The sequence below is a fragment of the Enterobacter sp. V89_11 genome (assembly GCF_029967775.1).
In the GTDB taxonomy this organism is placed as follows: Bacteria; Pseudomonadota; Gammaproteobacteria; order Enterobacterales; family Enterobacteriaceae; genus Enterobacter; species Enterobacter ludwigii.
In genome coordinates, this window is record NZ_JASCAN010000014.1 from 1 (window position 1) to 115,343 (window position 115,343).

At 53.5% G+C, this 115,343-nt stretch carries 111 protein-coding genes, 1 tRNA gene and 1 other RNA gene (1 of these 113 running past the window's edge); 71 read left to right on the top strand and 42 right to left on the bottom strand.

Features of this window, described 5'->3' with window-relative positions; translation table 11 throughout:
* Positions 1-145 precede the first annotated feature (145 nt).
* A complete protein-coding gene (locus QLG09_RS11970) occupies positions 146-859 on the bottom strand; it encodes a DUF554 domain-containing protein (RefSeq protein WP_025203244.1) in 714 nt (237 codons plus the stop codon).
* A gap of 255 nt (positions 860-1,114) precedes the next feature.
* Here QLG09_RS11970 and QLG09_RS11975 point away from each other — a divergent pair, with 255 nt between their 5' ends.
* Positions 1,115-3,250, top strand: coding sequence for an ornithine decarboxylase (locus tag QLG09_RS11975; RefSeq protein WP_282488922.1), 2,136 nt, complete (start codon positions 1,115-1,117; stop codon positions 3,248-3,250).
* Between the two features lie 49 nt (positions 3,251-3,299).
* On the opposite strand, the gene QLG09_RS11980 is transcribed toward QLG09_RS11975, so the two are convergent.
* Both QLG09_RS11980 and QLG09_RS11985 read right to left on the bottom strand, forming a co-directional pair.
* Complete coding sequence (locus tag QLG09_RS11980) at positions 3,300-3,992, bottom strand: response regulator (RefSeq protein ID WP_014171591.1); 693 nt, start codon at positions 3,990-3,992, stop codon at positions 3,300-3,302.
* The gene (locus QLG09_RS11985) at positions 3,982-5,607 is read right to left on the bottom strand and encodes a sensor histidine kinase (protein ID WP_025203246.1); all 1,626 of its coding nucleotides are present in this window, start codon (positions 5,605-5,607) and stop codon (positions 3,982-3,984) included. Before QLG09_RS11985 ends, QLG09_RS11980 begins: the two co-directional genes overlap by 11 nt.
* A gap of 345 nt (positions 5,608-5,952) precedes the next feature.
* Between QLG09_RS11985 and QLG09_RS11990 the strand changes: the two genes are divergently transcribed.
* The 8 genes from QLG09_RS11990 to citG are packed head-to-tail and all read left to right on the top strand — an operon-like array spanning position 5,953 to position 13,270.
* Positions 5,953-7,314, top strand: coding sequence for a 2-hydroxycarboxylate transporter family protein (locus QLG09_RS11990; RefSeq protein WP_014171589.1), 1,362 nt, complete (start codon positions 5,953-5,955; stop codon positions 7,312-7,314).
* A 17-nt stretch (positions 7,315-7,331) separates the two neighbouring features.
* Positions 7,332-8,195, top strand: a complete 864-nt coding sequence (locus tag QLG09_RS11995; protein ID WP_014171588.1) for a fumarylacetoacetate hydrolase family protein — start codon at positions 7,332-7,334, stop codon at positions 8,193-8,195.
* Between the two features lie 10 nt (positions 8,196-8,205).
* Positions 8,206-9,231 carry a [citrate (pro-3S)-lyase] ligase gene (gene citC, locus QLG09_RS12000; protein ID WP_282488923.1) on the top strand — a complete coding sequence of 342 codons (1,026 nt, stop codon included), beginning with the start codon at positions 8,206-8,208 and terminating at the stop codon, positions 9,229-9,231.
* Positions 9,232-9,247: 16 nt separating this feature from the next.
* The gene (gene citD / locus QLG09_RS12005) at positions 9,248-9,541 is read left to right on the top strand and encodes a citrate lyase acyl carrier protein (RefSeq protein WP_282488924.1); all 294 of its coding nucleotides are present in this window, start codon (positions 9,248-9,250) and stop codon (positions 9,539-9,541) included.
* Positions 9,538-10,413, top strand: a complete 876-nt coding sequence (gene citE, locus QLG09_RS12010; RefSeq protein ID WP_014171585.1) for a citrate (pro-3S)-lyase subunit beta — start codon at positions 9,538-9,540, stop codon at positions 10,411-10,413. Before citD ends, citE begins: the two co-directional genes overlap by 4 nt.
* A 10-nt stretch (positions 10,414-10,423) precedes the next feature.
* Positions 10,424-11,941: a citrate lyase subunit alpha gene (citF, locus tag QLG09_RS12015; RefSeq protein WP_282488926.1), complete on the top strand. Its 1,518-nt coding sequence runs from the start codon at positions 10,424-10,426 to the stop codon at positions 11,939-11,941.
* 2 nt (positions 11,942-11,943) lie between these two features.
* Positions 11,944-12,483 (top strand): citrate lyase holo-[acyl-carrier protein] synthase, encoded by a 540-nt coding sequence (gene citX / locus QLG09_RS12020; protein WP_282488954.1) that lies wholly within the window; start codon positions 11,944-11,946, stop codon positions 12,481-12,483.
* Positions 12,461-13,270 carry a triphosphoribosyl-dephospho-CoA synthase CitG gene (gene citG / locus QLG09_RS12025; RefSeq protein WP_079231686.1) on the top strand — a complete coding sequence of 270 codons (810 nt, stop codon included), beginning with the start codon at positions 12,461-12,463 and terminating at the stop codon, positions 13,268-13,270. Before citX ends, citG begins: the two co-directional genes overlap by 23 nt.
* 18 nt (positions 13,271-13,288) lie before the next feature.
* Here citG and QLG09_RS12030 read toward each other — a convergent pair whose 3' ends face one another.
* From QLG09_RS12030 to mutY, 4 genes are all read right to left on the bottom strand, one after another.
* Positions 13,289-14,545, bottom strand: coding sequence for a nucleoside permease (locus QLG09_RS12030; RefSeq protein ID WP_020883685.1), 1,257 nt, complete (start codon positions 14,543-14,545; stop codon positions 13,289-13,291).
* A 244-nt stretch (positions 14,546-14,789) separates the two neighbouring features.
* Positions 14,790-15,866 (bottom strand): membrane-bound lytic murein transglycosylase MltC, encoded by a 1,077-nt coding sequence (gene mltC, locus QLG09_RS12035; protein WP_025203253.1) that lies wholly within the window; start codon positions 15,864-15,866, stop codon positions 14,790-14,792.
* A 56-nt stretch (positions 15,867-15,922) separates the two neighbouring features.
* A complete protein-coding gene (locus tag QLG09_RS12040; RefSeq protein WP_219372413.1) occupies positions 15,923-16,195 on the bottom strand; it encodes an oxidative damage protection protein in 273 nt (90 codons plus the stop codon).
* 26 nt (positions 16,196-16,221) lie between these two features.
* On the bottom strand, positions 16,222-17,274 hold the full coding sequence (gene mutY, locus QLG09_RS12045) for an A/G-specific adenine glycosylase (RefSeq protein WP_169809773.1): 1,053 nt from the start codon (positions 17,272-17,274) through the stop codon (positions 16,222-16,224).
* Positions 17,275-17,418: 144 nt separating this feature from the next.
* Between mutY and trmB the strand changes: the two genes are divergently transcribed.
* From trmB to QLG09_RS12060, 3 genes are read left to right on the top strand one after another with little or no spacing between them, the layout of a single operon-like run.
* Positions 17,419-18,138 carry a tRNA (guanosine(46)-N7)-methyltransferase TrmB gene (gene trmB, locus QLG09_RS12050; protein WP_020883687.1) on the top strand — a complete coding sequence of 240 codons (720 nt, stop codon included), beginning with the start codon at positions 17,419-17,421 and terminating at the stop codon, positions 18,136-18,138.
* The gene (locus QLG09_RS12055; RefSeq protein ID WP_020883688.1) at positions 18,138-18,464 is read left to right on the top strand and encodes a YggL family protein; all 327 of its coding nucleotides are present in this window, start codon (positions 18,138-18,140) and stop codon (positions 18,462-18,464) included. The genes trmB and QLG09_RS12055 overlap by 1 nt, the downstream gene beginning before the upstream one ends.
* 56 nt (positions 18,465-18,520) lie before the next feature.
* Positions 18,521-19,237, top strand: coding sequence for a DUF2884 domain-containing protein (locus QLG09_RS12060; RefSeq protein ID WP_282488927.1), 717 nt, complete (start codon positions 18,521-18,523; stop codon positions 19,235-19,237).
* Between the two features lie 61 nt (positions 19,238-19,298).
* Here the strand turns inward: QLG09_RS12060 and QLG09_RS12065 are convergent, their stop codons facing one another.
* The 6 genes from QLG09_RS12065 to QLG09_RS12090 form a co-directional block, all read right to left on the bottom strand.
* On the bottom strand, positions 19,299-19,661 hold the full coding sequence (locus tag QLG09_RS12065; protein WP_282488928.1) for an endonuclease domain-containing protein: 363 nt from the start codon (positions 19,659-19,661) through the stop codon (positions 19,299-19,301).
* Positions 19,662-19,724: 63 nt separating this feature from the next.
* On the bottom strand, positions 19,725-20,867 hold the full coding sequence (hemW, locus tag QLG09_RS12070) for a radical SAM family heme chaperone HemW (RefSeq protein WP_282488929.1): 1,143 nt from the start codon (positions 20,865-20,867) through the stop codon (positions 19,725-19,727).
* Positions 20,860-21,453, bottom strand: coding sequence for an XTP/dITP diphosphatase (locus QLG09_RS12075; protein ID WP_282488930.1), 594 nt, complete (start codon positions 21,451-21,453; stop codon positions 20,860-20,862). The genes hemW and QLG09_RS12075 overlap by 8 nt, the downstream gene beginning before the upstream one ends.
* 3 nt (positions 21,454-21,456) lie before the next feature.
* Complete coding sequence (yggU, locus tag QLG09_RS12080) at positions 21,457-21,753, bottom strand: DUF167 family protein YggU (protein ID WP_014885193.1); 297 nt, start codon at positions 21,751-21,753, stop codon at positions 21,457-21,459.
* Positions 21,750-22,316 carry a YggT family protein gene (locus QLG09_RS12085; protein WP_014171570.1) on the bottom strand — a complete coding sequence of 189 codons (567 nt, stop codon included), beginning with the start codon at positions 22,314-22,316 and terminating at the stop codon, positions 21,750-21,752. The genes yggU and QLG09_RS12085 overlap by 4 nt, the downstream gene beginning before the upstream one ends.
* Before the next feature lie 21 nt (positions 22,317-22,337).
* Positions 22,338-23,039: a YggS family pyridoxal phosphate-dependent enzyme gene (locus QLG09_RS12090; RefSeq protein WP_014171569.1), complete on the bottom strand. Its 702-nt coding sequence runs from the start codon at positions 23,037-23,039 to the stop codon at positions 22,338-22,340.
* Positions 23,040-23,144: 105 nt separating this feature from the next.
* Between QLG09_RS12090 and QLG09_RS12095 the strand changes: the two genes are divergently transcribed.
* From QLG09_RS12095 to QLG09_RS12110, 4 genes are all read left to right on the top strand, one after another.
* Entirely contained in the window at positions 23,145-24,944 is a 1,800-nt protein-coding gene (locus tag QLG09_RS12095; protein ID WP_282488931.1) for a recombinase family protein, read from the top strand.
* 100 nt (positions 24,945-25,044) lie between these two features.
* A complete protein-coding gene (locus tag QLG09_RS12100) occupies positions 25,045-26,484 on the top strand; it encodes a DEAD/DEAH box helicase family protein (protein ID WP_221709567.1) in 1,440 nt (479 codons plus the stop codon).
* Between the two features lie 794 nt (positions 26,485-27,278).
* Positions 27,279-28,109 (top strand): hypothetical protein, encoded by an 831-nt coding sequence (locus tag QLG09_RS12105; RefSeq protein ID WP_214576645.1) that lies wholly within the window; start codon positions 27,279-27,281, stop codon positions 28,107-28,109.
* Between the two features lie 11 nt (positions 28,110-28,120).
* Positions 28,121-28,474 (top strand): hypothetical protein, encoded by a 354-nt coding sequence (locus QLG09_RS12110; protein WP_214576647.1) that lies wholly within the window; start codon positions 28,121-28,123, stop codon positions 28,472-28,474.
* A gap of 66 nt (positions 28,475-28,540) precedes the next feature.
* Here the strand turns inward: QLG09_RS12110 and QLG09_RS12115 are convergent, their stop codons facing one another.
* The gene (locus QLG09_RS12115; RefSeq protein ID WP_282488933.1) at positions 28,541-31,585 is read right to left on the bottom strand and encodes a metallophosphoesterase; all 3,045 of its coding nucleotides are present in this window, start codon (positions 31,583-31,585) and stop codon (positions 28,541-28,543) included.
* A gap of 615 nt (positions 31,586-32,200) precedes the next feature.
* Here QLG09_RS12115 and QLG09_RS12120 point away from each other — a divergent pair.
* Together QLG09_RS12120 and QLG09_RS12125 are read left to right on the top strand one after the other, a co-directional pair.
* Positions 32,201-32,776: a recombinase family protein gene (locus tag QLG09_RS12120; protein ID WP_214576652.1), complete on the top strand. Its 576-nt coding sequence runs from the start codon at positions 32,201-32,203 to the stop codon at positions 32,774-32,776.
* A gap of 71 nt (positions 32,777-32,847) precedes the next feature.
* Positions 32,848-33,879, top strand: coding sequence for a type IV pilus twitching motility protein PilT (locus QLG09_RS12125; protein WP_282488955.1), 1,032 nt, complete (start codon positions 32,848-32,850; stop codon positions 33,877-33,879).
* On the opposite strand, the gene ruvX is transcribed toward QLG09_RS12125, so the two are convergent.
* The 9 genes from ruvX to QLG09_RS12170 form a co-directional block, all read right to left on the bottom strand.
* Complete coding sequence (ruvX, locus tag QLG09_RS12130) at positions 33,845-34,261, bottom strand: Holliday junction resolvase RuvX (RefSeq protein WP_014171567.1); 417 nt, start codon at positions 34,259-34,261, stop codon at positions 33,845-33,847. The two genes, QLG09_RS12125 and ruvX, sit on opposite strands and share 35 nt — an antisense overlap.
* On the bottom strand, positions 34,261-34,821 hold the full coding sequence (locus QLG09_RS12135; RefSeq protein ID WP_020883695.1) for a YqgE/AlgH family protein: 561 nt from the start codon (positions 34,819-34,821) through the stop codon (positions 34,261-34,263). The genes ruvX and QLG09_RS12135 overlap by 1 nt, the downstream gene beginning before the upstream one ends.
* An 86-nt stretch (positions 34,822-34,907) precedes the next feature.
* A complete protein-coding gene (gene gshB / locus QLG09_RS12140) occupies positions 34,908-35,855 on the bottom strand; it encodes a glutathione synthase (RefSeq protein ID WP_020883696.1) in 948 nt (315 codons plus the stop codon).
* A gap of 39 nt (positions 35,856-35,894) precedes the next feature.
* Complete coding sequence (gene rsmE, locus QLG09_RS12145; protein ID WP_020883697.1) at positions 35,895-36,626, bottom strand: 16S rRNA (uracil(1498)-N(3))-methyltransferase; 732 nt, start codon at positions 36,624-36,626, stop codon at positions 35,895-35,897.
* Positions 36,627-36,678: 52 nt separating this feature from the next.
* Positions 36,679-37,386, bottom strand: coding sequence for a deoxyribonuclease I (gene endA / locus QLG09_RS12150; RefSeq protein WP_020883698.1), 708 nt, complete (start codon positions 37,384-37,386; stop codon positions 36,679-36,681).
* A gap of 94 nt (positions 37,387-37,480) precedes the next feature.
* A complete protein-coding gene (locus QLG09_RS12155; protein WP_032670169.1) occupies positions 37,481-37,978 on the bottom strand; it encodes a SprT family zinc-dependent metalloprotease in 498 nt (165 codons plus the stop codon).
* A gap of 58 nt (positions 37,979-38,036) precedes the next feature.
* Positions 38,037-39,434 carry a galactose/proton symporter gene (galP, locus tag QLG09_RS12160; protein WP_014171560.1) on the bottom strand — a complete coding sequence of 466 codons (1,398 nt, stop codon included), beginning with the start codon at positions 39,432-39,434 and terminating at the stop codon, positions 38,037-38,039.
* A gap of 367 nt (positions 39,435-39,801) precedes the next feature.
* A complete protein-coding gene (gene metK / locus QLG09_RS12165) occupies positions 39,802-40,956 on the bottom strand; it encodes a methionine adenosyltransferase (RefSeq protein WP_014171559.1) in 1,155 nt (384 codons plus the stop codon).
* Positions 40,957-41,103: 147 nt separating this feature from the next.
* Positions 41,104-41,286 carry a hypothetical protein gene (locus QLG09_RS12170; protein WP_025203262.1) on the bottom strand — a complete coding sequence of 61 codons (183 nt, stop codon included), beginning with the start codon at positions 41,284-41,286 and terminating at the stop codon, positions 41,104-41,106.
* 332 nt (positions 41,287-41,618) lie between these two features.
* On the opposite strand from QLG09_RS12170, the gene yqgB reads away from it, so the two are divergent.
* The 3 genes from yqgB to speB all read left to right on the top strand — a co-directional run bounded on the left by yqgB (position 41,619) and on the right by speB (position 44,865).
* Entirely contained in the window at positions 41,619-41,750 is a 132-nt protein-coding gene (gene yqgB, locus QLG09_RS12175; RefSeq protein WP_071605459.1) for an acid stress response protein YqgB, read from the top strand.
* A gap of 8 nt (positions 41,751-41,758) precedes the next feature.
* The gene (gene speA, locus QLG09_RS12180; protein ID WP_020883700.1) at positions 41,759-43,735 is read left to right on the top strand and encodes a biosynthetic arginine decarboxylase; all 1,977 of its coding nucleotides are present in this window, start codon (positions 41,759-41,761) and stop codon (positions 43,733-43,735) included.
* Positions 43,736-43,944: 209 nt separating this feature from the next.
* Entirely contained in the window at positions 43,945-44,865 is a 921-nt protein-coding gene (speB, locus tag QLG09_RS12185; protein WP_282488938.1) for an agmatinase, read from the top strand.
* A gap of 3 nt (positions 44,866-44,868) precedes the next feature.
* Here speB and QLG09_RS12190 read toward each other — a convergent pair whose 3' ends face one another.
* A complete protein-coding gene (locus QLG09_RS12190) occupies positions 44,869-46,080 on the bottom strand; it encodes an MFS transporter (RefSeq protein WP_025203263.1) in 1,212 nt (403 codons plus the stop codon).
* A 417-nt stretch (positions 46,081-46,497) separates the two neighbouring features.
* On the opposite strand from QLG09_RS12190, the gene QLG09_RS12195 reads away from it, so the two are divergent.
* The 14 genes from QLG09_RS12195 to QLG09_RS12260 all read left to right on the top strand — a co-directional run bounded on the left by QLG09_RS12195 (position 46,498) and on the right by QLG09_RS12260 (position 59,192).
* Positions 46,498-46,821, top strand: a complete 324-nt coding sequence (locus tag QLG09_RS12195) for a non-heme iron oxygenase ferredoxin subunit (RefSeq protein ID WP_013098654.1) — start codon at positions 46,498-46,500, stop codon at positions 46,819-46,821.
* Positions 46,818-47,126, top strand: a complete 309-nt coding sequence (locus QLG09_RS12200; RefSeq protein WP_014171555.1) for a recombinase-like helix-turn-helix domain-containing protein — start codon at positions 46,818-46,820, stop codon at positions 47,124-47,126. The genes QLG09_RS12195 and QLG09_RS12200 overlap by 4 nt, the downstream gene beginning before the upstream one ends.
* 10 nt (positions 47,127-47,136) lie before the next feature.
* Positions 47,137-48,159: an aromatic ring-hydroxylating dioxygenase subunit alpha gene (locus QLG09_RS12205; RefSeq protein WP_020883703.1), complete on the top strand. Its 1,023-nt coding sequence runs from the start codon at positions 47,137-47,139 to the stop codon at positions 48,157-48,159.
* Positions 48,159-48,908 (top strand): SDR family oxidoreductase, encoded by a 750-nt coding sequence (locus QLG09_RS12210; RefSeq protein ID WP_020883704.1) that lies wholly within the window; start codon positions 48,159-48,161, stop codon positions 48,906-48,908. Before QLG09_RS12205 ends, QLG09_RS12210 begins: the two co-directional genes overlap by 1 nt.
* A gap of 12 nt (positions 48,909-48,920) precedes the next feature.
* Entirely contained in the window at positions 48,921-49,709 is a 789-nt protein-coding gene (locus QLG09_RS12215; protein ID WP_020883705.1) for an IclR family transcriptional regulator, read from the top strand.
* A 78-nt stretch (positions 49,710-49,787) separates the two neighbouring features.
* On the top strand, positions 49,788-50,714 hold the full coding sequence (locus QLG09_RS12220; RefSeq protein ID WP_025203264.1) for a VOC family protein: 927 nt from the start codon (positions 49,788-49,790) through the stop codon (positions 50,712-50,714).
* Entirely contained in the window at positions 50,711-51,898 is a 1,188-nt protein-coding gene (locus QLG09_RS12225; RefSeq protein WP_014171549.1) for an FAD-dependent oxidoreductase, read from the top strand. The genes QLG09_RS12220 and QLG09_RS12225 overlap by 4 nt, the downstream gene beginning before the upstream one ends.
* Before the next feature lie 25 nt (positions 51,899-51,923).
* A complete protein-coding gene (locus tag QLG09_RS12230; protein WP_025203265.1) occupies positions 51,924-53,180 on the top strand; it encodes an MFS transporter in 1,257 nt (418 codons plus the stop codon).
* A gap of 10 nt (positions 53,181-53,190) precedes the next feature.
* A complete protein-coding gene (locus QLG09_RS12235; protein WP_020883709.1) occupies positions 53,191-53,721 on the top strand; it encodes a cupin domain-containing protein in 531 nt (176 codons plus the stop codon).
* Positions 53,722-53,730: 9 nt separating this feature from the next.
* Positions 53,731-54,501, top strand: coding sequence for an alpha/beta hydrolase (locus QLG09_RS12240; protein ID WP_025203266.1), 771 nt, complete (start codon positions 53,731-53,733; stop codon positions 54,499-54,501).
* Positions 54,485-55,279, top strand: a complete 795-nt coding sequence (locus QLG09_RS12245; RefSeq protein ID WP_025203267.1) for an SDR family oxidoreductase — start codon at positions 54,485-54,487, stop codon at positions 55,277-55,279. The genes QLG09_RS12240 and QLG09_RS12245 overlap by 17 nt, the downstream gene beginning before the upstream one ends.
* Before the next feature lie 9 nt (positions 55,280-55,288).
* Entirely contained in the window at positions 55,289-56,059 is a 771-nt protein-coding gene (locus QLG09_RS12250) for an aspartate dehydrogenase (RefSeq protein WP_020883712.1), read from the top strand.
* 9 nt (positions 56,060-56,068) lie between these two features.
* On the top strand, positions 56,069-57,538 hold the full coding sequence (locus QLG09_RS12255; RefSeq protein ID WP_025203268.1) for an aldehyde dehydrogenase: 1,470 nt from the start codon (positions 56,069-56,071) through the stop codon (positions 57,536-57,538).
* A 13-nt stretch (positions 57,539-57,551) separates the two neighbouring features.
* Positions 57,552-59,192, top strand: a complete 1,641-nt coding sequence (locus QLG09_RS12260; protein ID WP_025203269.1) for a thiamine pyrophosphate-binding protein — start codon at positions 57,552-57,554, stop codon at positions 59,190-59,192.
* 59 nt (positions 59,193-59,251) lie between these two features.
* Here the strand turns inward: QLG09_RS12260 and QLG09_RS12265 are convergent, their stop codons facing one another.
* Positions 59,252-60,520, bottom strand: coding sequence for an OprD family outer membrane porin (locus QLG09_RS12265; RefSeq protein ID WP_025203270.1), 1,269 nt, complete (start codon positions 60,518-60,520; stop codon positions 59,252-59,254).
* Positions 60,521-60,740: 220 nt separating this feature from the next.
* Positions 60,741-61,499, bottom strand: coding sequence for a M48 family metallopeptidase (locus QLG09_RS12270; protein WP_020883714.1), 759 nt, complete (start codon positions 61,497-61,499; stop codon positions 60,741-60,743).
* Positions 61,500-61,771: 272 nt separating this feature from the next.
* On the opposite strand from QLG09_RS12270, the gene tkt reads away from it, so the two are divergent.
* From tkt to QLG09_RS12305, 7 genes are all read left to right on the top strand, one after another.
* Entirely contained in the window at positions 61,772-63,763 is a 1,992-nt protein-coding gene (tkt, locus tag QLG09_RS12275; protein WP_282488940.1) for a transketolase, read from the top strand.
* A gap of 381 nt (positions 63,764-64,144) precedes the next feature.
* The gene (gene epd, locus QLG09_RS12280) at positions 64,145-65,164 is read left to right on the top strand and encodes an erythrose-4-phosphate dehydrogenase (RefSeq protein ID WP_014171537.1); all 1,020 of its coding nucleotides are present in this window, start codon (positions 64,145-64,147) and stop codon (positions 65,162-65,164) included.
* Positions 65,165-65,213: 49 nt separating this feature from the next.
* Positions 65,214-66,377, top strand: coding sequence for a phosphoglycerate kinase (gene pgk / locus QLG09_RS12285; protein ID WP_020883716.1), 1,164 nt, complete (start codon positions 65,214-65,216; stop codon positions 66,375-66,377).
* 91 nt (positions 66,378-66,468) lie between these two features.
* On the top strand, positions 66,469-67,548 hold the full coding sequence (gene fbaA / locus QLG09_RS12290) for a class II fructose-bisphosphate aldolase (protein WP_014171535.1): 1,080 nt from the start codon (positions 66,469-66,471) through the stop codon (positions 67,546-67,548).
* A gap of 186 nt (positions 67,549-67,734) precedes the next feature.
* The gene (gene mscS / locus QLG09_RS12295) at positions 67,735-68,589 is read left to right on the top strand and encodes a small-conductance mechanosensitive channel MscS (protein WP_014171534.1); all 855 of its coding nucleotides are present in this window, start codon (positions 67,735-67,737) and stop codon (positions 68,587-68,589) included.
* A gap of 146 nt (positions 68,590-68,735) precedes the next feature.
* Positions 68,736-69,371, top strand: a complete 636-nt coding sequence (gene argO / locus QLG09_RS12300; protein ID WP_014171533.1) for an arginine exporter ArgO — start codon at positions 68,736-68,738, stop codon at positions 69,369-69,371.
* A 91-nt stretch (positions 69,372-69,462) separates the two neighbouring features.
* Positions 69,463-70,203 carry an oxidative stress defense protein gene (locus QLG09_RS12305; protein WP_025203272.1) on the top strand — a complete coding sequence of 247 codons (741 nt, stop codon included), beginning with the start codon at positions 69,463-69,465 and terminating at the stop codon, positions 70,201-70,203.
* A 47-nt stretch (positions 70,204-70,250) separates the two neighbouring features.
* Here QLG09_RS12305 and argP read toward each other — a convergent pair whose 3' ends face one another.
* Positions 70,251-71,144: a DNA-binding transcriptional regulator ArgP gene (gene argP, locus QLG09_RS12310; protein WP_008499727.1), complete on the bottom strand. Its 894-nt coding sequence runs from the start codon at positions 71,142-71,144 to the stop codon at positions 70,251-70,253.
* Between the two features lie 127 nt (positions 71,145-71,271).
* Here argP and rpiA point away from each other — a divergent pair, with 127 nt between their 5' ends.
* Entirely contained in the window at positions 71,272-71,931 is a 660-nt protein-coding gene (rpiA, locus tag QLG09_RS12315; protein ID WP_014171530.1) for a ribose-5-phosphate isomerase RpiA, read from the top strand.
* 272 nt (positions 71,932-72,203) lie between these two features.
* Positions 72,204-73,436, top strand: a complete 1,233-nt coding sequence (gene serA / locus QLG09_RS12320; protein WP_014171529.1) for a phosphoglycerate dehydrogenase — start codon at positions 72,204-72,206, stop codon at positions 73,434-73,436.
* Positions 73,437-73,481: 45 nt separating this feature from the next.
* Here the strand turns inward: serA and QLG09_RS12325 are convergent, their stop codons facing one another.
* The 3 genes from QLG09_RS12325 to zapA all read right to left on the bottom strand — a co-directional run bounded on the left by QLG09_RS12325 (position 73,482) and on the right by zapA (position 74,658).
* Positions 73,482-74,078: a 5-formyltetrahydrofolate cyclo-ligase gene (locus tag QLG09_RS12325; protein ID WP_153852836.1), complete on the bottom strand. Its 597-nt coding sequence runs from the start codon at positions 74,076-74,078 to the stop codon at positions 73,482-73,484.
* A 25-nt stretch (positions 74,079-74,103) separates the two neighbouring features.
* Positions 74,104-74,287: non-coding RNA, 6S RNA (gene ssrS / locus QLG09_RS12330), on the bottom strand.
* A gap of 41 nt (positions 74,288-74,328) precedes the next feature.
* Positions 74,329-74,658, bottom strand: a complete 330-nt coding sequence (gene zapA / locus QLG09_RS12335) for a cell division protein ZapA (protein WP_006811891.1) — start codon at positions 74,656-74,658, stop codon at positions 74,329-74,331.
* Positions 74,659-74,826: 168 nt separating this feature from the next.
* Here zapA and QLG09_RS12340 point away from each other — a divergent pair, with 168 nt between their 5' ends.
* From QLG09_RS12340 to QLG09_RS12375, 8 genes are all read left to right on the top strand, one after another.
* Positions 74,827-75,405 (top strand): YecA family protein, encoded by a 579-nt coding sequence (locus QLG09_RS12340; RefSeq protein WP_025203274.1) that lies wholly within the window; start codon positions 74,827-74,829, stop codon positions 75,403-75,405.
* A 31-nt stretch (positions 75,406-75,436) separates the two neighbouring features.
* On the top strand, positions 75,437-76,750 hold the full coding sequence (gene pepP / locus QLG09_RS12345; RefSeq protein WP_025203275.1) for a Xaa-Pro aminopeptidase: 1,314 nt from the start codon (positions 75,437-75,439) through the stop codon (positions 76,748-76,750).
* Positions 76,747-77,925 carry a 2-octaprenyl-6-methoxyphenyl hydroxylase gene (gene ubiH / locus QLG09_RS12350; RefSeq protein ID WP_282488943.1) on the top strand — a complete coding sequence of 393 codons (1,179 nt, stop codon included), beginning with the start codon at positions 76,747-76,749 and terminating at the stop codon, positions 77,923-77,925. The genes pepP and ubiH overlap by 4 nt, the downstream gene beginning before the upstream one ends.
* Before the next feature lie 12 nt (positions 77,926-77,937).
* Positions 77,938-79,140 (top strand): FAD-dependent 2-octaprenylphenol hydroxylase, encoded by a 1,203-nt coding sequence (ubiI, locus tag QLG09_RS12355; protein ID WP_282488945.1) that lies wholly within the window; start codon positions 77,938-77,940, stop codon positions 79,138-79,140.
* Between the two features lie 430 nt (positions 79,141-79,570).
* On the top strand, positions 79,571-80,665 hold the full coding sequence (gene gcvT / locus QLG09_RS12360; protein ID WP_020883724.1) for a glycine cleavage system aminomethyltransferase GcvT: 1,095 nt from the start codon (positions 79,571-79,573) through the stop codon (positions 80,663-80,665).
* Between the two features lie 23 nt (positions 80,666-80,688).
* A complete protein-coding gene (gene gcvH, locus QLG09_RS12365; RefSeq protein ID WP_134179559.1) occupies positions 80,689-81,078 on the top strand; it encodes a glycine cleavage system protein GcvH in 390 nt (129 codons plus the stop codon).
* A 125-nt stretch (positions 81,079-81,203) separates the two neighbouring features.
* The gene (gcvP, locus tag QLG09_RS12370) at positions 81,204-84,077 is read left to right on the top strand and encodes an aminomethyl-transferring glycine dehydrogenase (protein WP_282488946.1); all 2,874 of its coding nucleotides are present in this window, start codon (positions 81,204-81,206) and stop codon (positions 84,075-84,077) included.
* 75 nt (positions 84,078-84,152) lie between these two features.
* Positions 84,153-84,896, top strand: coding sequence for an SDR family oxidoreductase (locus tag QLG09_RS12375; RefSeq protein WP_025203278.1), 744 nt, complete (start codon positions 84,153-84,155; stop codon positions 84,894-84,896).
* Positions 84,897-84,932: 36 nt separating this feature from the next.
* Here QLG09_RS12375 and bglA read toward each other — a convergent pair whose 3' ends face one another.
* Entirely contained in the window at positions 84,933-86,366 is a 1,434-nt protein-coding gene (gene bglA, locus QLG09_RS12380) for a 6-phospho-beta-glucosidase BglA (protein ID WP_020883728.1), read from the bottom strand.
* A gap of 116 nt (positions 86,367-86,482) precedes the next feature.
* Positions 86,483-87,214: a MurR/RpiR family transcriptional regulator gene (locus QLG09_RS12385; RefSeq protein ID WP_020883729.1), complete on the bottom strand. Its 732-nt coding sequence runs from the start codon at positions 87,212-87,214 to the stop codon at positions 86,483-86,485.
* A 266-nt stretch (positions 87,215-87,480) separates the two neighbouring features.
* Here QLG09_RS12385 and QLG09_RS12390 point away from each other — a divergent pair, with 266 nt between their 5' ends.
* Positions 87,481-88,140, top strand: coding sequence for a hemolysin III family protein (locus QLG09_RS12390; protein ID WP_282488947.1), 660 nt, complete (start codon positions 87,481-87,483; stop codon positions 88,138-88,140).
* Positions 88,141-88,250: 110 nt separating this feature from the next.
* Here QLG09_RS12390 and ygfZ read toward each other — a convergent pair whose 3' ends face one another.
* Positions 88,251-89,231 carry a tRNA-modifying protein YgfZ gene (gene ygfZ, locus QLG09_RS12395; RefSeq protein ID WP_079231695.1) on the bottom strand — a complete coding sequence of 327 codons (981 nt, stop codon included), beginning with the start codon at positions 89,229-89,231 and terminating at the stop codon, positions 88,251-88,253.
* Between the two features lie 294 nt (positions 89,232-89,525).
* On the opposite strand from ygfZ, the gene sdhE reads away from it, so the two are divergent.
* Together sdhE and QLG09_RS12405 are read left to right on the top strand one after the other, a co-directional pair.
* On the top strand, positions 89,526-89,792 hold the full coding sequence (sdhE, locus tag QLG09_RS12400) for an FAD assembly factor SdhE (protein WP_003863437.1): 267 nt from the start codon (positions 89,526-89,528) through the stop codon (positions 89,790-89,792).
* A complete protein-coding gene (locus tag QLG09_RS12405) occupies positions 89,773-90,183 on the top strand; it encodes a protein YgfX (RefSeq protein WP_014171514.1) in 411 nt (136 codons plus the stop codon). The genes sdhE and QLG09_RS12405 overlap by 20 nt, the downstream gene beginning before the upstream one ends.
* A 6-nt stretch (positions 90,184-90,189) precedes the next feature.
* Here QLG09_RS12405 and fldB read toward each other — a convergent pair whose 3' ends face one another.
* A complete protein-coding gene (fldB, locus tag QLG09_RS12410; RefSeq protein ID WP_014171513.1) occupies positions 90,190-90,711 on the bottom strand; it encodes a flavodoxin FldB in 522 nt (173 codons plus the stop codon).
* A 101-nt stretch (positions 90,712-90,812) separates the two neighbouring features.
* On the opposite strand from fldB, the gene xerD reads away from it, so the two are divergent.
* The 5 genes from xerD to lysS all read left to right on the top strand — a co-directional run bounded on the left by xerD (position 90,813) and on the right by lysS (position 96,901).
* Positions 90,813-91,709: a site-specific tyrosine recombinase XerD gene (xerD, locus tag QLG09_RS12415; protein WP_014171511.1), complete on the top strand. Its 897-nt coding sequence runs from the start codon at positions 90,813-90,815 to the stop codon at positions 91,707-91,709.
* Between the two features lie 23 nt (positions 91,710-91,732).
* Positions 91,733-92,446 (top strand): bifunctional protein-disulfide isomerase/oxidoreductase DsbC, encoded by a 714-nt coding sequence (gene dsbC / locus QLG09_RS12420; RefSeq protein WP_020883731.1) that lies wholly within the window; start codon positions 91,733-91,735, stop codon positions 92,444-92,446.
* A 5-nt stretch (positions 92,447-92,451) separates the two neighbouring features.
* Entirely contained in the window at positions 92,452-94,185 is a 1,734-nt protein-coding gene (gene recJ, locus QLG09_RS12425) for a single-stranded-DNA-specific exonuclease RecJ (RefSeq protein WP_044866092.1), read from the top strand.
* Between the two features lie 90 nt (positions 94,186-94,275).
* A protein-coding gene (gene prfB / locus QLG09_RS12430; protein WP_104440355.1) for a peptide chain release factor 2 occupies positions 94,276-95,374 on the top strand; the annotation gives its coding sequence in 2 pieces (ribosomal slippage) (positions 94,276-94,350 and positions 94,352-95,374; 1,098 coding nt in all).
* Positions 95,375-95,383: 9 nt separating this feature from the next.
* Positions 95,384-96,901 carry a lysine--tRNA ligase gene (gene lysS, locus QLG09_RS12435; RefSeq protein WP_044866096.1) on the top strand — a complete coding sequence of 506 codons (1,518 nt, stop codon included), beginning with the start codon at positions 95,384-95,386 and terminating at the stop codon, positions 96,899-96,901.
* 39 nt (positions 96,902-96,940) lie between these two features.
* On the opposite strand, the gene idi is transcribed toward lysS, so the two are convergent.
* A complete protein-coding gene (idi, locus tag QLG09_RS12440) occupies positions 96,941-97,483 on the bottom strand; it encodes an isopentenyl-diphosphate Delta-isomerase (RefSeq protein ID WP_014171506.1) in 543 nt (180 codons plus the stop codon).
* A gap of 25 nt (positions 97,484-97,508) precedes the next feature.
* Here idi and QLG09_RS12445 point away from each other — a divergent pair, with 25 nt between their 5' ends.
* The 6 genes from QLG09_RS12445 to QLG09_RS12470 all read left to right on the top strand — a co-directional run bounded on the left by QLG09_RS12445 (position 97,509) and on the right by QLG09_RS12470 (position 101,648).
* Positions 97,509-97,664, top strand: a complete 156-nt coding sequence (locus QLG09_RS12445) for a hypothetical protein (protein ID WP_153852832.1) — start codon at positions 97,509-97,511, stop codon at positions 97,662-97,664.
* Positions 97,646-98,386 (top strand): amidase activator ActS, encoded by a 741-nt coding sequence (gene actS / locus QLG09_RS12450; protein WP_049023373.1) that lies wholly within the window; start codon positions 97,646-97,648, stop codon positions 98,384-98,386. The genes QLG09_RS12445 and actS overlap by 19 nt, the downstream gene beginning before the upstream one ends.
* Positions 98,387-98,466: 80 nt before the next feature.
* Positions 98,467-98,540, top strand: a tRNA-Gly gene (locus QLG09_RS12455).
* A 375-nt stretch (positions 98,541-98,915) separates the two neighbouring features.
* Positions 98,916-99,149 carry a hypothetical protein gene (locus QLG09_RS12460; protein ID WP_079231696.1) on the top strand — a complete coding sequence of 78 codons (234 nt, stop codon included), beginning with the start codon at positions 98,916-98,918 and terminating at the stop codon, positions 99,147-99,149.
* Positions 99,150-100,622: 1,473 nt separating this feature from the next.
* Positions 100,623-101,051 carry a hypothetical protein gene (locus tag QLG09_RS12465; protein ID WP_108647840.1) on the top strand — a complete coding sequence of 143 codons (429 nt, stop codon included), beginning with the start codon at positions 100,623-100,625 and terminating at the stop codon, positions 101,049-101,051.
* A 33-nt stretch (positions 101,052-101,084) separates the two neighbouring features.
* On the top strand, positions 101,085-101,648 hold the full coding sequence (locus QLG09_RS12470; RefSeq protein WP_049023247.1) for a hypothetical protein: 564 nt from the start codon (positions 101,085-101,087) through the stop codon (positions 101,646-101,648).
* Between the two features lie 536 nt (positions 101,649-102,184).
* On the opposite strand, the gene QLG09_RS12475 is transcribed toward QLG09_RS12470, so the two are convergent.
* From QLG09_RS12475 to QLG09_RS12500, 6 genes are all read right to left on the bottom strand, one after another.
* Positions 102,185-102,397: a hypothetical protein gene (locus QLG09_RS12475; RefSeq protein WP_014171502.1), complete on the bottom strand. Its 213-nt coding sequence runs from the start codon at positions 102,395-102,397 to the stop codon at positions 102,185-102,187.
* A 69-nt stretch (positions 102,398-102,466) separates the two neighbouring features.
* Positions 102,467-103,426 (bottom strand): LacI family DNA-binding transcriptional regulator, encoded by a 960-nt coding sequence (locus QLG09_RS12480; RefSeq protein WP_025203317.1) that lies wholly within the window; start codon positions 103,424-103,426, stop codon positions 102,467-102,469.
* A 77-nt stretch (positions 103,427-103,503) separates the two neighbouring features.
* Positions 103,504-104,409, bottom strand: a complete 906-nt coding sequence (locus tag QLG09_RS12485) for an ROK family protein (RefSeq protein ID WP_049023248.1) — start codon at positions 104,407-104,409, stop codon at positions 103,504-103,506.
* 41 nt (positions 104,410-104,450) lie between these two features.
* Positions 104,451-104,780: a PTS lactose/cellobiose transporter subunit IIA gene (locus QLG09_RS12490; protein ID WP_014171499.1), complete on the bottom strand. Its 330-nt coding sequence runs from the start codon at positions 104,778-104,780 to the stop codon at positions 104,451-104,453.
* A 2-nt stretch (positions 104,781-104,782) separates the two neighbouring features.
* A complete protein-coding gene (locus tag QLG09_RS12495) occupies positions 104,783-106,105 on the bottom strand; it encodes a PTS sugar transporter subunit IIC (protein WP_032680341.1) in 1,323 nt (440 codons plus the stop codon).
* Positions 106,106-106,119: 14 nt separating this feature from the next.
* Entirely contained in the window at positions 106,120-106,431 is a 312-nt protein-coding gene (locus tag QLG09_RS12500; protein ID WP_014171497.1) for a PTS sugar transporter subunit IIB, read from the bottom strand.
* 169 nt (positions 106,432-106,600) lie between these two features.
* Here QLG09_RS12500 and QLG09_RS12505 point away from each other — a divergent pair, with 169 nt between their 5' ends.
* The 5 genes from QLG09_RS12505 to manA all read left to right on the top strand — a co-directional run bounded on the left by QLG09_RS12505 (position 106,601) and on the right by manA (position 114,258).
* A complete protein-coding gene (locus tag QLG09_RS12505; RefSeq protein WP_020883745.1) occupies positions 106,601-107,872 on the top strand; it encodes a PTS transporter subunit EIIC in 1,272 nt (423 codons plus the stop codon).
* 208 nt (positions 107,873-108,080) lie between these two features.
* Entirely contained in the window at positions 108,081-109,418 is a 1,338-nt protein-coding gene (locus QLG09_RS12510; protein ID WP_025203318.1) for a carbohydrate porin, read from the top strand.
* Positions 109,419-109,429: 11 nt separating this feature from the next.
* Positions 109,430-111,625, top strand: a complete 2,196-nt coding sequence (locus QLG09_RS12515) for a CBM35 domain-containing protein (RefSeq protein ID WP_049023249.1) — start codon at positions 109,430-109,432, stop codon at positions 111,623-111,625.
* A gap of 51 nt (positions 111,626-111,676) precedes the next feature.
* Positions 111,677-113,095 carry a glycoside hydrolase family 1 protein gene (locus tag QLG09_RS12520; protein WP_032678911.1) on the top strand — a complete coding sequence of 473 codons (1,419 nt, stop codon included), beginning with the start codon at positions 111,677-111,679 and terminating at the stop codon, positions 113,093-113,095.
* The gene (manA, locus tag QLG09_RS12525; protein ID WP_049023250.1) at positions 113,092-114,258 is read left to right on the top strand and encodes a mannose-6-phosphate isomerase, class I; all 1,167 of its coding nucleotides are present in this window, start codon (positions 113,092-113,094) and stop codon (positions 114,256-114,258) included. Before QLG09_RS12520 ends, manA begins: the two co-directional genes overlap by 4 nt.
* Positions 114,259-114,335: 77 nt before the next feature.
* Here the strand turns inward: manA and QLG09_RS12530 are convergent, their stop codons facing one another.
* Positions 114,336-115,343, bottom strand: the 3' portion of a protein-coding gene (locus QLG09_RS12530) for an ABC transporter ATP-binding protein (RefSeq protein ID WP_049023251.1). It continues 63 nt past the right edge of the window; the window shows 1,008 of its 1,071 coding nt (coding positions 64-1,071); the start codon falls outside the window, past its right edge — the gene reads right to left on this strand; it ends in the stop codon at positions 114,336-114,338.

The window sequence follows — 115,343 nt, forward strand, 5'->3', positions numbered from 1 at the left end:
AGGACACGGGGATTTTCAATCCCCTGCTCTACCGACTGAGCTATCCGGGCAACGGGGCGCATTAAACCTGATATGCCCTCTGCCGTCAACGAAATTTGTTGTTTTCGTAACGGACTGCACACTCTCTCACCAGTTCGCCGTAAACTTAAGCAAAAAAGTGCGTCCAGAGCGCAGATAGCGGCATTGCAATCAACAGCGCGGGCAGCATATTCACCACCGCAAACATCTTAATTCCGCATATCCGCAGCCCTGTCGCCAGCAGCAGCAGGCCACCGACGGCGGTGAAGTCGGCCATCATCGCCGGCGTGGTGAGAGGAAGGATCAGTGTGGCGCAGGTAGCGAGGGCCAGCTGGATAAGCAGCATGGGCACGCAAATCGCGGCGACGGCGATGCCAAGGGTCGTGGCGAAAATGGTGGCCGTGAAGAAATCAAGAAACGCCTTCGCAATCAATATGCTGGGGTCGCCAGTCATGCCTTCCTGCATTGAACCGAAAATGCCTGTGCCGCTGGCGCAAAAAAGAATAATTATCGCGACGTAGTTCTGAATAAACGACTCGTGAGTGCCGTTTTTCGCCTTGCCCGGGTGGGCAATCAGGTTTTTGGCTTTGCTGACCGCATTGTTAATACCCTTTTCCAGATAGCAGAACTCGCCAATGAGCGCGCCGAGCAGGGTAGCAAGCACCATCACCGGCAGGTTGGCGCACTTAATCACCAGCAAAATGCCGATACCTAACGAGGCCAGGCCGAATATTGAGGGCATGGAAGAGCGAATACGCTCCGGCAACCGCTGACTTAATACGGCGCCAAGTACGCCGCCCAGCAATACGGCACCGGCATTTATAAAGGGTCCGATAACCACCGTGAACTCCTGTTAGTTAATCATGGGTATTGCAGGATTATGACACGCCAGGGGCCTGTTAAGCTTAGGTTTAGGCGGGTTAACGCATACTGATTGCTTCTTGCACCTCAAAATAAAAGGTGACATGATTGCGCGAAATTTCTCCTTCCTGTGTACGGAGCCGCCAATGATGATGTTGTCTGTCGCTGCGCGAACGCTCACCCATATCGATATTATCTACTCCTGTCTCACCGTTCGGTGAGGGTAACTGCACTTATGAAAACCATGAAAATCGCCGTCAGCCGCGAGCTGGTCTCTACTGTGTCTACGCACCGCGAAAAGGTGACGCTGGATAACACTGATTTTACGGATGTGGCGGCAGTCGTCATTACCCCCGTGGAAAGTTGCAGCGGCATTCTGGCATTGCTTAAACGCACGGGCTTCCAGCTTCCGGTGTTTATTTACTCGCAAGAGCCGTCTGACGTTCCTGATGGCGCAACGGCAGTGATATCAGGTAAAGCTCAGGAGTTTCTGGAACTGGAGACGGCGGCCAGCCGGTATGAAGAGAATCTGTTGCCGCCATTTTTTGACACCCTGAGCCAGTACGTGGCGATGGGCAACAGTACATTTGCCTGTCCGGGACACCAGCACGGTGCATTTTTTAAAAAACACCCTGCGGGACGGCAGTTCTATGAATTCTTCGGTGAGAACGTATTTCGCGCCGATATGTGCAATGCCGATGTGAAACTGGGCGATCTGCTGATCCACGAAGGCTCCGCCAAGCATGCCCAGAAGTTCGCAGCAAAAGTCTTTAATGCTGATAAAACCTACTTCGTACTGAACGGCACCTCCGCTGCAAATAAGGTGGTCACCAATGCGCTGCTGACCCGCGGCGACCTGGTGCTGTTCGATCGTAACAACCATAAGTCCAACCACCACGGTGCGCTGATCCAGGCGGGAGCCACGCCGGTTTATCTCGAAGCGGCGCGTAACCCGTTTGGTTTTATTGGCGGGATTGACGCGCAGTGCTTTGACGACGCGTACCTGCGAAATCAGATCCGTGAAGTTGCGCCGGAAAAGGCCATGGAGAAACGCCCGTTTCGTCTGGCGATCATTCAGCTTGGTACCTACGATGGCACGATCTACAACGCCCGTCAGGTGATCGACAAGATCGGCCATCTTTGTGACTACATCCTGTTTGATTCGGCCTGGGTGGGCTACGAGCAGTTTATTCCGATGATGGCGGAAACCTCTCCGCTGTTACTGGATCTGAACGAGAACGATCCGGGCATTTTCGTGACGCAGTCGGTGCATAAACAGCAGGCCGGGTTCTCGCAGACTTCGCAGATCCATAAAAAGGATAATCACATTCGCGGCCAGGCGCGTTTCTGTCCGCACAAGCGCCTCAACAATGCGTTCATGCTCCATGCCTCGACCAGTCCGTTCTATCCGCTGTTCGCGGCTCTTGATGTGAACGCGAAAATCCATGAAGGGGAGAGCGGGCGCCGGCTTTGGGCGGAGTGTGTTGAGCTGGGCATTGAGGCCCGCAAGGCGATCATTGCCAACTGCCATATGATCAAACCGTTTATTCCGCCGATGGTGGCCGGGCGTCCGTGGCAGGATCATCCCACTCACGCCATCGCCAGCGAGCGCCGCTTCTTCAGCTTTGAGCCAGGGGCTAAATGGCACGGGTTTGAAGGCTATGCCAGCGAGCAGTATTTCGTCGATCCGTGCAAGCTGCTGCTGACCACGCCGGGTATTGATGCGGAAACCGGGGAATATACCGAGTTCGGCATTCCGGCGACCATTCTTGCGCACTACCTGCGTGAAAACGGCATTGTGCCGGAGAAGTGCGATCTCAACTCGATCCTCTTCCTGCTGACGCCTGCCGAAAGCAGTGAGAAGCTGGGGCAGCTGGTGGCGATGCTGGGTCAGTTTGAACAGCATATTGAAGACGATACGCCGCTTGCTGACGTCCTGCCGACCATCTACCAGAAATACCCGGTACGTTATCGCGATTACACCCTTCGCCAGCTCTGCCAGGAGATGCACGATCTCTACGTGAGCTTTGACGTGAAAGATTTGCAGAAGGCAATGTTCCGTAAAGAGAGTCTGCCAGAACGGGCGATGAATCCCCAGGATGCGAATCAGGCGTATATTCGCGGGAAGGTGGAGTTGGTGCGCATCCGTGATGCCGGCGGACGCATTGCCGCCGAGGGCGCGCTGCCGTATCCCCCTGGCGTACTGTGCGTGGTGCCGGGTGAAATCTGGGGTGGGGCGGTACAGCGTTACTTCCTGGCGCTGGAGGAGGGCATCAACCTGCTGCCAGGCTTCTCGCCGGAACTGCAGGGCGTTTACAGCGAAAAGGATCCCGACGGGATTAAGCGACTGTACGGGTATGTTTTGTCATAGCCGCCGTCATCCGTAATCCCGGCCCTCTCCCCAAAGAGAGGGTCAGGGCTCACACCGCACTTCTCTTATACATCCTCCGCGGATGCCCAATCTTTCCGTACAACATCTCTACGCTCAGAAACCCCGCCTCCACGCAGTGCTCCAGATAGCGTCGGGTGGTGGTTTTACTTAATCCTGTCTCCTGCACGACTTCGTCGACGGAAAAACAGTGTGTCGCCTTGTCGTTAAACAACGCCTGTACCCGTGCCAGCGTATTCTCCTCAATGCCTTTGCTGCCGTTATCCAGACGGTAGTTTTTCGCCTGCAGCTGGTAGAGCGAGTCGACGTTCTGCTGGTCGACAATCTTCCAGACCCGCTGTTGTTCGGCAAACTGCACAAAGCGTTCAAGCGACTGGCTGAGGCGTTTCCAGGAGACCGGCTTCAGGATGTAATCAAAGGCGCCATTCCGGATGGCCTGGCTGCAGGTGTCCATGTCGCTGGCAGCAGTAATGAAAATCACCGAACAGTTGGCGCGGGTGAGCATGGGGTCATTGATCAGTGTGATCCCTTTACCGTCCGGCAAATAGTTATCCAGCAGCATAAGCTGCGGCTGCTTGCTTTCAAGCTGGACCTGGGCGGCAGCGAGAGACGAGGCGATCCCTACCAGCCTCAGGCGCGGATGTTTACCGATAAGTTCCGCGTGCAGTTGCGCCAGTTCGTTCTCGTCTTCAACAATCAATACGTCGATAAGTTCATGTTGCATAGTCGGTATCTTCCAGTTGCTGGGCGGGACGCCGGGCGGGAATAAACAGTGAGAAAATGGCGCCGCGCGGGGTGTTATCGGCAATTTCTATCGCGCCGCCAGCCTGCGTAACATAGCTTTCGATCAGATACAGGCCAATCCCGTGATCGCCGCGTGTTTTGGTGGTGATGCCGCGTTCAAATATCCTGTCACGGATCTCCGGTTTGATGCCAACGCCCTGGTCGGCCACTTCGATAATCAGCTCCTGCTCGCTCAGTTTGATCAGCACTTCGACCGGTGCATGGGGAAGCGGTGAGCGCTGCGTCGCTTCGATGGCGTTATCCAGCAGGTTGCCGATGATTGAGATCAGCTCTTCTTCAGCCAGCGACGGGAACGGCCTGTCCAGCCGGCAGGCCGGGTCAAAACTGAGCTCGACCCCTTTCTCCCGCGCGCGGGCGGCTTTACCCAGCAGCAGGCCACACAGGGTCGGGGAGCTGAAGCGGGAAGAGATAAAGTCCAGCAGCTCCTGAGCGTGTTCCGACTGCGCCTGAATATAGCCAATCGCCTCTTCATAGCGGCCCATGTGCAGCAGGCCGGATAGAGTGGTCATGCGGTTCAACTGCTCATGACGCATGATGCGCAGGTTATCGACATAGCGTTTAACCTGGCTGAGCTGGGCGCTAAGCGAGTCAATTTCATTCCGATCGCGGAAGGTGATCACCCAGCCCTGCAGCGAATCCTCAAGCATGATGCGCACCCGGCTGGCAATCACCGTGAGGGTGTTAAAACGGCAAATTTCATCATGGGTATCTTTCGCCAGCATCGTCTGCGTCGAGAAGAACGGGACAGGGTCGATAACCTGGCTAATCAGCTGCCCGCGCAGTTCACGGGCTGGCTGGCTCAGGCCAAGCAGCTTGCGCGCCGCCTGGTTGATCACCTCAATGCGCAGCTCATCATCAATGGCGATCACCCCTTCATAGATAGACTCCATCATCGCCTTTTGCTGGCGCACCAGCAGGCCGATTTCCCGTGGCTCCAGGGAGAAGATCTGCTTCTTGATACTGCGGGTAAAGAACCAGGAGAAGATAAAGAGCGCAATCAACAGCAGCACGGCGGCCAGCAGGATATTGACCACTTTGCTGACGGTAATGGTATCAAGGTAGCTGGTGAGATAACCCACCGAGACAATCCCCACCACTTGCCCCGCATCGTTGAAGATGGGCGCTTTGCTGCGCAGCGAAATACCCAACCCCCCTTTGCGGATGGTGGTGGTGCTTTTTCCCTGCAGGACCTCCTCATTGTCTCCACCGATAAGCGTCTTGCCCACTCTGTCGGCAAAGACCGAATGAAAAAGATGCAGACCTTTATTATCTCCAATCACAATAAAGCTGGCATCACTGTGAGCGGCAATTTTCTGCATAAAATCATGGATGGCTTTGATATCTTTTTGTTCAACCTCATCACGTAATGAGGGAATAAGTGCGATCTCTTCCGCCTGTATTTTGGCACGTGCACTCATTTCCTGATAAAGCTGCTTGCCGACATCGACGTAATAATATCCGCCCAGTAACGCAAAAAGTACTGAGAAAAAGGCGACCAGCGAAATAAACAGCTTAATCTGAAACGATACTTTCATAACTATCACGCGAGGTAGCAGCAAAGATTGCCAATATATCATCTTTTTTCGCGCGGATACCCGGTTTGCCGAAAACTTGTGATCCCTTGCACAGCAGGCCCTGTAAAAGAATTTTCCGAATAGTCTATGCGGCTGAAGCCGTCTGGAGAAATGTTATTTGATTGTTCATTTTAGAAAAGAAACCATAAAAACCACGGCAATAAATAAGGCGTAAATCACATTAAATAAAAGAAACCATTAAAACCATAGCTGCCATAAAAACTTCGCTTTTAATATGCCATTCCTCACATAAAGTAAGCCTTTGTGACTCTAAGCTGAACGCACAAAATAACTAAGGGGCTTATTATGAGCACAACTGACGATTCTTTCTCTGTTACCCACGACCCGATTGATATTCAGCGACCATCACTCAAAGAGCGCTGGTGGCATATTATGGATACGTGGAAAATCGGAATTATCCCTCTGCCACTGTTTGTCCTGGCTGGCGCGCTGATTGCCATTGATTGCCTCGGCGGCAAACTGCCCAGCGATATCGTGGTGATGGTCGCCACGCTCGCGTTCTTCGGTTTTGCCTGCGGTGAGTTTGGCAAGCGCCTGCCGATTGTCGGTAAACTCGGTGCGGCGGCGATTTGCGCCACCTTTATTCCTTCGGCACTGGTCTATTACGGTCTGCTGCCGGATGTGGTGGTGGAGTCCACCACGAAGTTCTACAAATCCACCAACATTCTGTATCTCTACATCTGCTGCATCATTGTCGGCAGCATCATGAGCATGAACCGCACCGTGCTGATTCAGGGCTTCCTGCGCATCTTCTTCCCGATGCTGTGCGGCGAAATTGTCGGCATGATTGTTGGCATGGGCGTAGGGATAGCGCTGGGCCTTGAGCCATTCCAGATCTTCTTCTTTATCATTCTGCCGATCATGGCGGGCGGTGTTGGGGAAGGGGCGATCCCACTCTCCATCGGCTATGCCACCCTGCTGCATATGGACCAGGGCGTGGCGCTCGGTCGCGTTCTGCCTATGGTTATGCTCGGCGGCCTGACGGCAATCATCATCTCCGGTTGCCTCAATCAGCTCGGTAAACGTTACCCGCACCTGACCGGCGAAGGCCAGCTGATGCCTAACCGTGCGAATACCGATGAAACCACCGCACAGCCTGCGTTCTCCGGTAAAGCAGACGTCACCACGATCGCTTCTGGCGCACTGCTGGCCGTTCTGCTCTACATGCTGGGGATGCTCGGTCACAAGCTGATTGGCCTGCCCGCACCGGTTGGCATGCTGTTTATGGCGGTGCTGGTCAAGCTCTGCAATGGCGCCTCTCCGCGTCTGCTGGAAGGCTCTCAGGTGGTGTACAAATTCTTCCAGACGTCAGTAACTTACCCCATTCTCTTCGCCGTGGGCGTGGCCATTACCCCCTGGCATGAGCTGGTCGCCGCATTCACGCTGACCAACCTGCTGGTGATTGTCAGCACCGTCTCCGCGCTGGTGGCGACCGGTTTCTTCGTGGGCAAAAAGATTGGCATGCACCCGATTGATGTCGCCATCGTCTCCTGCTGCCAGAGCGGCCAGGGCGGTACCGGTGACGTGGCGATTCTGACTGCAGGCAACCGTATGAGCCTGATGCCCTTCGCCCAGATTGCAACCCGTATTGGCGGCGCGATTAACGTCTCCATCTCTCTGCTGATACTGGGCAACTTCCTCGTTTAAGTTTTCAGGAAAGAACAATGAAACTCGCAAGCTTTTTATACCAGGGAACACGCAGCTACGGCATCGTTCAGGCCGAAGGTGTGATTGATTTAGGTCGCCGTCTCGGCGACCGCTACAGCGACCTCAAAGCGCTGCTGCAGGGCAACGGGCTGGCCGAGGCCACCCGTTATCTCAACGACGCCGTGGATGTCCCTCTGAATGCCATCACCTTCTTACCGGTGATTGAGCAGCCGGAAAAAATCCTCTGCGTGGGCATGAACTACGCCGACAAACGCAAAGAGTTTGACCAGCACAACCCGGCGCCGACGCTGTTTGTCCGCTTCCCGGATTCGCAGACCGGCCATAACGAACCGGTGCTGAAGCCGCGTCACTCCAGTGAATTCGACTACGAAGGAGAGCTGGCGGTCATTATCGGCAAAGCCGGAGAGAACATCAGCCGTGATGAGGCGCTGCGCCATGTGGCAGGTTACAGCTGCTATATGGACGGCTCCGCCCGCGACTGGCAGCACACCTGGTTTACGGCAGGCAAGAACTGGCGTCAGACCGGAGCGTTTGGCCCGTGGATGGCGACGGCTGATGAGATCCCGGACCCGCACCAGCTGGCGATCCGCACCTGGCTTAACGGCCGTATGGTGCAGGAAGACAACACCAGCAGCATGATCCACAAGGTCGCGGAGCTTATCGAATACATCAGCACCTTTACCCGCCTCAGCCCGGGCGATGTGATCATCACCGGCTCCCCTGGCGGCGTGGGCAAAAAGCGCAACCCGCCGCTGTTCATGAAAGAGGGCGATCGCATTGAGGTGGAGATCGAGCATATCGGTCATCTGAGCAATGTGATCATGGAAGCGCCCGCCACCGGGCTTGCGGCAGCACACTGAGTAAAACGGCATGAACAGTCAACCCACTATCGATTTTCGCCACACCCTTGTGGCGAAACACCCGGAACGCTTAAGCCAGATCCGTTACCTGCTGGCAGACAGCGGCCTTGGCCTGGACAACGACATCACGCTGTTTGTCGAAGCCTGGTCCGGCACGCAGCTGGTGGGTTGTGCCGGGCTTGCCGCTAACGTCATCAAGTGCGTGGCGGTAAACGAGCAGCTTCGTGGGGAGAACCTCAGCGCACGGTTGCTGGCAGAGGTGGAAAATGCGGCGCTGGAGCGCGGCCATTTTCACCTCTTCCTCTGCACCCGTCCGTGCAACAAGGAGCGCTTTGGCCGCAGCGGCTTCTGGCCGATTGCCCAGAGCGGGAACAACGCGGTGCTGATGGAGAACACCCCGCAGGGGATCCAGCGTTACTGCCGCGCGCTCAAGTGCCAGCGCAAGGCCGGGAAGAAGATTGGCGCGATCGTGATGAATGCGAATCCGTTTACCCTCGGCCACCGGCATCTGGTCGAGCAGGCCGCGGGGCAGTGCGATGCGCTGCATCTGTTTGTGGTGCGCGAGGATGCCTCGTTCTTCCCGTTCAGCGCCCGGCTAGAGATGGTACGGGCGGGCGTGGCGCATCTGCCGAACGTGATTGTGCATGAAGGATCGCAGTACATCATCTCCCGCGCCACGTTCCCGGCCTACTTCCTGAAAGAGACCGGCAAAGTGCAGCAGGCGTGGAGCGAAATTGATGTGCTGATCTTTCGGGACTTTATCGCCCCGGCGCTGGGTATTACGCATCGCTTTATCGGCTCGGAGCCGTTTTGCGATATCACCCGTCAGTACAACCAGACCCTGCACGACCTGTTGGACTCACAGATTGACGTGGTGGAAATGCCGCGCATCAAGGTCACCGGCAACGCTATTTCCGCATCGGAAGTCCGCCGCTTGCTTAAGACACAGCAGTTTTCCCGGATCCGGGAGATTGTCCCGGACTCCACCTTCGCGCACCTCGAAACGCATTACCGTGCGAGTGCGGAAGTCGCATAACTATCAGGAATTTATCATGAAAATTGTAAGGGAGTCGCTGGCCGGTACGCAGGAGTCCAGCGACCTGATGGTAAAAATTGCCCCCGCTCAGGGTGAGCTGGAAATTATCATCCACAGTGAAGTGATTAAGCAGTTTGGCGAACATATTCGCCAGGTCGTTAACGACACATTGCGCGCCATGAACGTGCACCAGGGATTAATTATTGTTGAAGATAAAGGGGCGCTGGACTGTGTGATCCGCGCCCGCCTGCAAAGCGCGCTCCTGCGCGCAGCCGATGAGCCGACACCCAACTGGGGGGCGCTGAAATGAGCAAACTCCGCCGCAGTATGCTGTTCCTGCCGGGCGCAAACGCCGCCATGCTCTCTACGGCATTTATCTACCGCCCGGACTCCATCATGTTTGACCTTGAAGACGCCGTCGCCCTGCGCGAGAAGGATACCGCGCGCATGCTGGTGTTTCATGCCCTGCAGCACCCGATGTATCAGGATATCGAAACCGTGGTGCGCATTAACCCGCTGAGCACGCCGTTTGGCTTGCTGGATCTGGAAGCCGCCGTGCGGGCAGGGGTGGACGTGATTCGATTGCCGAAAACCGACACCCCAGAGGATATCGATGAGCTGGAAGGGCATCTGGCGCGTATTGAGCGTGAATGCGGGCGCGAGCCGGGCTCGACCCGCGTCATGGCGGCTATTGAATCGGCGATTGGGGTGATTAACGCCGTGGCCATTGCCCGCAGTTCTCCGCGCTTAATCGGGATCGCGCTGGCCGCCTTTGATTATGTGATGGACATGCAGACGGAACGCGGGGATGGCACTGAGCTGTTTTATGCCCGCTGTGCCGTGCTGCACGCCGCCCGCGCCGCGGGTATCGACGCTTTCGACGTGGTGTGGTCGGACGTTAACGATGAAGCCGGCTTCCTGCGCGAGGTCGATTTGATCCGCAAGATGGGCTTTAACGGTAAATCGCTGATTAACCCACGTCAGATTGACCTGTTACATAACGCCTATGCCCCAACCCAGCAGGAAGTGGATCACGCGAAACGGGTGATTGAAGCGGCAGAAGAGGGGGAGCGTAACGGCCTGGGCGTCGTGTCGCTCAACGGCAAAATGGTCGATGCCCCTATTATTAACCACGCGCAGATGGTGCTGGAACGCGCGGCGGCCTCCGGCGTGCGTCGTTAAGGATTACACAATGAATCAGACAGAACTTCTCCATGTGAATTTCCCCCGTCTGCGGGACTTAAAACCGTTTGATGCCGCCCACAGCGCAACGCCATGGCTGAACAGCCCTGACGAAAAACACACCCGTAAGCTCTGTGCTTCGGTCGAAGAGGCGGTGTTACGCAGCGGGTTACAGGACGGGATGACCGTCTCCTTCCACCACGCGTTTCGCGAAGGCGACCGGGTGATCAATACCGTCGTGGCGCTGCTTGCGCGTATGGGCTTTAAAAACCTGACGCTGGCTTCCAGCTCGCTGATGACCTGTAACGACGCGCTGATCGAACACATCGAAAGCGGCGTTATCACCCGGATTTATACCTCCGGTATGCGGGGCAAGCTGGCGGACGCTATCTCACACGGGTTGATGGCCGAGCCGGTACAAATTCACTCCCACGGCGGGCGCGTGAAGCTGTTGCAGGACGGTGAGCTGAATATCGACGTGGCGTTTCTTGGCGTGCCGTGCAGCGATGAATTTGGCAACGCCAACGGCACGCACGGGAAATCGTGCTGCGGCTCGCTTGGCTATGCAATGGTGGATGCGCATTTCGCCCGTAAGGTGGTGCTGCTGACCGAAGCGCTGGTGCCGTTCCCGAATATGCCCGCCAGCCTGGTGCAGGATCAGGTGGATTACATTGTGCAGGTGGAGAGCGTGGGTGACCCGGCGAAAATCAGCGTCGGTGCGGCTCGCGTGACCAGTAATCCGCGTGAGCTGATGATTGCCCGCTACGCGGCGGATGTGATTGAACATTCAGGCTATTTCAAACCCGGTTTTTCCATGCAGACCGGCTCCGGTGCGGCGGCTACCGCCTGTACCCGCTTTATGGAGGAGAAAATGGAGCGCAGCGGCGTGAAGGCGCGCTTCGCGCTCGGGGGCATTACCGGCAGCCTGGTGGATCTGCACGAGAAAGGCCTGATCGAAAAGCTGCTCGATACCCAGTGTTTCGACGGCCAGGCTGCGGCCTCGCTGGTACGAAATCCGAATCATGTGGAGATCTCCACCAACGTTTATGCCAACCCCGGCAGCAAGGCAGCAAGCTGCGACCAGCTTGATGTGGTGATCCTCAGCGCCCTGGAAATTGACGTCGATTTTAACGTCAATGTTATTACCGGCTCTGACGGCGTAATGCGTGGGGCATCCGGCGGACATTGTGATGTGGCCGCGGCGGCGAACCTGACCATCGTGGTCGCCCCCCTGCTGCGTAGCCGTATTCCAACCGTCGTGAAGCGGGTGACCACCCGGCTGACGCCCGGGGAGAGCATCGACGTGCTGGTTACCGATCACGGCATCGCGGTTAACCCGGCACGCCCGGAAATCCGCGAACGACTGCTTGCCGCAGGTCTCAACGTTGTCGATATCAACGCGCTTTTCGAGCGGGCGATATCACTGACCGGCGTACCAAAACCCATTGAGTTTACCGACAAAATCGTCGGTGTGATCCGCTACCGCGACGGCAGCGTCATCGACACCGTTCGACAGGTGAAGGAGTAATGATGACTGTAGCGACACCCGTGCGGGCGGGTGTCAGCCTGGAGGAGCTGCTGGCGGCGAAAGAGCGCCGTGCAGCACGCCAGACTGACTGGCTCACGCACTATCAACAACCGGTGATTTCTCTCACGCTCGTTACCCCCGGGGAGATCAAAGACAGCCTGCGCTATCGCAATACGATGGGCGTGGCATTGCAGATGTGCGACCAGCTGCTGTGGGAAAACCGCTGGCAGGTGCTGGACCGCCAGGTGCTGTGGCTGCCCACCGGGCCAGAAGCAATCTGGTGCGTGGCGCATCCGGCGGCGGAAATCAAAGCGCACTGTACGGATCTGGAGCAGACTCACCCGCTCGGCAGGCTGTGGGATTTGGATGTGATCTGCCCGGTACAGGGGCATGTGGGGCGCCAGTCTTTAGGGGCACACCTCCGGCGCTGTCTGGTATGTGATGAGCCTGCCCACGCCTGTTCCCGTTCGCGTAAGCATCCTGTAGAGCAGGTGGTGGCTCGCGTGGAGAAGAGGATCGATGACTGGTTTGCTCGCGACTAACCCGCAGCCATGCGATGTGCCAGGGCTCGCCGAAGAGGCGTTATGGCAGGAGCTGACGTTGACGCCCAAGCCGGGTCTGGTCGATAAGCTCAACAACGGTGCACACCGCGATATGGACCATGCGCTGTTTGCCCGCAGTATTGCGGCCATCACCCCGTGGTTTGCGCGCTTTGCAGAACTGGGTCATACCCATGCGGATAAACCCGCGGCGGAACAATTACGGATCATTCGCCCGATGGGCATTGCCTGTGAACAGGCAATGTACGCTGCAACGTGCGGGGTGAACACGCATAAAGGCGGCATTTTTGCCCTCGGTTTGCTGTGCTTTGCCGCCGGACGTGTGAAACACGCCACGGCTGAGAGCCTCTGTAGTGAGGTGAGTCACCTCTGTCGCGGGCTGGTGGCGCGTGAGCTGGCAGCGCGCAGTGGACAGGCGACGGCAGGGGAGCGGCAGTTTCAGCGGTATGGGTTAACCGGCGCGCGGGGCGAAGCGGAAAGCGGTTTTGCTACGGTGCGTGCAGCGCTGGCGCAATGGAACGGGCACGCGCTGCATGACCTGCTGCTGCGCCTGATGGCGATGAATCAGGACAGTAACCTGGTGTCGCGCGGTGGTATGGAAGGGCTGCGTTATGTGCAGGGGTATGCGCGGGCATTACTGACGCGTGGCTGGGATCGTGATGCATTAATACAGATGGACAATGCGCTCATTGAACGGAATTTAAGCCCGGGGGGCAGTGCGGATTTATTGTCGGTAGGATGGGTGCTGGCGAAATTACCCCTCTCCTGAAAGGAGAGGGGATCATCATTAATGCGCGATAGGCTGCGCAGCGTGCGGTTCGCGTACGTGCTTGTACTTGAACAGTGCGATAAACGCGAAGAACAGTACCAACGAGTACGCGGCGAAGATAAGCCACACGGGCTGCCAGTTGGTGATGCCGTTAGTGGTGTACATCTCAACCACTTTACCGCTCACCACACCGCCCAGAATACAGCCGAAGCCGTTGGTCATCATCAGGAACATACCCTGAGCACTGGCGCGGATTTCAGGTTTCACCTCTTTTTCCACAAACACCGAACCAGAGATGTTGAAGAAGTCGAAGGCGCAGCCGTAAACAATCATCGACAGAACCAGCAGCACGGTACCGAACGGGCTTGGGTCGCCGTAGGCAAACAGACCGAAGCGCAACATCCATGCAGCGATACTGATCAGCATGACGTTCTTGATGCCGTAGCGGCTCAGGAAGAACGGGATGGTCAGGATGAACAGCGTCTCAGAGATCTGAGAGATGGACATCATCACTGACGCATGTTCAACGATAAAGCTGCCAGAGAACAGCGGGTTATTGTCGAAGCTGTGCAGGAAGGTGTTGCCGAACATGTTGGTGATCTGCAGTTCCGCACCCAGCAGCATGGAGAAGATAAAGAAGATCGCCATGCGTTTGTTTTTAAACAGCGCAAAGGCGTCCAGACCGAGCATGGTGCTCCAGCTCTGGTTTTTCTGCTGGTTAGACACCGGAATATGCGGCAGGGTCAGGGTGAACAGCGCCAGCACCACGGAGAGTGCCGCCCCGATGTAGAGCTGCATATGGCTCAGTTCGAAGCCTGCGAAGCTCACGCCCCACATTGCCATGATAAAGCCGATGGTGCCCCAGATACGGATTGGCGGGAAATCGGTGACGATTTCCATACCGGCAGATTTCAGGCGGTAGTAGGAGATGGTGTTGATCAGGCCAAGCGTTGGCATGTAGGCCAGCGAGTTAAACAGGATCACCATGAACATCGCCCCCGGCGTGGTGACCTGGGCTGCCATAAACAGCGTCCCCGCACCCACCAGATGGCAAAGCATGTACAGCCATTTCGCACTTAACCATTTATCCGCCACGATCCCCAGCAGCGTTGGCATAAAGACAGCCGCAATGCCGAGCGAGCTGTAGACGGCACCGATAGACGCACCATCGAACTTGAGCGTCACAAACATATAGGAGCCGAGTGTAGTCAGCCAGCTACCCCACAGGCAGAACTGCAGAAACGACAATATTTTAAGCTGCAGCTTAAGGTTCATGTTACTTTCCTCACAAGTGAGCGGGAGATATGTTGTTATAGGAACATTCAGGGTTGTTATTTGATGCAATTCTATCAGCAGGAGAGGTTATGTTTTGTTACCTCCCGCAAAAAAATGCAATCCACATTAATTTGCAGTTTGGATTGTGATGCAAATAACATTTTCGTATGGGTGGGGCGGGGAGGGAGCGGTCTGATGCCCTCACCCTGGCCCTCTCCCACAGGAAGAGGGCAGGGTAAAGGGTTTAGCGTCGACGGTAGTTTTTTTGCGCCGTGTTCACTTTATACAGATAACGACGCGATTCCGCAGACGGGTGTCGGGTGGTGAGCGTGGAATAGACATCCCCCGGCGCCATACTGTTGATGATATTCGCCGCCTGCACTTTGTCACTCGAGAAGACGCGCAGGACGCTGCCCGCTCCGCCGTTATACGCGGTGATCACCGCATAGCGACGTGATGTCGGGTTATCAATCCCGCCCAGGTAGACATTGTTGAGCATCGCCAGGTAGGCGGTACCGGTATCAATGTTGCTTTGCGGATCGAACAGATAACTGCGGCTCGGCGTACCGGATTTACCCTGAGCGCGGAAGACGTCTTTACCTGCGCTGTGCTGCACGACCTGCATCAGTCCCAGCGCGTCGGAACGGCTTACCGCGTACGGGTTAAACGACGATTCGGTCTGCATGATCGCCAGGATAAGCGACTCATCCACGCCGTACTTACGCGAGGCCTGACGTACCATGCCAATGTACTTATGCGCACGTTTGTCGAGGTGGTTCGGCACGAGGTTGATGGTGACGCTGTAGATGATCTTCAGGCCGTTAGAGCGGCTTTTCAGGCGTGTCTGCAGCAGATAATCGGCAAATTTTGTGGCACGCCCTTCCCAGCGAATGGCCTGTCCGGTCTGATCGACAACCTGGCCGTACAGGAACGGTTCTTTGGAGATGGTGATGTCATCGGCGTCGGAGTAGAGATCGATTGAGCCTGGATCATCACCCATCAGTAAGGTTTTCACGATCGCCTGACGTAACCGTGCGGCAGGTTCGGTGCCTGCGATGGTTTCAACCGTGATAGTCCCCTCATCAAAGTTGATGTGGCTACGGGTCTGATAGGCGTCGGTGTACTTAACGTAGTCCTTAGGTCCGGCAATAAGAACTTCGTTAAATCCCCATATATTTTCGATGTTATGGGCAAACTGCCCCATCAAAATGTCAAAACCGTTGGTGTCCTTTATCCAGGCTTCGTTGTAATCATCGCCTTTTTTGGAAGAACAAGAGACAAGCAACGGCGCAACAAGGGCTAGCGCTAAAAATTTTTTCATCATTCCGGGAGTGCGTGTTGTGTTTGCTTGTACGGCGGAGTTGCCCCCGCACGCTGTTATTGTTCCGGCGGCGTATAGCCTTCGATGTGGACGTCTTTGCCTTCGAACAGGAAGTTCACCATCTCCTGTTCAAGCAGTTTGCGGTGCTCCGGGTTCATCATGCTGAGTTTCTTCTCGTTGATCAGCATGGTCTGTTTTTTCAGCCACTGTCCCCAGGCTTCTTTGGAAATTTCGTTATAGATGCGCTTACCCAGTTCGCCCGGATAAAGCTGGAAATCCTGGCCTTCAGCGTCACGCTGCAGGAAAGTACAAAAAATAGTTCTGGCCATACTCATTCCTCTGTTGGTGGCTGATGCTAAACCATTGCACCGGCACGTAATTGCTGTAACAGGCGCTCCACGGGAGCCGCCAGCCCGACTGATGGCGGTTGCGCTAAGTTATACCAGAGAGCCGTTCCTTCATCCATGCAGGCAGTGATTGAGGACACGGGAAGCCACATCGGTACAATATCCAGATGGAAATGGCTAAAGGTATGACGAAACGCGGTCAGCTGCGTCAGGTTATCGGCAGCGATGCCGCGCTGTTTAAGCCATTCCCGTAACAATTCTTCATCTTCAAACTGTGGGAAGCAGTATAGACCACCCCACAGGCCGCTCGGCGGCCGCTGCGCCAGAAAGACGCCATCGCCATGCTGCATCAACAGCATGTAGCCGGTGCGCTCTGGCAGCGTCTGCTTTGGCTTTTTGCCCGGATACTGCGCCCATGCGTGGTTCGCATAAGCCACGCAGAGATTATTGACCGGGCAAAGTTCGCATTTCGGTTTTGATCGCGTGCAGACCATGGCCCCCAGGTCCATCATCGCCTGGTTAAAGCGCTCCACGCCTTTTGCCGGGGTAACCGCTTCGCTGATCTCCCACAGCCGTTTTTCGACCTCTTTTTTTCCCGGCCAGCCGTCAACGGCATAGCATCGTGCGAGGACGCGCTTCACGTTGCCGTCGAGGATCGGGAAATGTTTACCTAAAGACAGGGAGAGGATTGCGCCAGCAGTTGAACGTCCGACGCCGGGCAAATCAGCCACTTCATCGAAGGTTTCCGGAAATGTGCCGTGGTGTCGGGTCGCCACCTGCTGCGCGGCTTTATGCAAATTGCGCGCACGGGCGTAGTAACCGAGACCGGTCCACAGGTGCAGCACCTCGTCTAAGGGCGCATTGGCCAGGTCGGTCACCGTTGGGAAACGTGCCATAAAGCGCTCGAAGTAGGGAATCACCGTAGCGACCTGCGTTTGTTGCAACATCACTTCGGAGAGCCATACTTTGTAAGGCGTTTTTTCAATTTGCCAGGGCAGGGTTTTACGCCCGTATTTGTCGTACCAGTCCAGCACCTGGGCTGAAAATTGAGAGGCTTGCATGGTCATCGATTCGCATAATCAGGGACGCCGATTGCAGCACAGCGTCAATCTGCTGTAAACCGGATCTTTCCCATGCTTGCATAGAAGCCTTAACTTTGGATAATGCCCGTTTCCCGAACATTCTCACAAGCAGACAACTCTTTTATGAAAAACGACGTCATTTCACCGGAATTTGATGAAAACGGTCGCCCGCTGCGCCGTATTCGCAGCTTTGTCCGCCGTCAGGGTCGCCTGACCAAAGGGCAGCAACATGCGCTGGACAACTACTGGCCGGTGATGGGCGTTGAGTTCAGCGAGCAGCCTCTGGACTTTACCGAGCTGTTTGGTCGCGACGCGCCGGTAACACTGGAGATTGGCTTCGGTATGGGGTCTTCACTGGTTACCATGGCCCACGCGCGCCCGGAGCAAAATTTCCTCGGCATTGAGGTGCACTCACCAGGCGTAGGCGCATGTCTGGCAACGGCTCATGAAGAGGGCGTTGAGAACCTGCGCGTTATGTGTCACGACGCGGTTGAAGTGCTGCACAAAATGATTCCTGACAATTCTTTGACCATGGTTCAGCTCTTTTTCCCTGACCCGTGGCACAAAGCACGGCATAATAAACGCCGTATCGTTCAGGCGCCGTTTGCTGAGCTGGTAAAAAGTAAGCTGAAACTGGGCGGTGTCTTCCATATGGCGACCGACTGGGAACCTTATGCGGAACATATGCTGGAAGTCATGTCGTCTCTGGACGGGTATAAAAACCAGTCTGCAAGCAACGACTATGTACCGCGTCCGGATTCACGTCCGGTGACAAAATTTGAACAGCGTGGCCATCGTCTTGGTCACGGCGTATGGGACTTAATGTTCGAGAGGGTGAAATAATGGCAAAGAATCGTAGCCGTCGTCTGCGTAAAAAAATGCACATCGAAGAATTCCAGGAAGTGGGCTTCTCCGTTGCGTGGCGTTTCCCGGAAGGCACCAGCGTAGACCAGATCGATCAGGACGTAGATGCGTTCATTAATGAAGTGATCGAGCCAAACAAGCTGGCCTTTGATGGTAGCGGTTACCTGGCATGGGAAGGTCTGATCTGCACCCAGGAAGTCGGTAAATGCACCGAAGAACATCAGGCGCTTGTGCGCAAATGGCTTGAAGACCACAAACTGGAAGATGTCCGCGTCAGCGAACTTTTTGACGTTTGGTGGGACTAATTAAGCAGTAAGGGGCCAGCATTAGCTGGCCCATTTTGTCTGAGGGAGTGTTTAAGATGCGCAAAACGTTGCTGGCTGTTGCCTTAATGGCAACCGGATTCACCGCTCATGCGGAGTATAAATGTAGCGTCACCCCGCGTGATGACGTGGTGTTAAGCCCGCAAACCGTGCAGGTCAAAGGCGAGAACGGTCATCTGGTGATTACGCCGGACGGGAACGTCACATTTAACGGTAAAAAGTACAACCTGACCCCCGCTCAGCGTGAGCAGGCGAAAGACTACCAGGCCGATTTGCGTACCGCGCTGCCGTGGATTGATGAAGGTGCCCTGACGCGCGTAGAGAAGAGCCGTGTCGCGCTGGATAAGATCATCACTAAAGAGGTGGGTGAGAGCAGTAACATGCGCACCCGCCTGACGAAGCTCGACAAACAGCTGAAAGAGCAGATGAACCGCATTATTGAGCATCGCTCCGACGGCCTGACGTTCCATTACAAGGCAATCGATCAGGTTCGTGCCGACGGTCAGCAGCTGGTGAACCAGGCAATGGGTGGCATCCTGCAGGACAGCATTAACGAGATGGGGGCTAAAGCGGTGCTGAAAGGCGGCGGTAACCCACTGCAGGGCGTGCTCGGTAGCCTGGGCGGTCTGCAGACCTCAATTCAGAACGAGTGGAAGAACCAGGAAGACGATTTCCAGCAGTTCGGCAAAGACGTCTGTAAACGCGTGGTGTCGCTGGAAGATAGCCGCAAGGCGCTGGTGGGAACGCTGAAGTAATTTCCCCTCACCCTAACCCTCTCCCCAAAGGGGCGAGGGGATGGTTTGCTCCCTCTCCCTTTTAGAGAGAGGGCCGGGGTGAGGGTTGCAGCATTTGCAATGTTTCAAGGATCTTTTCTAACACCGCTTCTTCGTTATTCCAGAGTTCGTTGTTCCAAAATCGAATGACATACCAGCCTTTCTTGTTAAGCCAGCACGTTCTTTGACGATCGTATTCCTGCTTTTCATCATGTTGCCCGCCATCCAGTTCAATAGCCAGATGAGCCGCACAGCAGGCGAAATGCAGAATGTAGTGATCTACAGGATGTTGTCGACGAAATTTATAATTTTCGAAACGGCGGCTGCGCAGTAGATACCAAAGCCGTCTTTCTTCTTTTGTCAGCTCCCGTCTGAGCTGTTTTGCATAAGTACGAGTAATATCCATCCCCACACTCTGCCAGCCTTTTCCTCAGCCGGCAGAATGGGGTGCAAAATCCTGAATCAGCCTTCAGGAATCTTCTGCGAGGAACAACTCAAGCAGGGAGTTTAAAAACAGTTTGCCGTGCTCGGTGATCTGCCAGTGATCCTCACACTCGGTGAGATATCCCTGCGCCAGCGCCTCGTCAATCTGCGGACGAATCGTGGCTTCCGGCAATCCGGTATAACGCGCAAACTCCGCACGTGGTGCGGGTTCCAGCAAGCGGAAGCGGTTCATAAAGAACTCAAACGGTTTATCCGCCGCCTCAACATCATGCTGACGTTCAAGGTAGCGGCCTTCCATGTAACCACGCGGATGACGCGTTTTGGCGGTACGCAGGATGCGCCCGTCAGGGAAGGTCACTTTACCGTGCGCGCCACAGCCAATCCCCAGATAATCACCAAAGCGCCAGTAGTTCAGGTTGTGCTGACACTGGTAACCCGGCTTCGCGTATGCGGAGGTTTCGTATTGCTGATAACCTGCCGCGGTCAAAAGCTGATGACCTTGCTCAAAGATATCCCACAGGGCGTCATCATCCGGCAGCACCGGCGGACGGGAACCAAACAGCGTGTTTGGCTCAATAGTCAGCTGATACCATGAGAGATGTGGTGGGTTAAGCGCGATCGCCTGACGCAGATCGTCCAGCGCTTCCTCCAGCGACTGGTCCGGCAGACCGTGCATCAAATCCAGGTTAAAGCTGCGTAGGCCTAAGCCAGTGGCCAGGTTTGCCGCGCGCTTTGCCTCTTCCGGGCCGTGAATGCGTCCCAGACGTTTCAGCTTCGGCTCGCTAAAGCTCTGGACACCGATCGAGATGCGGTTTACGCCTGCACGTTGATAATCGACAAAACGGTCGGCTTCAACGGTGCCGGGGTTGGCTTCCATTGTTATTTCAGCATCCGCGACCAGGTTCAGGCGCGCACGCACGCCGTCCAGCAGCGTTTGCATCGCCGGGCCAGAAAGCAGGCTCGGCGTACCGCCACCAATGAAAATGGTCTTAACTTCACGTCCCTGTGCGTAAGGTACATCGGCATCCAGGTCGGCCAGCAGATGCGCAACGTAGTCATCATGCGGCACTTCACCTTTCAGCGCGTGCGAGTTGAAATCGCAGTACGGGCATTTCTGCACGCACCACGGGATGTGAATATAAAGACTCAGAGGCGGCAAATTAGCCATTACGCAGTGCTTCCAGTAACAGTTTCAGGGCGCGTCCACGGTGGGAAATCGCGCTTTTCTCTTCGCGGGACAGTTCCGCAGCGGTTTTGCCCTCAGACGGGACAAAGAAAATCGGGTCGTAGCCAAAGCCACCACTGCCTGCCGCTTCACGGGTAATCACACCCGGCCAGCTGCCGTGGCAGACGACTGGCGTAGGGTCTTCGGCATGACGCAGATAGACCAGTACGCAGTGGAACTGAGCCTGGCGTTTATCATCTGGCACGTCTTTCAGCGCGACAAGCAGCTTTTCCAGATTCTGCTGGTCGGTGGCATCGACGCCTGAATAGCGTGCGGAGTAGATACCCGGCGCACCGCCAAGGGCATCTACCGACAGACCGGAGTCGTCGGCAATCGCGGGCAAACCGGTAATCTGTGCGGCATGGCGCGCTTTCAGGATCGCGTTTTCGATAAACGTCAGCCCTGTCTCTTCGGCGGAATCCACACCCAGTTCGGTCTGTGCAACAACATCCAGTCCAAAATCATTTAATAGCGAGGCCAGCTCGCGCACTTTACCGGCGTTACCGGTAGCGAGAACAACTTTCTGCATGGTTTAATCCTGCTCTGTCAGCGCCGCGACTTCCGTCGGGATAGATTGCGGGTTGAGAATTTTTACCTGTTTATGCCGCCCAAGTTCACCTTTCTCGATGATCACCTGGCTTTTGGCGACACGAAACTGTTTTGCCAGATATTTGGTCAGATGCGCATTCGCCTGGCCATCAACCGGTGGGGCAGTGATGGCGACTTTTAGCTCGTCGCCATGCAGTCCAACAATACTGTCACGGCTGGCTTTCGGCTGAATATACAGCCGTAAAACCAGCCCGTCAGCGCAGGTGCTCACTGCACTCATAGCGCCATCCACAGCCCCGGCAGCAGCATATCGCCCGTGGACTGTAACAGCTCAGCGATCCCCATATTCACGACGTACAGCAGCAGAACCAGGATCATCGGAGAGAAATCGATGCCGCCCATAGACGGAAGCAGGTTACGGATTGGACGCAGCAGCGGCTCAGCCAGCTGAATTAACGCGTACTCCACCGGGCTACGGCCCTGGCTTACCCAGCTCATGATCGCCATGACCAGCAGCACCCAGAAGATCAGCAGACCGACGGTTTTTATCAGAATCAGAACGGCGGCAATCCAGATTATCGGCTGGAAGGTGATAACCATAAACAGCACAATCGCTTTGATAACGCTCAGAATAAACGCGACCAGCAGAGAAGCACTGTCAATGGGGCCCATCGCCGGAATGACGCGACGCAGCGGTCCTACGATAGGTTGCGTGATTTTCACGACAAACTGCGAGAACGGATTGTAAAAATCACAGCGGGCCCACTGCATCCAGACGCGCAGTAACAGCGCCATCGTATACAGCTCAATGACCGTTGAAAGCAGGAAAGTCAACGTCTTCATGGCGTTCCTCAGGTTTCCTTATTATTGGGTGTAATCGCGCGCACCGAAAATTGCCGTGCCGATGCGCACCATGGTGCTGCCTGCCGCGATGGCGGCTTCCATATCATCCGACATGCCCAGAGAAAGCGTGTCTACCGTTTCATAGCGCGCTTTAAGCGCCTCAAATGCTACAGCCATTTGCTGTGCCACGGCAAACTGCCTTTCATAACTTGACTCCGGTGCCGGGATGGCCATTAACCCGCGCAGGGTTAAGCGCGGCAGTGCCGCGACGTCTGCTGCCAGCGCATCCAGTTCTTCCAGCGCAATACCGGACTTGCTGTTTTCGTCACTGATGTTGACCTGAATCAGCACATTCAGCGGCGGTAACGCTTCAGGGCGCTGGTCGTTCAGGCGCGAAGCAATACGCAAACGGTCAATGGTATGGCACCAGTCGAAATGTTCAGCGACCAGACGGCTTTTGTTCGACTGCAAGGGGCCAATAAAGTGCCATTGCAGATCCGTCTTCCCCTGTTCCTGGAAGAAGCGAATTTTATCCACGCCCTCCTGCACGTAGTTTTCACCAAACGCATGCTGACCCGCCTCAATCGCATCTGCGATGGCGCTCGCAGGCTTGGTTTTACTCACTGCAAGTAACGTAATTTCTTCTGAAGCACGGCCGCAACGTGTTGCTGCAGCTGAGATTTTGTCCCGGACCTGTGCCAGGTTGTGCGCAATGTCGTTCATTTTCCGAGGAGTATTGTATGGATGTGGAAGAAATTGTGGCCCTTAGTGTAAAGCATAATGTCTGCTATTGTAGACCTATATACACTACACGGAACGCTACACCCTATGAGCAAAATCATACCATACGGCTATCTACGCGTCTCAAGTCTGGAACAAGTAAGGACCGGTGGAGGGCTTGATACACAGGATGAAGAGGTTAGGCGATACATAACACAAAAAAGCGACGTGTTTGACATTGATAAAATGGTGATGATGAGCGATGAAGGTTTGTCGGCATACTCTGGCAGGAACATTAAAGAGGGGGAACTCGGTCGCTTCCTTGCTGATGTTAACGCTGGGTTAATTCCTGCTGGCAGTGCTCTCGTCTGTTATAGTGTTGACCGTTTATCGCGTCAAAATCCGTGGGTTGGAACTCAATTAATATCTACCCTTATTGGGGCTGGTATTGAGATTCACAGCGTCGCAGAAAATCAGATATTACGGAGTGATGATCCTGTCGGGGCAATCATGAGTACTATATATTTGATGCGAGCAAATAACGAATCGGTGATTAAATCTGAACGTGCAAAGCATGGTTATACAAAACGCCTCAATGAATCGATTGCAAATAAGAAGGTATTAACCCGCCAGATGCCACGTTGGTTGTATGATAACGATGGTAAGTATGCAATCGATCCCAACATGCAAAAGGTAATCGATTTTACTTTTGATAGTTATATTGCAGGTCAGAGTACTGGATATATTGCAAAAGAACTAAATGATATGGGATTGAAGTATGGTGATACGAGTTGGCGAGGTTCATACGTTGCAAAACTGATCCGCGATGAGCGTTTGATAGGTAAACACATTCGTTACAGTAAGCAGATTAAAGGTGTGAAGCGTGAAATAATAGAGACGATACCCGACTTCTATCCAGTTACGATTGATACGGATAAGTTTCATATTGCAAACAACATGCTTACGAGTGTATCTAAAAATATTAGAGGCCGCACGCGTATAACATATGGTGATACATCCATTCTAAGGAATCTATTCAATGGTGTTATCAAATGTGGCGTTTGTAGCGGCGAGACGTCAGTAGTTCAAAACACCAGGAAGAAAATAATCAATGGAGTAGTTACATACGTTCCATATAAAACGTTTCTACGTTGTAGAAATAGGTATGAGTTAAAAACATGTACGCAAGGTGACATACGATATGAAGTGATTGAGCGTGCGATACTAAATCATTTGATAGGATTAGATATTGCCACTTTATTAGCTGCTCCAGTTGATAACAAGATTGAACGCTATCGCACTGAATTAGAATTATGCAAGGCGGAAGAAGAGGAATTACAAGTTATAATCAAAGAACGTGAAAATGAAGGTAAACGTCCACGTCCTCAAACGTTAAAATCATATGAGGATGTTGCTGATCGCATAGATGAATTGACTCAACTGATTGAATCACATGTGGAGGATAATTTCATTCCACATTTTAATGTGGATTTGGATAGTATTACAGATGTAAGTAATGTTTCTGAGCGTAGTTTGATTAAAAAAGGCATTACTACTATTGCAGATAGTATTTGTTATAAACGCATTAGTGATTTCATACTTGTTGAGATTAAATATCGTAACTTAAATGACAAGCATGTATTAGTAATAAACAATAAAAATTCAGAAATGGTTGTTAATTTTTCTATAGAATACAATGAAGAAAACAAGGTGTACATATGTAATTCTTTCGTCATGGAGTATGATAATTTATCATGTGAATTTACAGTATCAAAAACAACGATGGAAGATTATGCACATATGATGAATTTTGTTGATTATGTGTCGGATGACGAGTCATATAACGCTAAAGAGTTTCTTGTGAATAATTTTACTCATATTAAATTCATTGACAAGAGCAATGAGTGAAAATTAGATTAAACCTAAATACTAATAACTAAAACGACGAAAGGCCGACTCACTGGAACGAATCGGCCTTTCTAAATTAATCAATATGGAGCGTGTGCAAATGATTAATCCTACACCTATTTATAACAAATTTAAGTACGTATCTGCTGAGTGTGGTTCAGGCAAAACAACAGCTATATGCAATATAATCAATAATAGTACTGAAAAATATATTGTAGTACAGAACACTCAAGAACTTATTAAGCAGACAGAAAAGCAAATTACTAATTGCAAGTCCATTATTACAGATACAGTACTCAAAGATGAAAGCGTTATTAGTTCAGTTATTGAATTTCTTTCATCTGGAAGTAATAAAACATTACTCATAACAGATAAAACATTTTTCAAAATCCCGCGTGAATTGTTATCTAACTGGAATGTTTATATTGACGACGTGACTAATTTTCACTCTTTCCAGAATATAAATGAAGGGAGTCCTGAGATAAAAAACGTTATCCGTAATGTTTTAATCCATAAAGTACAGTTATTAGATGACAGAAATATGTATATTGCTGCTGAAAGAAATCCAGAAGTAAAGGGCGATATAGGAAAGAACATTTTAAATCAACTTTCAGTATTGCATGATAATGATCTTTTTATAATGAATAATGAGTACTTTACTGATGCGGAAAAGGAACAACTTAATATCACCGCATGGAAAGATCTCAATAAGTATAAAGACGTATCAATCACTTTTCTCGGTGCTAATTTTGAAAAATCATTAATTTATAAAGGCAATAAAGAACTCTTTGAAAGTACTAAACTTGAAGGATTACTAACACGAAAAACAGCACTCAAAGACAGATTAAGGGTTTATTACTTCTCAAAAAATAACAAGCTATCAAAGACATGGAAAACTAACAACCCTGATAAAGTACAAAGAATATACGATTTCCTCGATGCCAAACTTGGCGGGCAAGATTTCTACTGGACGAAGAACAAAAGCGACTCTCAGAGCCTCAAGAACGGCACAGAGATCAGCCCGGATGCCAGAGGATTTAACCAGTACCAACACCTCATGACGTGCGTCTGGTTGGCTTGTATGCGTCCCTCTGAAACAGAAGCTAAACAATGTGAATTGTTCTTTGAGATTAACGGCGAGGAGATACACGTAGCGAGGGAGTACGAAAGTTTACACCAGTTCGTACTACGAGGGATTTCGAGGAATTTTGACAGTACTGAAACGCAAACCGTTTATGTTTTTGATGAATGGCAGGCCAGATCTCTTACTGACAATATTGAGTACATAGATCTCGGTATTGATGATGACGAGCAAGGGCAGAGAGGCAGGCCGCAAGGCTCAATGAACAAGGAAAATCGTTTCACTCTTGATGGCACTAAAGCAAAGCGTTTCCTCCGCTGGAAAGGCAGATATCCAGGGCTTGAGTTAGAAGCGTTCAGGGCGTTTCTTGCCAGTCCTACTAACGAAGATCTCAGTCCTGAGGAAAGGGACGCCATGTACGAGAAGTACGAAAAAGCAGTACAAAAGAAACAGAAATAGTCCCGCTTCTTTGTCAGAAATACCATCATAAAACCAATAAATGTCCGAAAAATAATACCTTATAAAGTCTTTAGGTAATAAATTTCAGACATCACAACGAGCAAAAGCGAATTAACTACCTGAAAGCAGGAGCGGCGAAGCAAGCGAACTGTTTCGGGTAGTTAGTGAGAGTGCTCACGCAGTGAGTACTTGATAGCTATCCAATTGTTTATATAGATAAAACATTGAAACAGCACCCGCTTTGCGTGTACTGTTCGCTGGATTCGGTTCTACTGCTTCGTTCCTTTCAGTCACTGGCAGAGCGAACCAATCGCGTTTTTTTGTCAGTTAGTACATAACTGATTGTTATTTCATTACTTATTATACTAATGATTCCTTTGTGTACTTAGTGGGGTGTCTGCTGTTTCAGTTACTGGAAAAGTCCTGTCAGTACTGCTCTGAGCGAAGCGAACCCAATCCGATCAATCCCGTTCCATGATGGTGTTTCCGACAAAACGCACAGTAAGCCCCTGAACGCGGTGTTCATTGCTGATATACCTAAATGTACAAAACCCCATAAAACACCGTGGCGACGCTTTAAGAGCGTTTACGTGATGGAATCGCCAGTACTCCCTGTATTGAAATCAGATATAAAGCCTTTTTCATGTTCTACGAATCCCCTTGATCGTTTTTACCTATTGATTTGTATTGAATTAATAGATATTGATAGGTAGTAACGATCAGTTTATTGATTATTGATCGTTAATATCGATCAAAATTGAGTGTCCGTGTTACTCTTGAGAGCTTGAAAACGGATGATTTCAGTCCGTACTTTTGGTCTGAAAGAAGCTAACGGGAGTGATAAGACTGTGAGAGTTGTACAACTGATAATCTATGGATTTTGGGGCATTTTTCTTTGTCTGGCGGCACTGGAAAAGTTTGGTGATTTCTTCGCCGCTGGTACTGGCTTCTGGTCGGTAGTAATGCTTTCCGTTGCTGGATTGTGCCAGCTACTGGCAAGTACTGCCGCGATAGGCTGGGCTGTTTTGGGTTTCGGTACTCTCCGGGCTAAGTACTTACCCTATAAACTCGTTAATAATTATACGGTTCCTGTACTGATCATCGGACTTGCTATCATTGCAAGTACAGCCCGTTCCTCAAGTGATGAAGCGAGAGCACATAAACTCGGTTTTAAGGACGGCAGAGAGTTTTCTCACGCCCGGGAAAATAATATTACCAATACTACAGATTACGCAAAGTACCTGGCAGAACAGAAATCTAAAGCTGAAGTAAAAGCCGCTAATGATGCCGCACTTGCAGCGGAGAAGGAACAAAAAGCAAAAGAGGAAGAGATGGAATGCATACGTAGTGATAATCCTGAATGCTATATATTGAAACATGAACGAGGGAATTATGTATGTGAAAAAGCTGTCGAAGATTCTGCAAAGTACGATTTTAAATGGACGGATGGAGTTACTGAACTAAAATTCTCATCCTCAAGTTGGTTCGATAAAGACAGAAAATTAGTGACTCTTTACGGGCACAGAGCACAGGCTCAAAACGGGTTTGGTGCGTTTAAAAACATTCGGTACTCCTGTACCTATAATGCTGATACTGGTGAAGTATTCAGCGTTGATCTACAATAAGGAAAGTTAAAGTGAAAATTACTGCTATTGCGGCACTTCTGTTTATCAGTACTTTTAATACAATAGCTGCTGTACCTGATGGGAAAATAGAAAAACCATTTGCTTTTAATAACGAAGTTGTTTGCTTAAAGGAAATTCAGGAACAAATGACGCCTTATCTAAAGTCATTTGAAGAGGAACGCGGGGTTAAATACAAATACATTGTTAAATCAGGTCTGTCCTACAAAGATACAATAGGACTACGGATACAGATCAACCGCGTGGATGCAGGGTTGAATGACAGGGTTGCCGATCTTGACTACTACTGGTTGCAAGAACGGGGCAGCATGTGTCAGCCAGCATATATGGTGCTTGATAGAACTTAACATTAAACTTCCACCATTCGCTGCTTTAAAGTTCTCGAACAATGCAAATGGTGGAAGATCTTACGATTATTTGTTTATTTTTTGAAATCCAATTTCTTTAGATATTGCATCATATTTTATGTCTACAGCTGCACAGATTTGTTGAACTTGCTTATTTGGACGTTCGAACATATATAAGTAATTTACTACTAATGCTTTCACTAATAATTTTGAAAGGCTGTTTTTACTTAAGCTACCATTTAATTTTTTTAACTCTTCTATAGATATGGTTTGGCCTACCTCTAAAATACTTGCAAGCTTAATAAGTTTACCAGCGTCGCTGTTTTTATTATCACATACCTTGTCAATAACCGGTTGTAAGTGAGTGCTGCCAATTGAAGATGCGATCTTTGATACAATAGAATAAGTAATAGTAAACAGCATTCTGAAAAGAATTTTACGAGCTAAAGCACGAACTTCAGAAGAAGTAGAGCTCTTTTTACCTGCCAAAACTTCATTTATTTTTTGCTCAAGGGTTTCAATTGTTTTTTCCGGTTCGTCACGAGCTGAACTTAGCAAAAAGTTTAATGATCTTAGTGGTGCATTTATTGCCTCATCTAAGAGTAATTCTTTTTGAACAATTTTTAATGAACCATAATAATTCCTTGATAATTGTCCCAATAATTCCAAAGATTTAACAGTTAAATTTAACTCAAGATTCAGATCAATTCCCTCATATACTGCATTACTATCCCTTTGATCGTTATCGTCGGGTTCATCATTATTTTTCTCTGAGTCAATTTGTTCACTTCTGATATCCTTTGAATCTTCGACTTCTCTTCTAAATTCAAGTCTGTCTTTTTGAATAAAGGAAACCTCAGGAAGATTATCAACAATACTATTAATAAATTCAGTATCTAAATCTATAGTCGCAGGTTCAAATTTGCTAAATAACAACTTTGCTTGATCAGTTATAAGATCTAAGATGAATTGATCCTTGGAATGATGTGTCAGGAACATTAAAATGTTCATGCTTTGTTTTAAATGTAAGCTCGAGGCCGCTTTTTTTATCTCTTCAACAACTTCTGCCTCTCTCAGATGGTCCGAAAAGTATTTGGCGATAAAGAAATAATAAACATAGTTATATTTGAATTTATAATTATTTGGCTCGACTATTTCCATTATTTTTGCTTTTACCAAAAGATTGAAACGCTCACCAAAATCAAGTTGCACACCATACTCAGCACAAAATTTATTATTAAAATTCCATAAGTTATCCTTGCTATCTTCTTCCGTTTTATTTTTATAGAAATAGTATGCAAGTTCAGTTATGTAATTAAATATTTCATCTAATTGTTCTTTGCGAACAGAAGCACTTCCTAAACTACTTGTAATAAGGAACTGATAATAATATCCATAGGAGCTTGTTTTAAGATCGGATGATTGCTCATTATCAATTGATTGAAGCATCGTTAATAAAAAGAAAGGAGTCGAAGGAATATAATTTTTCCCAATAATAGTGTTAATCATCTTTGTAGATGAATCATTTTCATGTATTAATGCAGCTCTTTCTTCAACACATGTTTCTTTGAGCATATTCCAGCGGTTTGCTAATTCATATCTTAATCTAAAACCAAATTTTAATATTTGATATTGTTTATAATCCGATGAAAAAGGACTTTGTTCAATTATATCAGTTCCTGCAAATTTACAGCTATCGCTAAGAGTGATGATTATTTTATCGAATGTTTTTTCGAAAGGTGATAAGAACTCACGTAACGAGTTAACATCACCTTTTATATCATGAAAATCGTCTATTAATAGAGTCTTTTCTGCCTTATAAGTCATGAACTCTGCTAAAGTTCTATTCATGTATTGTGATGTGATTGCATCATTTAGTAATTTTGTAGTGTTTTTACTGGATTTTTTAATGATGTTACCATCTAAATAAAGTACAAGTTTTTCTTTTTTAATAGTGTCGAGATAATATTTTTTTAATATTGTAGTTTTACCGCAGAACTCATCCCCAATTAAAATTATTCTATTCCCATTGTTATTAAGTAGTTTATTGGAAGACATCTTTCTTGTTTGTTCTTTATCGTCAGAAAGATCACGAATATTTGGATATACAAAAATATCATCTAACATTAGTTTTTTTGATGATGGGTGTATATATTCAGCCCCAAGCTCTTGCAAGAAATCATGAAATTTTCTATTTACTTCAAAGTTGTTTGATACAATTGATTTTTTCAATTCAATTACATCACTTTTCAAAAAAACCTGGCCCTCATCATAAGTAGTTCCATTCCAAATGTATGTGCTTACAAGTATATCACTGCCTTCAATTTCGAAGGTCATAAATCCATTTTCGGATACATGATGATCATCAATAGGTAAGGACTCAATCATGAGAGTTGTTGAAGATTCAGTGTCTATTTTAAAAGAATCACTTATATGCTCATGTCCAGTAAGGGCTATTGAATAATTTGTTCTTATTATATTCCTGATAGCTTTACTGTTATTTGGTTCAAACCAAGAAAGTGGGTGATGGAACATAATTATACTGTTTAACGGCCCTGAGCTTTTTATGATTTTATTTTCAGGGAAACTGATGTCTCCTCCACGTTCATGTAACTTAGAGCACCAAGCTGTATTTAAGGTAACTATAGAAAATTTTTCAGATGAAAGCTCTATTTCATATCTTTTACTAAGATCTGTTTCTTCAACGGGTTCAAAACTACTGAATTCTTTTTCAAATATTTTATAAGATTCCATTCCAGAACTTGCGAAAGCAATAGCTGCATCATCTATTTTATCTATAGAGATATCTAACATTGCATTTCTTGCCACTTCAGAGTAATTGCTGAAATTATGATCATGATTTCCTGGGCACATGATAAGAAAGTATTTTTCTTTAATTATGCAGAATAACTCTGAGAGTGCTTCGTACTCTTCTTTTTTTCCGCTAAAGGCAATATCTCCAGATATTAAAACAATAACATATTCTTTTCGCTTCAATATTTTCTGTATTTCTATGACCTCAATGAGGGCAGCAATTTTTTTCTCAATATTGGCTTTGTTTTTTAAAGATAAGTGGATGTCGCTAAAATTTACAAAAAGAATATTATCCATAATGTCTCCAGAAACTTTATAACAATACTATTGTTAAATCGGAATATAATTGAATGCCGAATACAAGTAATCACATGCTACATAATATTTGCATTTATAAGAAAAATCCACTTGATTTTCTTGAGGTATGCATTTTTTCCGAAAGGGAGAGAGAATTGTCACTTTATCAAAAGCTGAATTTGATAACGTATTGGAATAATTTCAAAAGAAATAAAGTCGTTTTCTAATAATTCAATATCAATGCATAAGAAACGGTTTCCATTCCAGTAGTTCCTCTTATTAAATTACATTATTTATCAATTAGATATTTGATTGTGAATTATGCACTTCAAATTAATTTTAACTTTTAAAATTTAAGGGGTTGTTTAAATAAGGAAAAATTCGAGTTTTTCTTAACAAGTAATTTTTTGCTTGACAATTGCATTAAACTACATGTTTGTTTTTGAGAGTATATTTTATGTCAAATGTGAATATTACGGGCTCTCTTTAAGGTAGTCCCTTGTGATACTCCGCTTTTGCGTCTCGTTTAGTATCATTTATATGTTGAATGGATTTTAATGATACTGTATCATTCAGTTAATTAAAATGATACTAATCAGTAGTGAGGGCAGGAAAATGATTTTTGGTTATGCGAGAGTCTCAACAAAGGATCAGAATCTTGAGCGTCAGTTGAAAGTACTGGAACCTATTTGTGACAAAATTGTTACTGAAAAGGAATCAGGAAAGTCCACCAGCGAAAGACCTGAATTGTTGAACCTGCTTACACACCTCCGCGAAGGTGACACCCTTGTTACCCATTCCATTGATCGCCTCGCACGTAATACCCGCGATTTGCTGGAAATGATTGATAACCTCGTTGAGCGTGGGATCACTGTTCAATTTCTTGCTAACTCAATGAGTTTTGATAACTCCCCACAATCACGCCTGATTCTAACCATGATGGGGGCTGTTGCTGAGTTTGAGCGAGGTATGATCGCATCACGCCGCAATGAGGGGATTGCGATTGCTAAAGAGGCGAAGAAGTACAAAGGCAAGCAAAAGAACAAGGAATTACACAGTAAAATCATTGATATGCTTCAAGCCGGGAAGAACACACCGGACGAAATCGCAAAGTTGTGTGATTGTGGCAGGGCTACAGTGTTTCGCGTGAAAAAAGAAATGATTGCCAGTACTGGTGGTATAGAAAACTGATATAGCGGAAGTGGGTAGGGAAAGGATTCTGAGAGTTTAGTGCTGTCAGAATCCTTTCGATATCCCTGAATATTGATGTAAGAGACTTTTTGTTCTTTAGTGTTCTTAACTTCCTTAATGCCTCCGATCTACACCTGTGCAGTGATTCGCCACCGCGCTGGCGCAGATCAGGTCGGCTTGAACCCGCACCGTTTCCGCCGCCCGAAGTCGATACGCTATTAAAAGCGTGGCTCAACGATGAACAGCAGGGAACGTGGTGGGCGAACGGGCAGGTGGATTTTGCCGTCACCCTGGCGGGCAATCAGCGCCTGCGCGGAAGCGCGTTTAAACAGACAAGCGGCGTCTCAATGACGCTGCGGCTGTTGCCCGGGGTCTGCCCGCAACTCTCCGCGTTGGGGGTGCCCCGGGTTGTTCCTGAGCTGTTATCCAGTGACAACGGGTTGATCCTGGTCACCGGGGCAACCGGCAGCGGTAAGTCCACTACGCTGGCAGCGATGGTAGATTTTCTTAATCACCATACTGACGGGCATATTCTGACGCTCGAAGACCCGGTGGAGTTTCTATACCAGAGCGAACGGTGCCTGATCCAGCAGCGCGAGATTGGCCAACACAGCCCGTCATTTGCTGACGCGCTGCGCGGGGCGTTACGCCAGGATCCTGATGTCATACTGCTGGGTGAGCTGCGCGACAGTGAAACAATCCGCCTCGCGCTGACGGCGGCGGAAACCGGACATCTGGTGCTCGCGACACTGCATACCCGCGGTGCAGCGCAGGCGATTGAGCGGCTGGTCGATACGTTTCCGGCGCAGGAGAAAGATCCGGTGCGCAATCAGCTGGCCGGCAGCCTGCGGGCGGTGCTGGCGCAAAAGCTCCTCCCCGATGCGCAGGGCGGGCGCGTGGCGCTTTATGAGCTGCTGGTGAATACTCCGGCGGCGGCGAATCTCATTCGCGAAGGAAAAACGTGGCAATTGCCCGGTATTATTCAAACCGGCCAGCAGGCGGGGATGCAGAACTTTGACCAGAGCCTGGCTGAAAGACGGGCGCAGGGGCAACTCCAGGCCCCGGCGCTCAATAACCCTGTTCGAAATAGCTTTCGAGAATGATGACAGCAGACGCGGAGTCAACGCTGCCTTTGTTGAGAGCCCTGAAGCCGCCGTGTTCAAAAAGACCTGCACGTGCTTCAACGGTGCTCAGACGCTCGTCGTGGAGCTTCACGGAGACGCCAAAGCGGCCATGGATTTTATTGGCGAACTTACGCGCTCGGGCGGTAAGCGGTTGTTCAGTGCCATCCATGTTCAGCGGTAACCCAACGATGACGTCATCCGGCTGCCACTCTTTTAGCAGGCGCTCGATGAGGTTCCAGTCCGGTGTGCCGTCACTGGCCTTCAGGGCCGTGAGCGGGCGTGCGGTACCCGTGATTCGCTGACCCACGGCGACGCCTATGCTTTTGGTGCCAAAATCGAAGGCCAGAAGTGTTCCGCTCATCAGGCATGCCCCGCTACGCCAGGCATAGTCAGGATATCAATGCCGATCAGTTTCGCGGCGTCACGCCAGCGATCGGCAATAGGGGTTTTAAACAGAATGTTCATGTCCGCAGGCGCGGTCAGCCAGGCGTTATCGAGGATCTCTTGCTCAAGCTGGCCTTTCTCCCAGGAGGAGTAGCCCAGGGCCACCAGCACTTCCGACGGCTGCTCAGCGGTACCCAGCGTTTCGAGCACGTCGCGAGAGGTCGTAATGACGGTGTTGTCAGAGATGCGAATACTGGAAGAGAAGACCGGCGGTGTATGAAGGATAAAACCGCGATCCTCTGCGAGTGGCCCGCCCAGCATCACCGGTTTATCAAGCCTGATTTCCGGCAGACGCTCTTCAGCCGAAATTTTCAGCTTGTCCAGAATCCCTTCAACCTGCAGGTTTTCCAGCGGTTTGTTGATGATAATGCCCATCGCGCCGTCTTCATTGTATTCACAAATATAAACCACGGCGCGGCGAAAAATCGGATCCTGGAGAGCAGGCATGGCAATAAGAAAGTGATGCTGTAAATTCATTGTCAGAGGTACTGTTTCCTGGTTTAAAAAGCGACAGCCCCAGTATGCGGACAAACCGGGGTGCTGTCACTAATAGTATTGAAAGGTTATTTCTGTAAACGTTTCTCGATGGCGTCCATCAGCATTCCGGTGATCGAAATCGGGAATTCCGCTTCGATTTCACGAATACAGGTTGGGCTGGTCACGTTCACTTCGGTCAGACGATCGCCGATGATATCCAGGCCGACAAAAATCAGGCCCTTGGCTTTCAGTGTCGGGCCAACGCGGCGGGCAATTTCCCAGTCGCTTTCACTTAACGGGCGCGGCTCACCGCGACCACCTGCCGCGAGGTTACCGCGGGTTTCGCCGCCCTGCGGGATACGCGCGAGGCAATACGGCACCGGTTCACCATCCACCACCAGAACGCGTTTATCGCCATCTTTAATGGCCGGGAGGTAGTTTTGTGCCATGCAGTAACGCGTGCCCAGCTCGGTCAGCGTTTCGGCAATCACCCCAATATTCGGGTCGCTCTCTTTCACGCGAAAAATAGATGCGCCACCCATGCCGTCCAGCGGTTTCATGATGATGTCGCCGTGTTTCTGCCAGAACGCTTTCAGCTGTGCCTTGTTGCGGGTCACCAGCGTTTCAGGCGTCAGGTCAGAGAACCATGCGGTGTAGAGTTTCTCGTTACAGTCGCGCAGGCTCTGCGGTTTGTTGACGATCAGCGTTCCTTTCTCTTCCGCGCGCTCAAGGATATAGGTGCAGTAAATGTATTCGGTGTCGAACGGAGGATCTTTACGCATCAGAATGACATTGAGGTCGGCAAGGGCAATATCCTGCTCGGTGCCGAATTCATACCATTTGTCGTAATTCTGCTCGACGTTAACGATGCGGGTGCGTGCGCGGGCTTCACCGTTGATCAGGTAAAGATCGTTCATCTCCATGTAGTGGAGTTCATAGCCGCGACGCTGCGCTTCCAGCAGCATCGCGAAGCTGGAATCTTTCTTGATGTTAATGTTTGCGATGGGATCCATCACGATGCCGAGCTTGATCATTTTCATCTCCGTTAAAAGCCTGAGGGCTCAGGCTTAGCGTTAACCCAGATCGCCAAAACGCACCTGTAGCGCGGTAATGGCTGTGAGTGCCGTTGTCTCAGTACGCAGAACGCGAGGTCCCAACAGAATATCAGTAAACTGGTAACGCGCCGTCATGGCAATTTCGTCAGCGGACAAGCCGCCTTCCGGACCAATCAGCAGGCGAACACGTTCAACGGGTAGCGGCAGCGTATTGATGCTGGCGCTGGCGCGTGGATGGAGATTGAGCTTCAGCCCGCTTTCCTCTTCAGCACACCAGTCCTCCAGATCCATCGCCGGGCGGATCTCCGGAATACGGTTGCGGCCACTCTGTTCACAGGCAGCAATGGCAATTTTCTGCCACTGCTGGATCTTTTTATTCAGACGTTCCGCATCCAGTTTAACGCCACAGCGCTCAGAAAAAAGTGGCGTAATGAGGCTTACACCCAGTTCAATGGATTTCTGGATGGTGAATTCCATCTTTTCTCCGCGCGACATCACCTGTCCCAGGTGTATGTGCAGCGGAGATTCACGGTCATCCACTTCGCCGCGCAATATCGTTACATGCACGCTTTTTTTATCAGCACGCGTAATTTCCGCGTCGAAAACCTGATTCGAACCATCAAACAGCTGAATAGCTTGTCCTGCTCCCATGCGCAGTACGCGACCAACATGGTTGGCGGCATCGTCAGAGAGGGCAATTTCGCGGCCGACGGTAATCAGCTCAGGGTGGTAGATGCGAGGAATGCGCATAGTCAGAAATTCCATATGTCATGCGGTGTAAGCGAATTGCCGCTAGTGTAGGTTAGCTCTTTTGCGCCTGGCAAGCCCGCTGGACGTAAGGGTTGTGATTACCCTGAACTTTCGCGATGCGCGCGTCACGCTGGCATTCCCATTCCGTCACCGGATATTGCTTGTCCCATGCGTTGAACAGCTGCGTCTGCTGGCGGGAAAGGTTGAGGTCGTAACGGTCACGCATATAGAAATAGGTGCGGGCGATACTGCCGCGCGCGCGGGCCGGGGGCTCAGCGACTTTCTCTTTAAAATCAACTTTCATGCCGCACTGGCCGTACTGACCCTCTCCGCCGTTCCACTGGCTGTACATAAAGTTGCCGCGATCGCCATTCACCTCGCCAACCGCGGGTTGCAGGTTGTGCATATCGCTTTCCATCTGGCGATAGACCGGATCTTTGGCGCAATTTTTACGACCGCCATCCTGCCAGCACTGACGCTGGTGGCCAAACTGCCATGCCGGCACCACGTGTTCCCACTCGATGCGGCTGGCGCGGTTTTCATTCTTACGCACTTTATAGCCGCAGGATTCGAGATCAACGATCCCTTTTTTACCCTGCCAGTTAATCTTACAGCCGCAATAAAAATCACCGGGAACATCCGCGTTGACCTTCACGCCCGCCGCTTTTGCCTGGGAGAAACTGTTAATACCGTCGGCCAGAGCCTGGCCGGAGAGTGCTGTCGCCAGAAAAGCGACCGCGAGAGAAAAATTACGGGACATCTTACACTCCGTGTCAAAACGAGCCCGCAACGTAACGAATGTTGTTCCTGTATGCAATCAGTCAGATCAGGAAAGTTCCTGAAAGTTCAGTTGGTTATTCCGCGACCAGCGGTTCACCACATTTGACGCAACGGTAGGTGGCCTCGCCGCGCACCACGCGATTATGACGGCGAACGGTAAGCTGATGCTGCTGACACTGGCAGCGGTAGGGGAAGGTATTGCGGCGTACCGACTCAAGTTCAAACTGATGGGTTCTGCGTGCCGGAACGCCCAGCACGGCTTCCATCATCCACTTCCACTCTTTGCCGTGGGGTGCCACGCGGCCAAAGTGTTTCCATACCAGCAGGTGCGCCAGCTCGTGCGGCACCACTTCCTCAATAAACGCCTGCTGATTTTCCAGCATCAGCACCGGGTTCAGGCGGATCTCATAGGATTCGAGCCACGCCGTACCCGCCGCCGTGCCACGCTGTTGGTAGACGAGTTTCGGCTCAGGGTAATTCCGGCCGAGTTTCAGGTTGGCCTGGGCGAGTTTTTCCCGCAGGCTGCGCATAACGGCTTGCTGAAGGGCGATGGGGAGACGGGGTGCTTTCATAGGGGCAGAGCATAAAGCGCGAAGCGGGGAGGTGCAAGAGGCACCTCCCGCCAGAGAATTAGTCGTGTGCGCCAATCTCGCGCAGTGGACGACCTTTCATCAGGTTACGTTCAATATGTTCCAGTGACACGTGTTTGGTTTCAGGAACCAGCCACAGCGTCAGAACAATAAAGAAGATGTTCAGGCCGGAGTAGACCCAGAAGGTGTTCGCGTTGCCCAGCGTATTGAGCATGGTCAGGAACGTCGCACCGACAATCATGTTGGCAATCCAGTTGGTCGCGGTGGAGCAGGTGATACCGAAATCACGCCCTTTCAGCGGCTGGATTTCAGAGCACAGCACCCAAATCAGCGGACCGGCGCTCATCGCAAACCCGACGATAAACATCAGCAGCATCCCCACAGCGAAATACTGGGCGGTTGGAGAGTGAATCCCCACGTGCATCATCGTGCCGAGAACACCCATACCGGCGGCCATCACCAGGAAGCCCAGCGTCAGGGTTGGCTTACGGCCCCAGCGGTCCACCAGACCGATAGCAATAAAGGTCGCCAGAACATTGGTCAGCCCAACGATGACGGTCCCCCACATCTGCTCGGTGGTGTTGGTATACCCCGCCAGTTCAAAGATTTTTGGCGCGTAGTACATGATGACGTTCATCCCGGTGAACTGCTGCATCACCTGCAGGAGCACGCCCAGGAATACCGCACGACGAAAGTTGCTGTTTTCTTTAAACAGCGCCCAGCCTGACTGTTTTACCTTCAGGCTCTCGCGGATCTCTTCCAGTTCGTTTTTCGCTTCCGCGCTGGTATCGCGCAGTCGCAGCAGCACGCGCTCGGCATCGACGAAACGACGCTTCGCTGCAAACCAGCGTGGGCTGTCCGGCAGGAAGAAAACGCCAATCAGCAGCAGAATGGCAGGGATAATGATCACGCCAAGCATCCAGCGCCATGCGCCGCTGTAGCTGAACGCGGTATCGGAAAGGTAAGCTCCGAGGATGCCGATGGTGATCATCAGCTGGTACATCGAAATCATACTGCCACGGATTTTCTCGGGTGCGATTTCAGAGAGGTAGAGTGGGGCGGTATACGACGCCACACCCACGGCCAGACCAAGCAGCACGCGAGAAAGCAGCAATACCTCAACGTTTGGAGCCGCTGCTGAGAAGAGAGAACCTGCAACAAACAGGATTGCACCGATCATCAGGCTCTTTTTGCGGCCTAGCCTGAAAGAGAGCCAGCCGCTGCCCACGGCACCCACGGCCGCACCAAACATCATGGAACTTACTACCCACTCCTGGGTGTGAGCGCTTATCTGGAACTCTTCAGTGATAAAGGGTAACGCACCGGCAATCACGCCAATGTCCAGGCCAAAAAGTAATCCTGCCAGGGCGGCGAGGAAGCAGACGAAAAATGTCATCGCCTTATTGGACGTACGCCCCTGTTTTTTATTGTCAGGCATTATGCCCTCCAGTTGGGTTATCAGTTTTATCGATGTTAAGGGTAAGTGAGCAACCCGTATAAATATGTGAGATAAATCACATTGGTGTAATCGGTTACACTGGTGTGCAACCGTAAATAAAATTAAAGCTTTGAAAATATAGAGGTAAATTAGTTGATGCGCATCGCGTTTGAATGAATTTCAGACTTAACTGAAAGGAAATGTAACAGCATAAGACATGCGATCATGCAAAGAGATAATTCTGAAAGCGAGGTATATCGGGTGGGGTGTAATCGGTTTCACGCAAAGCGCAATGTCAGGCTCTCTGGCTGACAAAGGCAAAAGGCCAGCACGGGGCTGGCCTTTTTTAACATTCGCTGTCAGTTGATTATTTCAGACCGGCAGCTTCACGCAGCAGAGCGGCTTTGTCGGTTTTTTCCCATGGGAAATGTTCACGACCAAAGTGACCGTATGCAGCGGTTTCTTTGTAGATTGGGTGCAGCAGATCCAGCATCTGAATCAGACCGTATGGGCGCAGGTCGAAGAACTCGCGCACCAGCAGCGTCAGTTGCTCGGATGGCACTTTCTCGGTACCAAAGGTTTCAACCATGATGGAGGTCGGTTCAGCCACGCCGATAGCGTAGGAAACCTGAATCTCACAGCGGTCAGCCAGGCCAGCAGCAACGATGTTTTTCGCAACATAACGCGCAGCGTATGCAGCAGAACGGTCAACTTTAGACGGGTCTTTACCGGAGAAGGCACCGCCACCGTGACGCGCCATGCCGCCGTAGGTATCAACGATGATTTTACGGCCGGTCAGACCGCAGTCACCCATTGGGCCGCCGATTACAAAGCGTCCGGTTGGGTTGATGAAGTATTTGGTTGCGGAGCTCAGCCATTCAGTTGGCAGAACCGGCTTGATGATCTCTTCCATCACTGCTTCCTGCAGGGATTTCTGGTCGATCTCTTCGGAATGCTGAGTAGACAGAACGACCGCGTCAATACCGACGATTTTGCCGTCGTCGTACTGGAAGGTCACCTGGCTTTTCGCATCAGGACGCAGCCATGGCAGGGTGCCATTCTTGCGCACTTCAGCCTGACGCTGCACCAGACGGTGTGCGTAGGTCACTGGCGCTGGCATCAGCACGTCAGTTTCGTTGGTTGCATAACCAAACATCAGGCCCTGGTCGCCCGCGCCCTGTTCCAGCGGATCGGCACGGTCAACGCCCTGGTTGATGTCCGGAGACTGTTTGCCAATTGCGCTCAGTACCGCACAAGAGTTGGCATCAAAGCCCATATCAGAATGGACATAACCGATCTCACGAACCGTGTTACGGGTGATCTCTTCGATATCCACCCATGCGCTGGTGGTGATCTCACCGCCAACCAGAACCATGCCGGTTTTGACGTAGGTTTCACACGCGACGCGCGCTTTTGGATCCTGCGTCAGGATCGCATCAAGCACCGCATCGGAGATTTGGTCAGCAATTTTATCTGGATGTCCTTCTGATACGGACTCGGACGTAAACAGGTGTTTTGCCATGTTTTATTTCACCTAAAAGGAATTTGTTTAGCTCAAGCTGCTGTGTGGAATAGCCAAAGGAGATAATTCTACCAAGGCCTGCAGGTTAATGACACTGGCAGTCTGAGTGTTAATCAGTATGGATGGATTAACATCTGGATGGCTATTTTAGGTCAGTTCTTCGCCCGATTTCCAGTTTTTTTTGACTAACCTCTCACTGAGTTGAATTCGCTGCTGGAAATTTTTCCTGACGGCGCTGGCAACCCGCGCATTTATCTTTTGCAATTTACCCCTGTTCTCGGTATAAAACGCGGCGCGCGGCTCATACCAATAAGCGCTCGATGAACTCATCGTGTCGCCACTTCCAGCCGGGTTAAGCAGTGAACTTTTAGCTTTGGCTTGTGGTCCGTTTCAGCAGGAGCGGCCGTGGAGGTGATACGAGATAATGAACCAGTGTTTTCCGCTAATTCAGCGCAGCCGTTCTGGCGCGTATTTGATTCCCGCAACCCGCATTTCTAATCTGCAAACCTGCCGATGTTATACCCATCTCGGGGCTTCTCAGGATTCCAGGGCCGGTCACGCTTTGTGAAAACTGAACAAGGGCGCTCTTGTTAAGACAAGAGTTTTCTCGTGGTTTCGCCGAACGTTGTCATAATTAAGTTCGGACACGTGTTTACAATGATATGAATATGAAACCGGTCGCACGGTCTGGTTTTCAGCATAGTCTGCTGGGAAATGGATCCGTTTATGGGTTGTTATCGCCGTATAACGCTGCGATAGTAGTCAACTGTTTTACACTTAATACAAAGAGTTGAGGTTCGCTATGTCTGACGACATGTCTTCGCTTTCGCCTTCGTCAGCGGGCGAACAGGGTGTACTACGTTCCATGCAGGAGGTTGCGATGAGCTCCCAGGAAGCCAGCAAGATGCTGCGCACTTACAATATTGCCTGGTGGGGCAATAACTACTACGACGTCAACGAACTGGGCCATATCAGCGTTTGCCCGGATCCTGACGTTCCTGAAGCGCGCGTGGATCTCGCCAAACTGGTGAAAGCACGCGAGGCGCAGGGCCAGCGTTTGCCTGCACTGTTCTGCTTCCCGCAGATCCTGCAACATCGTCTGCGTTCCATTAACGCCGCGTTTAAACGCGCGCGTGAATCTTACGGCTATAAAGGCGATTACTTCCTGGTTTACCCTATCAAGGTGAACCAGCACCGCCGCGTGATTGAATCCCTGATCCACTCCGGTGAACCGCTGGGCCTGGAAGCGGGTTCCAAAGCGGAGCTGATGGCCGTGCTGGCACATGCTGGCATGACCCGTTCGGTGATCGTCTGCAACGGTTATAAAGACCGTGAATACATTCGTCTGGCGCTGATTGGCGAAAAGATGGGCCACAAAGTCTATCTGGTTATCGAGAAGATGACAGAGATCGCTATCGTGCTGGAAGAGGCAGAGCGTCTGAACGTTATCCCGCGTCTGGGCGTGCGTGCGCGTCTGGCGTCGCAGGGTTCCGGTAAATGGCAGTCCTCAGGCGGCGAAAAATCCAAATTTGGTCTCGCGGCGACCCAGGTTCTGCAGCTGGTTGAGATTCTGCGTGAGCGTGGTCGTCTGGACAGCATTCAGCTGTTGCACTTCCACCTCGGCTCGCAGATGGCCAACATTCGCGACATCGCCACCGGCGTACGCGAATCAGCACGTTTTTACGTTGAGCTGCACAAGCTTGGCGTAAACATTCAGTGCTTCGACGTGGGCGGTGGTCTGGGCGTGGATTATGAAGGTACCCGCTCGCAGTCCGACTGTTCCGTGAACTACGGCCTGAACGAATATGCCAATAACATCATCTGGGCGATTGGCGATGCCTGTGAAGAGCACGGCCTGCCGCACCCAACTGTGATCACCGAGTCTGGTCGCGCGGTTACCGCACACCACACCGTGCTGGTATCGAACATTATCGGCGTTGAGCGCAGTGAAATTTCCGAGGTAACCCCGCCGGCTGAGGACGCGCCTCGTGCGCTGCAAAGCATGTGGGAGACCTGGCAGGAGATGCACGAGCCGGGTACCCGCCGTTCGCTGCGCGAGTGGCTGCACGACAGCCAGATGGACCTGCATGATATTCATGTGGGGTATTCATCGGGCACGTTCAGCCTGCAGGAACGCGCATGGGCAGAGCAGCTTTATCTGAACATGTGCCACGACGTACAGCAGCAGCTGGACCCGAGCAACCGTGCCCACCGTCCGATTATTGACGAACTGCAGGAGCGCATGGCGGACAAAATGTACGTCAACTTCTCGCTGTTCCAGTCGATGCCGGATGCCTGGGGTATCGATCAGCTGTTCCCGGTTCTGCCGCTGGAAGGGCTGAACCACGCCCCGGAACGTCGTGCGGTGCTGCTGGACATCACCTGCGACTCCGACGGTGCTATCGATCACTACGTCGACGGCGACGGTATCGCGACCACGATGCCTATGCCAGAGTACGATCCGGAGAACCCGCCGATGCTGGGCTTCTTCATGGTTGGTGCCTATCAGGAGATCCTCGGCAACATGCATAACCTGTTCGGTGATACCGAAGCGGTTGACGTGTTTGTCTTCCCTGACGGCAGCGTGGAAGTTGAGCTGTCCGACGAGGGGGACACCGTGGCGGATATGCTCGAATACGTTCAGCTGGATCCGAAAAAGCTGCTGACCCAGTTCCGTGACCAGGTGAAAAATACCGGTCTGGACGATGCGCTGCAGCAGCAGTTCCTGGAAGAGTTTGAAGCGGGTCTTTACGGATACACCTATCTGGAAGACGAGTAAGTAAACCTGCCTCTCTCTGTTGGAGAGGGGCGGCGTGAGGGCAAGGGGCAGTACCCTCGCCTATACTCACTTGAACCCGTATGAATTAGCGGCGATAATTCGCCCCAATAAGCGATTTACAAATCAATCCCTTCCTCGTCGGGTTTAACGACGCGGAGGGGATTTTTTTTCATCTGTTTTTAATGTATCGACTTTAAAGAGGTCAGGACATGAGCACTTTAGGCCATCAGTACGATAACTCTCTGGTATCTAACGCGTTTGGTTTTTTACGTCTCCCGATGAACTTCCAGCCGTACGACAGTGACGCTGACTGGGTGATCACCGGCGTGCCGTTTGATATGGCCACGTCAGGCCGTGCTGGTGGCCGTCATGGTCCGGCAGCTATTCGTCAGGTCTCCACTAACCTGGCCTGGGAGCACAACCGCTTCCCGTGGAACTTCGACATGCGCGAGCGCCTGAACGTGGTTGACTGCGGTGACCTGGTGTACGCCTTTGGCGACGCGCGCGAGATGAGTGAAAAACTGCAGGCCCATGCCGAAAAACTGCTGGCTGCCGGTAAACGCATGCTCTCCTTCGGGGGTGACCACTTCGTCACGCTGCCGCTGCTGCGTGCTCACGCGAAGCACTTCGGTAAGATGGCGCTGGTGCATTTTGATGCCCATACCGACACCTACGCGAACGGCTGTGAATTCGACCATGGCACCATGTTCTTCACCGCGCCAAACGAAGGTCTGATCGATCCAAACCACTCTGTGCAGATTGGTATTCGTACCGAGTTTGATAAAGATAATGGCTTCACCGTGCTGGATGCCGGCCAGGTGAACGATCGCGGCGTGGATGACATCATCGCTCAGGTAAAACAGATTGTCGGCGATATGCCGGTTTACCTGACCTTCGATATCGACTGCCTGGATCCGGCGTTTGCCCCGGGCACCGGCACGCCGGTGATCGGCGGCCTGACCTCTGACCGCGCCATCAAACTGGTGCGCGGCCTGAAGGATCTGAACATCGTGGGTATGGACGTGGTGGAAGTGGCTCCGGCTTACGACCAGTCAGAGATCACTGCTCTGGCAGCGGCCACCCTCGCGCTGGAAATGCTCTACATCCAGGCCACGAAAAAAGGCGAATAAGCCTTACGCCCGGATTGCTGCTGCGCGACGCATGCGCAGCAGCAACATGCCTCCTGCCAGCAGGGTGATAACCTGCGAGACGACCAGCACCGAAAACCCTGAGCTGACTGAACCCACCGATTTCATCACCATCCCCATCAGCAGCGGAATAAACGCCGCGCAAATATTCCCAATCCCGTTGATGATCCCGTAGGCACTGCCAACGGCTTCCCGCGCCGCATGATGCTGGATAACCGCCGGAATGGCGGCCCCCTGAAGTCCCCAGAAAATATTGGCAGAGAGCATAAACAGCGCCAGCCAGCCGGGCTGGTGGCTCAGCATCAGCATGACGACGGAACTCGCCGTTAAGATCCCGCCCACCACAAACAGCAGCGGTGCCTGGTCCGGGCGCATTTTATCGAGCAGCACACCGCCCAGAAACTTTGAGCCAAGACTCAGCAGGAAGGGGATAGCCGCGAGAAAGCCGGTCGCGTGCAGGGAGAAGTGGTGTTCATCGCGCAGCCAGGCCGGAAGCCAGGCGCTGCTGCCCCAGAGATAACTCAGCGTGGCGATTTCAACCAGCAGGATCCAGCCCAGAAGCGGCGTCTGCCAGGCAAGCGTAAAGGTCTGTACAAACCCGGACGTTCGGCGCTTTTCCGAATGTTGAGGGGCCGGCAGGAAACGCCAGATTAACCCCCCACCCAGCGCCAGATTGATCGCCGCGAGGGCATAAAATGAGCCCGCCCAGCCAAGGTGTGCCATCAGCCAGGTGATCAGCGGAAAGCCTACTGCCAGCCCCAGTGAAACGCCCAGCGCGGTAACGGCGTTGGGCTTGCCAATCTCCCCGGCGCTAAAGTTATCGCTGATAAAGCGTGTTTTCAGTGAAAAGAGTGGGCCTTCGGCAATGCCCAAAATCAGGCGGGCGATGAGCATGCCCATCAGCGACCCCAGCAGTGGCGAGATGGCGCAAACCACGGCCCATATCGCAATGCTGGTTAACAATCCCTGTCGATAATGTAATTTGCTTTCGATAACTGGGGTCAATAGTAAAGCGGAAAAACCATAACCCAGCAAAAAGCAGGTCATGAGCATTCCCTGTAACATTCTGTTTTCATTTAGCTGAAAATGTTCGGCAAATTCAGGGTTTAAAATCATCACCGAGATATTTACTCGGTCAACGTAGGAAATAATAATGAGCACCAGAAGTGCCACCGTGCCTTGCCATCTTGCCGTCATTTAACCCGCCTTAATCGTGCTGTCTGTTTATATTTTTTATGAACGTTATTGTCACGTAACTAAAATGATTCACCTGTGAAACTCTTTGTTTTAATGAGATAAATTAAATAAAAGTTTCACAGGTGAAACGCCATAGGTATGCGCGTATATAATTTTTAAGGAATAAAAAGAAAAGAAGTCAATCTCTATTCTAAAAAATAAAACATCATCAAAAAAATGTATTCATTCACGCCTTAATAATGAAAATTTCATATCGCTGCATTTTTTCGTGATCGCTTGCACACTTAGCTAATTAAACCTCGACTGATTAACAAATTCGTCACATTCGCGCTTGACGAAACATTCATCGCTTTTATATTGACCGTATTAAATAAGAAACAGAGTTTCATATATGAAACAAAAGCCTGGAGGATCGTGATGAGCTGGATAGGCGTATGTGACGCAGAACAAGTACAGGAAGATTTCCCTTTTAGCGGTAACGTCGAGGGCAAAGAGATCGGCGTTTATTTGATTGATGGCGAATATTACGCGCTGGAAGACGTATGCCCGCACGCTTACGCGCTGCTGAGTCAGGGTTTCGTCGAGGACGGTAAAGTGGAATGTCCGCTGCATGAGGCGGTTTTCGATGTCAAAACCGGCCAGTGCCTGCACGGCCCCGGCGGACGTAACCTCAATCGTTACCCGGTTCGGGTATTTGAAAACCAGATCCAGATTACCTTCGTCGAGGAGACAGTGGCATGAGCGAAAGTCTGAACTTCAACCCGGCGCTGCCGGAAAGCCGTCAGTTTACCCCTCCGGCTGAGGGCGGTAACGGCGCCATCCATAAGCCCGGTGATTACCAGAACCTGATCTGGCAGACCCGCAGCCGCGTACCGGAAAACTGGGAAATCACGCTTATTTCCACGCTGGAAGACCTTTTCGAACAGGGGGCTGAAACCGTGCCGGAACTGGTCAACGGGCTGAACGCGGTACGTATGCACGATCAGCAGGGCGAGCCATGGAGCGATGCCAGCTTCCAGGCTTTCTTACAGGTTAACGGCTACTGAGGGCAATGCGATGACGACTACCGTACAAAACTATCTTGATAAAGGTCTGCGCGGCCTCTGGTACCCGGTGCTGGCCAGTTGGGAAGTTCAGTCTGCGCCCGTGGGGATCACCCGTCTGGGCGAACAGATTGTGGTCTGGCGCAACAAAGATGGCCAGGTGCAGGCGCTGGAAGATCGCTGTCCGCACCGTGGCGCGCGTCTGTCGATGGGCTGGAATCTGGGCGATCGTATCGCCTGCTGGTATCACGGCGTGGAAGTTGCGGGCAACGGCGAAGTGAAGGATGTGCCTGCAGTGGACAAATGTCCGCTGGTCGGCCAGCAGTGTGTGCGCAGCTACAACGTGCAGGAAGTGCACGGGGCCATCTTCCTTTGGTTTGGCGTTACCGCCGATCAGCAACCCGACGAACTGAGCTTCCCGGACGAACTGGCTGACACCGACGCCTACAGCAATTTCCTCTGCACCGCCGCGTGGAAATGCAATTACCAGTACGCACTGGAAAACGTGATGGACCCGATGCACGGCACCTATCTGCACTCTTCGTCGCACTCCATGGCGGAAGGGGATCGCAAAGCGGATATGGTTCTGCAGCCAACGAAAACCGGGTTTATCTTCGAGAAAAAAGGCCAGAGCGGCGTCAACTTCGACTGGGTTGAGCTGGGCAACAGCGGCACCTACTGGATGCGTTTGTCCATTCCTTATAAGAAGCGTTTCGGGCCGGGCGGTCACTTCTTCATTGTTGGCATGGTGGTGCCGGAAGATAACGATAACTGCCGCGTCTTCTTCTGGCGTATCCGCCGCGTGCAGGGCTGGCAGCGCGATATGTGGCGTTTTATGTACCGTAACCGTCTGGAAAAACTGCACTGGGAAGTTCTTGAGCAGGACCGCGTGGTGCTGGAGAGCATGGCGCCAGATGCACGGGAACACGAATACCTTTACCAGCATGATGTGGGCCTTTCGCGCCTGCGCCGCATGATGCAAAAAGCGGCGAAAGAGCAGCTGGCGGCGCGTGAAGCTCAGCAGGGAGCCGCCTGATGAATGGGCTGCTGAACGGGAAACGCATCGTGGTGACCGGTGCCGCGCGTGGGCTGGGCTTTCATTTCGCGAAAGCCTGCGCAGAGCAGGGCGCGGCGGTGGTGATGTGCGACATCCTTCAGGGCGAACTGGCTGAAAGCGCGCATGGCTTAAGTGAGAAGGGCTATGCGATTGAATCACACGTTATCGATCTGGCCGATCCGCTCTCCATTTCGCGGGTGTTCAGCGCTATTGGCGAACAGGGACCGATCGACGGTCTGGTCAATAACGCGGCGATGGCGACCGGGGTCGGCGGTAAGGACATGCTTGATTACGATCCGGATCTGTGGGACCGGGTGATGAGCGTTAACGTCAAAGGCACCTGGCTGGTTACCCGGGATGCGGTACCGCTGCTGCGCGAAGGGGCAGCCATTGTCAATGTGGCTTCCGATACCGCGCTGTGGGGCGCGCCGCGTCTGATGGCCTACGTGGCCAGCAAGGGCGCCGTGATTGCCATGACCCGTTCAATGGCACGTGAGCTGGGTGAAAAACGCATTCGTATTAACGCCATCGCCCCGGGCTTAACCCGCGTCGAAGCGACGGAATATGTTCCTGCAGAGCGGCATCAGCTTTACGAAAACGGCCGGGCGCTCACCGGGGCGCAGCAGCCGGAAGACGTCACCGGCAGCGTGGTCTGGCTGTTAAGCGATCTGTCGCGGTTTATCACCGGCCAGCTGATTCCGGTCAACGGCGGTTTTGTCTTTAACTGAGGTAAAGCAAATATGGCAAGCGATCACGAAGTGAAGTACCTGGTGCCCGGGCTGGAGCGAGGCTTACAGCTGCTGCTGGCCTTTGGCGAGCAGCACCGTGAACTGACCTTTGCCGAGCTGCACAGGCTGGTCGATATGCCGAAAGCCACCGCCTACCGCGTGGTACAAACGCTGGAATACATGGGTTTTCTGGAGCGCAACACGCGAACCAATACCTTCTCGCTTGGCATGAACGTCCTGCGTCTGGGCTTTGAATACATCGCCTCACTGGATGTGGCGCAGGTCGGTCAGCCGGTCATCGAGCAGCTGCGTGACGTCAGCCAGTGCAGCAGTCATCTGGCGATCCGCGACGGGCGCGACATCATCTATATCGCCCGCGTCAGCGCCGCCGGTTCTCGCATCAATCAGGTGAGCATTGGTACCCGTTTGCCGGTGCACTGCACGTCGCTGGGGCGCATGCTGCTGACCGATATTTCGCGAGCCGATTTCGAACAGCTGTTCCCGCACGAGCGTCTGCCGGGCAACACGCCGGGCCAGATCCACGACCGTGAAGCGTTGTGGCAGATGGTGCAGCAGGACAAAGCACGCGGCTATGTGATCGGCGAATCCTTCTTCCGTCATGGCATCTCCTCCATCGTTTATCCGGTGTATGACCGCAGCGGAAGGGTGGCGGCCGTGGTGAGCATTCTGGTGCCTTCGGAGGAGATCCCGCAGACCGATCGCGAGCGCCTGCAAAACGATGTCCGCATGGCGGCGGATAAAATTTCTGGCTTCTTAGGGTATTTGTCACAGGCCAGTTAAATCATCAGGTTAACGCCAGGCGCTTCATTGCGTCGGGCATGTTTTACGCCCAATCTGGGCCAGACGAGGCAACGAACGATGTGTATAACCGGAATTGAAAAGCTGGAATTTGGCGTCGAGAACCTGACGCACTGCGCCAAATTTATGCGTGATTTTGGCCTGACGGGCGATGCCAGCGGCCAGCGTTTTACTACCCTGAGCGGCGCGCGCGTGGAGCTTAATCCTGTCGACAGCCCTGACCTGCCGCCAGCGTTTGAAGCAGGAAATACGTTGCGCCGGATGACCTGGGCAGTCGCCACCCGGGACGATCTGGAGGCGCTGCGCCCGAAGCTTGAGAAGCAGCCCGGTTTTCGTGAGGTGGGCGACGCGCTGGAGTGCCGCGATCCGAACGGCATGACCCTGCGCGTACAGGTCAGCCATCAGGTCCCGGTGGAGCTGAACGTCGAGCCGATTAACCAGTGGGGCGATGCCCGCCGTATCGACACGCCAAGCCCGGTCTACGATCGCGCCCAGCCTATTAACGTGGGCCACGTGGTGTTCTTCGTGGAGGAGCTGGCGGCGGTGGAGACGTTCTACCGTGAGGTGCTTGGGTTCCAGGTGTCTGACCGCTACATCAACCGTGCGGTGTTCCTGCGCTGTGGCGTGCGCGGCGGGCATCACAACCTGTTCCTTCTTCAGCTGCCTCACCGTAAGCGGGGTCTGAACCACGTTGCCTTTACCGTACGCGACATTCACGAGGTGATTGGTGGTGGGATAGCGATGAACAAAAACGCCTGGAGCACCTTTATTGGCCCGGGGCGTCATCCGGTCTCCTCGGCCTATTTCTGGTACGTCAACAGCCCAACTGGCGGGGCGTTTGAATACTACACCAACGATGATTACCTCACCGAAAACTGGCAGCCGCGCGAGCTGGAACATTCGCTGGTGTCGTTCACCGAGTGGGCGGTAGAGGGTGGGATTGACCACGACACTCGCCGTCAGCAGAAAAAGCCGGAGGCGGTATGACCTCGCGCATTGTCATTATTGGCGGCGGTCAGGCAGGTGGCTGGGCGGCGAAAACCCTGCGTGACGAAGGCTTCGACGGCGAGATTTGCGTCGTGGCGGAAGAGGCGTGGGATTTCTACGAACGCCCGCCGCTGTCCAAGGCTGCGTTACTGGAGCCGGACGCGCCGCTACCGCGTCTCTTTCCTGAAGCGGCGCAACAGGCATTGAACCTGACATGGTGCCGACCGGTGCGCGCGGAATCTCTCGATCGTCACGCGAAAACGGTGCGCTTAAGCAACGGTGAATGCCTTAGTTACAACATTCTTTTAATCGCTACCGGTGGTCGGGCGCGTCTGCCGGGCGACGCATGGGCGGCCCACCCGCAGGTCTATACCCTGCGCCACTGGCAGGACGCACAGCGGTTGAAGGCGCGCCTGGCAGAGAGTCAAAACCTGGCAATTATCGGTGGAGGATGGATTGGCCTGGAGATTGCGGCCTCCGCGCGTAAATGTGGTGTCGCCGTGACGCTGTTTGAGCAGCAGCCCGCGCTGTGCATGCGTTCGGTGAGCGCCGAGGTATCGCAGCAGCTGGAAACACTTCACCGCGAACAGGGCGTGGATATCCGCACCGGCTGCGGAGCGCTGGAGCTGGAAGATAACAATGGTCTGCCGGTCATTCACTGTGACGGCAAGCGTGAAACCTTTGATGCCGTGGTCGTCGGGATCGGTGTTGATCTCAATCTGGAGCTGGCGCGCGATGCGGGTCTGCAGACTGAGCGCGGGATCGTGGTGGACGCTCAGGGGCGAACGTCGGATCCGTTTATTTTTGCTGCCGGTGATGTGGCCCAGCACCATCACTATGGGCTGTGCATTCAGTCGTGGGCCTTTGCCCAGAATCAGGCGGTTGCCACGGCAAAGGCGATGCTCAATCCCGATGCCCCCGGCTATGACGACGCGCCGTGGCTGTGGTCGGATCAATACCAGCACAACATTCAGATCCTCGGTATTCCGCAGGCAGGCTGCACAACCCTTGCCCGGGATAATGCGCTGTTTTTCTCACTGGATGAAAACGGACGGCTGACCCAGCTGGTGGCGTTCAACGATGCGCGTACCGTCAAGCTGGCGAAACGCTGGATGGCTGCCGGAAGGGATCTGTCCGCGGTGCCGCTGGCTGACCCGACTTTTTCACTGATGTCATTGCGATAGCTAACCCGCACCCGTAGGGGGAGACATGACCACATTTGAGACTAACACCGCGCCGGTTGAGGCAAGCGGTGAGGGCACCCGCACGCCCGAAAAAGCGGTGCGCTGGGCCATCCCGCTGTCATTGCTGGCCTGCGTACTGCTGGCATTTTTCGACAAAATCAGCATTGCGGCGCTCTTTTCCGACAGCCATTTCCAGCAGGCGATGGGCATTGATTTTGACACCACGCGCCTCGGCATTCTGATGAGCGCCTTTCTGCTGAGCTACGGCTTCTCATCGGTCTTTTTAAGCGGACTGGGGGACAAGATTGCGCCGCTTCGCCTGCTCACCGGCATGATGGTGGTGTGGTGCGTGCTGATGGTGGCCATGGGGTTTACCCATAACTACACGGTCATGATCGTCCTGCGCATTTTGCTGGGCGTGGCAGAAGGGCCGCTGTTTCCACTGGCGTTTGCCATTGTGCGGCATAACTTCCCGCAGCATCTGCAGGCGCGAGCGACCATGTTGTGGCTGCTGGGTACCCCGGTAGGCGCGGCGATTGGCTTCCCTCTCTCTATCTGGCTGCTGAATGCCTTCGGCTGGCAGAGCACCTTCTTTGTGATGGCGATGCTCACCGTGCCGGTGCTGGTGTTTGTGCGCATCGGTCTGCGCGGGATCCGTCTGGGTGCCAAACCGGCTGCGGATCGCGAATCACAGGATGAACGACGTGCCGCGCGGCGCGAGCTGTTTGTCAGCCCGCACTTCTGGATTATCTGCATCTTTAACATCGCGTTTCTCACCTACCTGTGGGGGATCAACGGCTGGCTGCCGGGTTACCTGATTAAAGGTAAAGGCATTCATCTTGAACACGCGGGCTGGCTGTCGTCGATGCCGTTTATCGCCATGCTGGCGGGTGAGGTGATTGGCGCATGGCTTTCTGACCGGGTCGATAAACGCGCGGTGGCCTGCTTTATCTCGATGGCTGGCGCGGGGTTAGGCCTGACGGCGGTCATGCATCTTGATACCCCGCTGGCCGTTATCGCGGCGATGAGCTTTAGCACCTTTATGTGGGGCACCGGTGCGCCGAACATTTTCGCACTGCTGGCGAAGGCTACCCATCCCCGGGTGAGCGCGACGGCGGGCGGTATTTTCAACGGGCTGGGAAACTTTGCAGGCGCGCTGTCGCCGGCGGTGATGGGCGCGTTGATCGCCTTCACCCACAGCATGGATTCCGGGCTGATTTTTCTGGCGGTGATGGCGGCGGTGGGCTGCGTCCTGTTACTGCCGCTGCTGAGACGTTACTGAGGAGAGTGTCATGACTGATTCAACCGTAACTGCAAAACCAGGCATTAAACCTGACCATCTGACCATGGAAGAGTGGATCGAGTCGCGCATTGCGCGCTTTGAAGGGCGTAAATATGACTGGAACGCGCTGAAGTTCCAGGCCGATTTCGATCCTAAATACCGCCGTGCGCAGATGCGCTACATCGGTACCGGGGCAACGGGCGTGGCAAGCGATACCAATACCGTGCCGGCTGAGCACTTTACCTTCTCCACCATGGTGCTGCCGTCGAAGTGCGAGGGACCATTGCATCTGCATGATGATGTGGAAGAGGTGTTCTTCATGCTTAAAGGGCAGATCACGCTGATGATCCAGGACGGCGATCACTACACCGAAACCGTGCTGCGCGAACGCGATCTGATCTCCGTTCCGCCGGGCATCTATCGCGGTCTGTTCAATCATGGTGAAGAAGAGGCGCTGATGTGCGTGATGCTCGGCACCAACAAGCCGGAAATCCCGACCTATCCGGCCGATCACCCGCTGTCGAAAGTGAAGCGGAACTAAGGGGGCGCGATGACGGGCTTTCGTGAACAGGGAAGCGGCATCCCGCTGATGCTGCTCCACGGCATCAGCTCCGGCGCTGCCTCCTGGCATAAACAGATGGCGCTGAACGGTTTTCGCGTGCTGGCGTGGGACATGCCCGGTTATGGCGAAAGCCCGATGCTGGCGGTTGAGCGCGCCAACGCGGGGGATTACGCCGACGCGCTGGCGGCCATGCTGGACCGCGCGGGCGTCTGGCAGGTCGTTCTGGTCGGGCATTCGCTTGGGGCGCTGGTGGCAAGCGCCTTTGCGGCGAAGTATCCCGAACGCGTACTGCATCTGGTACTGGCCGATGCCGCGCAGGGTTACGGCCAGGCCGAGCCGGCGCAGCGCGAGCAGGTCTGGCGTAACCGGGAGCAGCAGATGGCGCTTGGGGGCGAGATCCTGGCGCAAACCCGGGCCGCTAAATTATTACGCCCGGGCGCGCGTGAGGACGATATTGCCACCGTTGCGGCGGGCATGCGCAAACTGCGCCCGGAAGGCTACCTCGCTGCCGCATGGATGCTGGCACATGACGATATTCACGGCTGGCTGAAGCGTTACGCCGGTGACTTTGAAGTCTGGTGCGGCGAGCAGGACGCCATTACCCAGCCTGAGCTGGTTCAGGGGCTGGCGCTACGTTACGGCATGCCGTTTACCGCGATTCCCCTGGCCGGGCACGCCAGCTATCTCGATAACGACGCGTTTTTTAATCAACAGCTTTTACGTATCAACGAAGAGGTGCGCGATGAATGTACAAATTGACGGGCGCGTAGCGGTAGTCACCGGCGGTTCTTCTGGCATTGGTTTTGAAACACTGCGTTTGCTGCTGGGCGAGGGGGCAAAAGTGGCGTTCTGTGGCCGCGACCCGGACCGGCTTGCCAGCGCGCATGCGTCGCTGCAAAACGAATTCCCTGATGGCGAGATTTTCTCTCACCGCTGCGACGTGCTGGATGCAGACCAGGTTCAGACCTTTGCCCAGGCCGTTAAGTCCCGCTTTGGCGGGACAGACTTGCTGATTAATAACGCCGGACAGGGGTATGTGGCGCACTTCAATGACACCCCGCGCGAGGCCTGGCTGCATGAAGCCGAACTGAAACTGTTTGGGGTGATTAACCCCGTGCAGGCTTTTCAGCCGCAGCTGGAGCAATCGGATATTGCCTCCATTACCTGCGTGAACTCGCTGCTGGCGCTGCAGCCAGAGGAACACATGATTGCCACCTCCGCAGCACGTGCCGCGCTGCTCAATATGACGCTCACGCTCTCGAAAGAGCTGGTGAGTAAGGGTATCCGCGTGAATTCCATTTTGCTTGGCATGGTGGAATCCGGCCAGTGGCGGCGTCGCTTTGAGAACCGGTCGGATAAAAGTCAGAGCTGGCCGCAGTGGACGGCGGATATTGCCCGCAAACGCGGCATTCCGATGGCGCGTCTCGGTAAGCCGCAGGAGCCTGCGCAGGCTCTGCTGTTCCTCGCGTCGCCGCTGGCTTCGTTTACCACCGGTGCGGCGCTGGACGTTTCCGGCGGCTTCTGCCGTCATCTGTAAGGACACATCATGAAAAAAATCATGTTAATCGGCTACGGTGCCATGGCGCAGGCGGTCATTGAGCGCCTGCCCGAGCAGGTTGCCATCGGCTGGATCGTGGCGCGCGAGACGCATCATGCCGCGATTCGCCAGCAGTTTGGCGATGCGGTGGTGGCACTGACCTCGCCCGCATTATGTACGGATACTCCCGATCTGGTGCTGGAATGTGCCAGCCAGCAGGCGGTGGCGCAGTACGGGGAAGCGATTTTACGCCGTGGATGGCATCTGGCGGTGATCTCCACCGGCGCGCTGGCAGACAGCGCGCTGGAACAGCGTCTGCTCAACGCAGGCGGAAAGCTGACGCTGCTCTCCGGGGCGGTGGCGGGCATTGATGGCCTGGCAGCGGCAAAAGAGGGCGGGCTTGAGAAGGTGACCTACCAGTCGCGTAAAAGCCCGGCCAGCTGGCGCGGCAGCTATGCCGAGCAGCTTATCGATCTTAACGCCGTGTCCGAGGCGCAGATCTTCTTTGAAGGCAGCGCACGCGAAGCGGCACGACTGTTTCCGGCCAACGCCAACGTGGCGGCGACCGTGGCACTTGGCGGCGTGGGGATGGATGATACCCGTGTGCAACTGATGGTTGACCCGGCCACTCAACGCAATACCCACACGCTGCACGTCGAAGGGATGTTTGGCGAGTTCCATCTGGAGCTGAGCGGGCTACCGCTTGCCAGCAACCCCAAAACCTCCACCCTGGCGGCACTCAGCGCGGTTCGCGCCTGCCGTGAACTGACGCAGCGCTGAGGAGCGACGATGGACGATCTTAACATTTTCATTGGCGGCAACTGGCGGCGTGGCGGCGGTAACCTGATGCAGAGCCATTTCCCGGCAGACGGTGCGGTGAACGCCAAGCTCCACGCGGCAAGCCTGGACGATCTGCAGGAGGCTATCGACGCCGGAGAGCGCGCGTGGCGCGATCCTGCCTGGCGTAACAGCCTGCCGCATGCGCGTGCGAAGATCCTGCATAAGGTGGCGGATCTGATCGAATCCCGCGTCGATGAACTGGCCCGCATGCAGAGTCGCGACAACGGTAAACCGCTGGCGGAAGCGCGGGGGCTGGTGATGAGCGCGGCAGGCACGGCGCGTTATTTTGCCGCCGCCTGCGAGCTGCTGGAAGGTGAACTGCCGACCCCACGCCAGCCTGATGTGCTTACCCTCAGCCGATATGAACCGCTCGGCGTGGTGGCGGCTATCACGCCCTGGAATTCCCCCATTGCCAGCGAAATGCAGAAAGTGGCGCCGGCCATTGCTGCCGGTAACGCGGTGGTTCTCAAACCAGCCGAAGCCACCCCGCTGATGGCGCTGGAGCTGGCGCGTATTTTTGAGCAGGCAGGCTTACCCGCCGGGCTGCTGAGCGTGCTGCCGGGTAAAGGCTCGGTGATTGGCGATGCGCTGGCGCGTCACCCGAAAGTGCGAAAAATCTCCTTTACCGGTGGCACCACCACGGGCCGTCATCTGGCGCACGTGGCGGCGGAAAAATTGATCCCGGCCTCGCTGGAACTGGGCGGTAAATCCCCGACCATCGTGCTGGAAGATGCCGACGTTGAGCTGGCTGCGCGCGGGATCTGCTACGGCATTTTCAGCTCTGCAGGTCAGGCCTGTATTGCCGGTTCGCGACTCTTTATCCATGAGCGCCTTTACGCCCCACTGATGGCGAGGCTGCTCGAATTAACGCGCGGCCTGCGGGTCGGGCATCCCTTTACCGACGGCACCCATGTGGGACCGCTGATTAACGACGCGCACCGCAAGAGCGTGCAGGCTTACGTTGAACTGGCAAAGCGTGAAGGGGGCCGCGTGCTGTGTGGCGGGGAGATCCCTGCCGATCCACTGCTGGCAAACGGCAGTTACTTCCAGCCCACCATCATCGAAGGCCTGACCAACAGCGCGCACGCCTGTCAGGAGGAGATCTTCGGCCCGGTGCTGGTGGCGATGCCCTTTAGCGATGAAGCCGCGTTGATCCGTGAGGCGAATGACTCCGTTTATGGCCTTGCCGCCGGGATCTGGACGCGGGATACCGGGCGCGCCCTGCGCCTGAGCGAGCAGCTTGAAGCGGGCACGGTGTGGATAAACACCTACAAAGTGTTTGCAATTTCGACCCCGTTCGGGGGCTTTAAAGAGAGCGGTCTGGGCCGCGAAAAGGGCATTCAGGGGCTGAAAGCCTGGATGCAGCAAAAGAGCATTTATCTGGCGACGGGTAACAGCGTCAACCACTGGTGCGACTGAGAAAGGGTGAGTAATGAGCGAAATGATAACCGTCGGCGACGCCATCGCCAGAACGCTGGAGCAGTATCAGGTTGAGGCCATCTACGGCGTCATCTCCATCCACAATTTACCCATCGCCGATGCGGTAGGGCAGCGCGGGAATATTCGCTTTGTACCCGCACGTGGCGAAGCGGGGTCGGTCACCATGGCCGATGCCCACGGCCGTTTTTCCGGGCTCGGTGTGGCGCTGACCAGTACCGGTGCCGGGGCGGGTAACGCCGTCGGCGCGCTGGTGGAAGCCATGAATGCCTGCACGCCGCTGCTGCATATCACCGGCCAGGTGGAAAAAGCCTGGCTGGATGCCGACACCGGCTTTATCCACGAAACCCGCGACCAGCTGACCTTCCTGAAGGCCAGCTCAAAACGGGCATACCGCATCAGCAACGCAAACCAGGCGATCGCGATCCTTCACAAGGCCATTCAGGAGGCGCAAACTCCGCCGTGCGGGCCGGTTTCCGTGGAGATCCCGATTGATATTCAGGGGGCGAAAATCCCCGTGTCGCTGATCACCGCTCCGGTGAAACCGACGTCGGTTTCCGCAGTTGATACGGCAGTGGTCGACACGCTGTGGGCGCAGCTTAAACAGGCCAGACAGCCGCTGCTGTGGCTGGGGGGCGGAGCGCTCGGTAGCGCTGATGCGGTAAAAAAACTGGCAGATGCGGGAGTGACGGTTATCTCCAGCACCCACGCGCGCGGCGTGCTGCCGGACAACCATCGCGCCAGCCTGCGGGCGTTTCATAACTCGCCGTCAGTTGAGGCGTTGATCGCCCAGTGCGACTTTACGCTGGTCGCCGGCTCACGCCTGCGCAGCAACGAAACCCGCTCGTGGACGCTTGAATTACCGCATCCCCGCGTCCAGATTGATATCGACCCCGCGGCGGCGAGCCGCAACTATCTGATGGACACAACCCTTGTGGCCGACTGCGCGGCGCTGTTAACCGCGCTGGCGGCTAAAGCGCAGGGGCGTGAATGGGGCGATGCGCAGTGGGATACGCAGGTGCAGCAGGCGCTGGCGAAAGCTGTTGCGGGGCTGCGTGAGCAGTGCGGTGCTTATGCGAAGCTCAACGACGCCATCGAGAACGCGCTGCCGCAAGATGGCCTGCTGGTTCGTGATATCACCGTTTCCGGAAGCCTGTGGGGCAGCCGTTTGTTCCGCGCCAACGGACCGCTGATGAACATTCACTCGCTGGCAGGCGCCATCGGCATGGGGCTACCGATGGCGATTGGCACGGCGATTGCCAACCCGCAACGCAAAGTGGTGGGGCTGGTGGGCGATGGTGGCGTAAGCCTGAATCTGGGCGAGATGGCAACGCTGGCGCAGGAGAAGGCCAACGTGACGCTGCTGGTGATGAACGACGGCGGTTACGGCGTCATGCGCGGCATTCAGGATAAGTATTTCGGCGGGCGTCAGTATTATAACGAGCTGCATACCCCGGACTTTACGCAGCTGGCGCATGCGATGGGGTTACAGGCGTGGAGCGTCGAACGGGCTGAGGATTTTGACGCGGTGATGACCGAAGCGCTTGCCATGCCAGGACCGTCGGTAGTGGAAGTGCGGATGGGACAGATTGGCGCGCTGAAGTTTGCCGGGCCGCCGCAGAAGACGTTGTACTAAGCGTGTTTACCCTCACTCCAGCCCTCTCCCTTAGGGAGAAGGGCGGGTGAGGGGTTTAATCAGAACACGTTAAACGGGTATTCCACGTACGCGCGGATCTCATCCCCGCCCACGTTATAGTCGCTGGCGTTGCTGGACACGCGCAGGACGGAGTAACGGAGTTTCAGTTTCAGATCTTTAGCCGGGCCGTCCTGCACCTGATACTGGATCTGGTTAAACCACTCATGCTCTTTACCGTTGCTGGTTTCAGAGGTCTTGATGTTGTCGCCACGCACGTAAGCTGTGGTCCAGCTCAGGCCTGGTAAGCCCAGACCGCCGAAGTCCAGCGCGTAAGAAGCCTGCCAGGAGCGCTCGTCTTCGCCGTTGAAATCAGACCAGTAGGAGTTCGCCAGCCAGATGGTATTGCCGCCGTCACCTACGCCCCCCTGATCGCGATAGCTGCCATAGTGATAGCCGGTGCTGCCGCTGCTCTGCTGATACGCCACCTTGAAGGTATGAATATCCCAGATGTAGCTTGCCGCCAGGCTCCAGATGCTATTGCTGCGTCCGGTATCAAGGCTGTCTGCGTAGCGCTGATCCAGGCGTGAGTTATAGCCGTTGAAATCGAGCACCAGCTGTTGCCCGGTGCTGAACGGCTGTTTGAAGTTCATTCCCAGGTACTGCTTGTTCATCACCTCTTCCACATGAGAGGCATACAGCGCACCGCTGAACTGGTCGTTGAACTGGTAGCTCGCACCGCCGAAGGAGAGGCTCTTCAGGCCGCTGTCGTGGCGGTCGTCACTTTTGCGCTGCTCATCGGTGAAGTAACCGGCGTTCACTTCCAGGCCCGCGATCTCTTTTGAGGTCAGCATGGTGCCGGTAAAGCTTTCAAACAGCAGACGGGAATTGTCGGCATTCACAATCGGTAATTCCGGACGCTGGTTACCGTAGCTCAGCACGGTATTGGAAATACGCATTTTTGCTGTGGCGCCAAATTTCGCCAGATCGGATTTAGCCCGGCCATCGTCTTCCTGTTTAAAGAAGTCAATGCCGCCCGCGCCGCTCTTTCCACGACCGCCGTCCAGACGCACGCCATACTGGGCAATGCCGTCCACACCAAAGCCAACCAGCCCTTCGGTATAGCCGGATTCGAACGTGGCAACGATACCCTGACCCCATTCGGCTTTGTCCTGCTGGCCCTGATGATAATCACGACTGATATACGCATTGCGTAAAAACAGATCTAAATGGCTGTCGTCAACAAACCCTTTGCTGTCGGATTGCTGGCTTGCAACGGCGGGTAATGCGGCGAATAAACTTAACGCAATTAATGAAAATTCTTTTTTCACGGAGGGAACGTCTCTGTCTTAATATTGTAAATTGAATTACTGCGAGCTCGATAATTACCCGAATGGTAAATGATTGCAATAATTATGTGACGAGACGTTTCAGGGCAATAAGCCAGTGTTTGCGCGGCTTAGAAAGGTACTCAAGCGCTATTACCGATATGTGCGGTTAAATTAACAATTCATGCGAAATAAAAAGGAGGCAAATATGCCTCCTTTCGAATTATTTAATTCCGTCTGCGGCCATACGGTCGCGAATATGCTGTGCGCGCTCTTCTGACGCCGGGTGGTCATCAAACATAGAGCTCTGGCGACCGGCTTCCAGTTTGGCCAGTTTTTCGAAGCTGGTGGCTAAACCTGATGGATTAATGCCGCGTTTGCGCAACAGATCGTAGGAGTAGTCATCCGCTTCGGATTCCTGACGCTGCGAGAACTGAGAGTTAACCAGTTTTTCACCCACATCGCCAAGCTGCGACTGTGACAGGCTGCCGACGATACCGCCCGTAGACGCCGCCGCGGCGCGGATGGCGTTAGTGCCTAACGCAACCTGCATGCCTTTCTTCACGTGGCCAAGTGCAACGTGGCCCATTTCATGGCCGATAACCGCTTCAACTTCGTTGTCGGTCATCATATCCATCAGCCCGCTGTAAACGCGGATGCAGCCGTTCGCCATCGCGAAGGCGTTTACATCTTTGGCCATGTACACCTTATAGTTCACCGGCTGGCCGTTAATGTTATCACCCAGCGCGGAGGCTATCTTATTCAGACGCTGCGTGTAGGTACTATTGGCCGGGGCAAGCGTGGCTTTTCCGTCCATATCTTTACAGGCCTGGTCGCTCAGCGCTTTAACCTGTGCGTCGCTCAGGGAGTAGGCCTGAAAGGCTTCTGCGCCTGAGGACATCAGGCCGTTAGAATCCATATTCTGACAGCCGCTCAGCAGGAGCGTTGTACCCAGGGCCAGCACTATTGCACGCATTTTCATGATGTCGCTTCCGTACTCGTTAATCTGAATAAAATCTGAAAAGTGCACCGGCAACGAAGCCGGGGTCGGGCTAAGTATAAGGAATATCTACGGGGTCGGGCGAGCAGATTGCGCAACATGCGAGCATGATCCAGAGATTTCTTAAGCTGCAAAAGAATGCTCCATGTACATGACATGCCGCTTGGGTTACATTGTTGGCACTTTTTTCCGGCGTAGCCCAAAACGCGCTGTCGTCAAGGGCATGGCCTTTAACAGTCCGATCTGGAGTTAAAATGTCCTCACGTAAAGAGCTTGCTAATGCTATTCGTGCGCTGAGCATGGACGCAGTACAGAAAGCCAAATCCGGCCACCCGGGCGCCCCAATGGGTATGGCTGATATCGCCGAAGTCCTGTGGCGCGATTTCCTGAACCACAACCCGCAGAACCCTTCCTGGGCTGACCGCGACCGTTTCGTGCTGTCTAATGGCCACGGCTCAATGCTGATCTATAGCCTGCTGCACCTCACTGGCTACGATCTGCCAATTGAAGAGCTGAAAAACTTCCGCCAGCTGCACTCCAAAACGCCAGGTCACCCGGAAGTGGGTTACACCGCAGGTGTAGAAACCACCACCGGCCCGCTGGGTCAGGGTATTGCTAACGCGGTGGGTATGGCGATTGCCGAGAAAACCCTGGCCGCGCAGTTCAACCGTCCAGGTCATGACATTGTTGACCACTTCACCTACGCATTCATGGGTGACGGCTGCATGATGGAAGGCATTTCTCACGAAGTGTGCTCCCTGGCAGGTACCCTGAAGCTGGGCAAACTGGTTGCGTTCTATGACGACAACGGCATCTCCATCGACGGTCACGTTGAAGGCTGGTTCACTGACGACACCGCGAAGCGTTTCGAAGCTTACGGCTGGCACGTTGTGCGTGGCGTTGACGGTCACGATGCTGACTCGATTAAACGTGCAGTAGAAGAAGCGCGCGCTGTGACGGACAAGCCGTCACTGCTGATGTGCAAAACCATCATTGGTTTCGGTTCTCCGAACAAAGCGGGTACCCACGATTCCCACGGTGCGCCACTGGGCGACGCGGAAATCGCTCTGACGCGCGAAGCGCTGGGCTGGAAATATCCTGCTTTCGAAATCCCATCTGAAATTTACGCGCAGTGGGATGCTAAAGAAGTGGGTCAGGCGAAAGAATCCGCATGGAACGAGAAGTTCGCTGCCTATGCGAAAGCCTTCCCACAGGAAGCGGCTGAATTTACCCGTCGTATGAAGGGTGACATGCCGTCTGACTTCGACGCCAAAGCGAACGAGTTCATTGCTAAACTGCAGGCGAACCCATCCAAAATCGCCAGCCGTAAAGCTTCTCAGAATGCGATTGAAGCGTTCGGTCCGCTGCTGCCAGAATTCCTGGGTGGCTCCGCTGACCTGGCGCCATCTAACCTGACAATCTGGTCTGGTTCTAAAGCAATCAACGAAGACACTGCCGGTAACTACATCCACTACGGTGTGCGTGAATTCGGTATGACCGCGATTGCGAACGGTATCTCCCTGCACGGTGGTTTCCTGCCGTACACCTCTACCTTCCTGATGTTTGTCGAGTACGCGCGTAACGCCGTGCGTATGGCTGCGCTGATGAAACAGCGTCAGGTGATGGTCTACACCCACGATTCCATCGGTCTGGGCGAAGATGGTCCAACTCACCAGCCGGTAGAGCAGGTAGCTTCCCTGCGCGTGACGCCAAACATGAGCACATGGCGTCCATGTGACCAGGTTGAGTCCGCCGTGGCGTGGAAATACGGTGTTGAGCGTCAGGACGGCCCAACCGCACTGATCCTCTCCCGTCAGAACCTGGCACAGCAGGAACGTACTCCAGAGCAGCTGGCGAACATCGCCCGTGGTGGTTACGTGCTGAAAGATTGCGCGGGTCAGCCAGAGCTGATCTTCATCGCGACCGGTTCTGAAGTTGAGCTGGCTGTTGCCGCATGGGAAAAACTGTCTGCCGAAGGCGTTAAAGGGCGCGTGGTTTCCATGCCGTCTACCGATGCGTTCGACAAGCAGGATGCAGCCTACCGTGAATCCGTACTGCCTAAAGCCGTTACCGCGCGCGTGGCAGTAGAAGCCGGTATCGCTGACTACTGGTTCAAATATGTGGGCCTGAACGGCGCAATCGTCGGCATGACCACCTTTGGTGAATCTGCTCCGGCAGAGCTGCTGTTCGAAGAGTTCGGCTTCACCGTTGAAAACGTTGTCGCGAAAGCAAAAGAACTGCTGTAATCGTTTGTAGGGGAGGGGCGCGAGCCCCTGTCCGTGCTCTCACTGAGAAGAGGGCGCAAACACCCTAAACGGTAACCTTTGGGTTACCGTTTTGTTTTTTCACGCTATCCGCTTTATATGTCCACTATTCCTCAAACATGTAACGTTCCTGTGAATTATTCCATCCAAAATGTGACGCAAGTCATATAGCGCGCTTATTGCTCTGGACAGACATTCCTTTTATTCCCTGATTCGCTTATTCTAGCTGAAGCGTTTCAGTCGATTAAATGTTCGACAATTGACCAATCAATCGCAGTTTGTGACAGCAAGGATTCCCCTTCGGGCGTAGCTGGATTACTCTTTCAGCCACCTCAAACTCAGGGATAGCTTTGCAGGAGATCTATGACCGTACGCGTAGCGATTAATGGCTTCGGTCGCATCGGGCGTAACGTGGTTCGTGCTTTATATGAATCCGGGCGTCGGGCGGAAATAACCGTGGTGGCTATCAACGAACTGGCGGATGCTGCGGGCATGGCGCATTTGTTGAAATATGACACCAGCCACGGACGCTTTGCCTGGGATGTTCGCCAGGAAAGAGATCAGCTGTTTGTCGGCGACGATGCCATCCGCGTGCTGCATGAGAGCAGTATTGCCGGGCTACCGTGGCGTGAACTGGGTGTGGATATCGTACTTGACTGTACTGGCGTATACGGTAACCGCGAGCATGGCGAAGCGCATCTGACAGCAGGTGCGAAAAAAGTCCTGTTTTCCCATCCTGGCAGCAACGACCTCGACGCGACCGTCGTATTTGGCGTGAATCAGCATGAGCTGCAAGCCGAACACCGCATTGTTTCCAACGCCTCCTGCACCACCAACTGCATTATTCCGGTCATCAAACTGTTAGACGATGCGTATGGCATTGAATCCGGCACCGTAACCACGATTCATTCAGCGATGCACGATCAGCAGGTGATTGACGCCTATCATCCGGACTTACGACGCACGCGAGCCGCGAGCCAGTCAATCATTCCGGTGGACACAAAACTGGCGGCAGGTATCACCCGTTTTTTCCCGCAGTTTAACGATCGTTTTGAAGCAATTGCCGTACGTGTACCGACGATTAACGTCACCGCAATTGACCTGAGCGTGACGGTGAAAAAACCGGTAAAAGCCTGTGAAGTCAACCTGTTGCTGCAAAAAGCGGCACAGGGGGCATTTCATGGTATAGTTGACTATACGGAATTACCGTTGGTCTCAGTAGATTTTAACCACGACCCGCACAGCGCCATTGTCGATGGCACTCAAACGCGCGTCAGTGGCGCACACCTTATCAAGACGCTGGTCTGGTGTGATAACGAATGGGGCTTTGCTAACCGAATGCTCGACACCACGTTAGCAATGGCCGCTCAAGGTTTCAGGTAAGACGCATCGTGCGTCTGCAAAACTTTAAGAATCAACGAGAGGATTCACCATGTCTGTAATTAAGATGACCGATCTGGATCTGGCTGGTAAACGCGTTTTCATCCGTGCTGATCTGAACGTACCGGTTAAAGATGGCAAAGTGACCAGCGACGCGCGTATCCGTGCATCTCTGCCAACCATCGAACTGGCTCTGAAGCAGGGCGCTAAAGTGATGGTGACCTCCCACCTGGGTCGTCCAACTGAAGGCGAGTACAATGAAGAGTTCTCTCTGCTGCCAGTTGTTAATTACCTGAAAGACAAACTGTCCAACCCGGTTCGCCTGGTAAAAGATTACCTGGACGGCGTAGACATCGCTGCCGGTGAACTGGTTGTTCTGGAAAACGTTCGCTTCAACAAAGGCGAAAAGAAAGACGACGAAGCGCTGTCCAAAAAATACGCTGCACTGTGTGACGTATTCGTGATGGATGCCTTCGGTACTGCTCACCGTGCGCAGGCTTCAACCCACGGTATCGGTAAATTCGCAGACGTCGCGTGTGCCGGTCCTCTGCTGGCTGCTGAGCTGGACGCACTGGGTAAAGCGCTGAAAGAACCTGCTCGTCCAATGGTTGCAATCGTTGGTGGTTCTAAAGTTTCTACCAAACTGACCGTACTGGATTCCCTGTCTAAAATCGCTGACCAGCTGATCGTTGGTGGTGGTATCGCGAACACCTTCGTGGCGGCACAAGGCCATAACGTCGGTAAGTCCCTGTACGAAGCGGATCTGGTTGACGAAGCAAAACGTCTGCTGACCACCTGCGATATCCCGGTTCCAACGGATGTTCGCGTCGCGACTGAGTTCTCTGAAACAGCGGCTGCGACCCTGAAATCTGTTAACGACATCAAAGATGATGAGCAGATTCTGGACCTGGGCGACGTTTCTGCACAGAAACTGGCTGAAATCCTGAAAAACGCAAAAACTATCCTGTGGAATGGTCCTGTTGGCGTGTTCGAATTCCCGAACTTCCGCAAAGGTACTGAAATCGTTGCTAACGCTATCGCAGACAGCGAAGCGTTCTCTATCGCAGGCGGCGGTGATACGCTGGCAGCAATCGACCTGTTCGGTATTTCTGACAAGATCTCCTACATCTCCACTGGTGGCGGCGCATTCCTCGAGTTCGTGGAAGGCAAAGTACTGCCAGCAGTAGCAATGCTCGAAGAGCGCGCTAAGAAGTAAGCCATTCAAGGGCAGGGAAACCTGCCCAATTTTCAGCGCGCTTTAAGAGCTCGCACCTTTTCTAACGGCCGAAGATACAGGACTAAGCAACATGTCTAAAATTTTTGATTTCGTAAAACCTGGCGTGATCACTGGTGATGACGTTCAGAAAGTGTTCCAGGTAGCTAAAGAAAACAACTTCGCTCTGCCAGCAGTTAACTGCGTTGGTACCGACTCCATTAACGCCGTACTGGAAGCTGCTGCAAAAGTTAAAGCACCGGTTATCGTTCAGTTCTCTAACGGTGGCGCAGCATTCATCGCTGGTAAAGGCGTGAAAACTGACGTTCCTCAGGGCGCGGCAATCCTGGGCGCAATCTCTGGTGCGCACCATGTACACCAGATGGCTGAACACTACGGTGTTCCGGTTATCCTGCACACTGACCACTGCGCGAAGAAACTGCTGCCGTGGATCGACGGTCTGCTGGACGCGGGTGAAAAACACTTCGCAGCGACCGGTAAGCCACTGTTCTCTTCTCACATGATCGACCTGTCTGAAGAGTCCCTGCACGAAAACATCGAAATCTGCTCTAAGTACCTGGCGCGCATGGCCAAAATGGACATGACCCTGGAAATCGAACTGGGTTGCACCGGTGGTGAAGAAGACGGCGTGGACAACAGCCATATGGACGCTTCTGCACTGTATACCCAGCCAGAAGACGTTGATTACGCTTACACCGAGCTGAGCAAAATCAGCCCACGCTTCACCATCGCAGCGTCCTTCGGTAACGTACACGGCGTTTACAAACCAGGTAACGTGGTTCTGACCCCAACTATTCTGCGTGATTCTCAGGAATACGTTTCTAAGAAACACAACCTGCCGCACAACAGCCTGAACTTCGTCTTCCACGGCGGTTCCGGTTCTTCTGCTCAGGAAATCAAAGACTCCGTAAGCTACGGCGTAGTGAAAATGAACATCGATACCGACACCCAGTGGGCAACATGGGACGGTATCCTGCAGTACTACAAAACGAACGAAGCTTACCTGCAGGGCCAGCTGGGCAACCCGAAAGGCGAAGACCAGCCGAACAAGAAATACTACGATCCACGTGTATGGCTGCGTGCTGCGCAGACTTCCATGGTGGCGCGTCTGGAGCAGGCTTTCAAAGAACTGAACGCGGTTGACGTTCTGTAATTTAAGCTCCTCGTAGCATCAGAAGGCCCGCGAATGCGGGCCTTTTTTTATGCTTTTTCAATGGTCTGCCCGGCCCGTTTATGTGATCTGTTTGGCAAAACCGGTCCTTTTTGTTTACCCTTTACTGACCTGCCTGTCTCCATGGGGGATGGATTTTGTGTTTTGGGATAACAAAAGGAAGACTAAATGGAACAACTCGATGTTGTAGACAGCATCAATAATGCCGGTAACTGGCTGGTGCGCAACCAGGCGCTGCTGCTGAGCTATGCCGTTAACATCGTCGCGGCGATTGCCATCATCATTGTCGGGATGATCGTGGCGCGTATCGTATCAAACGCCGTAAACCGCGTGATGCTGGCGCGTCACATTGACGCTACTGTGGCTGACTTCCTCTCTGCACTGGTGCGCTACGGTATTATTGCCTTTACGCTGATTGCTGCACTGGGGCGTGTTGGCGTACAGACTGCCTCGGTGATTGCTGTTCTCGGTGCCGCCGGTCTGGCCATTGGTCTGGCACTGCAGGGGTCGCTCTCGAACCTGGCTGCGGGTGTGTTGCTGGTAACCTTCCGTCCGTTCCGCTCTGGCGAGTACGTTGACCTGGGCGGTATTGCCGGCACCGTACTGCAGGTGCAGATTTTCTCAACCACCCTGCGAACTGTTGATGGCCGTATCGTGGTGGTACCGAACGGGAAAATCATCGCGGGCAACATCATTAACTTTTCCCGCGAGCCGGTGCGTCGTAACGAGCTGATTATCAGCGTGGCGTATGATTCTGATATCGATCAGGTGAAATCGCTGATCGCCAATATCATTGCCTCCGACGATCGTATTCTGAAAGATAAAGAGCAGACCGTTCGCCTGAACGAGTTGGGGGCATCGTCCATCAACTTTGTTGTGCGCATCTGGAGCAAAAGCAGCGATCTGCAAAACGTTTACTGGGATGTTCTGGAACGTATCAAACGTGATTTTGATGCCAACGGGATCAGCTTCCCGTATCCACAGATGGACGTGAACCTTAAACGCGAGAAAGAAGCCGAGTAATCCTCTTCCTCAGGAGGCCCGGTGAGCGGCAACGCCACCGGGCCTTTTTATTAGCAATACTAATCACCAATTAATATTATCAATTTCCTCTAATAAGATTCTCGCAGTATAGTCAGCTCCCAGGACAACTTGCTGAGAATTTATTCATGTTATCTTATTATTTTCAAGGTCTTGCATTAGGTGCGGCCATGATCCTTCCCCTTGGCCCGCAGAACGCGTTCGTGATGAACCAGGGCATTCGCCGTCAGTATCATCTTATGATTGCCCTACTGTGCGCGGTGAGCGATTTGCTGCTGATCTGCGCCGGAATCTTTGGCGGCAGTGCGCTGCTGATGCAGTCTCCCTGGCTGCTGGCGCTGGTGACCTGGGGTGGGGTAGCGTTCCTGCTGTGGTATGGGTTTGGGGCGCTGAAAACGGCAATGAGCAGCAATCTCGAACTGGCGAGCGCCGAGGTCATGAAGCAGGGCCGCTGGAAGATTATCGTCACCATGCTGGCGGTCACCTGGCTCAACCCGCACGTTTATCTGGATACCTTTGTGGTGCTGGGCAGCCTGGGTGGGCAGCTCGACGTTGAGCCAAAACGCTGGTTTGCCCTGGGTACCGTCAGCGCCTCATTCCTGTGGTTCTTCGGTCTCGCGATTCTGGCGGCATGGCTGGCCCCGCGTCTGCGTACCGCTAAAGCCCAGCGGATCATCAACACGCTGGTGGGCGTGGTGATGTGGTTTATCGCCTTTCAGCTGGCAAAAGAGGGGATTCATCATGTTCAGGAATTGCTCAACTAAGCGTTGTCTTATGGACAACTGAGCGAGAGCCGCTAAGCTTGCTGGCATGCGCCCTGTTGTTGGGCACTCTTCGCAACATGGAGGAATGACAGTGAAGTTTAAAGTGATGGCCCTGGCGGCATTAGTGAGTTTAGGTGCGGTGTCGGTGCAGGCAAGTGAATTGCCTGATGGCCCGCACATCGTCACTTCAGGCACCGCAAGCGTGGATGCGGTACCCGATGTTGCAACGCTGGCAATTGAAGTGAACGTGGCCGCGAAAGATGCCGCTTCTGCCAAGAAGCAGGCTGACGATCGTGTTGCGCAATATCTCTCTTTCCTGGAGCAGAACGGTGTCGCTAAAAAAGACATCAGCTCTGCCAACCTGCGTACCCAGCCTGATTACGACTACCAGAACGGTAAAAGCATCCTGAAAGGCTACCGTGCCGTGCGCACCGTTGAAGTGACCGTGCGTCAGCTCGATAAACTGAACTCGCTGCTGGATGGCGCGCTGAAAGCGGGTCTGAACGAAATTCGTTCCGTCTCACTGGGCGTTGCGCAACCGGAAAAATACAAAGACCAGGCGCGTAAAGCCGCCATTGATGATGCAATCCATCAGGCGCAACAGCTGGCGTCCGGGTTCAACAGTAAGCTCGGTCCGGTATACAGCGTGCGTTACCACGTCTCAAATTATCAGCCAAGCCCGATGGTGCGGATGATGAAGGCCGACGCGGCACCGGTGTCTGCTCAGGAAACTTATGAGCAGCCGACGATTCAGTTCGACGATCAGGTTGATGTGGTATTCCAGCTGCAGCCGACCCAAAGTCAGCAGACTGAGCCGGCAAAAGCGCAGTAATCTGTCTTCACTTTCCCCCTCTCCCGTCAGGAGAGGGGGATTGTTCCTTAATCCTGTCTCAACACCTTATGCCCATACGCCAGCAGCGCGTCGGTGACGTTGCGCATCATGCGGCTTTCTGGCGCAAAACGGTGCCAGTAGAGCATCCGGCGCTGATACAGCCCCGGCGTTAAGTCAATCAGCTCACCGCTTTTCAACTCTTTCTCTATCTGCAGGTGCGGGATCATACAGCAGGTGGTGCCCTGACGTGCGAGCTGCACAAACGCTTCAGACGAGTTCACGATATGACATGGCACGCTGCCCGGCGGCAGATCGAAGTTTTGCTGCAGGAAGGCCTGATGCATATCGTCGAGATGGTCGAACGCCACCGCAGGGGCTTTCAGCAGCGCGGCGCGGGTGACGCCGTTCGGGAAGTAGCGCTCGGCAAACGCTTTTGAGCCGACAAACAGGTAGTCCAGTGCGCCCAGCTGATCGACAAGACAGCTCGGCAGCGCCTGAGGCTGGATACTGACCGCCCCAACCACTTCACCGCGACGCAGGCGCTCCTGCGTACGGGTTTCATCTTCAACCTGCAGATTCAGGCGAATCGGGGAGTCCGCTAACACCGGCGCAAGGGCCGGCAACAGCCAGGTTGCCAGACTGTCGGCGTTCACCGCCAGCGAGAGCAGCAGCGGCGTTGAGCCGGTCTGTTCGTCGCCCAGCCACTCATCTTCGAGCAGTTCAACCTGGCGCAGCAGGGCGAGGAGCTTTTGTCCTTGCTCCGTTGGACGCGGTGGAACAGTACGTACCAGCAGAGGCTGCCCGAACATGTTCTCCAGCTGCTTGATGCGTTGTGATACGGCGGACTGAGTGATACAAAGCTTTTGCGCTGCGCGCTCAAAACCGCGTTCACGAATAACTGCATCAAGTGCCTGTAGTGTTCTGTAGTCCGGACGTTTCATTGCTCTGGCTGACTCCTTAATTTTGCTTAATCTGCACTATGACACAATTTTCCCTTCGTGGCAGACGAAATCCACCCGACGTGTTCTATAATGCGGCCTACGTTTTCACACCACAGGCTAAACGATCATGACGCAGGATGAACTGAAAAAAGCAGTAGGATGGGCCGCTCTCCAGTATGTGCAACCGGGTACCATTGTCGGTGTTGGTACGGGCTCGACGGCGGCACACTTTATCGATGCGCTGGGCACGATGAAAGGGCAGATCGAGGGCGCAGTTTCCAGCTCCGACGCTTCCACGGAAAAGCTGAAAAGCCTTGGCATCACCGTTTTCGATCTGAATGAAGTTGACCGTCTTGGCATCTACGTTGATGGCGCGGATGAAATCAACGGCCATATGCAGATGATCAAAGGCGGCGGTGCGGCGCTGACGCGTGAAAAAATCATCGCCTCCGTGGCGGATAAATTCATCTGTATCGCCGATGCGTCAAAGCAGGTTGATATCCTGGGTAAATTCCCGCTGCCGGTAGAAGTGATCCCAATGGCGCGTAGCGCTGTGGCGCGTGAACTGGTGAGACTGGGTGGACGCCCGGAATATCGTCAGGGCGTCATCACTGATAACGGCAACGTGATCCTCGACGTTCACGGTCTGGAAATTCTCGACGCCATTGCGCTGGAAAATGCCATTAACGGTATTCCAGGCGTAGTGACTGTAGGGTTATTCGCCAACCGTGGCGCGGATGTCGCGCTGATCGGCACGGCAGATGGCGTGCAAACCATCGTAAAATGATCTGATGGGGGGAGCCCTCCCCCCGCTAAAAAAATTTTGAAAAGCTAAATTCGGTGACTTGTGTCACGCTTTTTACCTCTCGTTTGCCGATCCTGCCGCATTCGCAAATTTCTACAGCATTTTCCTCTGTCATTTTGCTCTGTATGACTTTTCTTCAGAGTGCCGACGCAAACGTTCATATTGCTGCAATAGTTTTTTTTGATATGTTGGCTACAGCGGATTTTAATCCAGCACAACATCAGTTCAGACAAAAACAGGGTCGGGTAAGGTAAATGGCAAAGGTATCACTGGAGAAAGACAAGATTAAATTCCTGCTGGTTGAGGGCGTGCATCAGAAAGCGCTTGATAGCCTTCGTGCAGCAGGTTACACCAACATCGAATTTCACAAAGGCGCGCTGGACACCGAAGAGCTGAAAGCGTCCATCCGTGATGCCCATTTCATTGGCCTGCGATCCCGTACCCAACTGACTGAAGACGTGATTGCCGCGGCGGAAAAGTTGGTTGCCATCGGCTGTTTCTGCATCGGTACCAACCAGGTTGACCTGAATGCCGCCGCAAAACGCGGTGTGCCTGTCTTTAACGCCCCGTTCTCCAACACCCGTTCCGTGGCGGAGTTAGTGATTGGCGAGCTGCTGCTGTTGCTGCGTGGTATTCCGGAAGCTAACGCCAAAGCGCACCGCGGCGTGTGGAACAAACTGGCTGCGGGTTCATACGAAGCCCGTGGTAAAAAACTCGGTATCATCGGCTATGGTCACATCGGTACTCAGCTGGGGATCCTGGCTGAATCCCTGGGGATGCATGTCTATTTTTATGATATCGAAAGCAAACTGCCGTTGGGCAACGCCACTCAGGTTCAACACCTCTCTGACCTGCTGAACATGAGCGACGTGGTCAGCCTGCACGTGCCGGAAAATGCGTCAACGAAAAACATGATGGGTGCTGAGGAACTGGCGCTGATGAAGCCGGGGTCACTGCTGATCAACGCCGCGCGCGGTACGGTTGTCGATATTCCGGCGCTGTGCGATGCGCTGAAGCGTAAGCATCTGGCGGGGGCGGCAATTGACGTCTTCCCGACTGAGCCTGCTACCAACAGCGATCCGTTCACCTCTCCGCTGTGCGAATTCGACAACGTGATCCTGACGCCGCACATCGGCGGCTCGACGCAGGAAGCGCAGGAAAATATCGGTCTGGAAGTCGCGGGCAAGCTGAGCAAATACTCCGACAACGGTTCTACGCTCTCTGCCGTGAACTTCCCGGAAGTGTCTCTGCCGTTGCACGGTGGCCGTCGTCTGCTGCACATCCATGAAAACCGTCCGGGTGTGCTGACTGCGATCAACCAGATCTTTGCCGAGCAGAGCGTCAACATTGCCGCACAGTATCTGCAAACGAACTCTCAGATGGGTTACGTGGTGATTGATATTGAAGCGGACGAAGATGTAGCGGAAAAAGCGCTGCAGAGCATGAAGGCTATTCCGGGTACCATTCGCGCCCGTCTGCTGTACTGATTCTGTTTCTGTGAGCATAAAGCCGGGTCGCTACCCGGCTTTATTTTACCAGCGCCAGGTTTTGCCCGGCGTCACTACCGCAGGCAGCGGAATATCCCACTTCTCTACCGGCAAGGCTTCCACGCCCTGACAGTCATGTGCGTACCCCACAGGCTGTAAATTATACTGCTGCCAGTTTTGCAGCGTCCTGTCATAAAAACCGCCACCCATCCCTAAGCGCTGACCCTGCTCATCAAACGCCACCAGCGGCGTGATCAGTACATCCAGTTCTGAGAGGGGGAGGACGTCGCGGACGTCGAGTTTTGGTTCGGTGATTTTCAGACGATTCACCACCAGTTCGCTGTGCGGATGGTAGTGTAAAAACAGCAGATTTCCCTGGCTAAACGGATGCAGCACCGGCAGGTACACTCTCTTCCCGGCGCGCCACAGCTGTTCGATCAGCGGTTGAGTATCCAGCTCGCCATCAAACGAGAGGAACAGGGCGACGGTACGCGCCATCACAACAGGGGGATAGGCCATCATACGGGCTGCGCCTTGCTGGGCAAACTGTGCTTGCTGTTCGGGAGTTAACGCACGACGGCGTTGACGCATGAGCTGACGGATGTCCTGGCGTGAGGAAGAGACTTCAGGGAGTTGGGTCATGGTAGTCGGTAGAAGAAAAAGAGAGGGAATCTCCGAGATGCCGCCGCAGGCTGTAACCCTTGAACCCTTGGTTCAAGGTGAATGTGTCGTCATAGTTTTAAGGCTTCTCGGACGAACCGAGCATGCTCACCAACCATGGAGCGCCACATTCTTGTGGTATGAAATATCGGCTCAGGGGACTGGCCCGCTTGCGAACATCTCAGAGAAATTTTGTCTTCACAGTTACTCTACCATAGTCAACTGAGAAGTGTTATTCAAACTTTGGTCCCGGTCTTTCGGGATTGCGACCTTGATCAAGCAATGCCTGTTCTATGGTCTGCTGGAGCATTTTAATGCGCTGCTCCATGCTTGCCGCGTAATCGCGGGTCTTCGCTTTTTCCTGAGTCAGTTCATAACTGATGTTCAACGCGGCGATGAAAACCAGCTGCTCAGTATTTGTGACTCTAGTGCGTTCTTTGAGATCTTGCAACCGCTGATTCAAATCGTCCGCAGCCTGATTCAAGGCATCCCTTTGTTCAGGCGGACAATTCACTCGCAGTGAACGGCCAAAAATCTGGAGATCGACGGGTTGTGCAGACATGCCACCTTCCTGCTGATTGACTGCGCTGCCTTCGCTTACTGCCCCGGGGGCTGCGAAGGGGCGACACTATAGCTACCCTGATGTGAAGATACAAGCCCTTTTCTGGTATCACCAGGGTCCAAAGTGGTAGCATATCATGAATATTCCTCCCAACGATGACGAATGCGCATGTCTATACAGAACGAAATGCCTGGTTACAAGGATTTAAACCAGTTACTGAACCAGCAGGGAGTCGGTTTAACCTCTGCGGAAATGCACGGTCTGATCAGTGGCATGCTGTGCGGCGGAAACAGCGACAGCTCATGGCAGCCGCTGATCCACGACCTGACGAACGAAGGGCTGGCGTTTGGTCACGAGCTGGCGGAAGCCGTGCGTAAAATGCACTCCGCGATCAGCGATTCGCTGGAAGACGATGGCTTCCTTTTTCAGCTTTATCTGCCTGAAGGTGATGACGTCAGCGTCTTCGATCGTGCCGATGCGCTCGCAGGTTGGGTCAACCACTACCTGTTGGGGCTGGGCGTCACGCAGCCGAAACTCGATAAAGTGACCGGCGAAGCGGGTGAGGCGATCGACGATCTGCGTAACATTGCGCAGTTGGGCTACGATGAAGACGAAGACCAGGAAGAGCTGGAAATGTCTCTCGAAGAGATCATCGAATACGTTCGCGTTGCTGCTTTGCTGTGCCACGACCACTTTACGCGTTCGCAGCCGACCGCGCCGGAAGTCCGCAAGCCAACCTTACATTAAGAAAAATAACGCACAGGAGGGTGTCATGGTTATCTCAAATCAAGAGTATTCGCGCCGTCGTCAGGCGCTGCTGGCCAATATGCAGCCGGGCAGCGCCGCGCTGATTTTTGCTGCGCCAGAAGTGACGCGCAGCGCCGACAGCGAATACCCCTATCGCCAGAGCAGCGATTTCTGGTACTTCACCGGCTTCAACGAGCCGGAAGCGGTACTGGTGCTGATTAAGAGTAATGACACCCACAACCACAGCGTGATTTTTAACCGCGTACGCGATCTCACTGCCGAAATCTGGTTCGGCCGCCGCTTAGGGCAAGAGGCTGCGCCAGAGAAGCTGGGGGTGGATCGGGCGCTGGCATTCAGTGAAATCAACCAGCAGCTCTATCAACTGCTCAATGGCCTGGATGTGCTTTACCACGCGCAGGGCGAGTATGCGTATGCCGATGAGATTGTCTTTACCGCTCTGGATAAGCTGCGCAAAGGTTCGAGGCAGAATCTGTCCGCGCCAGCCACCCTGACGGACTGGCGTCCGGTGGTGCATGAGATGCGTCTGTTCAAATCCCCGGAAGAGCTGGACGTGATGCGCCGCGCGGGTGAAATCAGTGCGCTGGCACACACCCGTGCCATGGAGAAATGCCGCCCGGGAATGTTTGAATACCAGCTGGAAGGGGAGATTCATCACGAATTTAACCGCCACGGCGCGCGTTATCCTTCATACAACACCATTGTCGGCGGCGGTGAAAACGGCTGCATTCTGCACTACACCGAAAACGAAAGTGCGCTGCGCGACGGGGATCTGGTGTTGATTGACGCCGGATGCGAATTCCAGGGGTATGCGGGCGATATTACCCGTACGTTCCCGGTGAACGGTAAATTCACCCCCGCACAGCGCGCGGTGTATGACATCGTCCTCGAATCGCTCGAGACGGCGCTCAGGCTGTACCGTCCAGGCACGTCCATTCAGGAAGTGACCGGCGAAGTGGTACGCATCATGATCACCGGTCTGGTGAAGCTCGGTATTCTGAAAGGCGACGTGGATACCCTGATTACCGAGAACGCACATCGTCCGTACTTTATGCACGGCCTGAGCCACTGGCTGGGGCTGGATGTGCATGACGTGGGGGCATACGGTGCCGATCGTTCCCGCGTGCTGGAGCCAGGCATGGTATTAACGGTTGAGCCGGGGCTGTATATCGCGCCGGATGCCGACGTGCCGGAAGCATACCGTGGGATTGGCATTCGTATCGAAGACGATATCGTCATTACCGAAACCGGCAACGAAAACCTGACCGCCAGCGTCGTGAAAAATGCTGACGATATCGAGGCGCTGATGGCAGCGGCACGCGTATGAGCGTGATTATCGTTGGCGGCGGGATGACCGGAGCCACGCTGGCACTGGCCATCTCGCATTTTACGCAGGGAAAACTGCCGGTGCATCTGGTGGAGGCCGTTGCGCCAGAGGCCTCTGATCACCCCGGTTTTGATGCCCGCGCCATTGCACTGGCGCAGGGTACCTGTCAGCAACTCTCACGCATTGGCATCTGGCAGGCGATAGCCGACTGTGCGACGGCGATTAACACCGTTCACGTCAGCGATCGCGGTCATGCCGGTTTCGTTACCCTGGATGCGCATGATTACCGTATAGATGCGCTGGGCCGGGTTGTGGAGCTGCACGACGTCGGGTTACGCCTGTTCCGCCTGCTTAAGGATGCGCCAGGCGTGACCCTGCATTGCCCGGCGCGTGTGGCCAGCTTTAGCCGCAGTGACGCGTCGGTCAACGTGGTGCTGGATAACGGTACCGTCCTTGAAGGCCAGCTTCTGGTAGCGGCAAACGGTTCGCGCTCTTCGCTCGGCACGCAGTGCGGCGTGGAGTGGGGACAACAGCCCTACGGGCAGGTGGCCATCATTGCTAACGTTTCGACAGCGGGCGCTCACAACGGCCGCGCTTTTGAGCGTTTCACGCAGCATGGCCCGCTGGCGATGCTGCCCATGTCCCACGATCGCAGTTCGCTGGTATGGTGCCATCCGCAGGACAACGCGGCTGAGATACAGACCTGGTCTGACGAACGTTTTTGTACCGAGCTGCAAAAAGCCTTTGGCTGGCGGCTGGGACGTATTACCCACGCGGGAAAGCGGAGCGTATACCCGTTGTCGCTGACCACCGCCTCGCAGTCTATCTCCCATCGCATGGCGCTGGTCGGCAATGCCGCGCAGACATTGCATCCCATCGCCGGGCAGGGGTTTAACCTCGGGCTTCGCGACGTGATGAGCCTGGCAGAAACGCTTTCGCAGGCGTGGAGCGAGCAAAAAGACTGTGGTGCCTGGTCGGTGCTCAGCCATTACCAGAAGCGACGCCGGGCAGATAAAGAGGCGACGATTGGTGTGACGGATGGTCTGGTGCACCTGTTTGCCAATCGCTGGGCACCCCTGGTTGCAGGCCGCAATCTTGGGCTGATGGCGATGGAATTATTCATTCCGGCACGTGACGTGCTGGCGCAGCGGACTCTTGGTTGGGTCGCGCGTTAAGGAGTTATCACCGTGCAAAATGTTGATGTCGCCATCGTTGGCGGCGGAATGGTAGGACTGGCGCTGGCCTGTGGTTTACAGGGCAGCGGCCTGCGTGTTGCGGTACTGGAGCAAAACGTGCCTCAGCCTGTCGCGCAGGACGCGCCGCCGGAACTGCGCGTCTCGGCAATCAATGCGGCCAGTGAAAAGTTGCTGACGCACCTTGGCGTCTGGTCAGAGATCGTGGCGCAGCGTGCCAGCTGTTATCACGGCATGGAAGTGTGGGACAAAGACAGCTTTGGTCATATCGCGTTTGATGATGAAAGCATGGGCTACAGCCATCTGGGACACATCATCGAAAATGCCGTTATTCACCATGCTCTGTGGCAAAAAGCGCAGTCCTGCAGCGATTTCACGCTGCTGGCACCGGCGCAAATCCAGCAGGTCGCCTGGGGAGAAAACGACGCCTTTATCACCCTGCAAAGCGGTGACATGCTGACCGCGCGACTGGTTGTGGGCGCTGACGGTGCCAACTCCTGGCTGCGTAACAAGGCGGATATTCCGCTGACGTTCTGGGACTATCGCCATCATGCTCTGGTGGCAACGATTCGCACTGAAGAGCCGCACGGTGGGGTGGCGCGCCAAATCTTCCACAATGACGGCATTCTGGCATTCCTGCCGTTGAGCGATCCACATCTGTGTTCGATTGTCTGGTCTCTGGTTCCTGATAAAGCGCAACAGATGCAGGAGGCGACTCCCGAGGCATTCAACCAGGCGCTGTGCGTCGCGTTTGATAACCGTCTTGGGCTATGCACCCTTGAGAGCGAGCGGCTGGTGTTCCCGTTAACCGGACGCTATGCGCGTCAGTTTGCGGCGCACCGTCTGGCGCTGGTGGGTGACGCGGCGCATACGATCCATCCGCTGGCCGGGCAGGGCGTGAACCTTGGCTTTATGGACGCGGCAGAGCTGGTTGAAGAGTTGCGTCGCCTGCATCGCGAAGGCAAAGATATCGGCCAGCATCTCTATCTGCGTCGCTACGAACGCAGCCGTAAGCACAGTGCAGCGGTGATGCTGGCAGGCATGCAGGGTTTCCGTGAGCTGTTTGCCGGCGCGAATCCAGCGAAAAAACTGCTGCGCGACCTCGGCCTTAAACTTGCCGATACCCTTCCGGGCGTAAAACCTCAACTCCTTCGCCAGGCGATGGGTCTTAACGACCTGCCGGACTGGCTGCGCTAATATAGACCCCCGTCACACTTTGTTTTCCCGGCCTCTGCGCCGGGGAAATTCGCTCGTTTGAAATAATCTAATTTCACCGCATTTTTCGCATTAGAAAATCTAATCTTACTATTTTTTTGTTACGGAAATTCCGCCCGTTTTTCCGCATGAAATATCACCATCTGCTAAATCCTGTTAGAGCAATGTTAATTTTATGCGGGTTTAATCGCAGTTTGCCAGTGAATAACTCTGTAAGCTTTTTCGTGTTTTTAGGTCATAAGCTAATGTGATGACCCGTTTTACCTTATGGTTAATCGCCGGTTTCGGTGGTAAGTTCAGGTAAAAGAGAACGTTTGCGTCGGGGTCCAGAAAGCGATCGCGGCGCCGGGTTTCGTGGCACTGTTCAGGTGTGCGAAACGCAAGACAGCCCTGCTTATTCAACGAGGAAAAGATGGCTCAACAGACTCCTTTGTACGAACAACACGTGTTATGCGGCGCACGCATGGTGGACTTCCATGGCTGGATGATGCCGCTGCACTACGGCTCGCAGATTGATGAGCACCACGCGGTGCGCACCGATGCCGGTATGTTCGACGTGTCACACATGACAATTGTCGACCTGCATGGCAGCCGCACCCGGGAGTTTTTACGTTATCTGCTGGCAAACGACGTCGCCAAACTGAAGACGCCAGGCAAAGCGCTCTATACCGGCATGCTAAATGCCTCCGGCGGCGTAATTGATGACCTCATCGTCTATTACTTCTCTGAAGATTTCTTCCGCCTCGTTGTAAACTCCGCCACCCGCGAAAAAGACCTCTCCTGGATTACCCAACACGCTGAACCTTACGCCATCGACATCACCGTCCGCGATGATCTGTCGCTGATCGCCGTACAGGGGCCGAACGCGCAGTCTAAAGCCGCCTCTCTGTTCAGCGATGAGCAGCGTAAAGCCACCGACGGCATGAAGCCGTTCTTCGGCGTACAGGCGGGCGATCTGTTTATCGCGACCACCGGCTACACCGGTGAAGCGGGCTATGAAATTGCCATGCCGAATGAGAAAGCCGCCGATTTCTGGCGTGCGCTGGTGGAAGCTGGCGTTAAGCCGGCAGGTCTGGGCGCGCGCGATACGCTGCGTCTGGAAGCCGGTATGAACCTCTACGGGCAAGAGATGGATGAAGGCGTGTCACCGCTGGCGGCCAACATGGGCTGGACCATCGCCTGGGAACCGGCTGACCGTGAGTTTATTGGCCGTGAAGCGCTGGAAATGCAGCGTGAAAAGGGCACTGAACAGCTGGTTGGCCTGGTGATGACCGAGAAAGGCGTGCTGCGCGGCGAGCTGCCGGTGCGTTTTACAGATGCTGACGGTAACCCGCGTGAAGGCGTGATCACCAGCGGTACCTTCTCCCCGACGCTGGGCTACAGTATTGCACTGGCGCGTGTTCCGGCGGGCATTGGCGAAACGGCAGTGGTGCAAATCCGCAACCGTGAAATGCCGGTCAACGTGACCAAACCGATTTTTGTTCGCGCCGGTAAGCCGGTCGCCTAATCATTTTTATCAGGAGAACTTCAATGAGCAATGTGCCAGCAGAACTGAAATACAGCAAAGAACACGAGTGGCTGCGCAAAGAGGCGGACGGCACTTACACCGTAGGGATCACCGAGCATGCGCAGGAGCTGCTGGGCGACATGGTGTTTGTTGACCTGCCTGAAGTCGGCGCATCCGTGGAAGCAGGCGATGACTGCGCCGTGGCCGAGTCCGTTAAAGCGGCTTCTGATATCTACGCCCCGGTAAGCGGTGAAATTGTTGCCGTGAACGACGCCCTGAGCGACTCCCCGGAGCTGGTGAACAGCGAGCCTTATGAAGGCGGCTGGATCTTCAAGATCAAAGCCAGCAACGAATCGCAGGTCGCCGCGCTGCTGGATGCCACCGCGTACGAAGCGCTGTTAGAAAACGAGTAAGCCTTAACCCTCTCCCCTTTGGGGGGAGGGTAGGGTGAGGGGAACAGACGACACCCTCACCCCAGCCCTCTCCCTCCGGGAGAGGGAGAAAACACATTCACTGCACGTTTCAGGAACCATCGCTCATGACACAGACTTTAAGCCAGCTTGAAAACCGTGGCGCCTTCATTGAACGTCACATTGGGCCGGATGCTCAGCAACAGCAGGAGATGCTGAAGACAGTTGGCGCGGATTCATTAAATGCACTGATCGGCCAGATTGTGCCAAAAGACATCCAGCTTGCCACGCCGCCTCAGGTGGGTGAAGCCACCACTGAATTCGCCGCTCTGGCGGAGCTGAAGGCGATTGCCGGCCTGAACAAGCGCTATAAGTCTTACATTGGCATGGGCTACACCAACGTGCAGTTACCCCCGGTTATTCTGCGTAATATGCTGGAAAACCCGGGCTGGTACACCGCCTACACCCCGTATCAGCCAGAAGTTTCTCAGGGCCGTCTGGAAGCGCTGCTGAACTTCCAGCAGGTTACGCTGGATTTGACCGGCCTGGATATCGCGTCCGCTTCACTGCTGGATGAAGCCACCGCCGCCGCCGAAGCAATGGCAATGGCGAAGCGCGTGAGCAAACTGAAAAATGCCAACCGCTTCTTCGTGGCAGCGGACGTGCATCCGCAAACGCTTGATGTGGTTCGTACTCGTGCCGAAACCTTTGGTTTTGACGTGATTGTCGACGACGCCGACAAAGTCCTCGATCATCAGGATGTGTTTGGCGTGCTGCTGCAACAGGTCGGCACCACCGGCGACGTTCACGACTACAGCGCACTGATTGCTGAGCTGAAGGCCCGCAAAGTGGTTGTCAGCGTCGCGGCTGATTTTATGGCGCTGGTCCTGCTGACGGCTCCAGGTAAACAGGGCGCGGATATTGTTTTCGGTTCTGCACAACGCTTTGGTGTCCCGATGGGCTACGGCGGCCCACATGCGGCGTTCTTTGCCGCAAAAGATGAATTCAAACGCTCCATGCCTGGCCGTATCATCGGCGTTTCGAAAGATGCCGCCGGTAACACCGCGCTGCGCATGGCAATGCAGACTCGCGAGCAGCATATTCGTCGTGAGAAAGCGAACTCCAACATCTGTACCTCGCAGGTCCTGCTGGCCAATATCGCCAGCCTGTACGCTGTCTTCCACGGTCCGGTTGGCCTGAAACGCATTGCCAGCCGTATTCACCGTCTGGCGGATATTCTGGCCTGTGGTCTGCAGCAGAAAGGCCTGAAACTGCGCCACGCCCATTACTTTGACACGCTGTGTGTTGAAGTGGCTGACAAAGCCGCGGTGCTGGCTCGTGCTGACGCGGCAGAGATCAACCTGCGTAGCGACATCCATAACGCGGTAGGCATTACCCTGGATGAAAGCACTACCCGCGAAGATATCGTTAACCTGTTTAACGTCTTGCTGGGCGATGCACACGGCCTGGATATTGATACGCTTGATAAAGATGTCGCGCTCGACAGCCGCTCTATCCAGGAAAGCATGCTGCGTGATGATGCGATCCTGACTCACCCGGTGTTCAATCTCTACCACAGCGAAACCGAGATGATGCGCTATATGCACTCTCTGGAGCGCAAAGACCTGGCGCTGAACCAGGCGATGATCCCGCTGGGCTCCTGCACCATGAAGCTGAACGCTGCGGCAGAGATGATCCCAATCACCTGGCCTGAATTTTCCGAGCTGCACCCGTTCTGCCCACCAGAGCAGGCCGAAGGTTACCATCTGATGATCAACCAGCTCTCCGACTGGCTGGTGAAGCTGACCGGTTACGATGCACTCTGCATGCAGCCAAACTCCGGGGCGCAGGGGGAATACGCGGGCCTGCTGGCAATTCGTCACTATCACGAAAGCCGCAATGAAGGGCATCGCGATATTTGCCTAATCCCAAGTTCTGCGCATGGCACCAACCCGGCGTCTGCCCAGATGGCGGGTATGGAAGTGGTGGTGGTGGCCTGCGACAAGAACGGCAACATTGACCTGGCCGATCTGCGTGCGAAAGCCGAGCTGGCGGGCGAAAAACTCTCCTGCATCATGGTGACCTACCCGTCCACCCACGGTGTGTACGAAGAGACCATCCGTGAAGTGTGTGAAGTGGTCCATCAGTTCGGCGGTCAGGTTTATCTCGACGGTGCGAACATGAACGCACAGGTTGGCATTACCTCTCCGGGCTTTATCGGCGCGGATGTGTCGCACCTGAACCTGCATAAAACCTTCTGTATTCCACACGGCGGTGGTGGTCCGGGTATGGGCCCAATCGGTGTGAAAGCACACCTGGCGCCGTTTGTCCCAGGCCACAGCGTAGTGCAGATTGAAGGCATGTTGACCCGTCAGGGCGCGGTCTCTGCGGCACCATTCGGTAGCGCCTCAATCCTGCCCATCAGCTGGATGTATATCCGCATGATGGGCGCGGAAGGGCTGAAGCAGGCAAGCCAGGTGGCTATCCTCAATGCTAACTACATCGCAACGCGTCTGAAAGAAGCGTATCCGGTGCTCTACACGGGCCGTGATGGTCGCGTGGCGCACGAGTGCATCCTCGATATCCGTCCTTTGAAAGAAGAGACAGGTATCAGCGAGCTGGATATTGCTAAGCGTCTGATTGACTACGGATTCCATGCGCCAACCATGTCGTTCCCGGTGGCGGGTACGCTGATGGTTGAACCCACCGAGTCTGAAAGCAAAGTTGAGCTGGACCGCTTTATTGACGCGATGCTGGCTATCCGCGCTGAAATCGACCGCGTGAAAGCCGGCGAGTGGACGCTGGCCGATAACCCGCTGGTTAACGCACCGCACACCCAGAATGAGCTGGTCTCCGGGTGGGAGCACGGTTATACCCGTGAGCAGGCGGTGTTCCCGGCTGGCATAGCAAACAAATACTGGCCGACCGTGAAACGTCTCGATGACGTCTACGGTGACCGTAATCTGTTCTGCTCGTGTGTGCCAATGAGCGAATACCAGTAATCGTTCCGCGGTTATAACGTGTTACAGGCCGGGTCAGCGTTAACGCTACCCGGCTTTTTTTATAAGGAGACATAGATGGCAATTGCACTGGTCACCGGCGCCAGCCGCGGTATTGGTAAAGCCACCGCGCTGCAGCTGGCGCGCGAAGGCTACACCGTGGCGGTGAACTATCACCACAACATTAAAGCCGCGACGGATGTGATCACGATGATTACCGACGCGGGGGGCACCGCTTTTGCCGTGCGTGCAGATATCAGTGATGAAGCTCAGGTGCTGGCAATGTTCGACAGTATCGATCGTGAAGCCGGACCGCTTACCGCACTGGTGAACAACGCCGGGATCCTGTTTGAACAATCCACGATTGAACACCTCTCCGCTGAACGGATCAACCGCGTGTTAGCCACGAACGTGACCGGTTATTTCCTCTGCTGCCGCGAAGCGGTAAAACGCATGTCGTTCAGACATGGTGGCAAAGGCGGCGCGATCGTGAACGTGTCATCCGCGGCATCGCGCCTCGGTGCTCCGGGTGAATATGTGGATTACGCCGCGTCCAAAGGTGCTGTCGATTCGTTGACGACGGGATTATCGCTGGAAGTGGCAGCGCAAGGGATCCGCGTAAACTGCGTGCGTCCCGGGCTGATTTACACCGAGATTCATGCATCTGGCGGTGAGCCGGGCCGGGTGGATAGGGTCAAATCCATGCTGCCTATGCAGCGTGGCGGTCAGCCGGAAGAGGTGGCGCAGGCGATTGTCTGGCTGCTGAGCGAGAAAGCCTCGTATGTGACGGGAAGTTTTATTGAACTGGCGGGTGGGAAATAAACATCTCCTCTCCCCATCGGGGAGAAGAGAAAAGCGTTAAAGCGTCTCGCCGTTGCTGGCAATCACGTCTTTATACCAGTTAAAGCTCTTTTTCCGCGAGCGTGACATATCGCCGGTACCGTCGTCGTGCTTGTTCACATAGATAAAGCCGTAGCGCTTGCTGTATTGGCCGGTAGTGAACGACACGCAGTCGATGCAGCCCCACGGGGTATAACCCATCAGATCCACACCATCATACGTGACGGCTTTCATCATCTCTTCCACGTGCGCACGCAGGTAGTCGATGCGGTAGTCATCATTGATGCTGCCGTCTTCTTCTACTTTGTCGTAGGCGCCAAAGCCGTTTTCCACGATAAACAGCGGTTTCTGGTAACGCTCGTACAGTTCGCACAGGGAATAGCGCAGACCCACCGGGTCAATCTGCCAGCCCCAGTCAGAGGCTTTCACATGCGGGTTCGGTACGCTGCCTTCAAAGCCTGAGATAGCATCGCCAGTACCGCCTTCCGCTTTCACGGCGTTGGTCATGTAATAGCTGAAGCCCAGATAGTCACAGGTGCCTTCACGCAGGATCTCCTCGTCACCCGCTTCCATATGGATGGTGAAGCCACGGCGTTCCCATTCATTAAGCACATAGGATGGGTAGTAACCGCGCAGCTGGACATCGGTAAAGACATAGCGTTCACGCATGGATTCCTGTGCAAACATCACGTCCTCTGGTTTACAGGAGAACGGGTAGAGCGCCACCATTGCCAGCATACAACCGACTTTCATTTCCGGGTTAATGCGACGCGCCGCTTTCACCGCCAGCGCGCTGGCAACGAACTGGTGGTGCAGCACCTGGTACATGGTCTCTTCCGGATTGTCATGCTCGGTATAAACCACGCCTGAGCAGCAGTAGCCAAACAGCGGCGCACGCCAGTTACGCTGGTTGTTGATCTCGTTAAAGGTCATCCAGTATTTGACCTTATTTTTGTAGCGCTCAAACACCACTTCCGCGAAGCGCACAAAGAAATCCACCACTTTACGGTTGGTCCAGCCGCCGTACTCCTGCACCAGGTGGAGCGGCATTTCGAAGTGGGAGAGGGTAATGACCGGTTCAATATTGTATTTCAGCAGCTCATCGAACATGTCGTCGTAGAACTTCAGGCCTTCTTCATTCGGCTGTGTTTCATCCCCTTTCGGGAAGATGCGCGTCCAGGCGATAGAGGTGCGGAAGCATTTAAAGCCCATCTCAGCAAACAGCTTGATGTCTTCTTTGTAATGGCCATGGAAGTCGATAGCTTCGTGGTTCGGATAGTATTTCCCCGGCACGACTTCCTGCGTGATTTCGCGCGGCACGCCGTGCGCACCGCCCGTTAAGACATCGCAGATGCTCGGCCCTTTACCGCCTTTGTTCCAGCCGCCTTCAACCTGGTGAGCGGCCACTGCGCCGCCCCATAAAAAGTCTTTTGGTAGGGTAAGTTTTTTCATCGCTGCTATTCTCAGTAAATGACATATTGCGTTCGAGTCTAGCAAAGCGGAATTAAATGTCACGATATAACAATTCGCTGAAAATGTAATTTGTCACATCGAAAAAACAGGGTGTTTTATTCTGTCAGTTTCTTCGCCAGTTTCCGGCCAAGCGATTCGAGAATATAGATGACGGGTATTTGTGTGGTGATATCGTACACGCCGCCTATCCGCATCTGAGGGACATGCCAGGAGAGGTTAAAGTCCGCGAGCTTTGCCAGGCGCGAGTGCTCGTGGCTGGTAATGGAGAGCACTTTGCAGCGATGCAGGCTAAACTGGCTGGCAAAGCGCAGGATCTCTTCGGTTTCACCGGATACCGACAGCACAATCGCCAGCGCGTTTTTAGCCATATCATTGGTGACCGGGAAATAAGGATCGTCGATGTGGTTGCTGAATTTACCGATATTCGAAAAGAAGCGTGCGCCATATTTTGCCAGCGAGCCAGACGTGCCCGCACCGACAAATATAATACGTTCGGAGGATAAAATAATATCGACCGCCTCATCTAATAAAGCATCGAACTCTTCGTTATTAACGCCTTTAAAGAAGCTGATAATTTCACTGGCACCAAAATTTGCCTGCTGAGGTTCGTTCTGCTCTAAATAGAGCTTAAAGCGCACGCGGAATTCGGAGTAGCCTTCGCAGTTGAGTTTGCGGCAAAAGCGCAGGATAGTGGTCGTTGAGACGCCGGCCGCATCCGCCAGCTCGCGGATGGTCATGTACATGACTTTGTCACGATTTTTAATGACATAGTTGTAGACCATCATTTCCAGATTATTGAGACTGGCAATGGCGGCGTGGGTGAACATACTCACAATGGCGAAACTCTCATTCAGACATCATTTATCCATCATAACATGCAGCAAGTCGGCAGGATCCAATTTTATGCCCTTGATTCTTAATGATTAAATTTTAATGTGAACAAATGTTAGGTGAATAATTTGTTTATGTTCATGATTTATAGATAAAAATTATGTTTGTGAAATTATTTTAGCTAACAGGTGTTCACTGGAATCATTCTCAGTTAGCATAGGCAGGTGATGAATATTCATCGTTAGTTTTCCCGGAGTTTTGTATGGTGAGCAGACCATTAATTGCACAGGGATATTCGCTGGCTGAGGAAATAGCCAACAGTATTAGCCACGGTATTGGCCTGGTTTTTGGGATTGTCGGTTTAGTGTTATTGCTGGTGCAGGCGGTGGATACGAATGCCAGCGCAATGGCCATTACCAGCTACAGTCTGTATGGCGGGAGTATGATCCTGCTGTTCCTAGCGTCGACGCTGTACCACGCTATCCCGCATCAACGGGCCAAGATCTGGCTCAAGAAATTCGACCACTGCGCTATCTATCTTCTTATTGCAGGGACCTACACGCCTTTCCTGCTGGTGGGTCTTAACTCGCCGCTGTCGCGTGGCCTGATGATTGTTATCTGGAGCCTGGCGCTGCTGGGGATCCTGTTTAAGCTGACCATTGCGCACCGGTTTAAGGTGCTGTCGCTGGTGACCTATCTCACGATGGGCTGGCTTTCGCTGATTGTGGTTTATCAACTGGCGATCAAGCTGGCGGTAGGGGGCGTGACGCTTCTGGCCGTTGGGGGCATCGTCTACTCGCTGGGCGTCATTTTCTATGTCTGCAAGCGTATCCCGTACAATCATGCTATCTGGCATGGGTTTGTGCTGGGCGGTAGCGTGTGCCACTTTTTAGCGATTTATCTCTATGTGGGACATGTTTAATTTCAGGACGTTGATCTTCTTGCCTCCGCCCTCTCTTCGTGAGAGTAAGCAAAAAAAAACGGTAACCGTCAGGTTACCGTTTTTTTATCTCGTCGCCGGGCAATGACGCCTTACTCTTCCAGCGAATACGGCAGTGGCTCAATGCTCAGTGTATTGGCATCGTCACGCACGCGGAACACGCTGTCGGCTTCCATATCGTTGTTCATGACGGCCTGAACCAGAAGGCGGCCATCATCCAGTTGAACTGCGGCTAACACCGTGCCGGTACGGCGCCAGTTCTCGCCCATCTTCAGCTCTAAATCTTCACCAGCGTCAGGCACGCGGCTGGCGTGGCCCGCCAGGGTCCACAGTGCGCGTTTGTTGGCTCCGCGGAATTTGGCGCGTGCCACCATCTCCTGGCCGGTATAGCACCCTTTCTTAAAGCTAATGCCACCCAGCGCCTGCAGGTTGGTGGCCTGAGGAATGAACTGCCCGCTGTTTGCGGCGTCAATCACCGGCAGCCCGGCTTCAATGTTCAGCGCCAGCCACTGTTGGCTGTTATTAAACTGGGCTTCACCGCGCAGCGCCTCGGTGACGCGTTCGGCGGTCGCGGTATCCGTGACTAACAGAAAGCGTTCCGCCGGGTGTTCAAACCACAGGATAGACGTTGCGCCTTCGCTGACGACCTGTTTCTGGGCATCCGGGAGTTCACTGAACAGATTTTTCAGCGCCGCACGGGCCTGGAAGCCTGCCACGCCCAGCAGAACGTGTTCATCATCCGCGGCGATAGTGACTTTTGAGAAGACCGCGTATTTTTTCAGCTCGGTGAGCTGCGCGTCCCGCAGGCTGCGGCGCTCAATAAAGGCAAAACCCTCCTGGCGACGGAACAGGCGCAGGTTGCTCCACATCTTCCCTTTTGGATCGCAGTGTGCGGCCAGCAGATGCTGGTGTTCGTCCATCTGGCTGACGTCGGCGGTTACCTGGCCCTGCAGGTATTTTTCGCTGTCTGCACCGGTGAGTGTCGCCAGCGCCCAGTCATCAAGAGTAATAAGCGTCAGCGGCAGACGCGCAGAGGCGGCGGGCTGGCGAGGAGAAAATGGTGTAAAGGCCATAACGATATCCTGAATTGCTTAACGCTTTGATAATGCCTAATGGTAAAAGAGCCTGCTGGCATTGCAAGCGCTTTCAACAGGCCATTTGTGCCATAACCCGGTTATGCGTAGCGCCACGCAAAATAGTGTAATCCGCTGTCTTTATAGGGTTTATTGTGGAAGCGCGCTCGTGGTTCGCAATATTCCAGTAAAGAAACGGTCAAAAACACGTTACACTAGCTGGTGTCCCCGCAGAGAAATCAAGAACACTGGACGGGGTGCCGACTGTGCCAAACGTAATGCAGGAAACAGAACATGGATATTAACAACAAGGCCCGTATTCACTGGGCGTGCCGTCGCGGCATGCGTGAACTTGATATTTCCATCATGCCTTTCTTCGAATATGAGTATGACAGCTTAAGCGATGATGATAAGCGTCTGTTTGTTCGCCTGCTTGAGTCTGACGATCCTGATTTATTTAACTGGCTGATGAATCACGGCAAACCCGCCGACACCGAGTTGCAACGGATGGTGCAATTAATTCAAACACGGAATCAGGAACGTGGTCCTGTGGCAATCTGACCTTCGCGTCTCGTGGCGCTCGCAGTGGATGTCGTTGTTGCTCCACGGCCTGGTCGCGGCCTTTGTGTTACTGATGCCGTGGCCGCTTAGCTATACGCCTCTGTGGCTGCTGTTGCTGTCGTTTGTGGTGTTTGACAGCGTGCGCAGCCAGCGCCGCATTCATGCCCGTCAGGGGGAGATCAAATTACTGATGGATTCCCGCCTGCGCTGGCAGGGAAAAGAGTGGGAAATTCTCGGTATGCCCTGGATGATCGCTTCCGGCATGATGCTGCGGCTACGTAGCGTGGACAGCGGGCGTCGCCAGCATCTGTGGCTGGCCGCGGACAGTATGGATAGCGCTGAGTGGCGAGACCTGCGTCGGATGTTATTACAGCAGCTGACGCAGGAGTAATTCGCGTTAGCTGAACTGTTCTGCCATTTCGCCCAGAATCTGCTCACACCAGCTTTGCAGGCGCTCATCGCTGAGATCGTACTGGTTGGTTTCATCCAGTGCCAGCCCGACAAACAGCTGCCCATCGGCAATAATCGGTTTCTTACTGGTGAACTCGTACCCTTCGGTTGGCCAGTAACCGATAAACGTGACGCCCTTCGGTGCCAGTTTGTCGTGCAGCATGCCGAGTGCGTCCAGGAACCACTCACCGTAACCCAGCTGATCTCCCATGCCGTACATGGCAATGATTTTGCCGTCGAGGTTAAGCGTATCAAGCTGGTCCCAGATGGCTTCCCAGTCTTCCTGTATTTCGCCGAAATCCCAGGTCGGGATGCCGAGGATCAGCACGTCGTACTGCTCCATCAGCGTAAGCGCGTCATCTTTCAGGTTATGCAACGTCACCAGTTCCGGGCCAATGATGTCCCGAATTTTCTCTGCCGCCATTTCGGTGTAGCAGGTGCTGGAACCATAGAACAGACCAATATTCATCGCGTGACTATCTCAATTCTTGCTTTGACTTTGTGCGTAGTGTACCAGAAACCGGTAGCAATCAGGCATAATGGCCTGACTGCAGAATCAAAGGGGCTGATGTGGAAAAGGATCTCGCACTCATCGAACAGTTTCTCGATGCACTGTGGCTGGAGAAGAACCTGGCCGAGAATACGCTCAGTGCCTACCGGCGCGATCTCACCATGCTGGTGGAGTGGCTGGCGCACCGCGGGCTGTCGCTGGCGAACGCACAAAGCGACGACCTGCAGGCGCTGCTGGGCGAGCGGATGGAAGGGGGCTACAAGGCCACCAGTTCCGCACGTTTGCTCAGCGCAATGCGTCGGCTGTTCCAGCACCTCAACCGTGAGAAAATTCGCGAAGACGATCCCAGCGCGCTCCTGGCCTCCCCGAAACTCCCGCAGCGGCTGCCGAAAGATCTCAGCGAAGCACAAGTTGAGAGATTATTACAGTCACCCGCAGTTGACCTGCCGCTGGAGTTACGCGATAAAGCCATGCTTGAGCTATTGTATGCTACCGGTTTGCGTGTTTCTGAACTGGTCGGCCTGACGATGAGCGACATTAGCCTTCGTCAGGGCGTGGTTCGCGTAATCGGTAAAGGAAACAAGGAAAGGCTGGTGCCGCTGGGTGAAGAGGCGGTGTACTGGCTGGAAACGTATCTGGAGCACGGTCGTCCATGGTTGCTTAATGGCGCTTCAATCGACGTCTTGTTCCCCAGCCAGCGCGCACAACAGATGACGCGGCAAACGTTCTGGCATCGCATCAAACATTACGCCACACTGGCGGGTATCGACAGTGAAAAGCTTTCGCCACACGTTTTGCGTCATGCCTTTGCGACGCATCTGCTGAACCACGGCGCCGATCTGCGCGTGGTGCAGATGCTGCTGGGACACAGCGATCTTTCCACGACCCAAATTTATACCCATGTCGCGACGGAACGGCTGCGGCAGCTACACCAACAGCACCACCCACGAGCGTGAGTGCCGACGAATTAGGATCTTATATGAAAAAGTCTTTCGCGCTGTTCACCCTGCTGGCAGCCTCATTTACCGGTTTTGCCCATGCGGATGACGCCGCTATCAAACAGTCTCTGGCGAAGCTTGGCGTCACCAGCAGTGATATCCAGTCTGCACCGGTTGCCGGCATGAAAACGGTTCTGACGAACAGCGGCGTGCTGTACGTGACCGAAGACGGAAAACACATTATTCAGGGGCCAATGTACGACGTGAGCGGTGCACAGCCGGTCAACGTAACCAACCAGCTGCTGATGAAAAACCTGAACGCGCTCGAAAAAGAGATGATCGTTTATAAAGCGGCGCAGGAAAAACACGTCATTACCGTCTTCACCGACATCACCTGTGGCTACTGCCATAAGCTGCATGAAGAGATGAAAGATTACAACGCGCTGGGGATCACCGTGCGTTATCTGGCCTTCCCGCGCGCGGGCGTTGAGAGCAAGCCAGAGCAGGATATGAAAGCTATCTGGTGTGCGAAAGACCGCAACAAAGCCTTTGATGACGCGATGAATGGCAAAGGCGTGCAGCCTGCATCCTGCGACATTGATATCGCTAACCACTACGCGCTGGGTGTGCAGTTTGGCGTGAACGGTACGCCAGCGATTGTCCTGAGCAACGGCTATGTTGTTCCGGGTTATCAGGGACCTAAAGAGATGAAAGAGTTCCTCGACGCGCACCAGAAACAGTTTGGTGGTAAATAATTCGCGTGAAAGCCCCAATAAAACTGCGCCGCCGCGAGGCGGTTGAACATGCTGATTTGCCAGACGACCTCCCGCCGCTGCTAAAGCGGCTATACGCCAGCCGTGGCGTGCGTACCGCCGCCGATCTTGAGCGCAGCGTTAAAGGGATGTTGCCATGGCAGCAGTTAAACGGCATCGAAAAAGCCACAGAAATACTCTACAACGCGCTGTGTGAAGGTACGCGCATTGTGGTGGTGGGGGATTTTGATGCTGATGGCGCAACCAGTACCGCGCTGAGCGTGCTGAGCCTGCGCGCGCTGGGCTGCGACAACGTGACATATCTGGTGCCGAACCGGTTTGAAGATGGTTACGGCCTCAGCCCGGAAGTGGTCGATCAGGCCCATGCCCGCGGTGCACAGCTGATCCTGACCGTAGACAACGGGATCTCTTCCCATGCGGGCGTCGATCATGCGCATCAGCTGGGGATCCCGGTGCTGGTTACCGATCACCACCTGCCGGGTGAAACGCTGCCTGCCGCGGAAGCGATCATCAACCCGAACCTGCGCGACTGCGATTTCCCGTCGAAATCACTCGCAGGCGTCGGCGTGGCATTTTATCTGATGCTGGCGTTACGCACGCTGCTGCGTGATAAGGGCTGGTTCGACGCCCGCGGTATTGCCGTGCCGAACCTGGCCGAGTATCTCGACCTGGTCGCACTGGGGACCGTCGCAGACGTGGTGCCGCTCGATACCAATAACCGTATTCTGACCTGGCAGGGCTTAAGCCGCATCCGGGCGGGCAAATGCCGTCCCGGTATCAAAGCGCTGCTTGAGATTGCTAACCGCGATCCGCTCAAGCTGGCGGCAAGCGATCTGGGCTTCGCCCTGGGGCCTCGTCTGAACGCGGCCGGCAGACTGGACGACATGTCCGTTGGCGTCGCGTTGCTGCTGTGCGACAACATTGGTGAAGCGCGCGTGCTGGCTAATGAGCTGGACGCCCTGAACCAGACCCGTAAAGAAATTGAACAGGGAATGCAGGTTGAAGCGCTGACCCTGTGCGAAAAACTGGAACGCAGCGGCGATACGCTGCCGGGCGGCCTGGCGATGTATCACCCTGAGTGGCATCAGGGCGTGGTGGGCATTCTGGCTTCGCGTATTAAAGAGCGTTTCCACCGCCCGGTCATTGCGTTTGCACCGGCTGGTGATGGCACCCTCAAAGGCTCCGGGCGTTCGATTCAGGGGCTGCACATGCGCGATGCGCTGGAGCGTCTGGATACCCTCTACCCGGGTTTGATGCTCAAGTTCGGCGGCCATGCCATGGCGGCAGGTTTGTCGCTGGAAGAGGCGAAGTTCGACGAGTTCCAGCGTCTGTTCGGCGAGCTGGTCACCGACTGGATTGACCCGGCCCTGCTGCAGGGCGAAGTGGTTTCCGACGGCGAACTCACGCCGGTTGAGATGACGATGGAAGTGGCACAGATGCTCCGGGATGCAGGGCCGTGGGGGCAGATGTTCCCGGAACCCCTGTTCGATGGCCGCTTCCGTCTGCTGCAACAGCGCATTGTTGGTGAGCGCCATCTGAAAGTGATGGTCGAGCCTGTAGGCGGTGGCCCGCTGCTGGACGGTATTGCCTTTAACGTCGATACCGCTGTCTGGCCGGACAACGGCGTGCGCGAAGTTGAGCTGGCTTACAAACTGGATATAAACGAGTTCCGCGGTAACCGCACCCTTCAGATCATCATCGACAATATCTGGCCAATTTAGCGGCAGTAATCTCTATAAAAAAGGGCGTGGATTCGGTACAATCCCGCTCTTATCACCGCATTTTGACAAGTCCATAAAAGAAAACAGACCATGTTTGAAATTAATCCGGTAAAAAACCGTATTCAGGACCTCACGGAGCGCTCTGACGTTCTTAGGGGGTATCTTTGACTACGATGCCAAGAAAGAGCGTCTTGAAGAAGTAAACGCCGAGCTGGAACAGCCGGACGTCTGGAACGAACCTGAACGCGCGCAGGCGCTGGGTAAAGAGCGTTCCTCTCTCGAAGCTATCGTAGATACGCTGGATCAAATGGCTCAGGGGCTGGAAGATGTTTCCGGTTTACTGGAGCTGGCCGTCGAAGCTGACGACGAAGAAACCTTTAACGAAGCCGTGGCTGAACTCGACGTGCTCGAAGAGAAGCTGGCACAGCTTGAATTCCGTCGCATGTTCTCCGGTGAATACGATAACGCTGACTGCTATCTCGATATTCAGGCAGGTTCTGGCGGTACCGAAGCCCAGGACTGGGCCAGCATGCTGATGCGCATGTATCTGCGCTGGGCGGAAGCCCGCGGCTTCAAAACCGAAATCATCGAAGAGTCTGAAGGTGAAGTGGCCGGTATTAAATCTGTCACCATCAAGATTATTGGCGATTACGCCTACGGCTGGCTGCGTACCGAGACGGGGGTTCACCGCCTGGTGCGTAAGAGCCCGTTCGACTCCGGCGGCCGTCGTCACACCTCCTTCAGCTCCGCGTTTGTCTATCCGGAAGTTGACGAAGATATCGATATCGACATCAACCCGGCGGATCTGCGTATCGACGTTTACCGCGCATCCGGCGCGGGTGGTCAGCACGTTAACCGTACGGAATCTGCGGTGCGTATCACCCACATTCCAACCGGGCTGGTGACGCAATGCCAGAACGACCGCTCCCAGCATAAGAACAAAGACCAGGCCATGAAGCAGATGAAAGCGAAGCTTTATGAGCTGGAGATGCAGAAGAAAAATGCTGAGAAACAGGCGATGGAAGATAACAAATCTGACATCGGTTGGGGCAGCCAGATCCGTTCTTACGTCCTTGATGACTCCCGCATCAAAGACCTGCGTACCGGGGTTGAAACCCGTAACACGCAGGCGGTGCTGGACGGCAGCCTGGACCAATTTATCGAAGCAAGTTTGAAAGCAGGGTTATGAGGAACCAACATGTCTGAACAACAAGCACAGGGCGCTGACGCGGTAGTCGATCTTAATAACGAACTGAAAACCCGCCGCGAGAAGCTGGCAGCACTGCGCGAGCAGGGCGTGCCGTTCCCGAACGATTTTCGTCGTGACCATACCTCAGACCAACTGCACGCTGACTTCGACGGTAAAGAGAACGAAGAGCTGGAAGCGCTGAACATTGAAGTGGCCGTTGCTGGCCGCATGATGACCCGTCGTATCATGGGTAAAGCCTCCTTCGTGACGCTGCAGGACGTTGGCGGCCGTATTCAGCTGTACGTCTCCCGTGACGACCTGCCGGAAGGCATCTACAACGAGCAGTTCAAGAAGTGGGACCTGGGCGATATCCTGGGGGCGAAAGGTAAGCTGTTCAAAACCAAGACCGGTGAGCTGTCTATCCACTGCACCGAACTGCGTCTGCTGACCAAAGCCCTGCGCCCGCTGCCGGACAAATTCCATGGCCTGCAGGATCAGGAAGCGCGCTACCGTCAGCGTTACCTGGATCTCATCTCCAACGATGAATCCCGTAAGACCTTCAAGATTCGCTCTCAGATCATGGCCGGTATCCGCCAGTTCATGGTTAACCGCGACTTTATGGAAGTGGAAACCCCAATGATGCAGGTGATCCCGGGCGGTGCGTCTGCACGTCCGTTCATCACCCATCACAACGCCCTCGATCTGGACATGTACCTGCGTATCGCGCCGGAACTGTACCTGAAGCGTCTGGTCGTCGGTGGTTTTGACCGCGTGTTCGAAATCAACCGTAACTTCCGTAATGAAGGCATCTCCGTGCGTCATAACCCAGAGTTCACCATGATGGAACTCTATATGGCGTATGCGGATTATAAAGATTTGATCGAGCTGACCGAATCACTGTTCCGTACCCTGGCGCAGGACATTCTGGGCACCACTAAAGTGCCTTACGGTGAAGAAGTCTTCGACTTCGGCAAGCCGTTTGAAAAACTGACCATGCGCGAAGCGATCATGAAATACCGTCCAGAAACCAACATGGCCGATCTGGATAACTTCGACTCTGCGAAAGCGATCGCGGAAAGCATCGGTATCAAAGTTGAGAAGAGCTGGGGTCTGGGCCGTATCGTGACCGAGATCTTCGAAGAAGTGGCCGAAGCGCACCTGATTCAGCCGACCTTCATCACCGAATACCCGGCAGAAGTTTCTCCGCTGGCACGTCGTAATGATGTGAACCCGGAAATCACTGACCGCTTTGAGTTCTTCATCGGTGGCCGCGAAATCGGCAACGGCTTTAGCGAGCTGAACGATGCAGAAGATCAGGCTCAGCGCTTCCAGGATCAGGTTAACGCGAAAGCGGCGGGCGATGACGAAGCGATGTTCTTCGACGAAGACTATGTGACTGCGCTGGAGCACGGTCTGCCACCAACCGCAGGTCTGGGGATTGGTATCGACCGTATGGTTATGCTGTTCACTAACAGCCACACCATCCGTGATGTGATCCTGTTCCCGGCGATGCGCCCGGTGAAGTAAGCCGTTAAGACAGTAAAAAAAGCCCCGAAAGGGGCTTTTTTATTGCGCCGCGAAGGCCCTGAGCGCGTCGCGGGCGACCGTCGCTTCCTGCACCATCCACGGGCTAAAGCTCCAGGGGGCAGCGTCCAGTGCGCGGAACAACGCTTCCAGTTCGACCCATTCATACTCCATCACTTCATCGTGATTAATATGCAGTTCGCTGGTGACGCGTGCTGCGAATACCGGGCAAATCTCATTCTCCACGATCCCCGAAGGATCGGCTTCACGGTAACGGAATTCAGCGGCGATGGGGGTGATATTGGCGATCTCCGCGCCAACCTCAAAGCGGCAACGGCGGATGATAGCCTGTTCCGTCTTTTCACCAGACTGAGGATGTCCACAAACGGAGTTGGTCCAGACCCCTGGCCAGGCTTTTTTGCTTAAGGCGCGTCGGGTAACCAGACACTCACCTCTGGCGTTAAAAAGCCACGATGAGAAAGCCAGGTGCAGCGGGGTGTGGGCGGTGTGCGCGGCGTACTTTTCCTGAGTGCCAATCACCATTCCCTGGTCATTTACCAAAATAACGTGTTCTTGAATACTCATTGATGCTCCAGTGCCAACGATGCGGATGGCTCAGCACCATCAGCAGCTGCATTATACTGCATTCCTCCATGCGCCGTTTGCTCTCAAGAGCGGAAAAGGGCTGACCCATATCAGTCTGGGCTGGTATCATAGTGCGCCATTCACGCTGACCGAGGATCTGTTTTGTTTGCAGGAAGCCTGACGAGAAATCCCATTACCGCCGTTTTTTGTCTGACGCTGACGCTATTACTGGCAGGCTGTTCAGGAAGCAAGTCGTCGGATATGGGCAGCTATTCCGGTGCGGTCTATACCGTTAAGCGCGGGGATACGCTGTATCGGATTTCGCGCGCAACGGGGACCAGCGTGAAGGATCTGGCGCGTCTGAATAACATCTCTCCACCCTACACCATCGAGGTGGGGCAGAAACTGAAGGTTAACGGTGGCGCGTCTTCAACGAAGAAATCCTCTAAAGGTAAAACAGCTAAAGTGACGCCGTCTTACGCGGTGCCGCAGTCCTCATGGCCTCCGGTCGGCCAGCGTTGTTGGGTCTGGCCTGCCAGCGGCAAAGTCGTGTCGCCTTACTCCTTGTCTGAGGGGGGCAATAAAGGCATTGATATCGCTGCTGCGCGCGGCACGCCAGTCTATGCATCAGGGGCAGGGAAGGTGGTCTACGTCGGCAACCAGCTGCGCGGTTACGGTAACCTGATCATGATTAAACATGGGGAAGATTACATCACTGCCTATGCCCACAACGATACGATGCTGGTGAACAACGGGCAGAATGTGAAGGCTGGGCAGAAGATTGCCACCATGGGCAGTACTGGCACGGACTCGGTGAAGTTACACTTCCAGATCCGCTATCGCGCCACAGCCATCGATCCGCAGCGTTATCTTCCGGCGCCAGGCAGTAAGCCAAAGTGCTAAGTGATTATATAATCGCCATTTAGTTGCAAAGAGGCTTGTATGAAGAGGCGTAAGGTCTATAATGCCTTACGCACCTCAAAGCGGGCGTAGTTCAATGGTAGAACGAGAGCTTCCCAAGCTCTATACGAGGGTTCGATTCCCTTCGCCCGCTCCAGTCTCTCCCTTTCTGAAGAAGCCCTTTAAATCCTTCTCTATCAGCAAATTAAATAGTTACCTATTTTTAGTCGCCTATGGGTTCTACCATTATGATCCGCCCCTGGTAACTGTCACGCTAAGTTACACGGTGAGATGACATGATAACTCAGCGTTGGCGGCAGTTGCATCCTCACACCGCGATAGTAAAACGTGAAAAAAACCTATCCTGGCATTGTTATGACATCGACAGACTGATCACTCGCATTAAAGCCCGATATACAGGCTCTTCCAGCGCTTCGACAGATATACGAGCACCCTGATAAGGTGTGATCCCTCAGACAATCTGATGAAGTCGCTACGCTCTGCTTGTTGCTTGTACCACTAACGGGGCTTTATGGCTTCTATTGTCCAAAATCTGTTAGTTGCGCATTTTATGCACCCTGGATACCCTGAGATTAATCCTATTAACTCAAGGGTGAGCATGGCTATCGGGAAGAGACAGCACCAAAAAGAATTACCTGAAGAAGAGTTGGATCGCTTGCTGGATGATCTTGAACTCACACAGGAGCAACGAGAGTTTATAGAATCCATGCGGCAAAATAACGAGAATAAAAACAACGAGGAGTAGTGTTTATGGCGGGGATCTGTGAAGGGGGCAGCCGTAGCTGCTAATCTTCATCTTTCTAAACAAAATGGGCTAAACTCTTTATTTGAGCTTTTTTCAAATACGCATCAGGCCTATTATAGAGTAAATTCTCCGCATCCTTATTTATCCAATGCTCATTCTATTAATCCTATAAGCAGAAATTTTTTAACCTAGATCGTTAAGCATATTGGAAGAGGCGAGAGTAACCAGAATTAAAAAGCCTCTCGAAAAGAAAAAATGGGTGATAAATTATGTTATCTGAGAACATAAAGTTATTGAGTCAATCTCGATGTTGGTAGTATTATGATATAATTCAAGGGTATAGTGATGCTTTTCTTTCTATATGAGTCGCCATTTCTTCTGGTTTTTCTCAATTTCATTTGCACATCAAGAACGGCTCTGATTTTTATATCAGAAATCAATAAATTTATTAGATCAGTTGGTTTGTTATAAACTCCTCGTGCCAACTTGATCTTAAAAGACCGCATTAAATATTAAAAATATCGAAAGAATATACCCCTATGGATGGAGTGCAAAGTGAGAGCAGGTGTTTTTATAACAAACAACGGAGAGGGTTTGTGTATCAATATAGGAGATGGTTTAATTAAACTCCTACAGGGCAAATTAAAGCCTCAATGGGGGGTATTTTATTGGGTGTTTTTTGATTTTAATGAATGATAATGCGCCGAAAAATATTAATTTCCCAGATTTTTTAAATCTATTGTTCATATATATTTCATTAAATACGTGCCTACTCCTTTGCCAGAAAAATTATCGCCGGTGAGCTGTGGACGTCAGAGTGTAACCGGGAAGTGTACTTCATTCTCGTCAGCAGGGGATTGCCTGTATGAATCAGCAAGGTGAACGGCGTTTGCCGCGCAACAGAACGAAAACTAACATTCATTACAATTTGAGTTATCTACTGCAGCCTTATATAAATCAGGCTCGATGACTAAATCTTCACATTCCCGACCACTCCGTCAATAACTATCTCTTCTGGCTCTTTACCGGGCCATTCATTGCCGCACAAATTCAGGGATCAGGACAACCGGATGCCGGTCATGTATATCTACCAGACCTTGAGCTGGGCCTCCGTACGCGTAAAATCGTCACCACGGCGCATGGCATCACCGAAACGCGCTTCCTGTGGCGGGGCTACCGCCTGTTGCAGGAGGAGCAGGAAACCAGGGGTTCAGCACTTATGTTTATGACCCGAATGAATCCTGTAGCCCGCCGGCTGGGATGATCATCTGCGTGACCAGAGCAGCGGTGAGATTTACTGGTTCAGTACCGATTTGAATGGTGCGCAACTGGAGGTGACCGATGCGCGTGGCGAGGTACACTGGAGCGGCCAGTATTGCAGTTTTGGCGAAGTCCGCTATCAGACTGCAAGGGCTACAAAGCTTGTTCAGCGCACGGTGATGCCGCATCAGCCGTTTCGCTACGCTGGGCAGTATGCTGACGGTGAAACGGCTGCTCTATGTTCTGCTACTACCCTTTGCGCGCAGTCGGGCGACAGCAATAAGCCGAGCATGGGGAGAAGAAAGAGAACTGGTTGCAGCTGGAGGAGGAAGCCGGGACTGGACGGCCGCTGAACGCGAAGTAATACTAAGTACAAAAAATAATCGCCAATTATCGTCGGTTATGTCCGAAATGGGCTATACAGGCCATCATATCAATAGTGTGAAAGGGAACGGTGTTTTAGGAGGAAAATGGCAAGGCGATCCAAGGAATATTGTATTTCTCCAGAATGCTAATCATCCAAGCGGCTATGATGAACATTTACATGGTTTGCAAGGTCACCGAGGAAGTTATGACACTCCAGGTAAAGGACGATTGATAGACCGTAACCTGACCCGTAAGAATTTAAAGAGCTGTCAATAATATCAGTGAATGTGATAAATATGAGGTGTTATTATGAGTGAAATTGAAGAGTCATTAAAAAAATTTGTTGCTATTTGCAATAAGTATTCACTGTCCGGGAGTTTCAATATCGTTAATGACATTGACAACGTATTCCCCTCCAACTTACCTCGCTCGGCAGAGTTGGATTATTTATATGGAAAAAATAATCCTGAGATGTTAAAAATAGAAACAGGTTTTACGCCAATTAAATTTTATTCAGTCAGTGAACTTGCAAAAGCTCAAAGTGGTTATGAATACTTACCAGATAATTATCTTGTAATTGGCGATGATTTAGGTGGAGGTAAGCCTATAATTGCTGTTGTAGATGAAGGTAATACCTCTATTTATGCGTCTTATGACGTAGTTGAACCGTTTAAAATAGCTGACAATCTCTCTGGCTTTTTACTTTCTCTAACAGAGCTCATTGATTTGGTATATGGTTATTACGATATTTTTGATATAGCAGATGATAATGATGAAGTGAAAAAAGATTTTATGGATGAGTTAAAGGGAAGGGTTGTTCCATTTATCGGAGATGAAAATTTCAATGCATTTTATGATTATTTTTATGGATGAATCTCTGTGTTTCCTTTGATGGGGGATGTGGGGGTATAATTATACGGGCCGTCTTGTAGGTGGTCCGCCTGATTATTTTTGATCTATAATACGATGCTTGATATTATTTTCTTGGAAAAATTATATTATTCCACGTCAGATGAAAGGTCATGAGCTAGTCAGCAAGTTACAGTTGAGTTGATAAGAAAATTTGACCCAGCCTGCGTGTGAATAACTGCACCCACTTTGCCTTCATCCCCATCTTCAGCGCTAATCGGGAGTTAGCCAATTCTACTACATCAATATCCGATTAGTCTCGCTTGATATCTACTGTAAGGACATTTCCCTTCGTAAATGCAAGCCTCATGCTGGTGCTAATTATTACTGGTACCTTTTCCGTATAGCTGCGATCGGTATATTGGGGGGAATATTCACGTTAAGAGCAAAAGACCGGTTCATTAATGAAGATGTAAATGTTTGCCGGTCAAATGACTTAGAAAGTGAAATAGGAACGGTATTTTGCTCCGCCCCCCAAAAAAACAGCATCCTATCTGCAATCAGGACTGTTTTGCCGCTTTACTCTGTGGGCAATCGTTGCCGCCCTGCATCACAACTTTTTCACTGCGCGAAGCATCGCCATACACGCATAACGTACCTTCATCGGTATGAATTTGCTCTTTCAGCGGCAGGGGCGTTTCCTGGGCGATGGCATAGCAGGAGAGCGCCGGGAAAAGGGTGAGGGCACTTATGAACAGAAAGGTTTTCATCATCTCGCTCCAGAACAGGGATAACGTTTATTGTGTTATCACACCCTTAAGCCGGCAATCGCTGCGTACCCGCTAGCTTTTTTCCATCACCGACTGGCGAGGTGTGAGTTTACCAATCACGGGGGAGAGCTCTGACGTGCGAACAGGTCGGCCATCCACCAGGCTTTTAATGCGCTCAACGCACTGAGTGAGCAACTGATCCATTGGCCACGAGATACAGGTCAGCTGTGGATAGAGCTGGGTTGCCAGAGGCGAATCTTCCAGACTCAGCAGCGATACTTCCTGCGGAACGGAAATGCCAAATTCCCGGAACAGACGCATCGCTTCAGCGGCATAGGCATCACGTTTAACCACAATGGCGGAAAACTTGCTCAGGCTGTTGATAAGCGTCAACAGCGCCTGTTCAACATCTTCATTCGCCGTTAACACCAGCTGGCGATTAAACGGCAAAGAGTAGTTTTGCAGGACGTTGCGATAGCCTTCCACCATCTTTTTACTGTTGTCATCGTGTTCGCTGTCAATCACCAGTGCGATATTGCGATGGCCCTTGCCCGTCATGTAACGACAGGCGCTTTCCGTCGCAAAGGCAAAGTCATATCCCTGAGGTTTCGCATCCACCACGGGACGATCGAAGGAGATAACATTCTCTGCGCTACCGGCCGCAACCGGCCCAAAAACTACGACAGCAACGCACTGTCGCTGAAGATCATCAACGGTGACAGCCTGCTCAACAGGATCGTTTACGTACTCCACGATGAGCGTTTTATTCAACGCTTTCATGGCGCGGGAGAGCGCAGGCAGCAAACGTGCTCCGCTGCTTTCATCCTTCGCAGAGAGAACCAGACCAACGTAGCTTGATGACTGACTTGCCAGGTTTTGCGCGGCAAAGCTTGGGCGATAATTAAGCTCTTCTACGGCGCGCAGCACGGCTTCACGGCTCTCTTCGCGCACGCCGCGCGTCCCCGTCAACACGCGTGAGACGGTTGCTCGTGAGACATTGGCTAATCGTGATACATCGTCAATCGTTGGCATAGCATTTTCTGCGTGGTGGGTTTTGGTTATCTTAACATAACCCACCTTAAGAATCTTAGCGCCCCCCACAGGCGGTTTCACGTCTGCGCGGCGTGCAAACCCGGTAGCCACGCCGCGCCACGCACGCCACTGGCGTCGCCGTAACGGGCCGGGACGATACGGGTACGGCAGCTTTCCGAGAAGATGTAGGGCCTGATGGCAGCCGGAAGTTCGTCGTACAGCTGGCTGACATTTGATAACCCACCGCCCAACACAATAACCTGCGGATCAAGAATATTGATCACCGAGGCCAGACTGCGGGCAAAGGCGTCGATAAAGTGTCGCCAGTGGGCCCGCGCGGTCAGGTCTCCCTGGGCCGCCGCTTCAATGATGGCCTGCGCGCTCAGTTCGCTGGGATAACGGCGGGCAAAGCCGGTGCCAGAGATAAAGGTTTCGATACAGTTATGTTTCCCGCAATAGCAGGGCTGCGCCGGACCATCCGTCTCGGGGGCATAGCCAGGCAACGGGTTATGTCCCCATTCGCCAGCGATGGCGTTTGGCCCCTGAAGCAGACGCTTATGTACCGCCACGCCACCGCCGCATCCGGTACCGACAATTACGCCAAAGACGGTTTCTGCTTCTGCGCCTGCGCCATCAACCGCTTCAGACAGCGTGAAGCAGTCCGCGTCATTGGCTATCCACACGGGCTGATTGAGCTGCTTTGCTAAATCATGCTTCAGGTCGTGACCGTTGAGCACCAGGCAGTTGCAGTTTTTAATTAGCCCGCTTTGTGGGTCGATGGCCCCCGGCAGGCCAATACCGATACTGAATGGCACTTCACCTACCGCGCGCGCTTCACCGATAAACGCCAGCAGATGGTGCATAAAGGCGTCATAACTCTCTTTTTGCGTCGGACGACGCTCACGCCAAAGGCATTCGCCCTGAGGCGAAAGCAGGACGGCTTCCATTTTTGTGCCGCCAATATCGAGTCCAAGATAGTGCATACGTTCCTCGAAAAGGAGAGGCCAGCGCCTCTCCTGAATGGTTATGCCTGACGAGTGCGGTACAGTTCGATCAGCTCCGTCACCAGTTCTTTCGCCAGAATCGAGGTCATCAAATGATCCTGAGCGTGCACCATCACCAGCGTCATTTTGGTTTTGCCTTCCCCTTCGTCAGCTTCGATCAGTTGGGTTTGCACCAGATGCGCTTCACGGGCGAAGTGCGCCGCCTCTTTCATTCGCGCGTCGGCTGAGGCAAAGTCACCTTTTTTTGCGAAGCCAAGCGCTTCGTAGCAGAGACTGCGTGACTGACCGGCATTGATAATAATGCCCATGACCTGTTCTTCTAATTCCATCAGTAACCTCTGTGTTTTCACTATCAGGCGGACTGTGCCGCTTCTTCAGATTGTTCAACTGCATTTTCATGCTCTTGTTCCAGCAGCTGCTTCTCGTACGCTTTGAGGAACGGGAAGTACATGGCCGCTGAGGTAACCATGCACAGCAGGCAGAGGATCACCGGGCTAAAGCTCCAGTTGGCCGCCCAGGATGCGCCGATAGGGGCAGGTGTTGTCCACGGTGTCATCGAGACCACACGACTGACCAGGTCGAAATCAAGGGCAAAGTAGGCGAGGGTGGCATTGACCATCGGAACCAGCACGAACGGCAGGAAAAAGAGCGGATTCATGATGATAGGGGCACCGAATAAAATCGGTTCGTTGATATTAAACATCCCCGGCACCACGCCCATACGCCCAATGGTACGCAGATGCACCGCTTTGCTGCGCAGCAGCAGTAACGCCAGCGGCAGCGTGGAGCCGACCCCGCCAATCAGCAGGTAGTGATCCCAGAATCCCTGAACGTAAATGTGCGGGATCGCCTGACCGGCAGCCATTGCTGCCTGGTTAACCGACAAGTTCGCCATCCAGAACGGGTTCATAATTCCGGTGACAATCAGCGCGCCGTGGATGCCCGCAAACCACAGAACCTGACACACCAGCACCGAGAGCAGAATGGCAGGCAGCGTATCGGAGGCGGCAACCAGCGGTTTCACCAGCGACATAATCGCTTCCGGAATAATCATGCCGAGCTGAGCCTCAATGAAGAGGTTGAGCGGGTGCAGAGTGACAACAATTGCCAGCACCGGGATCAGAATTTCGAACGAACGCGCAACGCCCGTAGGCACTTCTGGTGGCAGGCGGATGGTAATATTGTGACGCTTCAGGAAGGCATACAGCTCGGTAGAGTAGATAGCCACCAGAATGGCCGTGAAGATCCCTTGCCCGGAGAAATAGGCGGTAGAAATCTGCCCGTCTTTTAACGGCGCAGCCACCAGCAGAAATGCCATCAGCGACAGCATGCCGGCGGTAAGGGCATCCAGATCGTGATGTTTGGCCAGGCTCGCGGCGATCCCGACTGAAATGAAGATCGTCATGATCCCCATGCTGAAGTTGAACGGCAGCATCAGGGCTTGACGGTGATCCAAGGAGAATTGCAGCCATGCCCGGGCGAAACCCCAGGACGTGTCGGGTGAGAAGGGCGGGAAAATAAACACCAGCATAAAGGAACCGACGATCATGAACGGCAGAGCGGTGATAAAGCCGTCACGAATCGAGGTCACATACTTCTGCTGCCCGACGGCGCCTGCCATCGGGGTAATTTTCTGTTCAATGACCTGGATAAGTTTCGCGTACAGAGAGCTCATGGGTTTTCCCTTCGTTATTTGTTATCTATCAGGGAGAGGGCGAAATCGAGAACGGCGCCCCCTTTTTGCATGCCGTAATCCATCATGTTGATAGGCTCAACACGGATCCCGTATTTATCAGCTTGTTTCTGAAGATCGCTTTGCATGTACTTCACCTGCGGTCCAAGCAGCACCACCTGATAGTGACCGACCTGCTCGGCGAATTCGGCCACGCCAAACGCTTTGATCTCCGCTTCCAGGCCACGCTTTTGCGCTTCGTCGACCATTTTTTTCACCAGCAGGCTGGTGGACATCCCGGCAGAACAACACAACATGATTTTTTTCATAACGTCTCCTTTGAACTTATGGCTGGAATATAGTCATCATGGAACAAAACGGAAAGCGCTTTCCATTGGTGGATAAGGTAATTGTGACCGCGATCACCTGAGGGAATCTTTCACTTTGTCCGGATGTGCGAGATCATCGCGGCTATTCACGAACTATTAAGGTCGAGTTATGAACATTCATTTGATGAATGTTGCTGTGGATTTGATTGAGCAACGTCTCACGCCAGCAGCCAATATAATCACCAGAAATCAACATATTACCGCGATGCGGGACGGCTTTTCCCTCGCCATGCCTTTTGTGATTGTGGGAAGCCTGATGGTGCCGCTGCTGTTTCCACCGTTCGCCATTTCAAGTGCATCGCGCCTCGGGCACGTCTATCTGCTGCTGCGTCCGATGCTGTTGCCAACCTTTGAGCTGACGCTCGGACTGGTGGCGCTGATTGTCGCGTTTGGTGCCAGCGCCAGTCTGGCCAAGCAGTATCAACTCCCGGAACGGCTGTGTGGACTCACCGGCTGCCTCTCCTTTTTGCTGTTCATTGGCTTTCGGGATAACGGTGCAACGAATATTTTTCTGGGCGGGATGGGGCTTTTTACTGCGCTCATTTCAAGCGCTTACTCTATTGAAATAATAAGGTTTTTCTACAAAAGAGGGTGGTGCATTCGTCTACCGGAGGAGGTACCGGTGATGACGCGAAATGGTTTCCAGCTGCTGATGCCGCTGCTGGTGATCATGCTCTCCATTAGCGTAATGAATGCCGTGATGCTGCAGACGACCGGACAAATTTTGCCGCAGCTGATTGGCGAGGCGTTACGCCCGCTTATCGTGGCATCCGATACCCTTACGGCTGTGCTTATCTCCTTGTTTCTATGTAATCTTTTATGGTTCGTCGGTATTCATGGCGCCCTGATCATTACGGGCATCATGAACCCGTTCTGGCTCACCTATCTGTTTGAAAACCAGCGGGCCCTGGCCGCCGGGGAAGCCGTGCTGCCCCATATTTATCTGCAGGGATTCTGGGATTTTTATCTGCTGATTGGCGGTATCGGCTCTACGCTGCCGCTGGTCTTTATGGCGATGCGAAGCCGATCCCGGCAGTTGAAGAGCGTCGGGAAAATTGGCCTTCTGCCGTCGCTGTTCAACATTAACGAGCCGATATTGTTTGGTTTCCCCGTCATCATGAACCCGGTTTTTTTACTGCCCTTTGTGTTTGTACCACTGATAAATGCCTGTATAGCTTGGTATTTAACCCAGCTTGGCGTGCTCGACAGAGCCGTCGCCATGCTGCCCTGGTCTATGCCTTCACCGCTGGGCGCAGCCTGGTCGGCGAACGGCAGCTGGAAAAATATGTGCATGTGCCTGTTCGCCTTTTTCAATGCATGGATGCTCTATCGCCCCTTCTTTAAGGTTCATGAACGCCAGTTGATGCAGCTGGAAAAATAATCCCCGCCTCCCTGCTTCTGCCCGTTCCTGATGGGCAGAAGATTATTTCGTGACATTCTTCGCAAAAATTTTCTCTTTGATCTTAAATTTGTGATTCAATCCGGCAAACATGGAAAGCGCTTTCCGTTTGTGGATGTACATTTCCAGATTTGATCCTTACATTTCCCCTGCACGTTTAACCGTGAAAATAAAAATTCAAAGGGAACCTATGCAAACGTTAATGAAATCAATACCTCTGTCCTTGATTGCTCTTACTGTCATCAGCGGTTATGCCAGCGCCGATGAGAAATATGATTTCGCCCTCCACGGCTATTTACGCTCGGGTATTCTTGCCAATAGCGATGGCAACCGGGTCGATTCGGTGGGGCTGATGCCTGACGGGAAATGGCGTCTGGGTAACGAAGAAGATACCAAAATTGAGCTGATCCCGACGGTAACGCTGAAGTCGGATTCAGGCGCAGTCGCACGTATTCAGGCCAACCTGACGCACCAGACCAAATGTACCGCCGACTGGAACTGTACTGACGATGACGGCAAAGAGACCCAGTTCCGCGAAGGGTTTGCTGAATTAACGAATCTCGATTTTGCCCCGGACATGACCTTCTGGGCCGGTAAACGCTACAGCAGCTCCAACCTTTCCAGCCACCAGTTCGACTGGGAGTACATTCAGTACAACGGAACCGGGGGCGGGTTCGATAATCTGGATTTAGGCTTTGCGCGCTTTGATGCGGGTGTGTATGCCTTCTCGACCACCGACGAAGCCAAAGCTTATCCGGTAGATCTGGGGGATCAGGGCTATCCGGACGACTATTCGCTTAACCTGTGGTTTAAAAAGATCGGCGGCACCGGGCTCGACGTCGAACTTATCGGCCACCACATGAACCGCAATGAAAACCATCCTACCTCGGCTGAGAAGGGGTACGGCGTGACCGCGCTGTACAACTTTGACAGCTTCTACGGCCTGACCAACGGATACTCCCGCATCGCTTTCCAGTATGGCAAAGGCCTGGCCGCCGCGGATTCGCTGGGTAAAAACGGCTGGGGCTGGGCAAACCTTGAGGATACGCAATCCTGGCGCGTCGTGCTGGACAGCATGGCCAACCTGGGTGACGTGGAGGTATCGACCTTTGCGTTTTATCAGAAAGACAAAAACTACCGCTGGTGGACCAACGACGATGACGGCTGGGGACGCTCCATGTGGGTCGCGGGTATCCGTCCGTATCATCAGATAACCAAAAACTTCGCCATGCAATATGAGGTGGGCTACGAATATCTGGATGATAAAAACTACATGGGCGTAAACGGTAAAGGGAAAGGTGGCCTGACCAAGGTGACCATTGCGCCGACCCTGACCTTTGATTCAGGTTTCTGGAGCCGTCCGCAGCTGCGCTTCTTTGCCACCTACGCAAAATGGGATAAAGGCGTCTCGGATGCGATGGACAGAAATTACGACTGGAGCACTGGCACCCTGAGTCCGGGGGGATATTCACGTAGCGGCGATACCGATACGCTGAATTTTGGTGTGCAGGCTGAAGTCTGGTTCTGAGGAGAAAAGAGATGGCTTTCCCGATTCGAAAACTGCTTCTCGTCTCCTTACTCTCCGCGCTGGGAAGCGCGGGGGCTCTGGCGGCCGAGCAATCCCATTTTGAACACTTTATTACTCGCGATGGCGCAGCGTTAAAAGATGGCAATCGCGTCTTTCGCTTCGCCGGGATCCACGCCCCGGAGCTGCATCGTATAGAAGATGACGCGCGCGGAACCTGTAAGGCGGATCCGCGCGGCTGGGGGCAATACTTTAGATGGCCGACTGCTGAAGAGCAGGAGAACTGGATCAAAGCGCTGGTGCAAACCGGTGCTAAAGCACAGCGCGTATATGTGCTTTCCGTGCAGCAGGAAAATGATGCTGCCTGCGGACGTGAGACACATATTCTGGCACCGGCAACGCCGGACGGCATGCCGCGGCTGAATGAAACGGCCATGAAAGTGTATGACAACATGATTGCCGAGGCAGATAAGCAGGGGCTGCGCCTGATTCTGCCGTTTATTGACCACTGGTGGTGGTGGGGGGGACGGGAACAGCTGGCCGCGTTTTATCATGAAAAGCCGGAAGATTTTTATCGAACCGACAGTAAAACCTACCGTGCTTATCAGGATGTGATCCGTCAGGTGATTACCCGTACCAACACCATTACGGGACGCCATTACTACGATGAAAAGGCGATCATGGCCTGGGAAACGGGTAATGAGCTGGAAAACACCAACGCTGATTTCCTGCAGAAAACGTCGGCCTGGATCCGCAAGTGGGCGCCCCATCAGTTGATCGTCGATGGTACCTATAAAAAGGTGAATGATTTCGCGCTCAACGATCCGAACGTCGACATCATCAGTAACCACTATTACACCAACGCCGAGAACAACCACCCCGAGCAGGTTCGCAAAGATCTGGAGGCGATTGGCGGCAAAAAGGTCTATCTGGTTGGCGAATTTGGTCTGCTCGATCAACAAGACCTTAACACTATCATGCAGGCCATTGTGCATACCGAGGTCAATGGCGCGCAGGCGGCGGGGGGCTTTATCTGGGGCTTCCGTGGTCATCGCCATGATGGTGGTTTTTACTGGCACAAAGAGTTTACCGGGCACTACAGCTACCATCTGCCTGGCTTCCCGGTCGAGGGCAAAGCAAACCAGGAGATGGAGGTTGTCAATCTGGTGCGAACCGCCTCGGCGCAAATGGCGGGGCTGAGCCAGGCGCCGGCTCTGCCGGTCCCGGAAGCGCCTAAGCTGCGCGAGAGCAACTCACCGTTTGCCATTAACTGGATGGGATCCCCCGTCGGGCGTTATTACGATGTGGAGAGAGCGACTCAGCCACACGGCCCGTGGACCCGCGTTGGTCAGGATATCTCTGACGGCAAAAATGAGTGGGATCCGGCAAAAATGGATCTCTTCCGTGATGACTATCGCAGCCTGACGCTGGGCCAGACTTACTACTACCGGGTGATCGCAAAGAACGAAAGCGGTCAGTCTGCGCCTTCAAACGTGATTCGCCTTGAGCATACGCAGAAAAACCTGCCGCCGGTCATCACTCTGCAGGATGCGCTCTCTACCACCGTGGATAAAGGCGTTCAGCTCACCGCGGCCTGGCAGGATGACAATCTACCGGAGCCGAAGGTCAGCGTGGCATGGCATCACGAAGGCAAGGATAACGTCCACTTTTGTGACAGCACCAAAGCGGAAACCCGTGCCTGGTTCTCGGCTCCCGGTGACTATGCGTTGACCTTTACCGCTGACGATGGACTGCTGAAAAGCAGCAAGACGGTAAACGTTAGCGTGAAGGCCGCGGCGGGACCCGTGCCGGCGGACTACTGTCATTTTGGCGGCGGAACGCTGGACGTCAGCAAGGGGAAACTGAACATCACCAAGAGCGATAAAGATACGTTAGCGATTGGTGAAGACGGTTTCCTTGGCCCTTTTGCCAATGACGGAGACAGCGTGACCTGGCAGGTTAACGCTCCCTGGGACGGTAAGTTTGCCCTGCACGTGAAATTTAACGGCAAATGGGGGAGTAAGAAAAACTCGTTCATTGTGAACGGCGGAACGCCGGTGAGCATTGAATTCCCGCAAACGGATGAGAAAGGCCAGACGATGATCGTACCGGTCACGCTCAGGGCAGGGGACAACACCATTAGCTTTGGCAAGTTCTCTGGCGACTGGGGATATATGTTCATCAAATCAATTGAAGTCACTGCAGAGTAGTTATTTGGCTGCCCTGTTCGGGGCAGCCCTTTTTTTCATTCAGGAGGCGTTATGAACCGGTATCAATTCCCGGAAGGTTTTTTTTGGGGCGCAGCGGCATCAGGTCCGCAGACGGAAGGCATAGCCAATAAGCCGCACCGTTCTGTCTGGGACAGCTGGTTTGCCGAACAACCGGAGCGTTTTTTTCAGCAGATTGGTCCGCAGCACGTTTGTGAAACCTACAGTAAATATAAAGAAGACGTAGCCCTGATGAAGCAAACGGGGTTTAACTCGTTTCGAACCTCTATTCAGTGGTCGCGTCTGATCGATGATTTCAAAACCGGACAGCCAAACCGCGACGCCGTCCGCTTCTATAACGATTATTTCGATGAAATGATTGCCAACGGCATCGAGCCCATCATCAATCTTTACCATTTTGATATGCCCGAGGCGCTGCAAAAAGCATATGGCGGATTTGAGTCATCCTACGTAACTGAGCTTTTTGCCCGCTTCGCCCGCACCGCGTTCGAGCTGTTTGGCCATAAGGTGAAATACTGGATAACCTTTAATGAGCCGATCGTGCCGGTGGAAGGCGGTTATTTATATGACTTCCATTATCCGTGTAAAAAAGATGGCAAACTGGCGGCTCAGGTCGCCTTTAATATTATGCTGGCGCACGCCAGGGCGGTGAATGTCTACCGTGAAATGGGCTTGCCGGGTGAGATTGGTGTCGTGCTCAACCTCACGCCTTCTTATACCCGCAGCGACAGCGAGGCCGATAAAAAAGCGGCCTGGTATGCCGACCTGCTGTTTAACCGTAGCTTCCTCGACCCGCTGGTTAAGCATGAATTCCCCAAAGAACTGTGCGAAATCTTAACTGCAAACGGCTGCTTACCAGAGGTTTCACGGCAGGATGTGGAGACGATCCTGCAGTCGAGAATTGATTTTCTGGGGGTGAATTATTATGTGCCGAGAAGGGTGAAAGCGCGGGAAAGCGTTTACGCGCTCGATTACTTCACGCCGGAAGTCTATTTCGAAAATTACATTGATCCTCAGGGACGGTTTAACCCTTATCGCGACAATAACGAGATCCACCCGGAAGCTATCTATGACATTGCCTGCAATATTCGCGATAACTACGGCAATATTAAATGGTATCTGGCGGAAATTGGCATCGCGATGGATCTGCAGTCCGAAGGGCCGGTGCAGGCCGATGGCGTGATAGATGACACCTTCCGTATCGCTCTGATGGAGGAACATCTGGCTCAGCTGCATCGTGGTATCGCTGACGGCGCCAACTGTTTTGGTGTTCATCAGTGGACCTTCATTGATAACTGGTCCTGGATCAACAGCTTCAAGCGGCGATATGGCTTCTGGCGTCTGGATTTAGCCACCGGGGAGCGACAAATCAAACGTAACGCATTGTGGTTTGCGCAGCTGGCGGCTGAAAATGGCTTCACCCCTGGCGAATGTGAAAAGGATACGCAATGAGTCAGCCTTTTTACCGGATGCGTAACGGCATCAAAAATTACGCCTGGGGGAGTCGCGTAGCGCTTAATCATCTTTTTGGCCTGCTCAACCCTGACGATCAACCCCAGGCCGAGGTCTGGATGGGAAGCCACCCCGCAGGCTGCTCGGAGATTGAAACCGATACAGGGTTACGCTCTTTACAGGACCTTATTTCACAGAGGCCGGCAGAGATGTTGGGCGCGTGCGCGGGAGAAACTGCGGGGCAGTTGCCTTACCTGCTGAAGTTGCTGTCAGCGGAGCGCGCACTGTCGCTGCAGGTACATCCCAATAAGCTTCAGGCAGAAGACGGGTTCGCCCGTCAGGGCAACCTGCCCGGAGAGGATTACACCGATGCGAACCATAAGCCCGAGCTGGTTTTTGCCCTGACGCCTTTTATGGCCATGAACGGCTTCCGGCCGTATCAGGAGATTGCTAATCACTTTTTGCGCCTGGATGCCCCGGCCCTGACGTCCGCGCTGTCGCTGTTTCGCAACAACCTGCATGCTGAAGGGCTTAAGGCCTTTTTTACGCGTCTGATGGCGCTTGAGCCGGCGGAAAAAGAGGGCGTGCTGACGTGCCTGGAAGCGCGACTTGCATGCGGGGTGTTTGCTCCGGTAGCGCCCTTTATCGAACGGCTACTGCGAGACTACCCGGGGGACATCGGGGCTCTGGCCCCGCTGTATCTGCACTGCATTACGCTTGCGCCGGGTGAGGCGATGTTCCTGCGCGCCGGTACGCTACATGCTTATGTGAACGGTACGGCGGTAGAGGTCATGGCCAGTTCTGACAACGTGCTGCGTGCGGGCTTAACCCCCAAGAACATCAATGTGGCAGAATTGGTGCGCTGTACGGTGTTTGACGAAACCCCAGCCGACCGCCTCAGGATGCATCCGCAGCGGGAAGAGGGGATGCAGCAATACCCGATCCCGGTAACGGATTTTCGCTTTAGCGTCATTGAACATTGCGAGCAGCAAAACATCCGGACAGACCGTGCGCAAATTCTGCTGGTGCTAAAGGGGAGTGCCACGCTCAGCCACGCCGAGGGTGCCACCATGACGCTGAACGCCGGTCAGTCTGCGTTCATCCCGGCGGTCACAACCTTATGGACGTTGACTCAGCGCGGGCAGTCTTGCCTGGTAAGCTGATGACGTAAGGCTTTCACTGCCGTGTGCAGGCAGTATGTCGGGCATAAAAAAGGCTGCTTATCGCAGCCTTTTTACATTTAGTTTTTCGGGAAGATCCACACGTGCTTTTCAGGCAGCGAAAGGTGGCAGTGCAGCGGGTTCCGGGCCTCGTGACCATAGGCGCGAATGACAAAATCATCCCCCGGCGTGCGGAACAGGTATTCCCAGCGGTCACCGAGATACATGCTGGTCAGTAACGGGAGCGCCAGCTGGTTTTCCCCCGGCCCCTCGACCACCGCCACGCGCTCGACGCGGATCACCGCGGTGGCGTCTTCACCGCTTCGTACCCCTTCACCGGCCTGGCCCCACAGCACCCAGCCTTTGCCTTCGATACGCGCTTTGCCGTCGCGTACTTCCGTTACCTTGCCGTGCAGGCGATTATTGCTGCCCATAAACTCAGCGGTAAACAGCGTTTTCGGCGAGCCGTACATCTCCTGCGGTGTGCCCTGTTGCTCGATTTTACCGTTGTTAAGCAGCAGGATACGGTCGGAAATCGACATCGCCTCATTCTGGTCGTGCGTTACCATCAGCGCGGATAAGCCCAGCTTGATAATCAGTTCACGCAGGAATACGCGAGCCTCTTCGCGCAGCTTGGCGTCGAGGTTAGAGAGCGGTTCATCCAGTAAAATGACCGGCGGGTTGTAGACCAGCGCCCGGCCAATTGCCACGCGCTGCTGTTGTCCACCGGAGAGCTGGTGCGGGTGGCGTTTGCCCAGATGGCCCAGCCCGAGCTGGTCCAGCACGTCCTGTACGCGCTGCTGGATCTCTTTGGCCGGAACCTTGCGCAGCTTGAGCGGATAGGCCACGTTTTCAAAAACGGTTTTGTGCGGCCACAGCGCATACGACTGAAACACCAGGCCCAGGTTACGCTCTTCCGCCGGGATCTCACTGCGCGGCGTGCCGTCATAGACTTTGTTTTTGCCAATGATAATCGAGCCCTGAGTCGGTTTTTCCAGGCCCGCCACCGCACGCAGCAGGGTGGTTTTCCCGCTGCCGGATGGCCCCAGCAGGGAAACCACTTCGCCGCGGTTGAGGTTCATGGAGAC

Coding starts and splice junctions, on each gene's coding strand:
- QLG09_RS11975 (WP_282488922.1), top strand. CDS start 1,115: ATGAAAACCATGAAAATCGCCGTCAGCCGCGAGCTGGTCTCTACTGTG.
- QLG09_RS11980 (WP_014171591.1), bottom strand. CDS start 3,992: ATGCAACATGAACTTATCGACGTATTGATTGTTGAAGACGAGAACGAA.
- QLG09_RS11985 (WP_025203246.1), bottom strand. CDS start 5,607: ATGAAAGTATCGTTTCAGATTAAGCTGTTTATTTCGCTGGTCGCCTTT.
- QLG09_RS11990 (WP_014171589.1), top strand. CDS start 5,953: ATGAGCACAACTGACGATTCTTTCTCTGTTACCCACGACCCGATTGAT.
- QLG09_RS11995 (WP_014171588.1), top strand. CDS start 7,332: ATGAAACTCGCAAGCTTTTTATACCAGGGAACACGCAGCTACGGCATC.
- citC (WP_282488923.1), top strand. CDS start 8,206: ATGAACAGTCAACCCACTATCGATTTTCGCCACACCCTTGTGGCGAAA.
- citD (WP_282488924.1), top strand. CDS start 9,248: ATGAAAATTGTAAGGGAGTCGCTGGCCGGTACGCAGGAGTCCAGCGAC.
- citE (WP_014171585.1), top strand. CDS start 9,538: ATGAGCAAACTCCGCCGCAGTATGCTGTTCCTGCCGGGCGCAAACGCC.
- citF (WP_282488926.1), top strand. CDS start 10,424: ATGAATCAGACAGAACTTCTCCATGTGAATTTCCCCCGTCTGCGGGAC.
- citX (WP_282488954.1), top strand. CDS start 11,944: ATGACTGTAGCGACACCCGTGCGGGCGGGTGTCAGCCTGGAGGAGCTG.
- citG (WP_079231686.1), top strand. CDS start 12,461: ATGACTGGTTTGCTCGCGACTAACCCGCAGCCATGCGATGTGCCAGGG.
- QLG09_RS12030 (WP_020883685.1), bottom strand. CDS start 14,545: ATGAACCTTAAGCTGCAGCTTAAAATATTGTCGTTTCTGCAGTTCTGC.
- mltC (WP_025203253.1), bottom strand. CDS start 15,866: ATGAAAAAATTTTTAGCGCTAGCCCTTGTTGCGCCGTTGCTTGTCTCT.
- QLG09_RS12040 (WP_219372413.1), bottom strand. CDS start 16,195: ATGGCCAGAACTATTTTTTGTACTTTCCTGCAGCGTGACGCTGAAGGC.
- mutY (WP_169809773.1), bottom strand. CDS start 17,274: ATGCAAGCCTCTCAATTTTCAGCCCAGGTGCTGGACTGGTACGACAAA.
- trmB (WP_020883687.1), top strand. CDS start 17,419: ATGAAAAACGACGTCATTTCACCGGAATTTGATGAAAACGGTCGCCCG.
- QLG09_RS12055 (WP_020883688.1), top strand. CDS start 18,138: ATGGCAAAGAATCGTAGCCGTCGTCTGCGTAAAAAAATGCACATCGAA.
- QLG09_RS12060 (WP_282488927.1), top strand. CDS start 18,521: ATGCGCAAAACGTTGCTGGCTGTTGCCTTAATGGCAACCGGATTCACC.
- QLG09_RS12065 (WP_282488928.1), bottom strand. CDS start 19,661: ATGGATATTACTCGTACTTATGCAAAACAGCTCAGACGGGAGCTGACA.
- hemW (WP_282488929.1), bottom strand. CDS start 20,867: ATGGCTAATTTGCCGCCTCTGAGTCTTTATATTCACATCCCGTGGTGC.
- QLG09_RS12075 (WP_282488930.1), bottom strand. CDS start 21,453: ATGCAGAAAGTTGTTCTCGCTACCGGTAACGCCGGTAAAGTGCGCGAG.
- yggU (WP_014885193.1), bottom strand. CDS start 21,753: ATGAGTGCAGTGAGCACCTGCGCTGACGGGCTGGTTTTACGGCTGTAT.
- QLG09_RS12085 (WP_014171570.1), bottom strand. CDS start 22,316: ATGAAGACGTTGACTTTCCTGCTTTCAACGGTCATTGAGCTGTATACG.
- QLG09_RS12090 (WP_014171569.1), bottom strand. CDS start 23,039: ATGAACGACATTGCGCACAACCTGGCACAGGTCCGGGACAAAATCTCA.
- QLG09_RS12095 (WP_282488931.1), top strand. CDS start 23,145: ATGAGCAAAATCATACCATACGGCTATCTACGCGTCTCAAGTCTGGAA.
- QLG09_RS12100 (WP_221709567.1), top strand. CDS start 25,045: ATGATTAATCCTACACCTATTTATAACAAATTTAAGTACGTATCTGCT.
- QLG09_RS12105 (WP_214576645.1), top strand. CDS start 27,279: ATGATTTCAGTCCGTACTTTTGGTCTGAAAGAAGCTAACGGGAGTGAT.
- QLG09_RS12115 (WP_282488933.1), bottom strand. CDS start 31,585: ATGGATAATATTCTTTTTGTAAATTTTAGCGACATCCACTTATCTTTA.
- QLG09_RS12120 (WP_214576652.1), top strand. CDS start 32,201: ATGATTTTTGGTTATGCGAGAGTCTCAACAAAGGATCAGAATCTTGAG.
- ruvX (WP_014171567.1), bottom strand. CDS start 34,261: ATGAGCGGAACACTTCTGGCCTTCGATTTTGGCACCAAAAGCATAGGC.
- QLG09_RS12135 (WP_020883695.1), bottom strand. CDS start 34,821: ATGAATTTACAGCATCACTTTCTTATTGCCATGCCTGCTCTCCAGGAT.
- gshB (WP_020883696.1), bottom strand. CDS start 35,855: ATGATCAAGCTCGGCATCGTGATGGATCCCATCGCAAACATTAACATC.
- rsmE (WP_020883697.1), bottom strand. CDS start 36,626: ATGCGCATTCCTCGCATCTACCACCCTGAGCTGATTACCGTCGGCCGC.
- endA (WP_020883698.1), bottom strand. CDS start 37,386: ATGTCCCGTAATTTTTCTCTCGCGGTCGCTTTTCTGGCGACAGCACTC.
- QLG09_RS12155 (WP_032670169.1), bottom strand. CDS start 37,978: ATGAAAGCACCCCGTCTCCCCATCGCCCTTCAGCAAGCCGTTATGCGC.
- galP (WP_014171560.1), bottom strand. CDS start 39,434: ATGCCTGACAATAAAAAACAGGGGCGTACGTCCAATAAGGCGATGACA.
- metK (WP_014171559.1), bottom strand. CDS start 40,956: ATGGCAAAACACCTGTTTACGTCCGAGTCCGTATCAGAAGGACATCCA.
- QLG09_RS12170 (WP_025203262.1), bottom strand. CDS start 41,286: ATGAGTTCATCGAGCGCTTATTGGTATGAGCCGCGCGCCGCGTTTTAT.
- yqgB (WP_071605459.1), top strand. CDS start 41,619: ATGAATATGAAACCGGTCGCACGGTCTGGTTTTCAGCATAGTCTGCTG.
- speA (WP_020883700.1), top strand. CDS start 41,759: ATGTCTGACGACATGTCTTCGCTTTCGCCTTCGTCAGCGGGCGAACAG.
- speB (WP_282488938.1), top strand. CDS start 43,945: ATGAGCACTTTAGGCCATCAGTACGATAACTCTCTGGTATCTAACGCG.
- QLG09_RS12190 (WP_025203263.1), bottom strand. CDS start 46,080: ATGACGGCAAGATGGCAAGGCACGGTGGCACTTCTGGTGCTCATTATT.
- QLG09_RS12195 (WP_013098654.1), top strand. CDS start 46,498: ATGAGCTGGATAGGCGTATGTGACGCAGAACAAGTACAGGAAGATTTC.
- QLG09_RS12200 (WP_014171555.1), top strand. CDS start 46,818: ATGAGCGAAAGTCTGAACTTCAACCCGGCGCTGCCGGAAAGCCGTCAG.
- QLG09_RS12205 (WP_020883703.1), top strand. CDS start 47,137: ATGACGACTACCGTACAAAACTATCTTGATAAAGGTCTGCGCGGCCTC.
- QLG09_RS12210 (WP_020883704.1), top strand. CDS start 48,159: ATGAATGGGCTGCTGAACGGGAAACGCATCGTGGTGACCGGTGCCGCG.
- QLG09_RS12215 (WP_020883705.1), top strand. CDS start 48,921: ATGGCAAGCGATCACGAAGTGAAGTACCTGGTGCCCGGGCTGGAGCGA.
- QLG09_RS12220 (WP_025203264.1), top strand. CDS start 49,788: ATGTGTATAACCGGAATTGAAAAGCTGGAATTTGGCGTCGAGAACCTG.
- QLG09_RS12225 (WP_014171549.1), top strand. CDS start 50,711: ATGACCTCGCGCATTGTCATTATTGGCGGCGGTCAGGCAGGTGGCTGG.
- QLG09_RS12230 (WP_025203265.1), top strand. CDS start 51,924: ATGACCACATTTGAGACTAACACCGCGCCGGTTGAGGCAAGCGGTGAG.
- QLG09_RS12235 (WP_020883709.1), top strand. CDS start 53,191: ATGACTGATTCAACCGTAACTGCAAAACCAGGCATTAAACCTGACCAT.
- QLG09_RS12240 (WP_025203266.1), top strand. CDS start 53,731: ATGACGGGCTTTCGTGAACAGGGAAGCGGCATCCCGCTGATGCTGCTC.
- QLG09_RS12245 (WP_025203267.1), top strand. CDS start 54,485: ATGAATGTACAAATTGACGGGCGCGTAGCGGTAGTCACCGGCGGTTCT.
- QLG09_RS12250 (WP_020883712.1), top strand. CDS start 55,289: ATGAAAAAAATCATGTTAATCGGCTACGGTGCCATGGCGCAGGCGGTC.
- QLG09_RS12255 (WP_025203268.1), top strand. CDS start 56,069: ATGGACGATCTTAACATTTTCATTGGCGGCAACTGGCGGCGTGGCGGC.
- QLG09_RS12260 (WP_025203269.1), top strand. CDS start 57,552: ATGAGCGAAATGATAACCGTCGGCGACGCCATCGCCAGAACGCTGGAG.
- QLG09_RS12270 (WP_020883714.1), bottom strand. CDS start 61,499: ATGAAAATGCGTGCAATAGTGCTGGCCCTGGGTACAACGCTCCTGCTG.
- tkt (WP_282488940.1), top strand. CDS start 61,772: ATGTCCTCACGTAAAGAGCTTGCTAATGCTATTCGTGCGCTGAGCATG.
- epd (WP_014171537.1), top strand. CDS start 64,145: ATGACCGTACGCGTAGCGATTAATGGCTTCGGTCGCATCGGGCGTAAC.
- pgk (WP_020883716.1), top strand. CDS start 65,214: ATGTCTGTAATTAAGATGACCGATCTGGATCTGGCTGGTAAACGCGTT.
- fbaA (WP_014171535.1), top strand. CDS start 66,469: ATGTCTAAAATTTTTGATTTCGTAAAACCTGGCGTGATCACTGGTGAT.
- mscS (WP_014171534.1), top strand. CDS start 67,735: ATGGAACAACTCGATGTTGTAGACAGCATCAATAATGCCGGTAACTGG.
- argO (WP_014171533.1), top strand. CDS start 68,736: ATGTTATCTTATTATTTTCAAGGTCTTGCATTAGGTGCGGCCATGATC.
- argP (WP_008499727.1), bottom strand. CDS start 71,144: ATGAAACGTCCGGACTACAGAACACTACAGGCACTTGATGCAGTTATT.
- rpiA (WP_014171530.1), top strand. CDS start 71,272: ATGACGCAGGATGAACTGAAAAAAGCAGTAGGATGGGCCGCTCTCCAG.
- serA (WP_014171529.1), top strand. CDS start 72,204: ATGGCAAAGGTATCACTGGAGAAAGACAAGATTAAATTCCTGCTGGTT.
- QLG09_RS12325 (WP_153852836.1), bottom strand. CDS start 74,078: ATGACCCAACTCCCTGAAGTCTCTTCCTCACGCCAGGACATCCGTCAG.
- zapA (WP_006811891.1), bottom strand. CDS start 74,658: ATGTCTGCACAACCCGTCGATCTCCAGATTTTTGGCCGTTCACTGCGA.
- QLG09_RS12340 (WP_025203274.1), top strand. CDS start 74,827: ATGTCTATACAGAACGAAATGCCTGGTTACAAGGATTTAAACCAGTTA.
- ubiH (WP_282488943.1), top strand. CDS start 76,747: ATGAGCGTGATTATCGTTGGCGGCGGGATGACCGGAGCCACGCTGGCA.
- gcvT (WP_020883724.1), top strand. CDS start 79,571: ATGGCTCAACAGACTCCTTTGTACGAACAACACGTGTTATGCGGCGCA.
- gcvH (WP_134179559.1), top strand. CDS start 80,689: ATGAGCAATGTGCCAGCAGAACTGAAATACAGCAAAGAACACGAGTGG.
- gcvP (WP_282488946.1), top strand. CDS start 81,204: ATGACACAGACTTTAAGCCAGCTTGAAAACCGTGGCGCCTTCATTGAA.
- QLG09_RS12375 (WP_025203278.1), top strand. CDS start 84,153: ATGGCAATTGCACTGGTCACCGGCGCCAGCCGCGGTATTGGTAAAGCC.
- bglA (WP_020883728.1), bottom strand. CDS start 86,366: ATGAAAAAACTTACCCTACCAAAAGACTTTTTATGGGGCGGCGCAGTG.
- QLG09_RS12385 (WP_020883729.1), bottom strand. CDS start 87,214: ATGTTCACCCACGCCGCCATTGCCAGTCTCAATAATCTGGAAATGATG.
- QLG09_RS12390 (WP_282488947.1), top strand. CDS start 87,481: ATGGTGAGCAGACCATTAATTGCACAGGGATATTCGCTGGCTGAGGAA.
- ygfZ (WP_079231695.1), bottom strand. CDS start 89,231: ATGGCCTTTACACCATTTTCTCCTCGCCAGCCCGCCGCCTCTGCGCGT.
- sdhE (WP_003863437.1), top strand. CDS start 89,526: ATGGATATTAACAACAAGGCCCGTATTCACTGGGCGTGCCGTCGCGGC.
- fldB (WP_014171513.1), bottom strand. CDS start 90,711: ATGAATATTGGTCTGTTCTATGGTTCCAGCACCTGCTACACCGAAATG.
- dsbC (WP_020883731.1), top strand. CDS start 91,733: ATGAAAAAGTCTTTCGCGCTGTTCACCCTGCTGGCAGCCTCATTTACC.
- lysS (WP_044866096.1), top strand. CDS start 95,384: ATGTCTGAACAACAAGCACAGGGCGCTGACGCGGTAGTCGATCTTAAT.
- idi (WP_014171506.1), bottom strand. CDS start 97,483: ATGAGTATTCAAGAACACGTTATTTTGGTAAATGACCAGGGAATGGTG.
- QLG09_RS12445 (WP_153852832.1), top strand. CDS start 97,509: ATGGCTCAGCACCATCAGCAGCTGCATTATACTGCATTCCTCCATGCG.
- QLG09_RS12460 (WP_079231696.1), top strand. CDS start 98,916: ATGGCTTCTATTGTCCAAAATCTGTTAGTTGCGCATTTTATGCACCCT.
- QLG09_RS12465 (WP_108647840.1), top strand. CDS start 100,623: ATGCTGACGGTGAAACGGCTGCTCTATGTTCTGCTACTACCCTTTGCG.
- QLG09_RS12470 (WP_049023247.1), top strand. CDS start 101,085: ATGAGTGAAATTGAAGAGTCATTAAAAAAATTTGTTGCTATTTGCAAT.
- QLG09_RS12475 (WP_014171502.1), bottom strand. CDS start 102,397: ATGATGAAAACCTTTCTGTTCATAAGTGCCCTCACCCTTTTCCCGGCG.
- QLG09_RS12480 (WP_025203317.1), bottom strand. CDS start 103,426: ATGCCAACGATTGACGATGTATCACGATTAGCCAATGTCTCACGAGCA.
- QLG09_RS12485 (WP_049023248.1), bottom strand. CDS start 104,409: ATGCACTATCTTGGACTCGATATTGGCGGCACAAAAATGGAAGCCGTC.
- QLG09_RS12495 (WP_032680341.1), bottom strand. CDS start 106,105: ATGAGCTCTCTGTACGCGAAACTTATCCAGGTCATTGAACAGAAAATT.
- QLG09_RS12500 (WP_014171497.1), bottom strand. CDS start 106,431: ATGAAAAAAATCATGTTGTGTTGTTCTGCCGGGATGTCCACCAGCCTG.
- QLG09_RS12505 (WP_020883745.1), top strand. CDS start 106,601: ATGAACATTCATTTGATGAATGTTGCTGTGGATTTGATTGAGCAACGT.
- QLG09_RS12510 (WP_025203318.1), top strand. CDS start 108,081: ATGCAAACGTTAATGAAATCAATACCTCTGTCCTTGATTGCTCTTACT.
- QLG09_RS12515 (WP_049023249.1), top strand. CDS start 109,430: ATGGCTTTCCCGATTCGAAAACTGCTTCTCGTCTCCTTACTCTCCGCG.
- QLG09_RS12520 (WP_032678911.1), top strand. CDS start 111,677: ATGAACCGGTATCAATTCCCGGAAGGTTTTTTTTGGGGCGCAGCGGCA.
- manA (WP_049023250.1), top strand. CDS start 113,092: ATGAGTCAGCCTTTTTACCGGATGCGTAACGGCATCAAAAATTACGCC.